The following is an 81,048-nucleotide window of genomic DNA, read 5'->3' as shown; positions in this document are numbered from 1 at the left end:
ATCAATACGGCCACGGTTGAGGAGTTGAAGGCTTTGCCCGGGATCGGTCCGGCAAAGGCTCAGGCAATTGTGGATTACCGCAAGGAAAACGGTCATTTCAAATCGGTGGAGGATTTGAAGAAGGTGAAGGGTATCGGTGAGGGTATCTTCGGTAAGTTGAAGGATGAGGCAACGGTCGGTACTGCTGCGCCGGCTAAAACGGCCAAACCCGCAGCAGTGAAACCTGCCGCTCAACCCGCAGCAGGGAAAAATGCGGCTAAGTAGGGATGGCCGATTCGCTTCGGAAGAAAGGCCGCTTTGTGTGGTGATTATTACGAGCCGTATTGAATAGCAAGATTAGGAAAATTATGTCAAGTTTGCAAGAAAGTAAATTTACGGAAGAAATCGTATTAGATGTCACACGTCATACGCCGAAGCTGCTCACTTTTACGATTAGTCGTCCGGAAACTTACAGATTTTCAGCAGGACAATTTTCTCGTTTAGGCTTTCGTGATGGGAATGGCTATATTTGGCGTGCTTATTCCATTATGTCTGCGGAGTATTCTGATATTTTGGAATATTTTGCCGTCTTGATTCCAGACGGCCCGATGTCTGCGTATTTTATGCAGATGAAGGCCGGAGATACTATTTTGCTCGATAAGAACGCTACAGGTTTTTTGTTGCCCGAACGTTTTATAGACGGTCGAGAGTTGATAATGTTGTGTACGGGTTCGGGAATAGCTCCCTTCCTGTCTATTTTGGAGCAACCTGAGGTCTGGCAGAAATTTGAACGTTTAGTATTGGTTCATTCCGTTTCTTATGCTGAGGAATTGATTTTCAGAAATCGGCTTGACGAATTGGCGGATCATCCTTTAGTTGGTGAATACTTTACTAAATTTAATTTTCTACCAGTATTAACGAGGGAAAAAAATGATGGCGTACTGCACGAACGTTTGCCGGAGTTATTGACGGAAGGGCAATTGTCTGAAGCTTTAGAGCTTCCCTTTACTCCCGAACATACTCGCTTTATGCTCTGTGGCAATCCCGATATGGTTAAAGATACTTTTCAGGCTTTATTGAATATGGGTTTCTCCATGCATCGCAATAAGAATCCGGGACAGATTTTGATGGAAAACGGTTTCTGATTGAGTAAACTTATAATGGATTAAATAATTTTAGGGCTGTCCAAGAAACTGGACAGCCCCTTTTGGTTTTATTGAAATTGATCGAGCACGGGTTTTATTTGTTGTATTGGTGGCTGATTGGTGTGTACATTATCTGGATAATAGCCAATATTTTGTACTCCGGCTTGGCGCAGGATGTGCAGCCAGTTGGTAATTTCTCCTGCGGGTAGAGGACGCTCGCTACGCCAATTGACAGTTTGGAGTTCAAAAACGATTTTTTCAGACGGCAGTCCACTGTTCTGCACGGTTGTTACTAGTCCTTTTAACCATTCGGCGGCTTGAAGACTATCGATTGCTGCTTCATTTTCCATGTAGGGCATAGCCATGATGGCTGTGTAATCATAATGTTTTACGAAAGCCGGCAGACTTTGGGCAAACCATTTCTGTTGATTTTTATCGGTAATAACCCCCGCATAAAGATTACGCGCGGTTTTCATCTGTTCGAGGCCGTTGAAGCTGTAATTTAAGGCAGCTGTTTTAAGGCGATCACCGTGTTTGATTAAATCTTGTTCTTTTTGTACGGCTTCGCGGCGGTATTGTTCTTCACTGCGCTTTCCGGGTGCGATTTTGCCTTCATTGTCGGTAAGCAGGCCGTCATCATGAAAGATGATGCCGTTAAATCGGGCATGAAAGGCCAAGTCTTCATACAAATCTTCCAATAATTTCCGATTTTTTTCGTTATACGGGGAGAGTCGCAGATAATGGGCGGGATCGGGCATTTGGGTACGATGGTCGGTTACATATTCGTAACCTTTTCCTGCATTCACAGCCAACATCGGCATCCAGGCATAAACTTCGGTTTTCGTACGGCTCATTAGTTGCCATGAAACCCGGCTGAATAGGTCTGCACGCATGGGGATACGGCGGTTTGGGAAATAGACGGCATCCGCTGTGCCGTCGCCGTCAGGATCGGCAAATGCTTGAAGATAAACGGTGTTCACGCCCAATTTGCTGATGCGGTTAATCAATGCATCGATATTGCGGTTCATTTGCCGCTCATCTGTGTCATAGATGTAATCCAAATCGACATGGGCTATTTTTTGCGGTCTGTGACGTGGCAGTTGTTCTTGCAAATAGGCTTGCAGAAAAGCGGTATCACTGCCTTCATCTAACATTGCACGGCCTATATGGCCGTCTGAAAGACGGTTTAGCCGACGGTCGTAGAGTGAAAAACTACCGTCAAAACCTGTTTTGCGGGCGATATTCACAGCCGTTTGGTTAAACTGCCCATACGGCCAAACGATAATTCTAGGCCTTACTCCGGTATGCCACTCGATTTTGTCTGCGGACGTTTTCAAATCTGCTTCTATCCTGTGCCGATATTCTTCGGCTGTTTCGTAACGGCCGTTTCGGTAATATCCAGAAAGGGCAGCGGCAAATTCTGAACCCATAGGGTTTCCGGCCTGACCACGATGCAGATTGTCGCTATGGGAAGCAATTTCCACCAGACCGCTTTGCTGCAAAGTTTTTATTTGCGGCCAACTTAAAAAGTGATTACGTGGCAACTTGGTCGTGCCATATGGGACATAATCTTTTTCATCCAGCCATGAAGTCACAACGGCCAATACCGCAGGATAACGGTATTGCTGCAACAATGGGAAAACGGTTTGGTAAAAGCTCAAATAGCCGTCGTCAAAAGTCAGTAGGACAGGTTTTTCGGGCAGGCTGCCTTTGCCTGCTTCCGCTTCTTTAATCTGCTTCCAGCTGACGGGCGTATAACCATTGTTTTTCAACCAGTCGAAATGCTCGATTAGTTTGCTACGGCTGATTGTGGGGGTATCTGTTTGATTGGATACCTTTCCCTCAACCACATCATGATATGTCAGTACGCCGTAGCGTATTTCGGCCCAAACTTGCCTTATTGGCAGCAAAAGCAGCAAAACAAGTAAAATTCTCATGGAAGTCCTTTTCAGACGGCTGGATGCAACAAAATAGCAATTACAGGATTTTTTGTTTTTTTAAGAGGGGACTGTGCTTAAATCAGGTAAAAAAATCAAATTTAACATTTAAACCGTCCCTAAATAGAATGTATCGGCAATTTAATGTCTTTGTTAAAGATGTAATGATAATAGTACTTGCCAGGCAATCCGCTTTTACATTACATTGCACTACATAAGAGCAAACGCTCAACGCCAAGTAAACAAAGGCAATATAGAAATGAGGAAATAGTGCATAACCCACATGCAGTATAAATAAACAGGCTGTCCCATAAGGGCGGCCTGTTTTGCGTTTGCCGGTTATTGTCCTTACAGGCCGTCTGAAAATGCTTCGACACAGTTTTCAGACGGCCTGACAGTAAATCGGCTTTAACGGTGCAGGATAACTTCCAGTACGAATTTGCTGCCCACATAAGCCAGCATCAAACTGATGAAGCCGACAATCGTCCAAACGGCGGGCCGTTTCCCGCGCCATGCCGTCATACTGCGTTTCAGCAGCAGCCCCGCATAAATAAACCAAGACACAATGCTGAAAATGGTTTTATGCGTGAACGTCATCGGACGGCCGAATACCTCCTCGGCAAAAAACGTACCGCTGATAACCGAAACCGTCAGCAGGGCAAAACCTATCCACATACTTTGAAACATCATCCGCTCCAAACTCAGCAGCGGCGGCAGGAAAGAGCGGGCGGGCGACAGCCTGTGCCGATGCAAATCGCGGCTCAGCCACAAAATCAGCACGGCTATCAAGGTGGTAATGCCAAACAGGCTGTATGCCAGCAGTGATGAAATAATGTGCAGCATAAACGGCCAGTCCGTTATCCGGTAGGATTCCACATGGCCGGGGAAAAGTATTGCCAGCAACATGAACAAGACGGACAAGGGGTACAGCAGCAGCTGCAAACCGCGCAGGCGATAGAAGAAGCTACCCATCAGATACAGCATCAGCATCAACCACACAATCACCGCCGATGCATAACCGAAGCTCATAATCAACGTCTGATTGGCCAGCGGCGGCAACATAATCATCAGGCCGTGCAGCAGCAGGGAGCCGGCCAGAACGGCCAATTCCCAGCGCAGCGGATAGTCGGCGGCATTTTTCTTCAAACGCCAAAACCAAACGAATCCCGCCAGCGCGGCATAAACAAGTGTCAAACAAATCATCATAACCGGCATAGCAAACTTCCCGACCTGCGCATATCCACTATGACGCAGGTAGTGTAAAATGCGCCGATTTTATCAAATAACACTGTCCGCGTGGCAGCTTATGAAGGAAGTCCATGTTAGACAATCTGACCAACCGGTTTTATTCCGTTTTCAAAAATATCCGTGGCGTGGCGACGCTGAATGAAGAAAACATCAAGCCCGCCCTGCGCGAAGTCCGTTTGGCGTTACTGGAGGCGGATGTCGCCTTGCCGGTCGTACGCGATTTCATCAACAACGTTAAAGAGAAGGCAGTCGGGCAGGAAATCAACGACAATCTGACGGCAGAACAGGCCTTCATCACCATCGTCAATCAGGCATTGATCGAACTGATGGGCAAGGAAAACAGCAAATTGGATTTGGCGGTTACCCCGCCAGCCGTCGTATTGATGGCCGGTTTGCAGGGTGCGGGTAAAACCACCACCGTCGGCAAATTGGCCAAGCTGCTGAAAACGGTTGATAAAAAGAAAAAAATCCTCGTCGTTTCAGCCGACGTGTACCGCCCCGCCGCCATCGAGCAACTGCGTTTGCTGGCCGAGCAGGTGCAGGTTGATTTTTTCCCTTCGGATACGACGCAAAGGCCCGTCGATATTGCTTTGGCGGCTTTAAACCATGCCAAGCGCGGGTTTTACGACGTGCTGATGGTGGATACCGCCGGACGTTTGGCCATCGATCAGGAAATGATGGACGAAATCAAGGCGCTTCATGCGGCGGTCAATCCCGTGGAAACCCTGTTCGTCGTCGATGCTATGCTGGGTCAGGACGCTGTCAATACGGCGCAGGCCTTTAACGAGGCACTGCCGCTGACCGGCGTGGTGCTGACCAAAATGGACGGCGATTCGCGCGGCGGTGCGGCCTTGTCTGTGCGCCAAGTGACCGGCAAACCGATTAAATTCATCGGTGTGGGCGAAAAAATCGACGGCTTGGAAGCCTTCCACCCCGACCGTATCGCCAGCCGGATTTTGGGCATGGGCGACGTCCTGACCTTGGTGGAAGATGTCCAAAAAGGCATAGACGAAGCCGCCGCCGCCGAAATGGCGAAAAAACTGCGCAAGGGCAAGAGCTTCGACCTGAATGACTTCAAAGCGCAAATCCAGCAGATGCGGAATATGGGCGGTTTGGAGAACCTGATGTCGAAAATGCCCGGCGAAATCGGCCAGCTTTCCAAACAGATTCCCGAAGGCACGGCAGAAAAAGCGATGGGGCATGTCGAAGCCATCATCAATTCGATGACGCCGAAAGAGCGTGCCAATCCCGCCTTAATCAAGGCAAGCCGCAAACGCCGCATCGCGGCCGGTTCGGGCACCACGGTTCAGGAAGTCAATAAAATGCTGAACCAGTTCGAGCAGTCGCAGAAAATGATGAAAATGTTCAGCGGGCAGAATATGCGCAAGCTGATGAGCATGGCCAAGGGAATGAAGGGCTTGTTTCCCGGTATGAAATAAGCTGAAAGGCTTGTGGGCGGATAGGCTTTTAAAAACAGGCATCCTGTTGCAGTTGTCCGCTTATGGCTAAGAGGCCGTCTGAAAGGCCTGAACCGCACCCCGGCAGCTGGATAATCTTCCAGCCGCCGGGGTGCAATTTTCAGACCGTGCGTATCAATGGTTGCAAGTTGGTCGTCAAAATGTTTGAGGCCGTCTGAAAAACTGTTTTCAGACGGCCTCTCTGTCGTTTCGAGAAGGATGCCTGCTTATTCGGCCAACAGTTCTTCCGGTTTGACTTTGTCGCCGTACACGGGCAGCAGAGTTTTCTCATAGGCGGCTTTCAGACGGCCGTCTTTCTTCATGGCGACGATTTCGCCGTTCACCCAGTCCAGCAGTGCTTTGTCGCCTTTTTTTACCGCCGGGGCGATAGATTCGGCCGGGCCGATGTTGCCGATGGCCACTTCGTAGTCCGGGTTTTCTTTCGCCCATGCCCACAGCAGCGCGTTATCGTGCGCCAAGGCCACGCCGCGTCCGTCTTTCAATGCATCGAAGGTTTCGGTGTTTTGGTCGAATTTCAGCAGTTTGACTTCGGGGTGGTTTTTGGTAAAAAAGGCATCGGCGGTGGTGCCTTTGTTGACCAGCAGGGTTTGGTCTTTCAATTGGGCGACGTCGGTAATCGGCTTGCCCTTGGGGGATACCACGCCCAAGGCGACTTTCATGTAGGGCGAGGCGAAATCGACGGCTTCCGCGCGTTCCGGCGTTTGGGTGAAGTTGGCCAGCAAAACGTCCACTTTGCCGGAACGGACGTATTCGACGCGGTTGGCGGCTTCGGTGAGGACGAATTCGATTTTGTCCGGGCTACCGAGCAGGTCTTTGGCCATTTCTTTGGCAATTTCGACATCAAAGCCTTGGTTTTTGCCATTCGCGTCCACATAGCCGAACGGCGGTTTGTCGCCGAATACGCCGATGCGGATAACGCCTTTTTCTTTGATGGCGGCCACGGTATCCGCCCCTGAGGCGGCAGGCTGTCCGCCCGCTGCGGCCTGATTGTCGGCACCGCTGTTGCAGGCGGCCAGGCCGAGTGCGATAACGGCACCGGCCAGCAGTGTGGAGAATTTTTTGGAAAGCGTCATGATTTGCTCCTTTGGAGATAACGAAAAAAGGGAAGAGGCCGTCTGAAAAACAGCGCGGCAAGGTTTCAGACGGCCTGAAAACCTTGGCGGCCAAACGTTTGGCAGCGGGTTCGGATTCAGATGCTCACGTTCAAATCCGGCCCGTAATCCATGCCGGCCAGAAACTGCCGGGCGCGTTCGGTTTTCGGTTCGGTAAAAAACGCTTCGGGCGAAGCCTGTTCGACAATCGCGCCTTTGTCCATGAAAACGATGCGGTCGGCCACTTTTCGGGCAAATCCCATTTCGTGGGTAACGATCAGCATACTCATGCCTTCGCGTGCCAATTCCAGCACCACTTCCAATACCTCGCGCACCATTTCGGGGTCGAGGGCGGCAGTGATTTCGTCGAGCAGGATGACTTCGGGATTCAGGCACAGGGCGCGCACGATGGCGATGCGCTGCTTTTGTCCGCCCGAAAGTTCGCGCGGGTAGGCATTTTTCCGCTCCAGCAGGCCGACGCGGGCCAGCAGTTTGTCGGCCTGCGCTTCAGCCTCGGCGCGGTTGCGTTTCTGTACCTTCAGCGGGCCGAGCAGGATGTTGTCGATAACGGTCATGTGGGCGAACAGCTCGTAGCTTTGGAATACCATGCCCACTTTCTGCCGCGCCGTCTGCCAAGATATGTCCTTGCCGAACACGCCCGCGCCCTCCATTTCGATGCTGCCGCCCTGATGCTCTTCCAAGCCGTTGATGCAGCGCAGCAGGGTGGACTTGCCGCAGCCGGACGGGCCGAGCAGGACGATGACTTCTCCTTTGGCCAAATCCAAATCCAGCGAACCGATGGCGGTTACGCCGCCGTATTCTTTGTGCAGTTTGCGCACGCTCAATAAAGCCATGTCAATGTTCCCATTTGTGTTCCAGCCTCGCCGCCCACAACGACAGCGGCCAGCAGCAGAGGAAATACAGCATAAAAATCAGCCCGTAAACCCAAAACGAGGCGTTCGGCATGGTCAGCAGCGAGTTTTCGATAATCTGCTGGCCGACCTTGACTACTTCGATTACGCCGATCAGGGCGGCCAAGGAGCTGGTTTTAATCATGCGCGTGAATAAGTTAATCGAACCGGGCAAAACGCGGCGCACGCTTTGCGGCAGTTCGATGAAGCGGAACACCTGCCAACGGCTCAAACCGATGGCCAAACCGGATTCCACCTGATGTTTTTCGATGGATTCCAATGCGCCGCGCACCAAATCGCCCATCTCCGCCACGCCCCACAGCACGAATACCCAAATGCAGACCCACAGGCCGTCGATATGGATACCCGCCCAGGCGGCGAAACCGAAATAGAAGCCGAACAGCCACACCAAAATCGGCACGATGCGCACCGTTTCCAAATAGAGGCGGCCGATAAAGCGCACGATGCGGTTGTCCGCGCGCAGCATGAGTCCGAACAGCGTGCCGAACACGCAGGATAGGGCGACGGAAATCAGGGAGATTTGCGCCGTCAGCAGCAACCCTTTGCCCAGACGCGCCGCGTTTTGTCCTTCAAACAGCCAGTCAAGCACCATATTTCGCACTCCGAACGCGTTTTTCCGCCCAGCGTGCCGATAAGGACACGGGCAGCAGGATAATCAGATAGCTGGCAAACAGCAGGAACAAGGCTTCGTTGGTTTTGTAGTCCATGCCGATGATGTCTTTGGTAACGAACAGTAATTCGGCGATGCCGACCGCACTGACCACTGATGTTTCCTTCATTAAAAACAGTATGTTCGCCCCAACTGCAGGCACGGCCACCGCCCAAGCCTGCGGCAGTTCTACGTAGCGGAATATCTGAAGGCGGTTCAAACCGATGGCTTTGCCCGCTTCAATCTGCCCTTTCGGCACGGCGAGGATTCCCGCCCGCAATGCTTCGGCCATATAGCTCGCGCCCAAAAACGTCAGGGCGATGATGCTGCAGGTAAAGCCGTCCCATTTGATGCCGATTTTCGGCAGGCCGTAATAGAGGAAGAACAGTTGGATAAGCAGCGGCGTGTTGCGCGAAAGTTCGATATAACCGCGGGCGAGAAAGTAAAACGGCCGGATGCGGTAAGCCGTTACCACCGCCACGGGCAGGCCGACGGCCAGGGATAATGCGATGCCGTAAACCGACAATTCCAGCGTCAGTTTCGCGGCTTCGGCGAATTTCGGTATCGCGGCGGCTAGGTAGGACCAGTTCATTGTAAGTTTGTGTGTGCTGAGACGGACGGCATTGTATAGTTTTGTAAGTCCGTTGTGCAAATAGCTGTCGAATATAAGGCCGTCTGAAAAAGGCATATGGTGGGTTTCGAAACGGTCCCGGCAAAACCGTGTTTTGATTTGAGGCCGTCTGAAAACGGTTTTCAGACGGCCTCTGCGGTTTGTTTTCCTGTTTCCGAACGGTTGCCGGATGTACATTTCTGCTGTTGCAGGGCTTATTCGCGATTTTCCGTTTCCCCGCTTTCCGGTGCGGGCAGGGCAGATGTTTCGGCTTCCGCTTCGGCCGCTTCTTCGGTCAGTTGGCGGTCGAGCTGTTTGGCGGTTTTTAGGCCGAGGCGGTGGAGTTTTTGCGCGCGGTTTACGAGGTTGCCGTGGCCGCTTTTGAGTTGGTTGAACGCTTGTTGGTAGGCGGTTTGCGCCTGGTCGATGTTGCGGCCGACTTTTTGCAGGGTATCGACGAAGCCGACGAATTTGTCGTACAGCCTGCCGCCTTCGTCGGCGATGGCCAGCGCGTTGCGGTTTTGCTGTTCGGTCCGCCAGATGTTGGCGACGGTGCGCAGGGTGGCCAGCAGGGTGCCGGGGCCGGCGAGCATGATGCGTTTGTCGAAGCATTCTTGGAACAGGCCAGGCTCTTGCTGGAGGGCGGCGAGGTAGGCGGGTTCGACGGGGATGAACATGAAGACGAAATCCAGCGTTTTCAGGCCGTCGATGTCGCTGTATTTTTTTTCGGACAATTCTTTGATGTGCTGGCGCACGGATTGGACGTGGGCGGCGAGTGCCTGACGGGCTTCCTGTTCGTTTTCCGCCCGTGTGTAGCGGACGTAGGCGGTGAGGGAGACTTTGCTGTCGATGATGATTTGTTTGTTGTCGGGCAGGTTGATTAAAACGTCGGGCTGGAGGCGGCGGGTGTGGCCGTCTTCCTGCGTTTGCGTGCCCGATGCCTGTATGATGTATTCGCGCCCCCTTTGCAGGCCGGAGTGTTCGAGCACGCTTTCCAGAATCATCTCGCCCCAGTTGCCTTGGGTTTTGTTGCGGCTGCCGGTGAGGGCGTCGGTGAGGGCGTTGGCGTCGTCGTGCAGGCGGTTGTTGAGTTGTTGCAGGCGTTTGAGTTCGTTTTCGAGGGTCAGGCGTTCTTTCGCTTCTTTTTCGTAGGTGTTTTGAACCAGTTGGGCGAAGCCGCTGATGCGTTCGTTCAGCGGGTTGAGCAGGCGGCCGAGGTGTTCGCGGTTTTGTTCGGTGAAGCGGCGGCTTTTTTCTTCGAGTATTTCGTCGGCCAGGTGGCGGAATTGGCCGCTCATGAGGTCGCGGGCGTTGTCAAGCAGGGCGAGTTTTTCTTCCTGCGCCTGCCGTTCTTGTTCGAGCAGGGTGTTGAGGCGTTCGTTGCGGATTTGTTGTTCGGCCAGTTGTTGTTGCAGTTCGGCATAGTCGGTTTTCAGACGGCCTAATTCTTCCGCTTGGGCGGTGAGGTGGCGGATTTGTTGTTCGGCGGCGGCATATTCGCCGTGCAGGCGGCGGGCGTTTTGTTCGAGTTCGGCGTATTCGCTGCGGCTGTCGGCCAGTTGCTGTTGCAGTTCGGGCAGGCGGCGGTTGAGGGCGGATGCGGCGGCCAGTTCGGTTTCTGTTTGTTGCAGGTGTTGTTGCAGGGTTTGGATTTGCCGGGCGGATTCGGCGGCTTGGAGGTCGGACTGCCGTTGGCGTTCGTTCAGATTGTCGCGCTCGGCGTGAAGGACGGCGAGTTCGGCCTGACGGCGGCTGCGGAACAGCAGGCCGATAATGCTGATGACGATGAGGAGGGCGGCCACTACGAGGGCGGCGAGGATGAGGAAATGGGCGGGCAGGGTGTTCATTGCGTTTGATGGGTTGAGGCCGTCTGAAAGTATGGGTTCGGTGAGGTTGGAATCGGATTGGGCGGGCTTGGTTTAATAGGGTTTGGCGGTCAGTTCGTCGATAATGCGTTGCAGGAAGTTCAGGCGGTCGGCTTTGATTTCGCCGCTTTCGGCCGCTTGTTTGACCGCGCAGTCGGGTTCTTTGCGGTGGGTGCAGTTGTGGAAGCGGCATCGGCCGATCAGGTGGCGCAGGTCGGGGAAATATTGCAGCAGGTCGGCGGCGTCCAGATGGTGCAGGCCGAATTCCTGCAGGCCGGGCGAGTCGATGAGGAAGCTGTCGGCGGCAAGATCGTACATTTGGGCGTGGGTAGTGGTGTGTTTGCCGGAATCGAGTGCGGCGGAGAGGCCTCCCGTGCGGGCGTGTTCCCCGCCGAGCAGGGCGTTGGTGAGGGTGGATTTGCCCATGCCCGATTGTCCGAGGAAGATGCTGGTGCAGCCTTGCAGCAGCGGGCGCAGGGTTTCGGCGTTTTCCAGTGCGCTGACGGCGGCCAACGGATAGCCCAAGTCTTCGTAGAAGGCCAGTTTTTCCCGCCAGGCGGCGCTTTCGGGCAGGTCGGTTTTGTTCAGTACGATAAAGGCTTCGATGCCGCCCGCTTCCGCCGCCAGCAGGGCGCGTTGCAGCAGCATTTCGCTCGGCGACGGGACGGCGGCGGTAACGATGAACAGCCGGTCCACGTTGGCGGCAATCAGTTTGGTGCGCCATGCGTCTTGGCGATAGAGCAGGCTGCGGCGCGGCAGGAAATCGCGGATGACGGCCTGTTCTCCGTTTTGCACTTCGATGTGCACCCGGTCGCCGCAGGCGAAATCCACCCGTTTGCCGCGCGCGGTGGCGGTGTAGGTTTGGCCGGATTCGGTACGGACGGTGTAATGGCGGCCATAGCTGGCGGTGATTCGGGCGGTGTCGGACATGTCGGAACGGTGCGGAAAAAGCGGATTTTAGCAGAGACGGACGTTATACGCCGCCTGCTTGCCGTTTTGTTTCGCTATAATTCCGCCTTCTTTTTTTCAGACGGCCTCATCATGACTTTTTCCTGCCAAATCGAATCCGACCGCGCCGTGTTGCGGCAAAACGGCCATGCCGAAGCGGAAATCTATTTTTTCGGCGCACTTCTGAACCGCTATGTCGTTTTCGGCGGCGGCGAGTGGTTGAACTGCATCGCCGCTTATCGCGGTACTGACGATGCCCGGCAACACATCACCGACGGCTTTCGCAGTGCCAAACTCAGCCCCTTCCCCTGCCGCCTGAGCCGGGGCGGCTACCGTTTCGACGGCCGCGAATATCAAACCGGCCGCCACGTTTTGAACGGCCATGCCATCCACGGCCTACTTTATGACGCGCCGTTTGCATTGGCCGGGCACGGCAGCGGCGAAGACGCGGCTTGGATAGAGTTGGCGTACGTTTATCCTGCCGACCAAAACGGTTTCCCCTTCCCCTACCGCCTGACCGTGCGCTACACCCTGACTTCAGACGGCCTCACCGTTTCCACCACCGCCGAAAACACCGGCACCGCCCCCATGCCGCTGGCCGACGGCTGGCATCCCTATTTCACCCTCGGCGGCACGGCGGACGACTGGACTTTGCAAATCAACGGCGGCACACAGCTTGAATTTGATGCCGACCTGCTGCCCACCGGTGCGCGCCTGGCCGATAACCGCTTTGCAGAAGCCGCCTCCCTGCGCGGCATAGAATTGGATAACAGCTTTGAGCTGAACGGGAACGGCGGCACACGCCCCGCCTGCACCCTGCGGAACGGCGCGCGCAGGCTCGACATTTTTGCCGAAGAAAACTATCCCCTGCTGCAAATCTACATCCCGCCCGAACGCACCTCCATTGCGTTGGAAAACCTCAGCGGCGCGCCCGACTGCTTCAACAACGGCATCGGCTTGACCATTCTGCCGCCGGGCGGGGCAAAGCGTTTTACCGCCCGCTATCGTTTGGATGTTTCATCATAAACTCAGCAGAAAGATATAGTGGATTAAATTTAAATCAGGACAAGGCGGCGAGCCGCAGACAGTACAAATAGTACGGTAAGGCGAGCCAACGCTGTACTGGTTTAAATTTAATTCACTATAGAATAGACAGGCATCGGTCGTCGTATGGCCCGATGCCGTTTTTACATTTTTGAAAACAAAGTCTGTCAGAACAGGGACGGAGGCCGTCTGAAAAGCGGGCGGCGGTTTTGATGTCGGCTTGAGGCCGTTCGGTTTTATGGCTGTGGCATTCGCACGTTTTTGATTTGAAACGGTACAGGAGGGAAGGCCGTATATTTTCAGCCGATTCGGTTAAGGAAGCAGGGATATTCAGGCAAAAAAATAACCGCCGAAAGGGCGGTGTGATGTGGTGGCCAGAGGCAGGATCGAACTGCCGACACACGGATTTTCAATCCGTTGCTCTACCGACTGAGCTATCTGGCCACATTTGTTTGAAGCGCGCATTAAATCATGTTACGCACATCTAAGCAAGCGGAATTTTAGCTGGCGGATTTATCAGGCTGATATTTATATAAATTAAATTTTAAAGAGGCCGTCTGAAACCGGTTTGCTCGTTTGGCTGTATGTTTCAGACGGCCTGCCGTCCGGCGTTGCCTTACTTCGGATTTTTTTCAATCAGGGCGACCAGTTGGTCGATGTAGCCTTGCACGAAGCCGCGTGCCGATTCGATGAGTTTGCCGTTGTCGTCAAACAGGGTGGGCGAGTTGCCGAGGAAGGCTTCGGGCTGTCCGGTCAGCGGCATATTGAAGTAGGACAAGGCCAGGCGCAGGTTTTTCTGCGAGCTGTAGCCGCCCATTTTGCCGACGGAATGGCTGATGATGCCGGCGGGCGTGTTTTTCCATGCGACGTCGGCGTTGGGTTTGGAGCCGATGTCCACTGCGTTTTTCAGGCAGGCGGGCACGGTGCGGTTGTTTTCGGAGGTAACGAACAAAACGCCGTCTGAAGCTTTGATGGTTTCGCGAAAGGCGGTATAGCTTTCCGGCGTGGGAAAATCGGTTTCGGCGGGGTCGTCGTAGTCGAAGTTGTAGAGCGGCAGGTGGCCGATTTCGACGATTCGGGCTTCGTAGCCTTCCGGGAACATCGGGATGACGTTTTGAGCTACTTTGCGGGCGAACGAGCCTTTGCGTAGGCTGCCGACCAAGATGCTGACTTTTTTGCTCATTAGTGTTTCCTTTCGTGATTGCGGTGCGGAGGTTTGAATCTTAAATCATAATGAGAATAATTGTAAAATCTGTTTACGGTTAGGTCAAGGTATCGGCGGACGGCGGTTACGTTCAATGCTAAAATAACTATTTTTAGGCCGTCTGAAAGAATCATAATGCAAACCCTTTCTTCCGAATTGCAGGCACGCGCCGCCAAAATCAGGCTGCTGATTATGGATGTGGACGGCGTGCTGACCGACGGGCGGATTTTTATCCGCGACAATGGCGAGGAAATCAAATCTTTCCACACGCTGGACGGGCATGGTTTGAAGATGCTGCAAAACAGCGGCGTTCAAACCGCGATTATCACCGGCCGCGATGCACCGTCTGTCGGCCTGCGCGTCAAACAGCTCGGTATCAACCATTATTTCAAGGGGATACACGATAAACGCGCGGCTTATGCCGAATTGCGCGGGCTGGCGGGCGTGGCGGAAGACGAGTGCGCCATTATCGGCGACGACGTGGTCGATTTGCCGGTCATGGTGCGCTGCGGCCTGCCGGTGGCCGTGCCCGAAGCGCATTGGTTTATTAAACAATATGCCGCCCACATCACCCTGAACCATGCCGGCTGCGGCGCGGTGCGCGAGCTGTGCGATTTGATTATGCAGGCGCAGGGTACTTTGGCTCCCGCTTTGGAAGAATATGTAAAATGATGCAGAAGTGGCGATACGGTTTGCTGTTCCCGCTGGTGTTGGCCGCAGTGTTGGGCGGGCTTTCCGCCTGGCTCGACCGCATCAGCGAGGTAACGGTGGAAGAAGTGGCACTGAATCCGAAAGAGCCGCAATATTCGATGTCGGGCATCGCCGGACGGCGTTTCGACAGCGAAGGCCTGTTGCGGGAGCAATTGGATGCCGAGGCGGCCTGGCAGTTGCCGAAAAGCACGGAAGTGGTTTTCAGACGGCCTGAAATGAAGATGTACCGCCAAGGTGTGAAAACCTACCAAATAAACGGCAACGAGGCGCGTTACGACACCGAAACGCGGCAGGCATTGTTCGAACGGCAGGTCGTGCTGCACAAAGAGGCGGGCGACGGCCGGCCGGCCGGCAAGCTGACCGCCGAAAGGATAACCGTCGATACCGTCAAGAAAACCGCCGTTTCCGACCGTCCCGTACAATTCAGCTACGGCCTGTCGCACGGCTCGGCGGGCGGTTTCAGTTATAACGAAGAACAAGGGCTGCTCCTGCTGCCCTCACGAGTGAAAGCAACCATCTATGACCCGAAAAATCCTTCTTAAAGGCCTGTACTGCGGCCTGCTGGCCGTTTCCCTCCAGGCGCACGCGCTGGAAAGCGACCGCAAGCAGCCGATCGAAATCGAAGCCGACCAAGGCGAATTGGACCAGAAAAACCAATCCACCACCTTCAGCGGCAACGTCGTCATCAAACAAGGCACGCTCAACATCCGCGCCGCCAGCGTCAATGTCGTGCGCAGCGCAGACGGCCAGCAAACCATGAAAGCCAGCGGCAGCCCCGTCCGTTTCGGCCAAACGCTAGACGGCGGCAAAGGAACGGTAAACGGCGAGGCCAACCAAGTCGAATACTCCTCGGCCAGCAACGTCGTCAAACTGAGCGGCAACGCCAAAGTAACGCGCGGCGGCGACAAGGCCGAGGGCGCGGTCATCACCTACAACACCCGAACCGAAGTCTATACCGTCAGCGGCAGCAAGGCGGCGGGCGGCAAGCCGGGCAAACGGGTCAATATCGTGATTCAGCCGAGCAGCACGGGCGGGAAAAAATAGGCCGTCTGAAAAATAGCGCGGGCAGCACAATGAAAGCCGGGTATCGATGCCCGGCTTTTGTTTTTTCAGACGGCCTGAAAGGGAAAGGCCGTCTGAAAGGAAGATGTCGAAACGGCGGATTGCCTTTCGGCTGGTTTCGAGGAAACCGAAATTTTATGCGGATATGTCGCACATTCCCTGTGGGAAGGAGGTTCATACAGGCGGCGGCTTGTCTCGGGCGGGTGTGGCATGGAAAATGTCGAGGCTGATTGACGAAAGGATGAGCAATGGGAAATGCGGATTACATTTGGGAGCAAATCGGTGTTTGGTTTGCTGCCCGTAAGTGGATGATTGTAGTGTTTGGTCTGATTGTTTTGGGAGGAGCATATGCTTGGAGAAAATTGACCAATGCATGGAAAGTTTTTTGTGCAGGAATAGCGTCCCTTGTTATTTTTTTCGTTTTGTTTAGCTTTTTTCAAATTCCCTTCCTAGAGCTTATGGGGAAATCCGCCGGGTTTTGGAATTTTATTATTTTGGTCGTTCCGCACCTGTCGCCTTCGCCATCTGGCATTTCCGCGACGAAAACAACAGGCAGCAAATCGAAAACCAACGGAAAGACATCAATCTGAAGGAGTTTCAAAAGCTTTCCGAATGGGTGAGCGGCGCACATTTGCCGGAAATCAAAACGATTGATAAAACCACGCAAAAGGAAGGTTTAAAAGACAAGGGCGAAATTGATGGAGAATTTCAGCTTATTGAGCGTACGACGGAGAAAACGGAAGAGTACGGCAAAAAACCGAATGCCGAGGGTTTCGATACTTTTGGCAAGCGTGAGGGCGCGGTCGCCTTACAGATTTCCGCCATCTACAACCTGCTGCCGTTTTTCAGAGGCGATTATGGCGAAAGTTTCCGCATGCCGGCATTCAATCTGTTGAAATCCGCCTGGCAGGCAATGCAGCAGGACAGTTTGAAGAAATGGGAAAAGGAAAATTTATCTGATCATGAGGCGCAAGCAATTATTGAAGAATTAAGACGGAGGGCAGAAAGTCCTATGGGTGTGGCTTTAACCCAGGTACTGCTCAGCTTAAATCGAAAAAATATGCAGCTGAATCTACGCGATTTTTCTGAAATGCTGCCGAATATTTGCCTGGCCGGGATGAATTTTCATTTGAGCGGGGTTGATGAAAGGGCCAGGAATTGGTCGTGTTTGAATTTGAGCGGAGTTGATTTTCGGGGAGCCTATCTAAAAAAAGCTCATTTTGAAGAAAGTCAATTGGATGGTGTGAATCTGCAATATGCCGATTTGTCGGTAGCCAAACTGCAAGGTGCAAATTTAGATGAAGCCAAACTGCAAGGTGCAAATTTAACTTTAGCCAATTTGCAAGGTGCAACTTTAATTTTAGCCAATTTGCAAGGTGCACATTTATTTAGAGCCGATTTGCAAGGTGCACATTTAATTTTAGCCGATTTGCAAGATGCAAATTTAATTAGAGCCAAAATGCAAAATGCGAATTTAAGTGGATGCGACCTTTTTGGGTGGGAGCAACTAAAACGAGTAAATGATGGCGGTCTTACTGGTTCTAAAATTACCGAAGAGGATTTTAAAGACAAAATTTATCTCGAATGGAAAGCAGAAACTGATCCCGAATGGGAAGCATTGACAAAGGTCGAAAAAATGGCCGTCATGAAAAAATTTCATGATGAAACAGGGATGTATATATTGAATGAGCGGGAAGAGCAAATCATGCCTTAGCTGACCGCGCCTTGTGTTGCTTAGAGGCCGTCTGAAACGTTTTTTCAGACGGCCTCTTCCATTTGCAGACAGTTACGGCAGATAAGGTTTACGGTTGATTTGTTTTTATCGGCTGATGTTTAAAACTTTGCCCAGTTGGCAAGCTCTTCGTTGATTGTCCAGCCTCCGCCGTTCGGTTCGGCGGCATCGGCGGGGAATAAGTCCATGATGCAGTTTGTCCATGCGCCGTGGGTGCCGCCGTTGCAGGGATAGGCGTATTGCCGTTGTTTTTTTAGCCGCAGGGTGGTTTGCAGCAGGGCGGTGAGGCGGTTGAGGGATGCGTTTACGGCGGTTTCGCCCAGTTCGTCGAAATGGTCTTGGCGGAAGCTGAGCAGCAGGCCGCTGTGGCTGCAGCCGTAGATGCCGGTCAGTTTCAGGGTCAGGGCGGGGGTGGTGTTTTGTTTGGCGCAGGTGGCGGGGGAGGGGAATTCGGCGGAGAAGAAGTCGAAATGGAAGGTGTCCGGCCGGGTGCTGCGGTGGTAGTTGTCGGCGAGTTTTTGCAGGGTTTCGTCGCGCCACGACAGGCGGCCGTGTTTGATTGCCTTGCCGCCGTCAAATTGGCCGGCGTTGATGCGGGGCGTGCCTTTGATGTTGCGGGCGAGGGGGGTGGTTTCGGCGATGAATGCGGGCCAGAAGCCGTGGTTGTCGAGGTGTTGGTTGAGGGTGAGCGGGGAGAGGAGGATGAAGTTTTGGTGGAGGTTGGCGAAGTTCATGGGCGGCTCCTTGGGGCAGCTTGCAAGCGGCGGGCGGTGTGTTTGTCGGGCGGGTTGTTCGGAGTTGGGTGCGGCGGTTGCGGAAAAGCCGCTTCAGCCGCCTGAGTGTTTGTGATGTATGCGGTTGTTTATGGGGCAAAAGGCCGTCTGAAAGGTGAAAAATCCGTTTTCAGACGGCCTCTTTTTTACGCAGCACTTGTTTGAGGTCGCCGCCGTCGAGGATTGTTACGGAACGGGTTTGCCATGATGCGGGTTGTTGCAGTGCGGCGGGGTTTTCGGGCAGGTCGAACAGGCTGCGGGCGTTGCCGCCGAGGATTTTGCCCGCTTGGTAGAGGACGATTTCGTCCGCCAAGCCTGCCTGCAGGAATGCGCCGCACAGCGTTGCGCCTGCTTCGACCAGGAGTTCGCCGATGCCGCGTTCCGCCAGCAGAGGGAGGGCGGCGGGCAGGCTGATGCGGCCGTCGGTGGCGGGGACGGTCAGGATGTCGAGATGCGGGACGGCGGCGAGGGCGGCGGGGTATTTTTCGGGCGGGACGGCGGTCAGGAGCAGGACGGGCGATGCGGGGTCGGCCAGCAGTTTGGCCGTCGGCGGCAGGCGCAGGCGGCTGTCGAGGACGATGCGGAGGGGTTGGCGCAGGGTGGGGAAGGCGCGGACGTTGAGTTGGGGGTCGTCGGCCAGTACGGTGCCGATGCCGGTGAGGACGGCGCAGCTTTCGGCGCGCAGGATTTGTACGTCGTGTCGGGCGGCTTCGCCGGTAATCCATTGGCTGAGGCCGTCTGAAAGGGCGGTTTTGCCGTCGAGGGAGGCGGCGCATTTGAGGCGGACGAAGGGGCGGCCGCGTTCGATGCGTGACAGGAAGCCGCGGTTGAGTTCGCGCGCTTCGGTTTCGAGCAGGCCGCTTTCGGTTCGGATGCCTGCGGCGGAGAGCATGGCCAGGCCTTTGCCCGCCACTTGCGGGTTGGGGTCGGCGATGGCGGCGACGACGCGCGATACGCCCGCCTGTATCAGGGCTTCGGCGCAGGGCGGGGTGCGGCCGTAGTGGCTGCATGGTTCGAGGGTAACGTAGGCGGTGGCACCGCGCGCGTTTTCGCCCGCCTGACAGAGGGCGTGGACTTCGGCATGGGGGCCGCCCGCTTTGAGGTGGAAGCCTTGGCCGACAATTTGGCCGCCGTGTGCGATGATGCAGCCGACGCGCGGGTTGGGCGAGGTGGAGAAGCGGCCTTCGGCGGCGAGGGTCAGGGCGCGGCGCATCATGTCGCGGTCGGTGTCGCTGAAAACGGGGGCGGAGGGTGCGGCGGGGGATGGTGGTCGGGACATGGCGGTCGGTGCGGGTGGTTTTGTTGGCGGAAAGGCCGTCTGAAAGGCGGTTGCTTTGTTGGAGCAGGTGCTTTCAGACGGCCTCGTGTTGCGTACGCGCGTTTTACATCGCTTTTTTCAGCAGTTTGACGTCTTTGAGCGTTTCGGCCAGTGTCGCGTTGTCGGCACTGCTGCTGAAGGCGCAGACGGCGTAGAGGTTGTCGGGGCTGTAGATGTTGATGCAGTTGTGGTTGTTGCCTTCGGCATCGGTGAAGGAATAGTCCATGCGGTTTTCTGTTGCGGCACCGGCTTTCAGGTTGGCAAAACCGGCCTGTTCCAATGCGGTTTTCAGGTTGGCGTAGTATTCTTTGGCGGGTTTGACGGGTTTGCCTGCATCGACGACGGTGAGGGTGATGTCGGTGTTTTCGTCGTATTGTTGAAGGATGGTGCCTGCTTCCGCGCCTTCGGGCAGGGCGTTGCCGCCGAGTTGGTCTTGGAAATTGCCGGTTACGGAGATGCTGACGGCGTTGTCGCTACTGGTCAGGGTTTGCGGTGCGGCGGCGGGCGGCGCGGACGGAGCGTCGGCCGGAGTGGCGGAAGCGGTGTCGGCGGCCGGGGTTGCCGAAGCTTGGCCGGGTGTGGCGGCTTGCTGTTCGCAGGCGGATACGGAAAGGGCGGCTGCGGCCAGCAGGGCGGCAAATTTGATGTTCATGACGGTTTTTCCAAGTGTGTTGTTTTGACAAGCGGTCAGTATAACAAAATTCGGCCGCCCTTGCCTTTTCAGACGGCCTATACGGGATGCGGCCCCGCCGTGGTTGCCTGCGGGGCGTATCGGATGCGTTTATCCGGAAAGGCCGTCTGAAAATCTGAAATACGGTTTCAGACGGCCTTTTTGTCCCGCCTTTATTTTTTGCTCAGGGTCAGGCCTGTCCAGCCGAACAGCAGGGTCAGTATCAGGCTGAGGTAGCAGAAGAAGGCGTAGGGCAGGTAGTTCAATACGGGAACGCCCAAGGCGTTGGCAATGAATACGCCGCAGACGCTCCAGGGAACGAGGGGGTTGATGACGGTACCCGCGTCTTCCAGTGTGCGCGAGAGGTTGCGCGGATGCAGGCCGAGTTTGTCGTAAACGGGTTTGAAGGTTTCGCCCGACAGCAGGATGCTGAGGTATTGTTCGCCGATTAAGACGTTTACGCCCACGGAGGTGGCCGCCACGCTGGCGGTGGCGCGTCCGGCGGTGGTGAGGAAGCGGCGCATGCCTTCAAGCAGGCTGGGGATGATGCCCAGCGAGAACATCAGTCCGCCGAGGCTCAGGCCGAGGATGACGATGGTCTGGGTGAAAAACATGCTTTCCAAACCGCCGCGCGATACCAGTTTGCCGATTTTGTCGAATTCGCCTTCCAGTGAGAAGCCGCTGTAAAACCAGCCGCCGAGTTTGGCCAAATCGGGCGTGCTGTGCAGGTAGGTGATGGCGACGGAAACGGCGATGGTTGCAATCATGGCCACGACGGCATTGACGCGGCGGACGGCCAGTACCACCAGCAGGGCAAACGGTATCAGCGAATAGGCATGCACCAAGCCTGAGGCTTCGAGCTGTTGGCGGAAAACGGCGGTGCTGTTCAAGTCGTTGGCCGCGGCGGCGGGCAGCAGCCAGCCGGTAAACAGGGCGGTCAGTATCCAGGCCGGAACGGTGGTGTAGGCCATGTTTTTAATGTGTTCGAACAAATCGATGCCGACAATGGAGGCGGAAATGCCGGTGGTGTCGGACAGGGGCGACATTTTGTCGCCGAAAAACGCACCGGAAACGATTGCGCCCGCCGTCATCGCCAAATCGGCGTGGAAGGCTTCGCCCATGCCAATAAAGGCCACGCCGACGGTGGCGCAGGTGGTCAGGCTGCTGCCGATGCTGACGCCGATCAGCGAGCTGAGGACGAAGGCGGAAAGATAGAAATATTCGGGCGAAATGAAGCCGAAGCCGTAATACATCAGCGTGGGAATCGAGCCGGACATCATCAGCGCGCTTACCATCAGGCCGATGAAGAAAAACAGGTAAACCGCGCCCATGCTCTGACTGAGCGAGGCCGCCATGCCGCGCTGCATGTCTTCATATTTCAAACCGCGCAACAGGCCGTACACCAAGAGGGCGGTAATGGCGGCGATGATGGTCATATGGGGCAGCCAGCCGAGGGCAATAATGGTATAGCCCATGGCGGCCACGACTGCCGCCGCAACGGCGAAAGCTTCTTTGCGCGGCATCTCAAGCAGGGGTTTGAAGGCAAACACTGGTTTCTCCGTCTGAAAAAGCAATAACAAATGAATGATGTATTGTAGCCGATTTATATGACGTTTACCCGACTTATCTCTCTTTTTACCCGTTTGAAGGCATTTGGCGGGCGGCGTTTCGGCCTGCGGGGCGGTTTCAGACGGCCTGAAACCGCCGATCCGGCCTTTGCATTTTTGGATAAAACTTGACATTTCCTTGCAATCGCAACACTATGCCGCGCATGCCGCCGCAAAGTCCGTGCTTTTTGCCCTGAGGATGCGGCCCGTATCTTGAAAAATACATTGTAAAAAGGCTTTACGACCATGACCCAACCTTCCCACGATCCTTATGCCGACTACCGCGAGCTGACGCTGCGGGGCATGATACTCGGCGCGCTGATTACCGTCGTGTTTACCGCGTCCAACGTTTACCTCGGCCTGAAAGTCGGCCTGACTTTCGCTTCGTCGATTCCGGCGGCGGTGATTTCGATGGCGGTTTTGAAGTTTTTCAAAGGCAGCAATATTTTGGAAAACAATATGGTGCAGACGCAGGCTTCGGCAGCGGGTACGCTTTCGAGCATTATTTTCGTCCTGCCCGGCCTCTTGATGGCCGGCTACTGGAGCGGTTTCCCGTTTTGGCAGACTGCGCTGCTGTGTATGGCGGGCGGTATTTTGGGCGTGATTTTCACCGTACCGCTGCGTTATGCGATGGTGGTGAAAAGCGATTTGCCTTATCCGGAAGGTGTGGCGGCGGCTGAGATTTTGAAGGTCGGCAGCCATGAAGAAGGACAGGATGAAAAAGGCGGCAGCGGCATCAAAGAACTGGCGACCGGCGGCGCGCTGGCAGGTGTGGTGAGTTTCTGCACCGGCGGCTTGCGTGTGGCGGCCGACAGCGCGAGTTATTGGTTTAAGAGCGGTGCGGCGATTTTCCAACTGCCGATGGGCTTTTCGCTGGCATTGTTGGGCGCAGGCTATTTGGTCGGGCTGACGGGCGGTATCGCCATCCTGTTGGGCATCTCGATTGCCTGGGGCGTGGCCGTGCCGTATTTTTCGTCCGGCGTTCCGCAGCCCGCCGATATGGAAATGGTGGCGTTTGCGATGAAGCTGTGGAAGGAAAAAGTACGCTTTATCGGCGCGGGTACCATCGGTATTGCGGCGGTTTGGACGCTTTTGATGCTGATCAAGCCGATGATAGAAGGCATGAAAATGTCGTTCAAAAGCTTCGGCGGCGGTGCGCCCGCAGCGGAACGCGTGGAGCAGGATTTATCGCCTAAGGCCATGATTTTCTGGGTGTTGTCCATGATGTTGATTTTGGGCGTATCTTTCTACCACTTTATCGGCGATTCGCACATTTCCGGCGGCATGGCATGGTTGTTGGTGATTGTGTGCACGCTTTTGGCTTCCGTCATCGGCTTTTTGGTGGCCGCCGCCTGCGGTTATATGGCAGGCTTGGTCGGTTCGTCTTCCAGCCCGATTTCGGGTGTGGGGATTGTGTCGATTGTGGCGATTTCGCTGGTGTTGCTGCTGGTGGGCGAGTCGAACGGTTTGATGGCGGACGAAGCCAACCGTAAGTTCCTGCTCGCGCTGACGCTGTTTTGCGGTTCGTCCGTTATTGCGGTGGCTTCGATTTCGAATGATAACCTGCAAGACTTGAAAACGGGTTATCTGATGAAGGCGACGCCTTGGCGGCAGCAGGTGGCGTTGATTATCGGCTGTATCGTCGGCGCATTTGTGATTTCGCCGGTGTTGGAGTTGCTGTATGAAGCCTACGGCTTTACCGGCGCGATGCCGCGCGAAGGCATGGACGCGACGCAGGCCCTGGCCGCCCCGCAGGCGACTTTGATGACGACGATTGCCACAGGTATCTTCTCGCACAATCTACAATGGGATTATATTTTTATCGGCGTCGGTATCGGCGTTGTGCTGATTGTGGTTGATTTGGTGTTGAAAAAATCGTCCGGCGGCAAGCTTGCGCTGCCCGTATTGGCGGTGGGCATGGGTATTTATCTGCCGCCGTCGGTGACTATGCCGATTGTGGCGGGTGCGCTGTTGGCGGCGGTATTGAAGTATGCGGTCGGCAAAAAGGCGGAAAACCGTGAAGGCCGTCTGAAAAACGCCGAACGCATTGGTACGCTGTTTTCGGCAGGCCTGATTGTCGGCGAAAGCCTGGTCGGCGTGGTAATGGCCTTCATCATCGCCGTTTCCGTGACCAACGGCGGTTCGGACGCGCCGCTCGCGCTTGATTTGGAAAACTGGGATACGGCGGCAAAATGGCTGGGCTTGGGCTTTTTCGCAGCCGGTGTCGCACTCTTTGCCCGACTGGTGTTGAAGGCAGGGCGCGAAGCTTAGTGCTTTAAATAGGATAGGCCGTCTGAAACAGAGCTTTCAGACGGCCTTTTGTCGTAAAACAGCTGCTTTGGGCAGATGCTAATCTTACGCTAATCCATTGGACGTATCATGCCCCTTGCCGTATACAACGGCTGATAACATCACGCCGACACAAGGCGCAACCGAAAAGGAAAAACGATGAAATTCAAACATACTCTGATTGCCGCCCTTTCCGCCTTTGCCCTGCTGGCCGCCGCGCCCGCCTTCGCCGACGATGACGATTGGTACGATGATGATGACTACCGTCCGCGTTACAGCCAAAGCTATAAGGCGAAAAGATCCAAGTATGCACATGGCCGCTACATCAGCTATGCACAGGCGAGACGCGCCGCACTCTCCCGTATCGGCGGGCGTGTAAAAGACATTGATTTCGACCGTGATGACGGTTATCCGCATTATGATGTGGAAATTATCAAACGCGGGCGCGAATACAACGTGAAGGTCGATGCCCGTACCGGTCGCGTGGTTTCAGTCCGCCGCGACGACTAAACCGGATGGAAATAAGGCCGTCTGAAAACCTGAAATACGGTTTTCAGACGGCCTGTTTTTATATTTGCGTTTAACGCCTTTCCTGCTTCCGTATCAACCATACCGCCCATGCGGCGAAGGCTGCGGTGGGCAGCATGGCGGCGGCAAAGGCGGGTACGCCGTAGAGCTGGCTGGTGAAGCCGAACAGCCGTCCGGCGAAATGGAAGGCCAGGCCGAGGCAGATGCCGGCGAAAAGTTTCAAGCCCATGTTGCCGTGGCGGGTGGATTGCGGGGTGAAGGCGAGTGCGACCAAGGCCATGACGACGGTGGCGACGGGGTACATGAGCTTGCGCCACCATTCGATTTTGTAGTTGTCGGCCTGTTGCTTGTTGTCTTCAAGATGCTTGATGTATGCGGTCAGCGCGGTGAGCGACATTTGGTTGGGATTGACCAGCAGTACGTCGAGCAGGCTGCCGCGTATGCCCGCCTGCCAGTATTCGCCGTCGTGTTTTTCGGTACGGACGCGGTCGCCGTCCAAGATGCTGCGGCGGACGTTTGCCAGTTTCCAGCTTCCGTCTGCCGCGATGACGGCGGATTCTGCCTGCCAGCTTTCGGCCAGTTTGAAGTTTTGGTCGTGGCGGAAGACTTTGATGCCGCGCAGGCTTTGGTCGGGCAGCATTTCGCGCACGTTAATGATGTTGTTTTGCTCTTTAATCCACAGCCCTTCCGCGCCGGTGCTGATTTTTCCGTTTTTGGCCGTGGTTTTCAGGTTTTGGGCGTAGCGGTTGGCGGCGGGGGCGACGCTTTCGCCGAGAAGGGCGGTGGCGGCGGCGAATATCAGGCCGAACCCGAGCAGGATGGCGATGATGTTGGCGGTACTCATGCCGCTGGTTTTGATGACGGTCATTTCGCTGTTGGCGGCAAGCCGGCTCAGGGCAATCAAGCCGCCAATGAGTACGGCCAGGGGCATCATCTGGTAGGCGTGGTCGGGGATTTGCAGCAGGACGTACTGCATCATTTTGATGCCCGTGTAGCCGCCTTCGCCCACGCCGCCCACTTCGGCAACGATGTCGAAGAAGCTGTATAGGGCAAGCAGGGCAAACATGGCGTACAGGGTGGTGATGCTGAGCTGTTTGATAAGGTAGCGGGCGATGAGTGTCATGATGCGCGGCCTTTCAATGCGGCTTTCAGGGCTTGGGCGAAGGGTTGGGCGGGCATGGAGCGCACGCGCAGCAGGATGACGGCGGTGGCCAGCATGATGATGTGTATGGGCAGGAAACCCGTCCAAAAGCCCAGTTTGCCGTTTTCTATGGCATTACGCAGGAAGGTTAAGCCGTTTTGGTAGATGAGGAATAAGCCGATGGCAAACAGGATGTTGTAGGTGTGGCCGGTGCGCGGGTTGAAGTAGGACAGGGGGACGGCCAATATGCTCAATATAAGTGCGGCCAGGGGCAGGCTCAGCCGCCACATGAGTTCGGCGCGGTGCTGCGGGTTGTCGCTGCCGATGAGTTTGGAGGTCGGGATGGTGCGGCGGTGGTCTATCGGATTGATGATTTTCGGCGTGGTGCTGATGATTAGGTTGAGACGCTCGAAGGAGACTTGGTTGTAGTCGGCTTCGCCCGGGATGCCGCCGTAGCGGTAGCCTTGGGTCAGTTCGAGCGTGCGCTTGTTGTCGGTGAGCGAGAAGCGGCCTTCTTTGGCGAAGATGATGTTTTCGCGGCCTTTGTCGTCTTGTTCGCGTAAAAACAGGTTTTTCATGATGCCGGAGCCGGTATCGAAGGTTTCCACGAAGTAAACGCGGCCGTTTTTCTTGCCCAAGGTGCGGAATTCGCCTGCTTCAACCATCGAGAGTTCTTGTTTTTGTTTTAGGATTTCGGCAAATTCGCGGCTTCGCAGTTCGGCCCACGGCAATACGGAAAGCTGCATGGCGGCCACCAGTGCGGCAAACGGTAGGGCGAATGACAATACGGGGCGCACCCACTGCCGCAGCGACAGGCCGCAGGAAAGCCAGACGGACATTTCGCTGTCGCGCCAGAAGCGGGTCAGGACGGTGAGTGTGGAGATGTAGGCGGTTAAAACGAGCAGCAGCGGGGTCATGCCCAATGTCCAAAAGCCGATGAGCGCGGCTACGGCATCCACCGCCACGCGCCCGTCGGCGGCACGGCCGAGCAGGTTGATGGCCTGCGTGGAAACGAGCACGGCCAGGATGACGACGAAGATGCCGATGGCGGTAAAAGTGAGTTCTTTGACGAAGTTTTGTCGGTATATCATGGGCAGATGTCTTCAAAGGCCGTCTGAAAAGTTTTCAGACGGCCTGCGGTTTGATGGGCGGTCTTTTGCACAAATCCATATATCGGGTTGCGCTTTCATTTGCAGCCAAACGGCTTATCGGCAGTCTTTCGCACTAATCCGCACCGGTTTGAATTTTTTCCCATTGGCGGTAGTGATGCGGTATTCGAAGGCGTAACGGCCTATCTTCATCAAATCGCGCGTGTCGGCTTCGGCACACATCTCGCTGCGCACCATTTGTGCAACCTCGCGCTCCATTGTCGATTGAAAATTGCTCATGATTGAATTTTGATCGGGTTTTGCTTTTGCCGATATCACGAAAGTGTCGTCCGAACTGCGGTAGCGGATGTCGATAACATGGATATGCGAATACTGTGCATCCATATTTTTATTCATATTCTTCTGCTGCATTTCCCTGGCGGCCTCCCGGCCCAAATTGTCGCGCTCGGCGGCAGTCAGCCCGGAGAAAAACCGTTTCAGGTCATCGGACATGCCTTCGGCGGAAAACGCAGCCAGCGGCAGGGCGGTCAAGAGGACGAACAAGGCTTTTTTCATGATGTTTTTTCCCTAAGTATGCAAAGATTTATCGGCAGTCTTTCAATTGGTAACCCATATCAGTTCGGGCATGCTTTAATCGTTGTCGGTGGTTATACGGTATTTCATTGTATTGCCGTCGTTCGCCATCAAACCGTGCTGCTGACGAATATCGCAAATACACCCGAGGGGTTGATGGCTTAGCGCAGATACGGGATGGGTGGTATGACGGTAAAGATAACCTTTGGCGAAGCTTTGCCAATATATTCTGTATTTCTTCTTTTCTTAAGTCGGCGGCGGCAATCGGGTAAAAACCATTTCAAAAGTCATATGAAAACAAGGCGTAAACAGAATTAGAATCCGAAAAAGCTTTTTCAAACGGCCTTATCCCTACCTAAATCTCAACAATCCCGGGCACTGATGTGTATCGGAGAAGACAACGCCCTGCCGTTGCGCGCGAGCACGCGGTATTCCACCGAATAACGCCCGTGCACCATTAAATCGCGCATATTTCGGCTACGGCAGATTTCTTTTCTGCCTTCCTTATGGAGCATGGCATCGAGCTTGCGCCGTCGTGCGGTATCGAGCACTTTCGGACTGGCGATTTTCTTCAATATCAGCGTATACACAAAAGTATCGTCAGAAGCACGGTAGCGGATATCCGCCACCTTCGTGTCTGCATCTTCCTTCAACTCCGTTCGGCGCAGATTGGCTGCGGCCTCGCGCCCTGCTTCATCGCGCTGGCGGGCATTCATATGGGAAAGATCCTGTTTCTGCTGGGCACTAGCCCCTCCCCGGCAGCCGCCAGCCGCCAGCGCAACTGCCAAAACAGATAAGCAAACAAACATCTTGTTCATAACAGCTCCTTATAGCTCCTTTTGGGGGATTTTATTTTCAATTGAAAATGCATATGCCGTTTTCAAGAAATATTCTAAACCTGCCGCTTGCCTTCCCTCAAGCTTCAAGGAACAGGGTGTCGGGCATAGGATGAAGATTCACGGTAAAATAACGCTTCCGCCGTTTTTCAGACGGCCAACCGAAAGGAATAAAAATGCAATTTAGCACAAAAGCCGCCGCCTTGCAGCCGCATCAGGAAGGCGCATTGCTTTATATCTGCCGCAATCGTGAAAACGCACCCGATAACGAAACCGCCCGCCTGCTGCTCGAATCGCTGGCCGAAGGCGAACGTTTTGCCGCCGCCCAAACCGCCGAATCGGGCAAACTGAAAGCCGTGGCGGTCGCACTGCCGGAAAACGACGGCCGCGACGCGCTTGAAAAAGCCGCCGCCGAAGCCGCCGCATGGGCGCAAAAACAGGAAAACCCGCACATCAGCCTGAACGGCTTCGACCAAAACCAAGCCGCCGAAGCCGCCGAAATCTTCGCGCTCGCCTTCGGACAGGCCGCTTACCGATTCAACCGTTTCAAAAAAGACGCGAAAGCCGCCAAACTCGACGGCGCAACCTTCCACACCGAACACGCCGACACCGTGCAAACCGCCCTGAATTGGGCCGAAGCCCAACTCTACGGCATCAACCTGTGCAAAGACCTGGGCAACACTGCCCCCAACGTCTGCACCCCGAAATATCTGGCCGACACCGCCCGTGCCGAAGCCGAAAAATTCGGTGCGGCCGCCAAAATCCACGATAAAGACCATATCCGCGAACACATGGGTTCATTCTGGTCGGTGGCCAAAGGCAGCGCGCAAGACCCCTACCTCATCGAACTGCACTGGCGCGGCGCGGCCGACAAAAACGCCGCCCCTGTCGTACTCGTCGGTAAAGGCATCACCTTCGACAGCGGCGGCATCTCGCTCAAGCCGGGCGAAGCGATGGACGAAATGAAATACGACATGTGCGGTGCGGCAAGCGTCATCGGCGCATTCGTGGCCGCCGCCAAAGCCAAACTGCCCATCAACCTGACCGCCATCGTCCCCACCTGCGAAAACATGCCCGACGCGGCCGCCAGCAAACCCGGCGACGTGGTAACGGCCATGAACGGCACCACCATCGAAATCCTGAACACCGATGCCGAAGGCCGCCTGATACTGTGCGACGCGCTGAGCCATGCCGAACAGTTCAAACCCGCCGCCGTAGTCGATGTCGCCACACTCACCGGCGCGTGCATCATCGCACTCGGTCACGTTGCCAGCGGCCTTTTGACCAACACGCAGGAGCTGGCCGACGAAATCCTGACCGCATCGCGCCAAAGCGGCGACAAGGCATGGCAGTTGCCCCTGTTTGCCGAATACCGCGAACAACTCAAATCCAACTTCGCCGACCTGCAAAACATAGGCGGCCGCCCCGCCGGCACCATCACCGCTGCCGCCTTCCTGTCGCACTTCACGGAAAACTACCCGTGGGCGCATCTGGACATCGCCGGCACGGCGTGGAAGTCGGGTAAGGAAAAAGGCGCGACCGGCCGCCCCGTGCCGCTCTTGCTGCAATTCTTGCGCAACCGCGCCGAATAAGGCAAAAGGCCGTCTGAAACCCCGATTTGATGTTTCAGACGGCCTTTATCCTCATTCGCACCATATAGCCGCACATCACACACTACGGGAAGGAAAAATGATGAACCGGAAAAACAACCAACAATATTCGTCTATACCTGTTTCCGTCCAAACCACAAGCGGGCAGGTTTTCCCGGCTTCTCGGATACGCGCCGTCATCATGTTCCTGCTCCTGCTGATACTGATGACGCTGATTGCCGTCGTTACCGCCATTGCCTTCATCATCTATGGCATCCTGCCCGATTGGGCGGCCATTGCCGTCAGCCTGTTTATCTTCCTATTCGGCATCATTTACTCCGAAGGCATGTGGTTCGGCCTGACCTGCAGCCGTTTTGCAACCCTGACCAACGACCGGCTGGTGTTATACGGCGCATTCGGGCGCGAACGCTTCAGCTGCCCCACTGATTGGACGTTTGAATACCGTGTGATAAGTTCACGAGGTCTCTCATCTTCAGATAAAGTTTACCTGCGTGCCATCTCCCCCGATTGTCACGTCTACCGTTTTCGATTGGACTTGTGCCGCGACGAAGATACCCTTTTGAAAGCCTTGCAGGCACAAAGCAGCGAAGCAGTTTTTCAAAGAGCCTTGTCCGCCGAATACCGCCGCCTATTTGCCACCATGAACCCGCTGGGTGTAAGGTTTTTGAAAACCATATCCGTGGGATTCTACATCATTACAGTGCTGGCCTTTGTCTCGTACTTCTTCGTTCATCCCTTCAAACTGACTGCTGCCGCCTGGCAGCTTGCCTTGCTCATTACTCTTCTTATCTTACTGCCGTCTGCTTGGATGGTTCGCAAAGTATGGATGCACGAAACTGTTTTGGGCCTGCCCGCCCATCACTACCGCCGCCGCTCCGTTGTCGGGCGGATAACCGCAGCCATCATCATGATGACCCAAATCAGTTTAATCATACTGGTCATCGGTTTTATATCAACATGGTCGTTGGCTTCCATCCTTGGCCCGGCCAGCCTGATCGGCAGCAAATTTGAAACAGTGGAACAGGCACGTTTAGGTTCTGTGCATGACTGCGGCACGGGATGCAAAGAAGTGCCCGTCTGCATGCCGGCCGGCTACGGAATGTTTGAAGGTTACTGGCGAATCAGCTATTCGAACCGCATTCGCCAAGGCGGCACAGTGTGCGTCCGCGAAAGCAAACTGGCCTACGAACTTTATTTCGACTGCCCCGTCAAATAAAACCGGGCAGGCCGTCTGAAACCCCGTTTCCCGTTTTTCAGACGGCCTCTAATCGAATAATATATACCGCATGCCGCCAATTCCCTGTCGCAGCCATTACGCCCGCCCGCAACGACCAAACCCGTCCTGCGCCTGAAACCCGCATGTCCGCAGATTTGTACGAAGGCTGTTTGGATGAGGCGAAGATGCGATAAATAAGGTGGTGTACTGAATCGAACTGTCGGACACATAAGCGGCAGCCGACGGTAAATCAATCAACAAGGAACAAACCATGAAAAAATGCGTCGTCCTCACGGGGGCGGGCATCAGCGCGGAAAGCGGCCTGCAAACCTTCCGCGACAGCGGCGGCCTGTGGGAAGGCTACCGCGTGGAGGATGTCTGCACGCCCGAAGCGTTCGCCCGCAGCCCGCAAACCGTCATCGATTTCTACAACGCCCGCCGCCGTGCCGCTGCGGTAGCCGAACCGAACGCTGCCCATTTCGCGCTGGCCGATTTGGAACGCGCTTACGACGTACAAATCATCACTCAAAACGTAGACGACCTGCACGAACGCGCGGGCAGCAGCAAAGTCCTGCACCTGCACGGCGAACTGAACAAGCTCAGAAGCACGGTTGATGAAAACGAAATCCTGCCGTGGCAGGGCGACCAAACCTTGGCCGACCGCGACAGCCGAGGCCGACCGCTGCGGCCGCACATCGTCTGGTTCGGCGAAGCCGTGCCGCTGATAGAAGAAGCCGTTCGTTTGGTCGAAGCCGCCGACATCGTTATCGTGGTCGGGACGTCGCTGAAGGTTTATCCCGCCGCATCCCTGCTGCACTATGCCCGTTTCGGGGTGCCCGTGTACCTGATCGATCCCAAGCCGAACGCCGATGTTTCGGGCGTGGAAATCCTGGCTCAAACGGCGGTTCGGGGCGTGCCTGCACTGGTAGCGGAATTATTGCGGGCAGCCGAAAGATAAGGCCGTCTGAAAGCGCGGCCTGAACGGGGGAGAACCCGTTTGGCGGCTTTCAGACGGCCTGTCGTCAAACTGCGGCTTATCAATAACTGGTGGCGCAGAACTGTTCGTTTTTATTGGCATCTGCGGCGTAGCAGGTCAGTCCCATGCTGGCGGCGTTGCCGTTTTTCACTTGTCCGCCCGGTTTTTTATTCACCAGCGTTTTGCCGCTTTTCGCGTCGGTTTCCACCGAAACGGCCGGGCCGTTTTTCTGTTTCCAGCTCAGGCTGCCGCCGGTCGGAGTTTGGCATTTTTTCACCGAGCACGCCCCTTCTCCGGCGACGTTGCCGTTTTTGTAGTGCACGCACTGCTGGCCGCTTTCGGTGCAACCCGCGTGGGCAGCGGAGGCAAACAGGCCGCACAGGGCAAGGAATAAGGCTTTTTTCATCAGGTTCTCCTGGTTTGTCGAATAATGGCCGGTATGTTCCGGCAGATGGAATGGTACGCCGAAAAATGGGCGGGCGACAGTATCGGCAGCATGATAAAGGCCGTCTGAAAATTGTTCGGACGGCCTTTATGCTTTCAGACGGCCTCCAAATATTGCCGCAGCCGTTTCAATTCAGTCCATGCACGGGCTTTCAGCTGCGGCTGACGCAACATACGCGCGGGATGGGGGACGGTGAATACGGGCAGGTTGCCGAAGGTCGCGGCGACGGCTTCGGCGTTTTCCGGCTGTTCGAAAAACTGGCCGAGCAGCAAGACGGCGCGGATGCGGCCGGAAGCCGCTTCGTGGCGCATCCGTTCGGCGGCGGCCTGCAATCGGGCGGCATCGGGGGAAAATTCCACCGACGGCAGCCAGCTGGTGCGGCGGCAGTCGGCGGCGGTCAGGCCGATGGCGGCAAGCATGTTGTCGAGCAATACGCCGTCCGCACCGCTGAACAGGCGGCCTGCGGCCAAGTCGGCGGGGGCGGGGCAGATGCTGACGGCCAACAGGCGGGCGGCGTCGGCCTGCGTTTGCGGGATGATGCCGTCTTGTAGACCGTCTGACGGGGTGTTTTCGGTATTTGCGGCAGGCTCTGCGGGCTTCGGTACGGACGGTTCGCGGCTTTGCCTTCGGGACGCGCCGCCGATGGCGGCCAGGGTGGCGGCATGGGCGTTGCCTGACGGCTGTTTTGCATCCTCGCGGAGGGCGGCCGCCGGCTGCGGGGCCGTGCGAACCGTCGGGGCGGTATCAGAGGCCGTCTGAAAACGGCCGTCTTGCCCTTCGGCGGGCGGCGGCAGCAGGCGCGCGCCCTGTTTCAGCCACATCGGCCCCAAGCCGAGGGCTTCGTGCAGGTGCAGGTAGCGGCTTTCTAGCATGGTTTCTCCATCAATACGGCATCTTCCCGCGTGCCGTCGGGCAGGGAATAGTAGTCGCGGCGGCGGCCGCATTCGGTAAAGCCGTGCCGGCGGTAAAGGTTTTGCGCGGGCAGGTTGGCGGCGCGGACTTCCAACAGCAGCCGCCGTACCGATTGCGCGGCGGCGGCCTCGAACCAACACTGCATCAGGGCGGCGGCCAGGCCGAGGCGGCGGCTTTCGGGTGCGGTGGCGATGAGGTGCAGCTCGGATTCGCCGGCCACGGTCTGCCAAACGATAAAAGCCGCCGGCCGGCCTTGATGTTCGGCCAGCAGGACTGTGTCGAAACGGCTGTTTAAGGCCGTCTGAAACTGGGCGGCCGACCACGGCGCGGGATTGCCCGCACGGTCGATGGCGGCCAGCGCGGCGCAATCGGCGGATGTCGCGGGACGGATGTTCACGCCTGTTCCCCCGCCGCCCGCCGCGCGGCCTGTTCGGCGGCGGTCAGGGCGATTTTGTCGCGGACATACAGCAGTTCGGCATGGGCGGCATCGGCGGCGGGATAGCGGCCCGTGGCGGCCAGTGCGAGGTAGTCGGCGGCGGTCGGCATGGCGGGCGAGCCTGGGAAAGGCGGCGGGTCGTTCAGGGCGAAGGCGTTGCCGATGCCGTCTGAAAAAACAGTGCCTTCCGGCACGGAAATTTCGGCGGCGCGGCCGACGCAGTAGGGGCTGAGGCGGCGGCGGTTCGCGGTGTCGAACCAGGCGTAGAAGACTTCGCCCATCCGCGCGTCGGCGGCGGCCAGCACGCCGTGCCCTTGCACCAGATAGGCCGCCGCATCGAGTGACGGAATGCCGATAAGCGGTGTGCCGAACGGCGCGGCCAGACCCTGCGCCACGCCGATGCCGATTCGCAGGCCGGTAAACGCACCCGGCCCGCAGTTATAGACCACCGCACCCAAATCGGCGGCGGTAATGCCTGCTTCGGCGAACAGCCCGCCGATTTGCGGCAGGATGAGGTCGGACTGTTTGTTGCCGGCATCGGTGTGGCGCGACAGGATGCGGCCGTCGGTTTGCAGGGCGAGGGAAAGGAAGGAAGTGCCTGTATCGACGGCCAGCACAGGGCGGGAGAAATCGGGCTGCATGGCGGTTTTGCGGGTTGTTTGGTCGGGCGGTATTATAGCATTTTGCCGCCGCCGTTTTTCTTTCAGACGGCTTCTCCGTCCGGCAGCCATCCTTCCCGCCCTTTGTACACCGAGCCATTTTCGGGTAGCCTGCCCGCCGTTTCCCAACCCGGCTGATGATGCAGGCGCATATCGGGCGGAGGATGCGGCGCGTTTGCAGTATGGCCGCAAAGGCCGTCTGAAAGCCTGAAATACGGTTTTCAGACGGCCTTTTATTTTTACGGGCGCGCTGTTTTGTCTATATTCGGGGAGGATGCGTGTACCATGCGGACAGTACGCCCGGACGGGGCGATGCGGTAGAATCGGGTATCCAACCAACAAAACACAGAATCAGGAGAAAAATATGTTCCAACACGTCGAATTTTATCCCGGCGATCCGATTTTGAGCCTGGTAGAGACTTTTCAGGCCGACAAGCGGCCGGAAAAGGTCAATCTCGGTATCGGTATTTATTTGGACGAGGCCGGGCGGCTGCCCGTCTTGTCGTCGGTACGGACGGCGGAGGTTGCCCGTGCGGCCGTGGCGCAACCCCGCTCCTATCTTCCGATGGAAGGTTTGGAGGCCTTCAGGCACGGCGTGCAAAGGCTGCTGTTCGGCGCGGAGCACCCCGCTTTGCAGGAAGGGCGGATTGCCACCATCCAGACTTTGGGCGGTTCGGGCGCGCTGAAAATCGGTGCGGATTTTCTTGCCCGCTGGTTTCCCGAGGCCAAGGTTTATGTCAGCGATCCGACTTGGGACAACCATAAAGGCATTTTCCAGGGCGCGGGTTTCGAAGTCGGCGTTTACCCTTATTACGACCCGGCGACAGGTGGGCTGAAATTTGACGAAATGCTGGCCTTTTTTGCCGCCCTGCCGCGCAACAGCGTATTGGTGCTGCATCCGTGCTGCCACAATCCGACCGGCGTGGATTTGGACTGCGTGCAATGGGACAAGGTGCTGGAAGTGATACGGGCAAACGGCCTGATTCCGTTTATGGACATTGCCTATCAGGGCTTCGGCGACGGTTTCGAACAGGATGCCTACGCCGTCCGGCGGGCGGCGGAAATCGGCCTGCCGCTGTTTGCGGCCAATTCGTTTTCGAAAAACCTGTCGCTTTACGGTGAGAGGATAGGCGGATTGAGCGTGGTGTGCCCGACGCGGCACGAAGCGGAGCTGGTGTTCGGCCAGTTGAAATTCGGCGTGCGCCGGATTTATTCCAGCCCGCCGGCGCACGGCGCGTTTGTCGCGGCGGCGGTGATGGATACGCCCGAACTTTTTGCCGGCTGGCAGGCAGAGGTTACGCAGATGCGGGAGCGCATCAAAGCCATGCGGCAGCGTTTGTTTGATGAATTGGGCCGCAAGCTGCCGGAGGGCGATTTTTCCTATTTCCTCAAACAGCGCGGCATGTTCGGCTACACGGGCTTTTCGCCTGAACAAGTACGGCGTTTGCAGGAAGGGTTTGCCGTTTACCTGCTTGCTTCCGGACGGATGTGTGTGGCCGGATTGAACGAATCGAACGTTGGTTATGTGGCCGATGCCTTTGCCGAGGTGTGGTGTCAATAAGCGGCTGCTGACAAGAAAAAGGCCGTCTGAAAAACCTTTTGCGGGGTTTTCAGACGGCCTTTCTGATGATGAAGGCGGGTTCAATATTCCGCCGAATGCCAAAACGGCTGCCCCACAGTCGGCGTACTGGCTTGGGCTTTAGTTCGCGCTTCGACCGGTTCGGCTTCAAATGCCAGCCGTCCGGATTCGACGGCGAGTGCGAAGGCGCGCGCCATGTTGACGGGGTCGCCGCTGCGGGAAACGGCGGTGTTCAGCAATACGCCGTCAAAGCCCCATTCCATCACTTGCGCCGCCTGCGAGGGCAGGCCCAAGCCCGCATCGATAATCAGCGGCGTGTCGGGCAGGCGTTCGCGCAGGACGTTCAGCGCATAGGCGTGAACCGCGCCCAAACCCGTGCCGATCGGTGCCGCCCACGGCATCAGCGCCTGACAGCCCGCGTCAAGCAGGCGGCGGCAGGCAATCAGGTCTTCGGTGCAATAAGGCAGCACTTTGAAGCCGTCTTTAATCAGGATTTCCGCCGCTTCGACAAGCTGGAACACGTCGGGTTGCAACGTGTCGTCGTCGCCGATGAGCTCGAGTTTGATCCAATCGGTTTCAAACACTTCGCGCGCCATCTGCGCCGTCGTTACCGCTTCCTGCACGCTTTGGCAGCCTGCTGTGTTCGGCAGCACGGGGACGCCGCTTTCTTCCAACAGCGACCAAAACCCCTGACCGTGCGCCTCGCCTCCGCTTCCCGCACGACGCAGCGAGACGGTAATCATCGCGGGGCGTGCGGTTTGGACGGATTGTTTGAGGATTTCAGGGGTCGGGTAGGTGGCCGTGCCGAGCAGCAGCCGTGAAGGGAAGGTTTCTCCGTATAGGGTGAGCATGATGGGTTCCTTTGTAAGGTTGTTTTTGGGGACAGGGGTCGTCTGAAAAGGCAAAACCGCCTAGCCGCCGACCACCGGCCGCACAATATCGACTTTGTCATTTTCGTTCAAAACCGTTTCCGCATACGCGCCTTTGGCGACAAATCCGGTATTCACCGCTACGGCAAAAGGTTTTTGCGGCGCGGTTTGAGCGATGAGGTCGGCAACGGTTGTGCCGTGAAGTTCGACGGGTTCGCCGTTTAAGATGATGTTCATGGTTTCTCGATGTTTCTGTATTTATAGCGGGCTAAGTTTTGCCTACACGGTAAATTGAATCTTTTTCGCTTTCGCAGGCCGTCTGAAATTTGGTTTTCAGACGGCCTCATTCATCCCACAAAGCCTGAAAAGCTTTAACCACCGCTTCGGGATTTTCCGCTTCGGTCACGGCGCGGACGACGGCGAGTGAAGAAACGCCAGTTGCCAATACATCTTCGGCGTTGTTTAAATCGATGCCGCCGATGGCGACGACGGGCGTGCCGCCTGCCTGTTTCACATATTCGCGCAGTTTGTCCAAGCCTTGCGGGGCGGTGGGCATTTGCTTGGTTGTGGTCGGGAAAATCGCGCCGCTGGCGACGTAGCTGGGATGTACGGACAGGGCGCGGTCGAGTTCGGCGACGGAGTGCGTACTCAAACCCAAACGCAAACCGGCGGCGGCGATGGTGGCAAGGTCGGCGGTGTCCATGTCTTCCTGTCCGAGATGCACGCCGTATGCGCCCGCTTCTATCGCCTCGAGCCAATGGTCATTGATGAAAAGCTGTGTGCGACTGCCCTGACAGGCGGCGACGCAGCGGTCGATTTCGCGTTTCAATTCATCGCCGTGCAAGGTTTTGCAGCGCAGTTGCACCGTGTCGGCACCTGCTTTGACCATGCGCTCGACCCAATTGGCGGTGGGAACAACGGCGTAGAATTTGAGCGGGGATTTTAGGGACGGGAAGGTCATGGGGTGTCCTTTTAAGTTATCGCTGATGACGTTCTTGCAGGCGTTCGGTATGCGCCCGCAGTTTTTCGCCGTCGGCTTGGTATTCGTTTGAAGACAGCACGGCAGTTGCCGCCTCTATTTCCTGTTGCAGCAATAAGGTCGTCTGAAAACGTCTGATATAGGATGCTGCCTGTCTGATACGGCAGACATTCGGCGGCATTTGCGTTTTCAATTCACAATCACCGAGAAAAACCACCATCGAATGAAATTTTTCTTCCGGCAGTTGCAGCAGTTCGGATAATGCCTTGATGTGTGCGTAATTCTGGCGCAACGGATTTTGAAAGTAGTGTTTCTGCTTATAGACGACTTGTGTCCATTTCGATTGCTTCTCGCTGCCGAAAATCCAACCTGTGTAATTCTTGGTTTCTATGACAAATATCCCGAAAACCGAAACATAGATATGGTCGATTTGCGTCGTGCCGCTGCGGGACGGAATAATCAAATCGTGAAATTCGATATAGGTTTCTTCATCCAAATCTTTTCCGATTACTGAACGGACTGCCCGTTCGCCTATGCGTCCTTTCACTTTGGGGTTTTGGAGCAGCGCTTTCAAAAGAAGCAGGGGAATGACGAGCAGGAAAATCCAAAATATACCTGACAGGTTTCCCATTGCTTGTTCAATCATGACGTTTTCCTTTTTGTTTTATTGTTTAATGAAAGTGAGCCCGGTATAGCCATCTGATGAGGTCGTCTGAAACTCATTTCCTGCGTTTGAACAAGGCTTTTGCTTCGGGATAATCTTTCAAGCGAAACGGATTGTCGTTCCGACCGGTTTTCTGTTTTTCGGGCTGTTCGGCAAGTGTGGTGCGGATTGCGCGGCGCAGGTAGGTTTTCAGCGGAAGCGGTGTTTCTTCTCCGACAGGCAGGGCGAAGAGCCGTTTGCCGTCGGCGCCGGCGAGAAAACGTTCGCCTTCAACGGTGTTGCCTTTGCCGTCAAACAAGACGATTTCGTAATACGGATAGCCTTGAACTGGTGGCGACACGATTTCAAAGCGGTAGGCAGCGCGTTCTTCGGCAGTTTTGTATGGCGAATGGTGAACTGTTTCCAGTCCGACAATCAGGTTTTTGTAGCGGTTGATGCGTTGCAGCATATCGCGTTCGGCCGCGGTGTAGGTAAACGGGTGCGGATAAAATTTGCCGTTTCGTTCGATGTCGGAAGCGGCGCGGCGGGTGTCGCCGGGCGCAACGGTATTACCGCGCGCGTCCATCATGCCCCAAGTGCCGCCCTGTACGGCGGTATGTTCTTCGTCCACGCGCACTTCTCGGCAGCCGTCGCAAAATGCGGCATAGCCGTATTCAAACGGTCCTGCCCAATCGTGTTGGGCGGGCGTGACCAAGTTGCCCCCGCGGTCGGCAAAACCGACCTTGCCGTCTTTTGAAACATAGCGGCGTTTGCCTTCTGAAAAATAGTCTGAGGTCAAGTCGTACATCATCGGTTGATATAAAAACTTGCCCTGCCGCGAATGCAGGAAAAACGGCGAATAGGCAACTTTGCCCCGGACTTCTCGGCTGTTGTCGGTAAACAGCAACTCGCCGTCGGCGGTTTCGCCGTGTTTGACGTGTTCGCACATAAATTCGCAGTGGTATTGCGCAGGGACGATGATTTTGCCGCTTGTGGTTTTTGCACCGAATTTGCCGTTTTGTTTGAAATAAATGATTTTCTCGGCAGAACGCGGTTTGGGGTCGTCTGAAATCTTGGGCGCGGCAAGGGCGGCGGAGTGGGCGAGTAAGAGCGCAGGCAGTAAATACAGGGATTTCAGATTCATTGGAAACCTTGCTGATTTAAGTAGATTGATGACGATGAGGCGTTGGCGCGCCGTGCCCTATTATATTCATACAGGCTGGTGTCGGGGTGTACCGATTTGCTGTAAAACCTATGCCGCGACGTTTTCAGACGACCTCAAACTTATTTTCCAATATACGCCAAACCGCTTTCTTCATCACGTTCGGGCGCGTCTTTTCCGTCAAACAGAGTCACTGCCAATCTGACGGCGGCGGCGGTTACGGCGGGGGAAATCATGAAGCCGTGACGGAAAAGGCCGTTGATTTCAATCAGGCGTCGGGCGCGGCTGTAACGGATTTCGGGGTTGTGGTGGTTGAGCGTGGGGCGCAGGCCGGTGGCGATTTCGAGGATGTCGGCTTCGCCGAAGGCGGGGTGGACAGCATAGAGCGCGGACAAGAGTTCCAGTCCGGAACGTACGCTGGCGGGAGCTTGGCTTTCGCTTTCGATTTGGGTCGCGCCGATAATGAAGACGTGGTTTTCTTTCGGGGCGATGTAGAGCGGGTAACGCGGATGGAGCAGGCGCACGGGGCGGTTGAGCGTGATTTCGGGTGTATAAACCCGCGCCACTTCGCCGCGTATGCCGCGCAAGGTGCTGGTGTGTGCGGGGGATTGGTTCCACGCGGTTTTTGCGCCGTAGCCGCGGCAGTCGATCAGCCAGTCGTATTGGGCTTGCAGGTCTTCGGGGGCGCATTCGTGTTCCCAATGGCAAGGGACGTTCAGCCCGTCCAAAGCGTCGGCAAGTGCAGACAATATCTGTCGTCCGTCGAGCTGGCCTTCGGTCGGCAGGTAGATGCCGTCTGAAAAACGTCCGCCGAGTTGCGGTTCGCGTTTGGCGATGTCGTCGGCGCGCCAACGGACGATTTCGTCATCCGCTACGCCGCCGCGTTTGAGATGGCGGACGAACTCGCTGGATAATGGCTTGTCCTGCCCGTGCCACACAATCAGGCTGCCGTTTTCCTGCATCATGGTCGGCGTTTTCAGACGACCTCGTATATCGCGCCACAGCGGAATGCTCTGCCTGCCCAGTTTGATGACTTCGGGCGTAGCCTCGACCGCTTCCGCAGCAGGCGCGAGCATGGCGGCGGCAACATAAGCGGCGGCGTGTTCGCCTTTGCGCCCGCCCTTGTCAAAGAGGGCAATGGATAAACCTTGTTCTGCAAGTTGTAAAGCAGTCAGACGGCCGCAGAGGCCGCCGCCGAGAATGGCGATACGGGGCATGGTGGGTTCCTTTGCAGTGTTTGGGCAGTCGGGAAGACGAAAGACAAGACGGAAGCGGAATCCACCGAATGGCGGGAAATGCGAGAAAGGGAACGGAAGCCTGAAAAGGCGTTTGACAGCTTGTTTCCTACGCAGGCATTACCCCGACAGGTTCTACGGATTCCGCTGGCGCGGTCTCAGCTGTTTGCGGGAACAAGCAGCACTCCGACAAGAAGTTTTCAGTTTACATAAAATCAATTGCTTTGGCAAAGTCAGGTCGTCTGAAAAATGGGTTTCTACTATACCTGTTCAAGTAAGCCAACTGCAACAATCAAAAATTTTATTTTAAATTATCAATGTGGTAATGGTGTTGCCAGAGCGGGATTGATATAATTTCCAGCTTGCAAAGAATAGCTTGGAGAAGTCTGATGTCTCAAGTTCACAACGAAAATTCCCGTGTCAAAATCCCTGCCATTTTGCACCTGATGCGGTTGGGCTACGATTACCTCTCGCTCAAAAACGAAAATTGGGACAAACAAACCAACATCTTCCCCGAAATCTTTATAGAAAGCCTCTGTCGCATCAATCCCGATTTATCACCGGACGATGCACGCCGCCTGCTCGCTGACATACGCCTAGAGCTGGATAACGAAGACTTGGGTCAAAAGTTTTACGAGCGTCTAATCAATCAATCCGGCGGTAAGAAGCTGATCGACTTCCAAAATTTCAATAACAACAGCTTCCACGTTGTAACCGAATTGCCCTGCATCAATGGCGACGAAGAATTCCGCCCCGACATTACCCTGCTGGTAAACGGCATGCCTTTGGTCTTTACCGAAGTCAAAAAGCCCAACAACAAAGGCGGCATCGGCGAAGAGCGGGAGCGCATGGGCAAACGCGCGAAAAATCCCAAATTCCGCCGTTTCATCAACATCACCCAATTCATGATTTTTTCCAACAACATGAAATACGACGACGGCGCAACCGAGCCGGCGCAAGGCGCGTTTTACGCCTCGTCTGCTTACGGCAAGCCAGTGTTCAACTACTTCCGCGAAGAGCATAAATTAAATCTTGCCGAATTATTGAACACGCTTTCGGACGACCTCGAAAACAAAGTCCTGCAAGACAACAACCTGCCCGTTATCAAACACAGCCCCGAATTTATCAGCAATAAATCGCCCGATACGCCGACCAACCGCATCCTGACTTCGCTACTTTGCCGCGAACGCCTCGCCTTTCTCCTGCAACACGGGCTGACCTACGTTAAAGGTAACCAAGACGCGCTGCAAAAACACATCATGCGCTATCCGCAGCTATTTGCCACCCTCGCTATCGAAAAACATTTATTAAACGGCGGCAAAAAAGGTGTTATTTGGCACACCCAAGGCTCCGGTAAAACCGCGCTTGCCTATTACAACACCCGTTACTTGACCCACTATTACGCCAAACAGGGCATCGTGCCGAAATTCTATTTCATCGTGGACAGGCTCGATTTATTGAAACAGGCGCAGCGGGAATTTACCGCCCGCGACTTAATCGTCCATACCATCGACAGCCGCGAAGCCTTTGCTGCCGACATCAAATCCGCCCAAACCCTGCACAACCACGCAGGTAAAGCGGAAATCACTGTCGTTAACATCCAAAAATTCAAAGACGACCCCGATGTCGTCGCCCGTAACGACTACGACCTCACCATCCAGCGCGTCTATTTTCTCGACGAAGTACACCGCAGCTACAAGCCCAAAGGCTCGTTTCTTGCCAACCTCAACCAGTCCGACCTGAATGCCGTCAAAATCGGGCTGACCGGCACGCCGCTTATTGGCGTAACCGCAGGCAACGTTAACACCCGCGAGCTCTTCGGCGACTACATTCACAAATACTATTACAACGCCTCCATCGCCGACGGCTACACCCTGCGCCTGATTCGCGAAGCCATCAGCAGCCAATACAAAGCCCAATTGCAGGCTGCACTGGCGCAGCTTGAAGTCGAAAAAGGTAGCTTTGACCGCAAAGAAATCTACGCCCATCCGCATTTCATCCGCCCGATGCTCGACTATATCTTGGACGACTTCGCTAAATTCAGAAAAACCAACCAAGACGACAGCCTTGGCGCCATGGTCGTTTGCGACAGCGCAGAACAGGCAAGACAACTCTTTGACTATTTTCAGACGGCCTCAGACCGCAATCTCACCGCCGCGCTGATATTGCACGACATCGGTACTAAAGACGAGCGCGACCAATGGGTCAAAGATTTCAAAGCGGGCAAAACCGACATCTTGTTTGTGTACAACATGCTTTTGACCGGCTTTGACGCGCCGCGCCTAAAAAAACTTTATCTAGGCAGACTAATCAAAGCCCATAACCTTTTACAAACCCTGACCCGCGTCAACCGCACCTACAAATCTTACCGTTACGGCTATGTTGTTGATTTTGCCGACATTCAAAAAGAATTCGACAAAACCAACCGCGCCTATTGGGACGAACTTTCCAAAGAATTGGGCGACGAAATCGACAGCTACAACCAGCTTTTCAAAACCGTCGAAGAAATCGAAGAGGAAATCACCGGCATCAAAAACGCCCTGTTTGACTTCGACACTGAAAACGCCGAGGTATTTTGCAGTCAAATCAACCAAATAGACGACAAAAAACAGCTTCTCGCCCTCAAAAAAGCCCTGCAAACCGCCAAAGAGCTGTACAACGTCCTGCGACTGCAAGGCAGCCACGAATTTCTCGCGCATCTGGATTTTGACAAGCTCAATCTTTTGTACCGCGAAACCGCCGCCCGTCTGGATACCTTAAACCTCGCTGAAAAACTACAGCAGGGCGACACCGCCCATTTGCTCAATGAAGCGCTGGAAGACGTTTACTTCCAGTTCGTCAAAATCGGCGAAGCCGAACTCAAACTTGCCGACGATTTGAAAGACATCATGCGTAAAGTGCGCGAAGGGCTGGCGGGCAACTTCGACCAAGAAGACCCCGAATACATCAGCCTGCGTGAAGAGCTGGAACGCATCTTCAAGAAAAAGAACCTCGCCGAAGTCGGGCAGGAAGAAATGCAGGCAAACATCGCCACACTCGAAACCGTCTATGCCCGAATCAAAGAGCTGAACCGCCAAAACGACCTTTTACGGCATAAATACGGCGGCGACGCCAAATATGCCCGCATCCACAAACGCCTGCGCGAAAACCCTGCTCTCTACGGCGACAAACTCAAAGTCTTCAACGCGCTGAACGGTGTAAAAACCGACGCTGACCAAAAAGTGCTGGATATGGAGCAGATTTTGGACAACCAAAATTACTTTGAAAAACAAATGCAGGGCATCGTATTAAAACGCTTTAGAACAGAGCAACAATTCCCCGTTCAACCCGCAGACATCCAAGCCATCAACCGCCTGTTGGTGCGGGAATATTTAAAAGAAAGCGGGCGGATTTGAGGAAGTGGTTTCAGGTAGCCTTTACGGGCGTATTGCATACGTCCAGGCGTGGACAATAAAAAGTGCGGTCGGATTTTGAAATGTTTTTCAGACAGCCTTTATTATTGGGTAAGTGTTTTTGCTTACTGAAAATGCCGACAATTTTAAATAATAGTTAAGGTGGAATTTTTTTGGGATTAGTGGTTAATTAAAAGATTGAGAGATAAAAAATATGAGTGAGTGGGCAACATATACAATTTCTGAAGTATGCAGAAGATTTAGTAGTGGCAAAGGAATAACAGCTAGTCAAATATTTGAAATAGGGGCATATCCTGTTTTTGGTGGAAATGGAATCAGAGGCTATACAGATACTTACAATTTTGAAGGGGAATGCGCAATTATTGGTCGTCAAGGTGCTTATTGTGGTAATACGAAATATTTTTGTGGCAAAGCATATATGACAGAACATGCTATTGTAGCAACCGCAAATGATGAACATAATATTGGATATATTGCCAATTTATTATCCATTATGGATTTAGGGCAATACCAAGGACAATCGGCACAACCTGGATTGTCAGTAAATACTTTGTCAAAAATAGAGTTAAAACTACCTGATAAAGAAACTCAGGATAGTATCTTTTCTCTTCTATTTTCTTTGGACAAAAAAATCGCCCTGAACAAACAAATCAACGCGCGCTTGGAAGAGATGGCGAAAACCCTGTACGACTACTGGTTTGTGCAGTTCGACTTCCCCGACGCCAACGGTAAACCCTACAAATCCTCAGGCGGCGAAATGGTGTTTGACGAAACCTTGAAACGGGAAATTCCGAAGGGGTGGGAGGTGAAGAGTTTGGGAGATTGGGCTGAAATTAGAAAAGGAACTTTAATTACAGAAAAAACTGCTAATACCAATGGAGATATTAAAGTAATTTCGGCAGGAGTGGATTTTTCTTATTATCATGATGTAGCTAATCGTCCAAAGAATACCATTACAATCAGTGCTTCGGGTGCGAACGCAGGTTTTGTTAATTTTTGGAGAGAACCAATTTTTGCCTGCGATTGTACAACTATTACAAATAGTGTTATTGGTAGAACATTGTATATATTAAATTTTTTAAAAATTGTTCAAGATTTTATTTACCAACAAGCCAGAGGTTCGGCGCAACCCCATGTATATCCAAAAGATATTGAGGGATTAAAAATAATAGTACCACCTGATTTGCTTTTAAAGAGATTTAGTGAGTTTGTAGAAAATTGGAATTTAAAGATTGCAAATAATGAAAAACAAAACCACCACTTGACCCAACTACGCGATTTCCTACTGTCCATGCTGATGAACGGGCAGGTATCCGTAGCTGAATAAGTCGAATTCAAGAATCCGACCGATACAATAAAAAGAACGAGATAAAAAATGACCGAACAACACTTTACCGAACAAACCAAAGCCCTGATTGACAGCTTAAAAACCATTTGCGCCAACTACGGCTTAGGCAACGACGGCAACGAATTTAAAATCATCAGTCAAGCGTTTTTGTATAAATTCTTAAACGACAAGTACGATTTTGAAGTTAAACAAATCCGCAAAGAAAAGCCCGACGAACCAATCGAGTTCGTCAATATGGATATTGAGGGGAAAACGGCGGTATTAAAGCCCGAGCATTCCATCAAGTATTTATCGGAGCGACAAAACGGAGCGGACTTTGCCAAACTCTTTGACGATACACTCACCGACATCGCCGCTTGTAATGCTGAGTTGTTTTCAGTGAAAACCGAAGGCGGGGCGAAAATCGTGTTGTTCGAGCGTATCAGTCAATATATTACTGATGAAGGCCGCCGCGACGATTTTTGCCGCGCGCTGATTTCCAAGCTGGCAGGTTTTAGTTTCGAGGCGATTTTTGCCCAAAAATTCGATTTTTTTGCGACAATTTTTGAATACCTGATTAAAGACTATAACAGCAATTCCGGCGGCAAATACGCCGAATACTACACGCCACACGCGGTAGCGCGGATTATGGCGGATATTTTGGTGCCAGAGGAGGTGCGCGGGCAAATCCGCAGTGTGGACGTTTACGACCCGTCGGCCGGTTCAGGAACGCTGTTGATGAACGTCGCCCATGCCATCGGCGAAGACAAATGTATGATTTATACGCAGGATATTTCGCAAAAATCGTCCAATCTGTTGCGGCTGAATCTGATTTTGAACAATTTGGTGCATTCGCTGAATAATGTGGTTCAGGGCAATACGATTTTGTCGCCCGCCCATAAAGACGCTTCAGGCCGTCTGAAAAAATTTGATTTCATCGTTTCCAATCCGCCGTTTAAATTGGATTTCAGCGATTTCCGCGACCAATTGGAAGGCGATGAAAACCGCGAACGCTTTTTTGCCGGTATCCCGAAAATTAAGGCGAAGGATAAGGATAAAATGGAAATCTATCAGCTTTTTATCCAGCATATCTTGTTTAGCCTGAAAGAAAACGGCAAAGCGGCGATTGTGTTGCCGACGGGCTTTATCACCGCCCAATCGGGCATCGACAAAAAAATCCGCGAACATTTGGTGGAAAACAAAATGCTCGCCGGCGTGGTGTCCATGCCTTCCAATATTTTCGCCACCACGGGAACCAACGTTTCTATTCTGTTTATCGATAAAGCCAATAAAGATAAAGTGGTGTTAATCGACGCATCAGGCTTGGGCGAAAAAATCAAAGACGGCAAAAACCAAAAAACCGTACTCTCCCGCGCAGAAGAACAAAAAATCTGTAATACCTTCACGCACAAACAGGCTGTGGAAGATTTCAGCGTGGTGGTCAGCTATGATGAAATCAAAGCGAAGAATTACAGCCTGTCGGCAGGTCAATATTTTGAAGTAAAAATTGATTATGTGGATATTTCCGCCGAGGAATTCGAGCAGAAAATGGCGGGATTTTCGGCGGATTTGGACAAACTTTTCACCGAATCTGCCGAATTGGAAAAAGAGATTAAAGAAAAGCTGCAAACGCTGAAATTTAACGGGTAAGCGTAAGTCTGCACAAAGCGGGTTTGTGTAAAGGATGAGTGATGTTTTAGTATTACTCAAATGAAATTAAAGTAGAAAGCGGTCTACACTTTGATAAATGCAAGTGCAGACCGCTTTTTACATTTTGGCTCTGTAGAAACTTCATTGAAGCTCACGTTTTCAGACGACCTTCGGCGGCAGGTATTTCCCCGCCTCGCGCAAGCTCAGTTTGGCCATTTCGTGTCGGTGGCGGTCGATAAAGCCTTGTACCCATGCGGGATTGGTTTTGCTGTAATCGCGCAATGCCCAACCGATGGCTTTATTGATGAAAAATTCTTTTTGCCCCAGATTGTTGCAGATGATTTTTTCCAGCAGCGCGGTGTCAGTGTGCTGTTTGCGGAGCAGTTGGTGGTCGATGGCGACGCGGCGCAACCAGATGTTGTCGTCCGTGCTCCATGCTAATAGGACGGCATTGACTTCGGGGTGGCGCAGGGCGATGTCGCCAACAATGCGGTCGAGTACGTCGGCGCTGTCCCACCATGATTTTTCGGTAATCAGCGTTTGCAAACGCGGGATGTCCTGCGGGGTTAGGTGTTGCTGCATTTTTTTCAGATATTCGAGCGCGGCGTATTGCAATTCGCGGTGCGGGTCATCCCAGCAGCGGCGCACAAAATCCCAATCGACCGGCTGTTTGGCGGCGTCTTTGAGAAACGGGCGGCACAGGCGGGCAAGCTCGGGTTTGCCGATGCCGAAATAGGCGAAACGGTGTTTCATGTATGCCTGCATCGGCACGGCGCGTTCGGGATTGGCGTGTTGTTGCAGGATGGCGAGCAGGGCGGGGTAGTCCATATGGTTTTCCTTATCTTGGGAATGGACGGGGTTCAGACCGTCTGAAGGGATTTTGAATTGGGGTGCAGGCTGCTTTTTTGCTTTCAGATAGCCTGAAAACGCTTGGCCGCGACTTCCAGCATTTTCCATTCGCCGCCGCTGCCGTGGTAGGTTTCGGCAAAAATTTCAAACACGGCGTTGCAGTGCGTGCATTGGAAATAGTGGTGCAGGAAATCGTACCAGCCGTGCAGGCAGCGGTTACCCTGCGGGTCGGTATCGATGACGTAGCCGCTGCGGGCGAAGGTTTCGACATAATCGGTGTTGATGTGTTCCGCTTGGGCATGGGAGAGCGTGATGTCTGCCAGCGTGCCGTCTGCCAGGCGGTCGGCGGCGCGCAGCAGTATTTTCGACAGTTTTTGCGGGGTTTCGATGCGGACGGTGGGATGCAGGTCGGCGCAGTAATCGCACATGGTTCGGGCCTTTCGTTGGGAACATGGGGTGCAGGCTGCTTTTTAGCTCCGCAGAAACTCGGCTTCCTTCGGAAACTTCGTTTTCAGGCTGCACCGTCGCGATAGGGGTGCAGCTGCAATACGGTGTCTATTTCTGCTTTGCGCCATGCGGCGTAATCGGGGTGGATAGCGGCCAAAAGTTTGAGTTGTTTGGCAAACAGGATGCGGCGGAAGTCTTGGTCGGGCTGGCGGTGGTCCAGTTCGTATTGTCCGGCGATATAGTGGGTGATGTCTTGCAGCGGGTAATACAGGAAGCGGTGCAGGTCGGCAGCGCCTTCGTCGCAGTAAATTGTGCCGCGTTCGGCGGTGATGTAGCGGTATGGGGCGTGCGGGTCGTAATCACGGTAGGTGATGGTGGTGCCGTCTGAAAAGGCTTCGGTGGTGCTGTCGGCGAAATAGAGCCAGTTCAGGCAGTCGTCGGGCAGCCCCGCACGGCGCACGGCGGCGAGGAGTGCATCGCGAACTTGGTGGATTTTTTGGCGCAGGATGACGAGGGATTTGGCTGGCATAATATTCTCCTTGCGGGTTTGCATGGTGCAGGCTTCAGGTTCTTCCCCGTCGGTTCAAAATGGCCGTTTCGTTGAAATAGAGTTTGGCGGTGGTTTTCTGCATGGGGGATTCCTTGACGGGATTGGGGCAGGCTGCGCTTGATTGGTGAAGTGCAGGCTGCTTTTCAGTTTTCAGACGGCCTTTTCTATTTCATCCCGCCATCACCCGAAACGTCAGATTAATCCGCGGCTCTTGGATGCGGGTGCTTTTCAGGATGGTGTGCAGCCAGTGTTTCTGCGTTTCGCCATGCATCACAATGAGCTGTCCGTGTTCCAGCCACATTTCGCGTTTTTCCTTGCTTTCTTTGTGTTTGAAGGCGAATTTGCGCGTTGCGCCGAGGCTGAGGGAGGCGATGGCACTGTCTTTGACCAGCCCCTGCCCTTCGTCGCTGTGCCACGCCATGCCTTCGTTGCCGTTGTTGTAGCGGTTGAGCAGGCAGGAGTTGAAGCGGGTGGGGCAGATGTCGGTGATGGCGGCTTCCACGCGGTTTTTGAGTTCGGGCAAGACACCGCCCCACGGTAGGGCGATACGGTTTGCGCCGGAATAGCCGTAGTTGTAGGACGTGTCTCCGTACCACGCAACTTCGCGGGCGGTGATGATGTGTTTGCCGTATATCACGGCTTCGTCGTGCCGCCAGGGAATATCACGCTGCAAAATTTCAAAATAACGGTCGGCTTCGGCGATGGTGAAAATCCGTCCGAAATCGCTGACGATGCCGTCGTAGGGCAGCAGGTTGGCGTGCGGGTTGGCGGTTTCGGGGAAGAGGTCAAGCGTCATCAGCGTCTCCCAATTCGTGCGCCAATATCGCCATTTTGCGCCCGCGTTGCCAGCGGTAGCCGCCAATGATGCCGTTTTCGCGGATGACGCGGTGGCAGGGAATGAGTAATGCAACGGGATTCTGCCCGATGGCCGTCCCTACGGCGCGCGCGGCGTTGGGCGAACCGACGGCCTGCGCCACTGTGCCGTAGCTTTGCAGGCTGCCTGCGGGAATATCGAGCAAGGCCTGCCACACTTTGAGCTGGAAGGGTGTGCCTTTGATGTGCAGGGTAACGCGGCCGCGCTGTGTGCGGAAGATGTCGGCGGCTTGTCGGTGGAATGCGGTTTCCTGCCCGATTAGGCGGGCGTTCGGATATTCGGCGCGCAATTCGTTCAGGGCGGCGGAAGGGTCGTCTGAAAAACGCATGAAGCAGATGCCTTTGTCTGTTGCTGCTGCCAACAGGTCGCCGAAGGGGCCGGGAATCAGGCTGTAATGGATTTGCAGGCCTGCTCCGCCGTTTTTGTATTCACCCGGAGTCATTTTTTCGATACCGACAAATAAGTCGTGCAGCCGCCCCGTGCCGCTCAGTCCGCCGCAATGCGCGGCTTCTGCCACGCTTTCGCTATTTTTCAGGGCGGCCTTGGCGCGACTGATGCTGATGTGTTGCAGCATTTTTTTCGGGCTGATGCCCGCCCATGCGGAAAATTCACGCTGCAAATGTTCGGGACTGACGTGCACTGCCGCCGCCACTTGCGCCAAATCGGGCTGTTCGGCGGCATGGTCGTAAAGGTATTCGATGGCGCGGGCAATGCGGAGGAATTGGCGGGTTTGATTCGGGGACATGGAGTTGTTTTGAAGTTTCATGGCGTTAGGATACGCACAAAGCGGGCGGGGGGCGACCCGATTGTTGATGGGGTTACGGTTCGGACATAAAAAAGCAGACTGCACATTCACAACACAAAGTGCAGGCTACTTTTCAGACGGTCTTGGTTACAACAGCGTCAGTTTGCCTAGCTTGGCTTCCGCTTTTATAACCAACGGCGAACACGCCGACAGTAAGACTCGTACTCTGCGCCGAATTTCTGCGCCAAGACGCGTTCTTCGGGCATGATTTGAAAGCGTGTCATATAGGCAACAAATGCAGCCAAAAACAACCACGGCAGCGGGTGAGCCAAATAGCCCGCCCATGCGACCAACCAGCAGCCCAGACCCGCATACATCGGGTTGCGGCTGAAACGGTACACGCCGTCTGAAACGAAGTGTTCGGTTTGTTCGGGGTTGAGCGGGCTGACGGTCGTACGCACACGGCGAAACGCCCGCACACCTAATACGCCCAACGCCGTCCCAAACACCATCAAAACAACCGACAGCAATATAGGAAAGCGCGGCAATATGCCGACTAACGCCGACACTTGGGCAGAGATGTACATCAACAACGCACAAATAAAACATATCGCCGGCGGCGGAATTTTGGTTTCTAAATTCATATTGTTACCTTTATATAGTCGATTAAAATAAAAATGAGACAAGGCGGCGAGCCGCAAGGCGTACAGGTAGTACGTCAAGGCGAGCCAACGCCGTATCATTGCAATTTTAATCGACTATAAAACTGATAGAGCGACGTTTTCAGACGATTCCCAACTTATTCTTCAGTATAAGTCAAACCGCTTTTTTCATCACGTTCGGGTGCGTTTTTTCCGTCAAACAGGGCAACTGCCAATCTGACGGCGGCGGTTGCGGCGGGGAAAATCATGAAGCCGTGGCGGAAAAGGCCGTTGATTTCAATCAGGCGTCGGGCGCGGCTGTAACGGATTTCTGGGTTGTGATGGTTGAGCGTTGGGTGCAGACCGGTGGCGATTTCGAGAATGTCGGCTTCGCCAAAGGCCGGATGGGCGGCATAGAGTGCGGGCAAGAGTTCCAACCCGGAACGCAGGCCGTCCGAAAGCAGAAAAAGCAGCCTGCACATTCACAACACAAAGTGCAGGCTGCTTTTTTATGCTTTCAGGCCGTCTGAAAACCTATTTTACCGCCGAATTTCCCCCATCCGCAGATATTGCCGCACCCGTGATAAAACTGCTCATCGGGCTGACCAAAAATAAAATTGTGGCAGCGATTTCTTCCGGGCGGGCAATGCGTTTGACCGCGTGCAGCCCTGCTGCCCACGCGCGCTGTTGTGAGTCGGCGGACATCATTTCCGTGTCTGTGCCACCGGGCAGCAGGGCGTTGGCGCGGATGCCTTGGGCGGCGTAATCGGCGGTAATGCTTTTGGCCAATGCGGAAAGTGCGGCTTTGGCACAGCCGTATGCACCCATGTTCGGCAGGGCGCAACTGGTGCCGACAAAGCTGGACGTGAATACCATTGCACCGCCGCCGCGTGCCAGCATGGCGGGGATTTGGCTGCGTGCGCCGAGGAAGGCGGCAGTCAGATTGCCGTCCAGCGTAGCCCGCCATTCTTCAGGGGAAAGTTCCGCTAAAGGCTTGTACGCACCAAGCATGCCAGCATTGTTGATTGCGATGTCCAAGCCGCCGAACTCGCGCTGCGCCGTGCGGACAACCGTTTCGTGCGTTTCAGGCAACACCGCATCGCCTGCCACGGTAACTGCCCGTCCGCCTTGTGCACGAATCAGGGCGGCGGTTTCTTCCAGTTTGTCGGTACGGCGGGCGCACAAAACAACATTGGCACCGTGTTCCGCCAACAGTAGTGAAACGGCACGCCCGATGCCTGACGATGCGCCTATAACGGCGGCTGTTTTATCTTTTAAATCCAATAGGTTTGACATAGTCTTTTCCCAGTATTGCTGTTGAAAACGGCTCAAGTTTAGGGAAAGACCTATGTGAAAGCGACCCGATTATTGATGGGATTGCAGTTCGGGCAGAAAAAGCAGCCTGCACATTTTAAAACAAAAGTGCAGGCTGCTTTTGCATTTTTAGGCCGTCCCAAACAGCCAAAAGGCTACCTGAAAACCATATCGAAGCAGCCTGCAACCCATCTAGCGCAAACTGTCCGCAGCAATTTGCGCCCAGCCGCTTTCGGTTTGCCGCACCACAAACGGCACGCCGCTCACGCCGAATTGTCGGGCGAGGTTTGCGCCGTCGGCAATGCGCTGCTTGGCTTGCGCTTCGATGGCGGAGTTGGTCAGGATTTCCGCTGCCTGCGTGCAGCCGATTTGTCGCAATACGTCGGCCAATACGTTCGATTTCGCCGTGTCCAAGCCGTCTTCGTAGCGGGCTTTTGGGAAGGCGCGCGCGGGTTCGCACGCGTTGTTTTGTTGTGGCCCCTCACCCTATCAAAACAGAAGTCATGCTGATTGAGCCGAAGGCGAGTTCGTCATTGAATATTTCCATATCGTCCTGCGGTTCGCGCAGCGCAGCGGTGTAGAGCAGCGGCAGGTAGTGTTCGGGGGCCGGCACGGAGAGTGCGGCGGCGTCCCCCAGCCGTTCGTAATGCACCAGCGTGTCGTTGTCCTGCGCGGCAAGGGCGAGGTTGACGGCATTGCGGAAGTCTATTGCCCATTCGTAGCCTGTGGCGGGTTCGCGGCGCATGGCGCGTAGGTTGTGGACGATGTTGCCGCTGCCGACCACCAGCACGCCCTGTTCGCGCAGCGGGGCGAGTTTTTTCGCTAAATCGAAATGCCATGGTGCAGGCTGCATCAGGTTCAGGCTGAGCTGCACCACGGGAATGTCGGCTTCGGGATACAGGTGTTTCAGCACCGCCCACGCGCCGTGGTCGAAGCCGCGTTCCGGGTTCATTTCCACATTTTCAGGCTGCAACAGCGAGCGCACCTGCCCCGCTAGTTCGGGCAAGCCGGGCGCGGGATATTGCACTTGGCTGAGTGCTGCGGGGAAGCCGTAAAAATCGTAAATCATTTCGGGGCGTTCGCCGGACGTTACCTGCAAACGGTTGCCGTACCAGTGCGCCGAAATCATTAGAATGGCTTTGGGTTTGGCAAATTTCTGCGTAATGCGGCGGAAACCTTGGTTGAACGGGTTTTCCGCGTCCAGCGCGTTCATCGGGCTGCCGTGTCCGACAAACAATACGGGCATTTTGTTCATGGTTTTTCCCAATTCGTTTTGATGCCGATGATTTTACGGGAAACTTTTGCGCGAACCATCCCGTTTGGGGAAGAACATATTTTCTCGATAAGAAATAATTGGTCGCTTTTGAACTTTTATGTTTTATTTTTATTATTTAAAGGCTACCTGAAAGTATGGATGATTGTGTGGTTAGCGTATAAAAAGCAGCCTGCACTTTGTTTTTCAAATGTGCAGGCTGCTTTCGCGTTTACGCCGATGGCGAAGTTGCGTTTGGGTAAGGGTTCGTAGTAGCGTCTTGTTGCCTAGAAAAGGTAAAAAACTGTTCGCTTTGCTGTAACAAGGCTTGTACTTGCGGCAAAATTGTTTGCTAAAATCCGTCAGCTGCACTTGGCGTGTGCTGCGATTAAACAAAGCCCCATCCAAATAGCTTTCCAAATCAGCAATCACTCGCGTGATGACCGGCGGCGGGAGCACCGCAAGGCGGTTGGAGGTTTCTCATAAGATTACTGCTTAATTTTCCTTAAATTATCAACCAAGTTATGAACTTCGGTAGATGGATTCAACTCACCATCTATTTGTGCTTCACTAAAAGCCCTTCTTGAGTTTGCTATTGCTGTTTCTATATAAGGTAACAAAGCCCTATAAACACCTTGCTGCGCCTTATTGTAATTCATTGAAAAATTTGCTTTCCATTCTTTATTAAGTGAAGCAACACAATTATCACCAGCACTTTTATCGTCTGTTTTCACAATAGGTGCGCGAGAATATTTAAAATGGCAAAGATACCAATATTCAAAACTTGGGTAAGATACAATCAAATTTATATTGTGTTCCTTCGCCAACTTTTGGGCATCATCAAAGGTTTGATGCGCATCTCTATCAATGACACAATAAACTTCATCAAATTCTAAATGTTGACTTTGCTTATCTTTTTCTTCAATAGCAGTTTCAACCACTGATTTAGGATCAGAACCACGTCCAGAATAAACTTGAACATTTACCGAAGAAAGGTTTTCAGTAGAAATCAAGTCTTCAAAATAAAGTTTTTCCGTTTTCTCACCTTCGCAAACGATCAAAATGGTTTTATAAGCTTCTCGTTTTGGTGCTTTACGGGATAAATCTCGAGCTTTCCGTTTTGCCATAGCTTTAATCCTCCCAAAAAGAGAATGGGAAATTAAAGTCTTGGAAAATAGGTTTTGCCCCATATTTACCGCTCAAATAATATTCTTCAATATCTTCACGATTGATATGCGGTTTAAAATCCGTTAATGGATAAAGCGTTGTTGATCTATCCTTATTTTTTTCACAAAACCAAATTTGATCCCGACGTAATAGATTTTTCCTTAACACAGATGTTTCATGGGTTGTAAAAATAAGCTGGGCATTTCTTTGGTTAATTGGAGAATTGAATAGTTTAACCAAGAATCTAACCAGATCAGGATGCAGGCTTTTATTTAATTCATCAATAACCAAAGTATCGCCATTATGCAAAACCGCCAGAATCAATCCTGAAAATTCAAATAATTTTTGGGTGCCATCTGATTCGTCTCCTAAATTTATTTTTTGTGGTTTATTTTCATTATCCAAATACACAAAAAAAGTCTCATGTTGGGCAATAAAATGTTGTTGTATATCTTTTAATATTTCCTCTTTAATGACATTAGGCATATCATCAGGAAGTCCTTCAAAATTTACTTTGGGTTTTTCAAAAACAATATCATCTAATTCGATACCTGCAGAACGCAACAACTGAATCATGATTTTTTTATCTTTTTCAGATTTTTTACATTGCTTTTTTGCCATCTCATTGCTGATTCTATCTGTGCTAATAATTGGAATTCTATTGATGATGCTATGAAAAATAGGTTTGATTTGTTCACTATTTAAATGTGCTGCACTAGATAAGAATAACTGATCCGGTCTGGTTTGATTTCTCCAACTCACTCTTTCGCCTTTGAAATAATCAGACATTTTCCAATCGTAGCTTTCGGTCTGTTGGTTATACTCACGGGAATACCAGTTTTGTTCGCGACCTTTTGGATAGACACTTAACCATTCTTCATGGATTTTTTTGTCGTCAGCAATAAAGCCATAATCCACTCTAGTGGGTTGCAAACTACCTTCATCATTGGGTAAATCCACAACAAATGAAATGTCATAATGTGTTGGATTGTTTTTGTATGTTTCATCAAAAAGAAAAGATTCAGTTCTGATTGGTTCTTTCTCTTTCTTATTGAAGGAATCCGAAAGAATTTGAATCATTGAATATAATGCTTTGATTATATTGGATTTGCCTGAAGCATTGGCTCCGTAAATAACGGCAGATTTTAATAAAGACGGTGTAGCGGGCGCATTACTGTCAAAATAGTTGTCCGGCATTTCCGTTCCTGAATCACGAACCAACGAAAGCGTCTGTTCTTGTTTGATTGAACGATAATTTTCAACAGAAAATTGGATTAACATAGTTAGTCACCTATTTTGTTTTGCTTTTAGGAAAAAAATACCTAGTTTCGGCACATTATACCGTTTGGGAACCTATCCCTCAATTTATTCATTATTTAATTTAAGGGGCTGACGTAGATTGGCAGTTATGCCAGGTTATGAAAATAAAGATAACCAATTGTAAATTAAGAAAGAGAGTTCAAAAGAAACTGCTCGAATTTTTCCCCCCGCGTTATACGAACTATCCGGCGTATGATTAAGAGATGGGTAATCCATCATAAAAAAGCAGCCTGCACTTTGTTTTCCCAAAGTGCAGGCTGCTTTCTATTTTTCAGGTAGTCTTCCAAACGCCCCATCAGGCTACCTGAAACCTCAAATCACCCCCCGTTCTGCTTCGCTTCCAGCATTTCCCACCGTTCCAATTTCTCCAGCAGCAACGTTTCAATTTCTTCCATGCGTGCAGGCTGCTTTTTCGTTGTCTTTGAAAATTTCAGAAGCCTTTCGGTTCGGTGTTGCCGTTCTACACCTTGCCTGCCGCGCGGTTTTCTTTTAAGCCGTCGCCCCATGCCTTCAATGCCGTCAGCACGGGGGCAAGCGTTTTGCCGTAATCCGTTAGCCGGTATTCCACACGCGGCGGGACTTCGGGATACACGGTGCGCGAAATGATGCCGTCGGCTTCCAATGCGCGCAGTTGGGCGGTCAGCGTGCGCTGCGACACATCGGGCAGGATGCGGCGGATTTGGTTGAAGCGCAGCATGCCGTCCGTGTGCAGGCGATAGAGTATCGTGCCTTTCCATTTGCCGCCGATAACGGAAAGCGCAGCTTCCACCGAGCAGCCTTCGGCGCAGTCGTAGCTTGGATGCGGTGTGCGGGGCATGGCAGTATCCTTTATGTAACTATATGAAAAACAAGTGCGTTCTTGTTAATGGTGTGCTTTAGGCGCATGATACACGCTTTCAGACGACCTAACAGGAGAACATCATGAAAGCCATCGGTTTCAACCGCCCTTTGCCCGTTTCCAACCCTGAAGCCCTGCTCGACATCGAACTGCCCGAACCCGAACTGCGGCCGCACGATATTTTGGTTGCCGTGCAGGCGGTTTCGGTGAATCCTGCCGATGTGAAAGTTCGGGCGGCGCATACGCCTGCGGCAGGGCAGTACCGCGTATTGGGTTACGACGCGGCAGGCATCGTTCAGGCGGTCGGCAGCGAAGTGCGGCATTTCAAAGTCGGCGACGAAGTGTATTACGCGGGCGCCATCAACCGCCAAGGTTCGAACGCACAATTACAGGCGGTGGACGCGCGCATTGCCGCCAAAAAGCCGCGTTCGCTGGATTTTGCCCAAGCCGCCGCGCTGCCGCTGACGGCGATTACCGCATGGGAAACGCTGTTCGACCGCTTGGATGTGAACAAACCCGTGGCAGGCGGCGCCAATGCGCTGCTCTTAATCGGCGGCGCAGGCGGGGTCGGCTCGCTTGCCATCCAGTTGCTGAAAAAGCTGACCGACATCCAAGTCATCGCCACCGCTTCCCGCCCCGAAAGCCGCGCGTGGGTGAAGGAATTGGGGGCGGATTTCGTCATCAACCATCATGAAAACATGGCGGAACAGGTTGCCGCGTTACATATCGGCGCGCCGTCGTTTGTTTTTTCCACCAACCATACCGACCGCCATCTGCCGCAAATCGTGGAACTCATCGCCCCGCAAGGCAGAATCGCACTGATTGACGACCCCGAAACGTTGGACGTGAACCCGCTCAAAGGCAAAAGCCTGTCGCTGCATTGGGAATTTATGTTTACCCGCCCGCTGCGCGAAACGGCAGACATCGAACGGCAGGGCGAAATCCTGGCAGAAACTGCGCGGCTGGTGGACGAAGGCATCATCCGCCCGACCGCCACCCAAATCCTGAACGGCATCAATGCCGCCAACCTGCGCCGCGCGCATGAGCGGGTGGAACGCGGGGATATGGTCGGCAAGCTGGTGGTGGCAGGCTGGGAATAGGTTTGCAGGCGGAAGCCCGTATGTTCAGCTTTGCAGAAACCGGGCTTGCTTGAAAAGGCTTCGTTTTTAGAGAGTCTTTGATGGCATAGTTTGGGGCTACCTGAAAGCAGCCTGCACTTTGTTTTCCCAAGGTGCAGGCTGCTTTCTATTTTTCAGGTAGCCTTCCAACTCTATTTCAGGCTACCTGAAACCTCAAACCCCCTCTCCGTTCTGCTTCCCTTCCAACATTTCCCACCGTTCCAATTTCTCCAGCAGCAGCGTTTCAATTTCTTCCGCGCGTGCTTGCAGGCTGCCGGCTTTTTCGTAGTCTTTGAAGATTTCGGGGTCGGAAAGTTGCGCGTTCAAATCGGCCTGTTCGGCTTCTAGCGCGGCGATTTCGTCGGGCAGGGCGTCGAGTTCGCGCTGTTCTTTGTACGACAGTTTGGCCGTGCGGTTGGGCTTGGGTTTGTCTTTTTCAGACGGCCTTTCGGGCTTGGCGGCCGGGGCGGAGGCAGCCTGCACTTTCTCTTCGCGCGCCTTCGCATCGGCATAGTCCTGATAGCCGCCGATGTATTCTTTCAGACGGCCTTCTCCTTCAAATACAATGCTCTGCGTAATCACGTTGTCCAAAAACATGCGGTCGTGGCTGACGAGGAACACGGTGCCGGCGTAGTCGCGCAGCAGTTCTTCCAGCAATTCCTGCGTGTCGATGTCCAAATCGTTGGTCGGCTCGTCCAGCACCAAAATGTTTGCGGGGCGGGTGAACAGTTTGGCCAGCAAGAGGCGGTTGCGTTCGCCGCCGGAAAGCGACGACACGGGCGACTGGGCGCGGGCGGGGTGGAACAGGAAGTCTTCCAGATAGCCCATCACGTGCCGCTTTTTGCTGCCGATTTCCACATAATCGTTGCCCTGGCCGAGCGTGTAGAACACGGTGTCGTTTTCGTTCAGCGCGCTGCGGAATTGGTCGAAATACGCCACTTCCTGCTTGCTGCCGAGGCGGATTTTGCCGCCGGTGGGCGCGAGTTCGCCCAAAATCAGCTTCAAAAACGTGGTTTTGCCGATGCCGTTCGCGCCGATTAATCCAATCTTATCGCCGCGCTGAATCACGGCGGAAAAGTCGTTCATAATCAGTTTGTTGTCGTATGCAAACGAGGCGTGTTCCAGTTCGGCGACGATTTTGCCGCTTTTCTCGCCCGAATCGAGCTTGAACGACACCTGCCCCTGTCGTTCGCGCCGCGCCGCACGCTGTTTCCGCAATTCTTCCAAACGCTTAACACGGCCTTCGTTGCGCGTGCGCCGCGCTTCGATGCCTTTGCGAATCCACGCCTCTTCTTGCGCGTGGAATTTGTCGAACAGGCGGTTGTGTTCGGCTTCCACGGCCAGTTCTTCCGCCTTGTTCTCGCTGTATTTGGCGAACGAGCCGGGATAGGAGCGCAGGCTGCCTCGGTCGAGTTCGACGATGCGGTTGGCCACATTGTCCAAAAAACGGCGGTCGTGGGTAATCACAATCAGGCTGCCTGAAAAGTTGTTCAGCAGGTTTTCCAGCCACAAAATCGCGTCGATGTCCAAATGGTTGGTCGGCTCGTCCAGCAGCAGGATGTCGGGCTTCTGCACCCAGGCCTGCGCCAGCGCGACGCGCTTTTTCTGCCCGCCGGACAAATTGGCGATTTTTTCGTTTTCAGGCAGCCCCAGCTCGCCGATGGTCTGGCTGACCAATGCGTCGAACTGCCAGCCGTTTTGCGCTTCGATTTGGTTTTGCAGTTCGTTCAATTCTTTGATGAGGCTGTCGTTTTGCCCGTTCGCCAGTTCGCGGCCGATTTCGTGGTAACGCCGCAGTACGTCGCGCAGGCTGCCCAGCCCTTCGGACACGATGTCGAACACGGTGGCCGCGCCGTCGAAAAAGCTCTCCTGCGGCACATAAACGGTTTTCAGCCCGTTTTGCAGGATGAGCTGGCCGTCGTCGGGCTTCTGCACGCCGGCGAGGATTTTCAGCAGGCTGGATTTGCCCGCGCCGTTGCGCCCGATCAGGCCGACTTTGTCGCCCGCGGCCAGTTGGAAAGATGCTTTGTCGAGCAGCGCGACGTGCCCGAAGGCGAAGGATAGGTTCTCGGCTTGGAGGATGGTCATGGTAAGTCCTTGTTTTGTTGGGGTGCAGGCTGCCATCGGTCCGAATCTGCGATTCGGCGAACCGATGTGCGTGCCCGCGGTGCTGGTTTTTGGAGTTTCAGACGGCCTGAACGTTACACCAATTCGGGGAAATGTCGTTGCAGTTGTTCGGGCGTTAGGCTGGGGGCAATCAGCTCTTCGTCTTCATCGCAGGCAACGGCGACAAAATCGGGGGCGACGAGCTTGGCGCGCAGCAAATCTTCGGCGGCGCGGCGGCAGGCGCGCGGAAAGCATTGGTGGAAGTGGTCGTATAAATCGTCCCAATCGGCTTCTTGGCGCACGGCAGCCTGCACGCTTCGCGCCGCCGCATTGCCCGCCGCGCCGCCGTCAAACAGATATTCCGCCAAGTCCGCGCCCGACCAGCGCAACGACTGTTCCAGTTCGGCGCGGCTTTCAGCGGAGCCGTATTCGCTTTGGTATTTTTCCACCACGCGCGCAAGCAGCTCTTCCGTGCCGACCGACAGCGAGGGGAAATAGAGATAGGTATTGTCGCAGTAGAAGTTGTGGAAAATGGCGGCGTACACGGTTTCGTGCGGGTATTGCCTGTGTATATGGTACACGGCATCCACGATGATTTGATAGGCGATGTTTTCGATAGATTGCCAATCCGGCTGCGGCATGGTGTGTCCTTTCAGGCTACCTGAAAATGATGTAGGTGGTGTTTACGGGCATCGGGTTCGATATTTTAGTGGCGCTGGCAGGATTCGGGAATCTGATTTCATCAGCAAAGGCAAGTGCAGGCTGCTTTTTGGGTTTTCAGACGACCTTCAAAGCAGCCTGCACCCAGGTATTTTGGATTGACTAACGCGAGCTATCTGCCAAATACTTTCCGCCAGACATTTGGATTGATTTTAAACTTGGCTTTGAACTGCAAACGTAGGTTTGCCGCGCTGCCGAAGCCGCTTTGTTCGGCGATGCGTTCTATCGGCAAATCCGTATTTTCCAACAAATCCTGTACCTGCCATAGCCGCTCTGTTGTGAGCCACTCACCGAAATTCATGCCTGTGGCTTGAGAAAAATGGCGGATAAAGGTTCGGCGGGAAACGGCTAATTTTTTTGCCAAATCGTCCAAGCGGTATGGGGTCGCAAGGTTTTGGCGCAGTTCGTCCAATAAGTGATTGATTTTGTCATCGGCGGTACGACGTTCGACAGGTCGGTGGATAAACTGTGCCTGCCCGCCTTCGCGGTGTGGTGCCGCAACCAAGGTACGGGCAAGGTCGTTGGCAACGGTTGCACCGTGGATTTTGCGGATGAGGTAAAGGCAGCAATCCAGCCCGCCCGCCGCACCTGCCGATGTTAAAAAGTTGCCGTCTTCCGCATATAGGCGGTTGGTATCCAGATGAATTTTAGGGAAACGGCGGACAAAGTCGTCTTCGGCAAGCCAGTGGGTGGCGGCGGTTCTGCCGTCTAAAAGTCCTGTGTAGGCAAGGGCGTAAGTGCCGTAACATAGGGCGGTGATATGCGCACCACGTTGTACTGCTTTCTGTAAATGTGCGCTTAACTCAGGTGTCGGGGCTTCTTCAATATTGCGCCAGCCTGCGATGACGATGATGTCGGCTTCTTCCGTCAAATCCAAGCCGCCGTGTACGGGAATGCTTGCGCCCAGTGCCGTGATGACGTCTTTGCTGTCATCGGAACAGATTTTCAGGTCAAAGAGCGGATTGTCCCGATAGGTCGTCTGAAAAACAGAAAAGGGAATGTTGAAGACAAAATCATTCATGCCCGATTGAGCATATAGCACGATTTTGGGGGCAGCTTGATTTTGGCGAAACTCGTTACGCTCGTTTTCAGACGACATTTTGGCACTATCCTTGCGTTTGTTGGCAATATTGCCTATTTTAGCCGATACACCTGCTGCTTAAAATACGCTCCATGATTTTTTAAGGAGCAACATCATGAAATCCAAGCAATTTATTCTTGCCACTGTTTTGGGCGCGACAGCCTTTTTCGCTTGGGCAGACGATTCATACCAACATATCCGTAACGCTACCGCCAAAGTCGAATATGCGGGGCAGACGTTTTTGATTGACCCGTTTTTCGCCCCCAAGCATTCCATGAACGGCTTTGCCGGCACGTTCAACAGCCAAGCCAAAATGCCGCTGGTCGGGCTGCCGATGAGCGTGAATAAAATTTTGGACGGTGTGGATGCAGTTATCGTTACCCATACTCACGAAGACCATTGGGACGAAACCGCCGCACGTTCCATTCCGAAAAACCTGCCCGTATATGTGCAGCACCAAGCCGACGCGGCAAAAATCCGCAGCCAAGGCTTTACTGATGTACGCGTGTTGAACGGCAACGCTGTCTTCAACGGCGTAACCATCAGCAAAACCGGCGGCGTACACGGTACAGAAGCCATGTATGCCAACCCTCAGCTAGCCGAAATCTTAGGCGATGCAATGGGTGTGGTATTCCAAAGCAGCGGACATAAAACCGCTTATATTATGGGTGATACTGTGTGGACGGCAGATGTAAACAAAGCATTGAACCGCTACAAACCCGATTATCTGATTATGAACACGGGCTACGCGCTGATTTCAGGCATTTCAGACGGCATTATTATGGGGACGGCTGATGTATTAAAAGCCAGCCAAGTCATGCCTAAAGCCAAAATCATCACCGTACACATGGATACCGTGAATCATACCGCCGTCAGCCGCGCCGATATGCGTAAATTTATACGCGGTCAAGGCATTGAGAGCCGTGTGAACGTTCCAGAAGACGGAGAAATCGTGAAACTGGATTGATAAACGACACATTACCCTAAGCAGCCTGCATCTTGTTTTCAAAGTGCAGGCTGCTTTCAGACGACCTCAAGCAGCATCCGCCTCGGCTGTTTTCACGCTGTATTCCAAGGCCTTATGCGGCTTTAAGGTGGCGGAAACATAGCCGTTGGCGGGATTGCGGACGTAGTCCAGATAATCCTGCATGGCGGGGGTGTAGCCTTCCACGTCGTCCACGGCGACGGCGGCGCGCGGGGCGAGCTTGGGTTCGAGCAGTTTGAACACGGGGTAAACCAAGTTCGGCCAGCCGTCGAGCAGCACGAAATCGATGCCGCCGGGGATGTCTTGCAAAGTTTCCAGCGCGTCTCCTTCGCGCAGTTCGATGTGGTCGGCCAGCCCCGCGGCGGCGAAGTGGCGGCGGGCGGCTTCGGCTTTGTGCGGCAGGTATTCGGTAGTTATCACGCGGCCGCCGTTTTTCTTGGCCGCTGCGGCCAGATAAAGCGTGGAAATGCCGTAAGACGTGCCGAATTCGACGATGTTTTTCGCGCCCTTGGCCAAGGCCTGCATATACAGGAATGCGCCCTGCTGCGGGACGATGGGGATGTATTTGTCGTCGAAATAGGCTTCGTTTTCGCCCGTCCAGCCGCTGCCTTTGCCCAGCAGTTTGGGCAGTTGGGGCAGGAAATGCCATATCAGGCCGGGAATCTGGCGTACGGCGGCGGTGTAGAGGTCGAACAATACGGCTTCGGTTTTCGCGTCGTTTAAAAAAGCGAAGTCTTGGCGGGTGGGCTTGGGCATAGGTTTTCCTTTCCGAGGGGGGCTGCCTGCAGGCTGCTTTTAGGCTACCTGAAAAATACAAAAGCAGCCTGCACTTTGGGTTGATACAAACGGCGGGGTGCAGGCTGCTATAAGCGTTCAAATAGACGGTATATGAATTCAACCGCAAACTGCCAGTCGCTGCGTTCTTGCCCGTGCGATGCGAAATGTATCGGGAAATAGCCGTCTAATACCAGATATTCAAATTCGCACTGGATATTTTCTGCTGTTTTTATATTCATTGGAAATATTCTTGGTTGGCTGGAAATTTAATTTAGCCGTGTAGGTCGGGCATTTATGCCCGAACTTTGCGGATGGGATTTGTCGGGCATCAATGCCCGACCTACGGCGGCTGTCCTTAAAGGCAGCCTGAAAACGGCAAACGGCGTTTCAGGCTGCCTGCGGCATTCATTCTGCCGCCAGCTCTTTAATTTGCCGCAGCAGCCCGCGGCGTTCGCTTTCGTTCAGACCGCGGATATTGCGCAACTCGGCATCAACGGGAACGGGCGCGCCGCCGCCTTGCGGGGCGAAGGCGAGATATTGTCCGTGGCGGCGGACGGGTTGGAAGTTGTGGTCGCTAAATGTGATTTTGCGGATTTTGCCGTTGATGGGCGCGGGGTAGAAATAATACGTCCGCCTGAGTTTGCGATTGGTGCCGGCGATGTAAATCGGGATGGCAACGAGTTTCCACGGCTGCGCTTCGGGGCGGTTGATGGCGGCAAGCACGGCGCGACGGCGGCGGTAGCGGGACAGCTGCCACCCACATGCGGCGGCGGTAATGACGGCAAAGGGCAGCAGCGGCAGAAATCCGCGGATGTCGGCAGGATCGGCGGCGTTGCGCACGATTACGGCGGCAAAAACAAGGCTGCCGATAAGCATCAGGGCACACAAAATGTTTGCCAGCGGATAGCCGCCGCCAATGCTGCGGATGCTGACTTGGGCGGGCAGGCAGACGGGGAACTCGCGCGGTTCGGGTGGCGCGACGGGGCGCGAACCAAGGGCTTTGGGGAAAAAGGTTTGGCAAAAACCGTCGAGCACGGCTTGGCGGCGGCTTTTGTCGGACTCGGCCGCTAGCGTGCGGATTAAATCGGGCAGGTGTTTGCCGTGCAGCAGGTACATCACGGGCAGGGTGATGGAGAAGTCGCGCTGGCGGGTCATGCTTTCCGACAGGCGCAGATATTTGGCGACGCGCGCTTCCATTTGCTCGAGCGTGGCGTTATCGGGCAGCGGCTGCTCGGCTTCCAGTTCTTCCAGTTCGGCTTTGAATTTGCGTGCAGGCTCGCTGTTCAGGTACAGTGTGGCGGGAAACGGATACACGAAAACCACGCTGTTAACCAGTTCCCACGGATAAAAAACGTTTTCGCGCTTGGTTTTGCTGCCGCTTTTCGCGCCAACCCCGTCGAGTTCTTCTTCGGTAAACGCTTGGACGATGCGGATACCGTCGGCGTTTAACACCAGTTTGGTGCGGCTATCGGCGGCGTGGTAGAGCAAAAGGGCGGCAAACACCAAGCAGAACAAAACGATAAAAGCTCCGCTTAGGACAGATTTTAGGCTGCCAACAAACAGCAGCGGCGATGCGGCAGCGGCGATGGCGAGCAGAACGAGCGACATCACAAACATTTTCAGGCGGGAATAGGTGATACGGATTTCGGTGGGCATGGGGGGCTTTCTGATGTGGGTTGGGGGGTGTGGCTCGGATGGGTTGGGTTTTTCAGACGGCATGATGATAGGCATAGGCAGCCTGAAAGCAAGCGCAGCCGTAGGTCGGGGCATTTATGCCCGACGTTTTAAAATTTATCTGTGTTTGTCGGGCATAAATGCACCGACCTACAAACTCCGTGCGAAGCCCGCAAACGGGTTTTCAGACAGCATTCAAGGCAGCCTGAAAACGGTTGCCGTCGTAGTTCAGCGCTCTTTCAGCCCGGCATTTTATTCTGCTGCTTTTTGCGCCAATCGCAAGTAATCCGCCAAATGCTTATTTTCTACATCTTCAAGCGTATGTAATTTCAAATGGCGACGTCCTTTGCCTTTGCCTTCCAATAAACCGTGCGGGTCTGCCATCTCGGCGCCATGACCAAATTCCACGGTTACATGCTGCTTACAAACAAAAATGCCGCAAAACGGTTCGGGTGCGGCAAACAAAATACCGCCATATTTCACTTCTTCGCTCGCCATGTCTGCCAGTTGCCCTATTTTCGTGCGCACACTATTGGCGATTTCATACAAGGCAGGATTACTCTTTTGCCAATCATCCAGCAGATTTTTTACTTTTTGATCCATGATCTTCTCCTAATTTGAGCTTGCGAGTTGGACATTGATGTCCGGCAAAGCATTCTAAACCCTTATCTACGGCGCGAGCGGGTTTCAGGCTGCCTTTTTGGGCTTTCAGACGGCATCAAAGCAGCCTGCACTTTTAAACGGCCTTAAGCGCTATCCGCCCTACCTGGGCAGGCGCGGTTTTTTTAGTACGCACCCCACAGCATCAGCAGGGCGCACAGTAAAAACAATATCCATTGGCCGAGCAGGAAATAAGTTTTGCCGCGCGCACCGGCCATTTTAAGCTGTATCAGCCACACGGTGCACCATAGGCCCAGATAAACGGCAAAAAAACGGGCAGCGGCGGCTTCCATGCTGTCGAAAACCCGTGTAAACGCAAGTAGGCAGGCAGCGGCGGCAAGCAGCAGTAAATCTATGCTGACCAACTGAAAAGCGCACACAGCCTGCATCCAGTTGCGCATACCCTGTTGCGTAGTGTTTTCTTCATCGGGTTTTTGACTTAAGGTTTCGCGGGTGCCGACAAAAAGATGGGCAAAAAATGCCACGGCCAACAGCAGGGCGGCCGCTGCAAAGGGAATGTTCATATTTTGCTCCAATTTTGATGATTTGACATATTTCTTCTCGATTGCATTTATGGCGTTTTCAAGCAGGTTTGCGGAAGGTGATGCAGTAAAAGCGGTTGCTCCACAGCAGCCGCGTTTTCTTTTCCTGTACGGTTTCGGGAATGCAGTTTTCGATTTGTGTCAGATCGAAATCGGTGTCTTGGAAGTAGTTCCGCGTGAATAGGCTTTTTTTGTATTGTTGTTGGATGAAGTCGGTGGTTTCGTCTGCAATCATGATTTTGGTGCCGGGCTTGGCGATGCGCAGCATTTCGTTGATGGCTTTTTGCTTGTCGCTAAAAAAATTGATGCCGCCCACATGGAATACGACGTCGAACATATTGTCGGCAAAGGGTAAGTCTTCTGCGTTGCAGTGTACCAAATCCAAGCCTGCCGCTTTTTTCCGCCATACGTTGCGGCAGCGTTCCAACATGCCGAGCGACAGGTCGGCGCCGGTCAAATCCAGCGCGGAGAGGTCGATGTCGGCGGGCAGGTGGTTTAAATCGGTACCTGTGCCGATGGAGGCGTAGAGCGCGGTGCAGTCCTGCCGCCATTCCAGTTCGCCCATCAGGCTGCGCCGCATTTCGTTGATACTGTTGCCGTATCTGAGGCGGGCTATCCAGCGTTCGCCGAAGTCGTACCAACGGGCGAGGCGGTTGTACATGTTCATGTATTTGGCGTTGTCGCCCGTTACGCCGTCGGAATCGAGGCACAACAGGACGCCGTCTTGTTCGGGCGGCAGCGGGTTTTGCAAGGCGGGTTTGAGTTTTTGGATGAGCTTGGCGGAAGGCATGGCGTTACTCCTGTTAAGGGTTGAACGATGCGTATTTCGAGTCGGGATTCGACAAAGCTGTTGAATCTGTGGTTCGGTTCAGGCCGTCTGAACGCGCGGTTTCAACGTGCAGGCTGCTTTGGATAAAACACGCGATACGCGCCGCGCAGGGTGAAAAACAGCAACGCGCCGATGAACAGCAGCCCGATGGTCAAGGCAATCGGCTCGTCTATATTGCGCCACCAGCCGATGCCCGCCCATGCAAAGGCGGCGGTAAGCGGCAGATACCAGCAGCACAACACGGTGTATTTCCACCACTGCGGCGTTTCGTCCGGCACGGTTTCGCCTTCGGCCAGCTCGTTCTGCCAGTCGTCGAAGCGGCGGTGGAACCACATCAGCGGCAGGGCGAACAGCGGCACGGCGATGAGCGCGTCCAGCAGGGCGGCTTTACGCTCGCGGTTGAATCGGGCGGCTTGTTCGGCATAACGGTAGATTGGCACGCCGTCCACTTCCATTTCATACAGGCGCGAGCCGCTGTATTTCACCACGGCCGTTTTGCCCGCGTGGGCGTAGGCGGATTCGCAAGCGTCGTGCAGGTTGGCGGCACAGTTCAAATGCAGGGTTTCGCCGCCGTTGGGGAAGGGAAGGTAGTTGGTACCGCTCACATGGCGGCAGTGGCGGTCGAGTAGTAGGAATTGGACAAACTCGTTTTGGGATACGGCATCCTGCCTAGCATAACATTCGGTTCTTGCATTATACGGTTTGGCGGGCACAATGCCGCGTGCTTCGCGCAATTCGCCGTATGAGGCCGCCGTGCCGCCGTAAAAAGCGACAACCATACCCGTAACGGCAATCATCAAATAAAGCCATTGCAGCGAAGAGATGCCGCTTTTGCCGGCGAGGAATCGGTCGTACAGCCGTTTTTCGCCGCGTGCCAGCGAGCGGATTTGCAGATACAGCACCAGCGCGGTGGCCAGCAGTACGCCCCATAGCACACCGTTTACGGGCAGGAACCAGCCGATACCGAATGCGGCAACGATGTAGAGGGACATGGCGCGGTAGAGCGCGTGCGGGGTTTGGGGGACGGGAATGGGGAGGGTTATCACGATCAATCTTTCAAGAAAAGGCTGAAGGCCGTCTGAAAGCGCAGCTTCAACGAAGTTAAAACCGAGCTTCCGAAGGAAGCGGAGTTTCTGCGAAGCCGAAACGCTTCAAGCCGCCGGTCAAACATGTTTTATGACACTATAAACGGGCTATTTTAACACTTTTGTCAGCGCGTTATGCAGGATGGGATAGGGCTGCCGGGCAATCGGCTGCGTGGTTGGCCGCCGCCCTGTGTCGGAATCAACAAAATAAACCGAAAGGCCGTCTGAAAGCAAAGTTTCAACAAAGTAAACAATGCAGGCTGCTTTTTGAATGGTCAAAAAGCAGCCTGCAAGCATCAGCGGCATACAGGCGGCCGCTGTTTTATTATTACCGCGCGCTCACGTCCTTCATCCACGCAAACAGCTCGTCCAAATCGTAATCGCCGCTGTGTCCCACGCCCCAGGGCAGGGCGTAATCCACGTTTTTGCCGTGTGCCCGCAGTTTGAGTGCGAGCAGTTGCGAGATGGCCAGCGAGGTGTCGCGGTCGTTTTCGCCGACGCGGATGCGGTAGTGCTGCGTGCCGCCGCGTCGGATGAAATTCATGGCGTTCATGATGCGGACGGTGGCCGCGTCTGCCGTTTGCGCGCCCGGTACGGTGTTGTTTTGCGCGCCAAACGCAGTGAAGTGTTTGGCTTGGGTTTGCGCGTCGCCGAACAGGTTGTTCTCGCCGGTGGACAAGTCCACGCCGTCAAACGCGGGCGCGGTTTTTTGTCTGCCGACGAATTTGGCGTAGGCGGAAAAATCGGCGGCTTTGACTTTGCCGTTTTCAATGGTCAGCCAGGTTTGGCCGGACAGGTCTTTGCCTTCATCCAAGGCTTTTTGCGCGGATTGGGCGAGCATGGATTCGATTTGCGCTTTGAAGCTGCCGTTGCCGTTGTTGTCCAGCGTCATCGGAACGCCTTGGGCGTTTTTCAGCTTCAGGCTGTTCACATAGGCGGGGAACAGGTTTTTCAGGCCGTCTGAAAGGCGCTGCTGCTCGGCGGTTTGCGTGCCGCGGACGGTTTTGCGCTCCACGTGGTAGTCGATCATGGAAATGTCGATTTTTTCGTAGTCGTTCACGCCGTTGAACTGCCATTCGTAGGCGGCGTCGGCGTGTTCCAGATTGGTAATCGGGCAATAGGCGGATACGGCGAACACGTCGTCCGTGGCGTTGGCCGCACCCAGCGCGCGCAGATAGGGCGCGTATTCGCGGGCGTTGCCGCTGGTGCCGAGCAGTGCGGACAATGCGCCGCCCGCGCTGGTGCCGTTGCTGATGATTTTGCGCGCGTCGCCTGCCATTTTGGCGTCGTTGGCTTTGAGATAGCGCACGGCGGCTTTCAAATCGACAATGGCGGCGGGGGCGCGCCCATTGGCTTCGGTGCGGCCGCGCGCGCCGGGGCTGGCGACCACATAGCCTTGCGACAGGGCAACGGCGATAGCGTTGGGCTTGCCGCTGCCGCGCGAATCGGTTTCAGGCTGCCCCGCTTCGCCCGGCATATAGCCGCCCACGTTGTTCGGAAAGAAAATCGGTGCGGTGTCTTTGGTGAAGCCGTTGATGCTGCCGCCTTGGAAATAGGCTTCGGGGATGTACACGTTCATGATTTGGTAACGCGTGTCGGCAGGCTTCATCACGTAAACGATGTGCTCGAAGGCGCGGTATGGCACGCTCTGCCCGTTTACGTTGATAGTGTGCAGGCTGCCTGCCACTTGGGCAAAGTCGAGGTTTTTCGGCGCAGGGTAGCGCGGCAGTTCGGCCTTTTGCGGCGGCGCGGCTTGGGCGGACAGGGCTGCGGCCAGCAGCAGGGCGGGGATGCGTTGAAGTTTCATGGGGTTTCCTTTCGGTCGTTGTGAAAAGGGCTGCCTGTGGGTTGCGCGGCAGCGGGCGCAAGACGAGGGGTGGAATATCGGTTTTTAGGGTTGAGGGGATTAAAGGCCGTCTGAAACATGGCCGGTTGCCTGTTCAGACGGCCTGCCTTTTATTTCGGTGCAAGCACGTCCGCCACAAAGTCGGGCTGCTCCCACGCGCCGCCGGCAAAGCCTTTGCACTGCGTGTCGCTTTCGCTTTTGCTGCGGATGAAGGCTTTGCCGTCCCACACATATTCAACCGTGCTCCAACAGTCGCCCAAGCCGCGGCCTTTTTGGTTGCCTGAAAGTGTTGCCGTACCGTTTTTGTCTACGTCGAAGCCGCCGTATCCGCCCAGGCTCGAATCCTCCAATACGGTGTAGAGGCGGTTGAATTTGCTGTCGGCGATGGCGAAAAAGCCGTTGCTGTTATAGGCAAACAGTTCGCAGCCTGTTTCGATTAGCATTTTGCCGCCGCTTAAGGGATAAACGGTGATGCTACGGTTGCGTTTGGAATCTTGCAACATGGTGCATTCACCGGCTTGGTAAGGTTTACGGATAAGCTTCCACAATTTGCGGTATTCGGGCGTGCCGGCGGCGTATTCTTTGCCTTTCGTTTCGGCGGGTACGCGGGCGGCCTGAATTTTGGGCGCGGCTTTGGGCGGCAGCACGGCGGGGCTTTGGGCGGCAAACCGTGTCGCACCGTTTTTCACCCACGCGCTGCCGTCGCCCACGCGCCCTTGATAGGCATCGGCGGCGAGCAGTGCGGCGTATGCGCCGTCGTCGGACAGTTCGCGTTCTTTGCCGCCGATACGCAGGGTTACGCGGTTGGCCGTCGCCAGCACGGCTTCGACGGCGGCGCGGCCACCTTCGGGAATGGTGGCGAGCGTGAAGTCTTCATCGATGAGGATGTCGGTGATTTTGCTGTCGTTTGCAAACAGGCCGACGGTTTGATTTTTTAGCGCGTTTTTTTTGTTGGTTTCATCATGGTCATGGGGAAAGTCAAATGATTGTGCGTACATCACCCAGAATCTGCCTTCGGCCAGCCGTTCTTGGTCAAAGGCTTTGTCGGGGATTATCCACACTTTGCCCTGACGGTCGGAAATCGACAGCGGCCGGCGTTCGGCGAAGGCGGAGATAAGTTGTTCCGTCTGCTTCGGGCTGAGTGTGGCGGTGTAGTCGTCTTTGCCGAAGGCGACTGTGCCCAGCGATTGGCCGTTTAAAAACAGTTCGCCGCCGGTGTTGTCGGCTTGAGCGCAGGCGGCGGGTGTTTCGCATTCTTCGATAATCTGAATCTGCGCGGTAGTGGCGGCGTTTTTGCCGGCGGGGCGGGTGAACAGGACGGATACGGCATTGTCCGAACCGTCATTGTGATAGCCTGCCACGCGGCAGGTGCCGGTGTTGTCGCAAACGGTGTCCCAATCGCCCATTTGGGTGCGAAGGCCGGGAAAGTTTGGCGCGGCTTGGGCGGTTGCGGCGAGCAGGCAGGAGAGGAAAAGGATGGTTTTTTGCATGATGGGGTCTCTTTGGTTGGGATGTTTTACCGGCCGTCTGAAACAGGCTGCTTGGTTGAAAACAGGCTTCGGACAGTGTGGGCACGGAATAGGCAGATTATACAAAATGCCGGTTGCCGTTGTGGATATTGTGATGCCCGCGCGGTTTCGGACGGTTTTGAAAAATAGTGTTCGCCGGGTATGGGTATAAAGTGCGTACGGGATAAGAGGCCGTCTGAAAGATGTTTTCAGACGGCCTCTTTGCCTACGGATACGGAATCTGATTAAAACGATACTTTTAAGCTGCCGTAGAAGGCGCGACCGTGTTCGTTGTAGGTCTGCGCGCCGTTTCCGGTGCGGTACAGTTTTTTGTTGAACAGGTTGCTGATGCCGCCACGCACGGCCACGCGTTTGTTCCAGTTGTAGCCGGCGTTGATGCCCCAGATGCCGTAAGGGCTGACTTGCGTTTGGTTGCGCTCGGCAGACAACGGGAGGGTGCCTGCCCTGAGGTTGCCATCGCGTTCGAGGCGGTTGATGGCGACACTGCGCGGTTTGGTGCGGCCGTAGTGGGTAAAGGTCAGGTTGACATCAAAGCGTTCGTTCGGTGTCCAAGCCAGCGTGCTGTTGATGGTGTGTTTCGGTACCAGCGACAGGGGGTTGCCTTGATGGTCTTCCGATTTTTGCATATAGGTGAAGTTGTTGCTCCATTTGAGTGTGTCGTGCAACGGAACGACTAAGTTGCCTTCTATGCCGGAAATGGTGGCTTTGGGTGTGTTTTCCCATTGCAAGAGCCAGTTGCCGATGTTGCTGGTAGCGATGATGTTGTCGCCTATCACGATTTTGTTGCGGTAGGCGTTGTGGAAATAGGTTGCCGAAGCCTGCCAGCCCGATTTGTTGAATTCGATGCCGATTTCTTTGTTGATGCTGGTTTCAGGCTTCAGGTTGGCATTGCCCATGTAGAAACAGCTGACACTACCCGGCGCATTGAGCGGACAGCCCTGACCGCGTGTGTACAGAATAAAGTCAGGATTGGTTTGATACAGGTTTGGCGCTTTGTACGCACGGGCAACACCGCCTTTGACCAACCAATTTTCGCCGATTTGATGCGAGAAGTTCAAAGCCGGACTCCAGTTGCTGCCGCTGTCGCTGTTGTGGTCGAAACGGATGGCTGGAATCAGATGGGTTTTATCGGTCAACGAAATATTGTCTTCAACGTAAGCCGCCCAGTTGCGTTGCGAAGTTTTACCACTACGATGTTCCGACACGCCCGAGAAGATGTTCACAACCTTGCGTGGTGGCCGCCCAGGGCCACCGGGAATAGTATCTGTCAGACTTTGCGAGTTAGATGTAGGATCGTCCAATTTGCTGTCGGTAAATTCCGCGCCGACGGTTAGGACATTGTCCACGCCGAGTTTGAACGGAATATTGGCTTCGCTGCTCAAACGCAGGTTTTTCAGACGGCTTTGAACAAAATCCAAGCCTGTATAGCTGCCTTCCGGACCACCGGCCAAACCTTCGGGCAAGTGGCTGTTGGTGGTGCGTTCGTAGCTGATGATGTTTTTGGTGTCGCCCCAGTCCCATACGCCGTCATGTGTCAGCGAGAAGGCGGAACGGTAGAGGCGTGCTGTTTCGGCTTTGTCCTCTGCCAATGTGGTTACCAAAGCCGAACGCGGGTTGCTGTTTTGCGTGTCGCCGTTGTAGATGTTGCCCTGACGGCTGTAGCTGCTGTCGAAAACCAGGGTTTGCGACGGGGTGATTTTCCATTGCAGACGGCCTGCAATGTCTTTGTTGCGCACGCCCTCCACGCCTGCCGCGCTGTCGTTGCCGCGTCCGGCGTTGATGTTGGCAGCGTCGGCATCGGTTTTATTCAGGTTGCCGTAGATGCGGAACCCCAATACGTCCTGAACAATCGGGCCGCCGAGGTTGAAGCCGATGCGGCGTGTTCCGCCTTCTTTGCTGTCTTGCGGTTGATTTGCATACAGGTTGATTTGGCCTTTGAATTCTTTCGGCACTTTTTTGGTAACGATATTGACCACGCCGCCCATCGCGCCGGAACCGTAGCGGGCGGCGGCAGGGCCTCGCAGGACGGTGATGGATTCGATTTCTTCAACCGGCACCCAGTTGCTGTCGCCGCGCGTGTTGCGTTCGCCGCGCATACTGATGCGTTCCGACTGGCGCGAATGGACGGGTTTGCCGTCAATCAAAATCAAAGTGTTTTCAGGACCCATACCGCGCAGGTCGATTTGGCGTTTGTTGCCGCGCTGGCCGGTGGCGGTGTTGCCGGTGAGGTTTACGCCGGGCATGGTGCGGACGAGTTCGGAAATATCGTTTACGGCAGGCCGTTTTTCGATGTCTTCGGCAGAAATGCGGGAAACGCCGAGCGATTGCTGGAGTTGTTTTTCGGCGGTAACGTAAACGGTGTCGAGCGATGCGCCTTCTACGACGGTGTCTCCGTCGGCATGGGCGAAGGCGGCGGCCAGTGTCAGCGGCAGCACGGCCAGCGGGAAGAGGGGGAGTTTGCGTTGGGCAGACATATTTTTCCTTTTCTGTGTGCGGAATGGGATAAAGGGAATGAAATATAAACGCTAATTAGTCGTGTTTCAAAAAATGTGCAGTAGAATCGGTTGTTTTGTTAATATTTGTCGGTTTGCCGCAACAAAGGTGAGGCAGAGGATGGGATTTGCCCGTAAAATGGTCGTTTTTTTGCGGCGGGATTTATGCAAATTCCTTATCTGCCTCCCAATGATTATAGGTTTCCCAACGCCGCCCGCTTGGCGGCGGAATATGACGGGCTGGTCGGCGTAAGTGGAGATTTGGACGTGGGGCGGCTTTTGTCGGCCTATCGTCAGGGCATTTTTCCATGGTTTTCCGAAAACGGGCTGTATTACTGGTTCACTACCGACCCGCGCACCGTACTGATGCCGGAAAAGCTGCATATAGGCCGTTCGCTGGCGAAAACGCTGCGGAATAAAAGTTACCGCGTTACCGTCAATACTTGTTTTTCCGACGTTGTCGCCGCCTGTTCCGCAGTGCCGCGCCCGGGTCAGGACGGAACTTGGATTACGCCGGATTTTCAGACGGCCTATGGCAGGCTGCACCGTTTAGGCCATGCCCATTCTTTCGAGTGCTGGTTGCCTGATGAGGCCGGGGAATGGCGGTTGGCAGGCGGTTTTTACGGCGTGCAGATCGGGCGGGTGTTTTACGGCGAATCAATGTTCGCCCGTATGCCCGACGCATCGAAAATCGCCTTTGCCTGCGCCGTGCCGTTCCTTGCCCGCTGCGGTGTCGGGTTAATCGACTGCCAGCAGGATACGCATCATTTGAAGCGTTTCGGTTCGGAAACGGTCGGCCTGTCTGCTTTTCAGACGGCCTTGGGGCGTTTGAACGGATTGCCGCTGTTGCAGCCGATAGAAAGCGGGGTAGTGGCTGAAAATATGGCTTAGACCTTGTGAATTGAAGTAGTCCGAGAAAAGGCCGTCTGAAAACCTTAAATATCGTTTTCAGACGGCCTTTCTTGCGGATGAAGCTTGAGTCAAAACCAGGCGTTACAGCGGTAGGGGCGGATGTATCCGCATTACAAGCGCGTGACGCTCAAGACGCCTTTGACGTCGCCGAGGCTGGCGAGGACGCGCGGGAGGTCGTTGACTTGTTTGACTTCGAGCGTGAACCTCATGCTGGCTTCCAAGTCGCGGGACTGGGTTTGCACGGCGGTAACGTTGAGTTTGTGGCGGGCGAGCGCGTCGGATACGTCGCGTAAAAGTCCCGAGCGGTCTTGGGCGCGGATTTCGACATCGACGGCGAACACTTGTCCTTCCTGCAACGCCGCCCAGCTTGCGTTCAACACTTTCTCGGGTGCTTGTTCGGCGAGGTGTTGGAAAGAGGGGCAGGTTTTGCGGTGGACGGAAATACCGCGTTCGCGGGTAACGAAGCCGACAATGTCGTCGGGCGGCGCGGGTTTGCAGCATTTGGCAAGCGTGGTCATCAGACCGTCTTCGCCGTCAATGAGAACGCCGGTTTTGCCGCCTTTTTTGATTTTGGACTGTTTGACGATAGTAGTTTCGCTAACCGGTACGGGCGGCGGTTCGTTCAGCGTGCCGCAGGCTTTCTGGATGGCGCGGTTGGAAATTTCGCCCTGTCCGACGGCGGTGTAGAGGTCGTCGAGTTTTTTGAAGCCGAGGTTTTCGGCAAGCTCTTGCAGGTTGGGCTTGGGCGTGAGTTTGGCAAGCTGTTTGTCGAGTTGGACGCGGCCTTCTTCGCGCACGGTGTCGGCGTTTTGCTGACGGATGTAGGCGCGGATTTTGCTGATTGCCTTGCTGGATTTGACCCAGCCTTCGTAGAGCCAGTTGACGGAAGGATGCCCTTCTTTGGCAGTAATGATTTCGACGCGCTGTCCGTTTTCAAGCGGGGTGGACAGCGGCACGATTTGCCCTTCGACTTTCGCGCCGCGGCAACGGTCGCCGATGCTGCTGTGCAGGGCGTAGGCGAAGTCGATGGGGGTTGCACCCGTAGGCAGGGAGAGGACTTTGCCGTGCGGGGTCAGGACGTAAATCGTGTCGTTGAAAAGCTCGGTTTTGAAGGCGGCGGCGAGGTCTTCCTTGCCGCTTTCCGCCATGTTTTCGCGCCAGTCCAAGAGTTGGCGCAACCAAGCGATTTTTTGTTCGTAGGCGGAATCGCCTTTGCCGCCCTCTTTGTAACGCCAGTGGGCGGCGACACCGAATTCGTTGAATTGGTGCATATCGAAGGTGCGGATTTGCACTTCCACGCCTTTGTCTTCCGGGCCGACGATGACGGTGTGCAAACTTTTATAGCCGTTGCCTTTGGGGTTGGCGATGTAGTCGTCGAACTCGCCGGGAATGGGCTGCCAGAGGCTGTGGACGATGCCCAGCGTGGTGTAACACTCGGGGACGGTATCGACCAAAATCCGCACGGCGCGGATGTCGAACAGCCCGTCGAAGCTGAGTTTTTTCTTCACCATTTTTTTGTAAATGGAGTAGATGTGTTTCGGGCGGCCGGCGACTTCAAAATGGACGTTGTATTTTTTGAGTTCACCGCGCAGGATGTTGAGGAAGTTTTCGATGTATTCGAGGCGTTCGGTGCGTTTTTCGTCCAAAAGCAGCGCGATTTCGCGATATTTTTCGGGTTCTTGATGGCGGAAGCCGAGGTCTTCGAGCTGCCATTTGAGCTGCCACACGCCCAGACGGTTGGCGAGCGGGGCGAAGATGTCTAGGGTTTCTTTGGCGACGGCGCGTTTTTCGGGGCTGTCGGGGACGTTACTGAGGAACTGCATGGTTTGTGTGCGCAGAGCCAGCTTGATGATGACGACGCGGATGTCGGTGACCATCGCCAGCAGCATTTTACGCATGGTTTCGGCTTGCTGGGCGCGCTCTTCCGGAGTGGCGAGGTTGTCGACGCGGATAAATTGGGTCAGTTTCTGTACTTCGTCGATACCGCGCACCAGTTCGGCAACGGGTTTTCCGCATTTTCCGGCAACGGTTTCGAACCAGTTGTCCCGATAGGTGGAAATGTCGGTCAGTATGGTTGCGGCGACTGCTTCCGGCAGCAGATCAATGTCTGCCACCATTTGTGCAGCTTTCAGCAGGTGTTCTGACAGCGGCTCGCCGCTTTCAGTAGTTGCCTCGGGCGGATAGGCGTTTTCGGCTAGTTCTAAGGCATGATGTAATAAAGCACGGTCGGAATCGTTTTGTTGGGAGCAGTATTGTTCGAACCATTGTTTGGCCGTCTGAAAATCGGATTGTGATGACGAGGGTGCAGGGTTAATGCCAGCCATGGGATGCTCCGAAACGGTATGGGAGAAGGGATGGACGAATATTGTAGCTGAAACGGGCAGGGTAGGAAAACAAGGTTTCTGAGAAGCTAAAACGCCGATTATTTGTGGAAATCAGGTTGTCTGCAAAAACAAAAAACGGCTGGAAACCAGCCGTTTTCAAGAAAGGGATTAGCTCAGGTTGCGTTCTACATCAACTAAAGAGCGGCGGGCCAAAGCCAGGTTGGATTTGGATTTGTCCAATACGGAGTACAAGAACAGGCCTTCGTGTTTTTGCAGCGGGCGGATCAAGTGGTATTGTTTGCCCAAGGTAATCAGGATGTCTTCGATGACGTCATTCAAACCCAGCATTTTCATGGTTTTCATTTTTGAGCTGACCACTTCGGTGTTACCGGCTGCGGCAATTTCAAGGTCGATTGCGGGAGAACCGCCACCCGCAAGCATCATGCCGCTGGCGAAGTCCACAACTGCTGCGGCCAAAGCACCGTCAACATTTAACATTTCAGATACTGCTTTATCGTAATTCATAATGAACTCCCAAACGTAAGTGAATTAATAAAATGGTTTAATCCCGAAAATTATCCTAAAACGTAAGAAGGATGAGTTAGGTGTGTGTGATTTTAAATAATTTATAAATAATACACGAGCATTATAAGATAAAAAAAATCGGTTGTAAAACAGCCGATTTTTTTTGTTTAGTAAGAAAAATTAGCCCAGGTTGCGTTCTACATCAACCAAAGAGCGGCGAGCCAAAGCCAAGTTGGATTTGGATTTGTCCAATACGGAGTACAAGAACAGGCCTTCGTGTTTTTGCAGCGGGCGAATCAAGTGGTATTGTTTGCCCAAGGTAATCAGGATGTCTTCGATGGTATCGTTCAAACCCAGCATTTTCATAGTTTTCATTTTTGAGCTGACCACTTCGGTATTGCCGGCAGCGGCAATTTCAAGGTCGATTGCGGGAGAGCCGCCGCCTGCGAGCATCATGCCGCTGGCAAAGTCTACAACTGCTGCGGCCAACGCGCCGTCAACATTCAACATTTCAGATACTGCTTTATCGTAATTCATAATAAACTCCAAAGATATTGTGTTAGGTAAGAGGAAACTGCCTGAGCTGGTATAGGGGCGTAGGCGGATTGCTTGTTCTAATCAAAAATAGGTGTGGTTTTTTAACCGGACCGTCCGGCGACGTTCACCTCTGTTTTCAAACAGCAGTAAAGTTAGCAGGCAGTATATGCCTGCAACCGGCTGAAGTAAATCATGGAAATGAGTAAAAAATTGGCATATCATGCACCCGTTAATCTAAATTAACTACCGCTTGTTTATTTTTTAGAAAATATTTTAGAAAAAACAACAATAAAGATTCGATTAAAATTTGTGCATTTGTTTTTGTAAAAATTTGTCAAACATTCATTTGAAACAATGCTTTGGCAGATGTGCGGTTTGCGGTATGATTCCGGCGGACGTATATTGCAGGCCGGATGATGGGAAATTTGGCTGCTCCGGCTTTTTTAAAAATGATGGTTCCCGCTTTGGGAAAAGGAAGAGACGATGAAACTTTATATTTACGACCATTGCCCGTTTTGCGTCCGCGCCCGTATGATTTTCGGCCTGCGCGGCGTGGCGGTTGAAGAGGTTATTTTGCAGAATGACGACGAGGAAACGCCGATTAAGATGATTGGCGCGAAACAGGTGCCGATTTTGCAGAAAGACGACGGTTCGTTTATGGGCGAGAGTTTGGATATTGTGCGCCATATCGACGAAATGGCAGGGAAAGGCCGTCTGAAAGAAGAAGTGCGGCCTCAGGTGCAGGCTTGGTTGGACAAAGTCGGCACTTATGCCAATAAGTTGGTACAGCCGCGGGACGTGCTGGCGGATTTGCCCGAATTTGCCGAACAAGGCGCGGTGGATTACTTCACAGCGAAAAAGGAGCAGATTATCGGCAATTTTGCGGAAAATATGGCGAAAACGCCGGAATATCTGGTGCGTTTGACGGACGATTTTGCCGAATTGGAAGGCTTGGTGGTTTCTGCCGACGCATTGGGCGGAGAATTGGGGATGGAGGATATTTTGGTGTTCCCGATTTTGCGCAATCTGACGATTGTGCGCGGGCTGGAGATGCCGCCGAAGGTGGCGGCGTATGTGACGGAAATGAGCCGTTTGAGCGGTGTGCCGCTGCAAACCGGGCGGGCGGTTTAGTGCGCTGCGGATAAACAGTTTTCCGGTGTCAGGCGGTAAGCCGCCGATGGAGCAAGCCCGTATGGAAGGTCGGGTACGGCTGTGGGTTGAAGCGTCAGTGAATTTGTCTTTATCTGAATGTGCCGTACCGGAGGTATAAAGGCCGTCTGAAAGTGTGGTTTAACGGCGGTAAGTCCGTTTTCCCGGCTTTCAGACGGCCTTTTATTCTTTTAAAACAGGGCGGGCTGTTTTTCCGCCAGCCATGCCGCCAGCGGTTTGGGCAGGCCGTAGTCCGCCAGTTTTTCCGGTATCACCAGGAGGCCGTCTGAAAGGGTTTCAGACGGCCTTTTTCCTGTAGCGGCAAACGGGGTAATCAGCAGCATGCGGTGGGTCAGGCGATGGGTTAGGGGCGGGAGTTCGGTTAAATCTTCGGCGGTGAGGCCGTGTCGGGCGGCAAAGTCGTGCAGGGCTTGCAGGCTGTCGAAGCAGGGGGTGCAGTAGAGGCCGCCCCATATGCCTTTGGCGGGGCGTTTTTCCAGCAGGAGCGCGCCGTTTTCGTCGTGCCATATCAGCCAGTAGAGCGGCAGGGTTTTGATTTCTGCCGCCGTT

General features: G+C 54.2%; 77 protein-coding genes, 1 tRNA gene, 1 pseudogene and 1 riboswitch (1 of these 80 cut by a window edge). Of the genes and pseudogenes, 21 read left to right on the top strand and 58 right to left on the bottom strand.

Features of this window, described 5'->3' with window-relative positions; translation table 11 throughout:
• Positions 1 to 264 (top strand): ComEA family DNA-binding protein (locus BM261_RS04795; protein ID WP_074895656.1); only part of this gene is annotated, 264 nt, incomplete at its 5' end.
• A gap of 83 nt (positions 265 to 347) precedes the next feature.
• Positions 348 to 1,124 (top strand): ferredoxin--NADP reductase, encoded by a 777-nt coding sequence (locus tag BM261_RS04790; protein ID WP_074895653.1) that lies wholly within the window; start codon positions 348 to 350, stop codon positions 1,122 to 1,124.
• A gap of 68 nt (positions 1,125 to 1,192) precedes the next feature.
• On the opposite strand, the gene pgaB is transcribed toward BM261_RS04790, so the two are convergent.
• Both pgaB and BM261_RS04780 read right to left on the bottom strand, forming a co-directional pair.
• Positions 1,193 to 3,061, bottom strand: a complete 1,869-nt coding sequence (gene pgaB, locus BM261_RS04785) for a poly-beta-1,6-N-acetyl-D-glucosamine N-deacetylase PgaB (RefSeq protein ID WP_074895651.1) — start codon at positions 3,059 to 3,061, stop codon at positions 1,193 to 1,195.
• A gap of 408 nt (positions 3,062 to 3,469) precedes the next feature.
• A complete protein-coding gene (locus BM261_RS04780) occupies positions 3,470 to 4,276 on the bottom strand; it encodes a cytochrome C assembly family protein (protein ID WP_074895648.1) in 807 nt (268 codons plus the stop codon).
• 104 nt (positions 4,277 to 4,380) lie between these two features.
• Between BM261_RS04780 and ffh the strand changes: the two genes are divergently transcribed.
• Positions 4,381 to 5,748, top strand: coding sequence for a signal recognition particle protein (gene ffh, locus BM261_RS04775; RefSeq protein WP_074895645.1), 1,368 nt, complete (start codon positions 4,381 to 4,383; stop codon positions 5,746 to 5,748).
• Between the two features lie 245 nt (positions 5,749 to 5,993).
• Here ffh and BM261_RS04770 read toward each other — a convergent pair whose 3' ends face one another.
• The 6 genes from BM261_RS04770 to rsgA all read right to left on the bottom strand — a co-directional run bounded on the left by BM261_RS04770 (position 5,994) and on the right by rsgA (position 11,864).
• Positions 5,994 to 6,860 (bottom strand): cysteine ABC transporter substrate-binding protein, encoded by an 867-nt coding sequence (locus BM261_RS04770; protein WP_074895642.1) that lies wholly within the window; start codon positions 6,858 to 6,860, stop codon positions 5,994 to 5,996.
• 116 nt (positions 6,861 to 6,976) lie between these two features.
• Positions 6,977 to 7,732: an amino acid ABC transporter ATP-binding protein gene (locus BM261_RS04765; protein WP_049252518.1), complete on the bottom strand. Its 756-nt coding sequence runs from the start codon at positions 7,730 to 7,732 to the stop codon at positions 6,977 to 6,979.
• 1 nt (position 7,733) lies between these two features.
• A complete protein-coding gene (locus BM261_RS04760) occupies positions 7,734 to 8,402 on the bottom strand; it encodes an amino acid ABC transporter permease (protein WP_074895639.1) in 669 nt (222 codons plus the stop codon).
• The gene (locus BM261_RS04755) at positions 8,392 to 9,051 is read right to left on the bottom strand and encodes an amino acid ABC transporter permease (RefSeq protein ID WP_049252519.1); all 660 of its coding nucleotides are present in this window, start codon (positions 9,049 to 9,051) and stop codon (positions 8,392 to 8,394) included. The genes BM261_RS04760 and BM261_RS04755 overlap by 11 nt, the downstream gene beginning before the upstream one ends.
• A gap of 233 nt (positions 9,052 to 9,284) precedes the next feature.
• On the bottom strand, positions 9,285 to 10,916 hold the full coding sequence (gene rmuC / locus BM261_RS04750) for a DNA recombination protein RmuC (protein WP_074895636.1): 1,632 nt from the start codon (positions 10,914 to 10,916) through the stop codon (positions 9,285 to 9,287).
• A 72-nt stretch (positions 10,917 to 10,988) separates the two neighbouring features.
• Positions 10,989 to 11,864, bottom strand: coding sequence for a ribosome small subunit-dependent GTPase A (gene rsgA / locus BM261_RS04745; RefSeq protein ID WP_074895633.1), 876 nt, complete (start codon positions 11,862 to 11,864; stop codon positions 10,989 to 10,991).
• Between rsgA and BM261_RS04740 the strand changes: the two genes are divergently transcribed.
• Positions 11,823 to 12,908, top strand: coding sequence for an aldose 1-epimerase (locus BM261_RS04740; protein WP_240317853.1), 1,086 nt, complete (start codon positions 11,823 to 11,825; stop codon positions 12,906 to 12,908). The genes rsgA and BM261_RS04740 overlap by 42 nt on opposite strands.
• 386 nt (positions 12,909 to 13,294) lie before the next feature.
• Here the strand turns inward: BM261_RS04740 and BM261_RS04735 are convergent.
• Positions 13,295 to 13,370: transfer RNA gene (locus tag BM261_RS04735), tRNA-Phe, on the bottom strand.
• 172 nt (positions 13,371 to 13,542) lie between these two features.
• Positions 13,543 to 14,109 carry an NADPH-dependent FMN reductase gene (locus tag BM261_RS04730; RefSeq protein ID WP_049252524.1) on the bottom strand — a complete coding sequence of 189 codons (567 nt, stop codon included), beginning with the start codon at positions 14,107 to 14,109 and terminating at the stop codon, positions 13,543 to 13,545.
• 156 nt (positions 14,110 to 14,265) lie between these two features.
• Here BM261_RS04730 and BM261_RS04725 point away from each other — a divergent pair, with 156 nt between their 5' ends.
• The 4 genes from BM261_RS04725 (at position 14,266) to BM261_RS04710 (ending at position 17,617) form a co-directional block, all read left to right on the top strand.
• Positions 14,266 to 14,802: a KdsC family phosphatase gene (locus BM261_RS04725; protein WP_074895630.1), complete on the top strand. Its 537-nt coding sequence runs from the start codon at positions 14,266 to 14,268 to the stop codon at positions 14,800 to 14,802.
• Entirely contained in the window at positions 14,799 to 15,383 is a 585-nt protein-coding gene (lptC, locus tag BM261_RS04720; RefSeq protein ID WP_074895627.1) for an LPS export ABC transporter periplasmic protein LptC, read from the top strand. The genes BM261_RS04725 and lptC overlap by 4 nt, the downstream gene beginning before the upstream one ends.
• The gene (gene lptA, locus BM261_RS04715) at positions 15,361 to 15,885 is read left to right on the top strand and encodes a lipopolysaccharide transport periplasmic protein LptA (RefSeq protein WP_074895624.1); all 525 of its coding nucleotides are present in this window, start codon (positions 15,361 to 15,363) and stop codon (positions 15,883 to 15,885) included. The genes lptC and lptA overlap by 23 nt, the downstream gene beginning before the upstream one ends.
• A gap of 496 nt (positions 15,886 to 16,381) precedes the next feature.
• Positions 16,382 to 17,617 carry a pentapeptide repeat-containing protein gene (locus tag BM261_RS04710; protein ID WP_240317854.1) on the top strand — a complete coding sequence of 412 codons (1,236 nt, stop codon included), beginning with the start codon at positions 16,382 to 16,384 and terminating at the stop codon, positions 17,615 to 17,617.
• Between the two features lie 119 nt (positions 17,618 to 17,736).
• Here BM261_RS04710 and BM261_RS04705 read toward each other — a convergent pair whose 3' ends face one another.
• The 4 genes from BM261_RS04705 to nhaC all read right to left on the bottom strand — a co-directional run bounded on the left by BM261_RS04705 (position 17,737) and on the right by nhaC (position 21,946).
• Complete coding sequence (locus BM261_RS04705; protein WP_074895621.1) at positions 17,737 to 18,369, bottom strand: hypothetical protein; 633 nt, start codon at positions 18,367 to 18,369, stop codon at positions 17,737 to 17,739.
• 169 nt (positions 18,370 to 18,538) lie between these two features.
• A complete protein-coding gene (gene ribD, locus BM261_RS04700) occupies positions 18,539 to 19,687 on the bottom strand; it encodes a bifunctional diaminohydroxyphosphoribosylaminopyrimidine deaminase/5-amino-6-(5-phosphoribosylamino)uracil reductase RibD (protein WP_370446635.1) in 1,149 nt (382 codons plus the stop codon).
• Between the two features lie 103 nt (positions 19,688 to 19,790).
• A complete protein-coding gene (locus BM261_RS04695) occupies positions 19,791 to 20,378 on the bottom strand; it encodes a hypothetical protein (protein ID WP_074895617.1) in 588 nt (195 codons plus the stop codon).
• Between the two features lie 191 nt (positions 20,379 to 20,569).
• The gene (gene nhaC / locus BM261_RS04690; RefSeq protein WP_074895615.1) at positions 20,570 to 21,946 is read right to left on the bottom strand and encodes a Na+/H+ antiporter NhaC; all 1,377 of its coding nucleotides are present in this window, start codon (positions 21,944 to 21,946) and stop codon (positions 20,570 to 20,572) included.
• A 303-nt stretch (positions 21,947 to 22,249) separates the two neighbouring features.
• On the opposite strand from nhaC, the gene BM261_RS04685 reads away from it, so the two are divergent.
• Complete coding sequence (locus BM261_RS04685) at positions 22,250 to 24,274, top strand: OPT family oligopeptide transporter (protein ID WP_074895613.1); 2,025 nt, start codon at positions 22,250 to 22,252, stop codon at positions 24,272 to 24,274.
• A gap of 177 nt (positions 24,275 to 24,451) precedes the next feature.
• Entirely contained in the window at positions 24,452 to 24,802 is a 351-nt protein-coding gene (locus BM261_RS04680) for a PepSY domain-containing protein (protein WP_074895611.1), read from the top strand.
• Between the two features lie 70 nt (positions 24,803 to 24,872).
• Here the strand turns inward: BM261_RS04680 and lptG are convergent, their stop codons facing one another.
• From lptG to BM261_RS04660, 4 genes are all read right to left on the bottom strand, one after another.
• Positions 24,873 to 25,943: an LPS export ABC transporter permease LptG gene (gene lptG / locus BM261_RS04675; protein WP_074895609.1), complete on the bottom strand. Its 1,071-nt coding sequence runs from the start codon at positions 25,941 to 25,943 to the stop codon at positions 24,873 to 24,875.
• Positions 25,940 to 27,052, bottom strand: a complete 1,113-nt coding sequence (lptF, locus tag BM261_RS04670) for an LPS export ABC transporter permease LptF (protein WP_074895607.1) — start codon at positions 27,050 to 27,052, stop codon at positions 25,940 to 25,942. Before lptF ends, lptG begins: the two co-directional genes overlap by 4 nt.
• Positions 27,053 to 27,166: 114 nt before the next feature.
• The gene (locus BM261_RS04665) at positions 27,167 to 27,625 is read right to left on the bottom strand and encodes a hypothetical protein (RefSeq protein ID WP_074895605.1); all 459 of its coding nucleotides are present in this window, start codon (positions 27,623 to 27,625) and stop codon (positions 27,167 to 27,169) included.
• A 380-nt stretch (positions 27,626 to 28,005) separates the two neighbouring features.
• Positions 28,006 to 28,461, bottom strand: a complete 456-nt coding sequence (locus BM261_RS04660) for a hypothetical protein (protein ID WP_074895603.1) — start codon at positions 28,459 to 28,461, stop codon at positions 28,006 to 28,008.
• Between the two features lie 194 nt (positions 28,462 to 28,655).
• Here BM261_RS04660 and BM261_RS04655 point away from each other — a divergent pair, with 194 nt between their 5' ends.
• From BM261_RS04655 to BM261_RS04645, 3 genes are all read left to right on the top strand, one after another.
• Positions 28,656 to 30,071, top strand: coding sequence for a leucyl aminopeptidase (locus BM261_RS04655; RefSeq protein ID WP_074895601.1), 1,416 nt, complete (start codon positions 28,656 to 28,658; stop codon positions 30,069 to 30,071).
• Positions 30,072 to 30,168: 97 nt separating this feature from the next.
• Positions 30,169 to 31,305: a hypothetical protein gene (locus BM261_RS04650; RefSeq protein WP_143095751.1), complete on the top strand. Its 1,137-nt coding sequence runs from the start codon at positions 30,169 to 30,171 to the stop codon at positions 31,303 to 31,305.
• A 271-nt stretch (positions 31,306 to 31,576) separates the two neighbouring features.
• Positions 31,577 to 32,263 (top strand): Sir2 family NAD-dependent protein deacetylase, encoded by a 687-nt coding sequence (locus tag BM261_RS04645; protein ID WP_074895597.1) that lies wholly within the window; start codon positions 31,577 to 31,579, stop codon positions 32,261 to 32,263.
• 79 nt (positions 32,264 to 32,342) lie between these two features.
• Here the strand turns inward: BM261_RS04645 and BM261_RS04640 are convergent, their stop codons facing one another.
• The 4 genes from BM261_RS04640 to tsaB form a co-directional block, all read right to left on the bottom strand.
• A complete protein-coding gene (locus tag BM261_RS04640) occupies positions 32,343 to 32,687 on the bottom strand; it encodes a hypothetical protein (RefSeq protein WP_074895595.1) in 345 nt (114 codons plus the stop codon).
• A 134-nt stretch (positions 32,688 to 32,821) separates the two neighbouring features.
• Positions 32,822 to 33,598 (bottom strand): uracil-DNA glycosylase family protein, encoded by a 777-nt coding sequence (locus BM261_RS04635; protein ID WP_074895593.1) that lies wholly within the window; start codon positions 33,596 to 33,598, stop codon positions 32,822 to 32,824.
• Positions 33,592 to 34,035: a ribosomal protein S18-alanine N-acetyltransferase gene (rimI, locus tag BM261_RS04630; protein WP_074895590.1), complete on the bottom strand. Its 444-nt coding sequence runs from the start codon at positions 34,033 to 34,035 to the stop codon at positions 33,592 to 33,594. The genes BM261_RS04635 and rimI overlap by 7 nt, the downstream gene beginning before the upstream one ends.
• Positions 34,032 to 34,715 (bottom strand): tRNA (adenosine(37)-N6)-threonylcarbamoyltransferase complex dimerization subunit type 1 TsaB, encoded by a 684-nt coding sequence (tsaB, locus tag BM261_RS04625; RefSeq protein WP_074895710.1) that lies wholly within the window; start codon positions 34,713 to 34,715, stop codon positions 34,032 to 34,034. The genes rimI and tsaB overlap by 4 nt, the downstream gene beginning before the upstream one ends.
• A gap of 382 nt (positions 34,716 to 35,097) precedes the next feature.
• On the opposite strand from tsaB, the gene BM261_RS04620 reads away from it, so the two are divergent.
• Entirely contained in the window at positions 35,098 to 36,294 is a 1,197-nt protein-coding gene (locus tag BM261_RS04620; protein ID WP_074895588.1) for an amino acid aminotransferase, read from the top strand.
• Between the two features lie 80 nt (positions 36,295 to 36,374).
• Here the strand turns inward: BM261_RS04620 and BM261_RS04615 are convergent, their stop codons facing one another.
• The 6 genes from BM261_RS04615 to BM261_RS04590 all read right to left on the bottom strand — a co-directional run bounded on the left by BM261_RS04615 (position 36,375) and on the right by BM261_RS04590 (position 41,182).
• Positions 36,375 to 37,163, bottom strand: coding sequence for a thiazole synthase (locus tag BM261_RS04615; RefSeq protein WP_074895586.1), 789 nt, complete (start codon positions 37,161 to 37,163; stop codon positions 36,375 to 36,377).
• 60 nt (positions 37,164 to 37,223) lie between these two features.
• Entirely contained in the window at positions 37,224 to 37,418 is a 195-nt protein-coding gene (gene thiS, locus BM261_RS04610; RefSeq protein ID WP_049225600.1) for a sulfur carrier protein ThiS, read from the bottom strand.
• 106 nt (positions 37,419 to 37,524) lie between these two features.
• Complete coding sequence (thiE, locus tag BM261_RS04605) at positions 37,525 to 38,142, bottom strand: thiamine phosphate synthase (protein WP_074895584.1); 618 nt, start codon at positions 38,140 to 38,142, stop codon at positions 37,525 to 37,527.
• A gap of 16 nt (positions 38,143 to 38,158) precedes the next feature.
• Positions 38,159 to 38,806 carry a nuclease-related domain-containing protein gene (locus BM261_RS04600; RefSeq protein ID WP_074895582.1) on the bottom strand — a complete coding sequence of 216 codons (648 nt, stop codon included), beginning with the start codon at positions 38,804 to 38,806 and terminating at the stop codon, positions 38,159 to 38,161.
• Between the two features lie 73 nt (positions 38,807 to 38,879).
• Positions 38,880 to 39,947 carry a WG repeat-containing protein gene (locus BM261_RS04595; RefSeq protein WP_074895579.1) on the bottom strand — a complete coding sequence of 356 codons (1,068 nt, stop codon included), beginning with the start codon at positions 39,945 to 39,947 and terminating at the stop codon, positions 38,880 to 38,882.
• A gap of 140 nt (positions 39,948 to 40,087) precedes the next feature.
• Entirely contained in the window at positions 40,088 to 41,182 is a 1,095-nt protein-coding gene (locus BM261_RS04590) for an FAD-dependent oxidoreductase (RefSeq protein WP_074895576.1), read from the bottom strand.
• Between the two features lie 107 nt (positions 41,183 to 41,289).
• A riboswitch (TPP riboswitch) is annotated at positions 41,290 to 41,399 on the bottom strand.
• 190 nt (positions 41,400 to 41,589) lie between these two features.
• On the opposite strand from BM261_RS04590, the gene BM261_RS04585 reads away from it, so the two are divergent.
• The 3 genes from BM261_RS04585 to BM261_RS04575 all read left to right on the top strand — a co-directional run bounded on the left by BM261_RS04585 (position 41,590) and on the right by BM261_RS04575 (position 47,590).
• Positions 41,590 to 44,595, top strand: a complete 3,006-nt coding sequence (locus BM261_RS04585; RefSeq protein ID WP_074895573.1) for a type I restriction endonuclease subunit R — start codon at positions 41,590 to 41,592, stop codon at positions 44,593 to 44,595.
• A gap of 211 nt (positions 44,596 to 44,806) precedes the next feature.
• Positions 44,807 to 45,940, top strand: a complete 1,134-nt coding sequence (locus BM261_RS04580) for a restriction endonuclease subunit S (RefSeq protein WP_074895570.1) — start codon at positions 44,807 to 44,809, stop codon at positions 45,938 to 45,940.
• 48 nt (positions 45,941 to 45,988) lie between these two features.
• Entirely contained in the window at positions 45,989 to 47,590 is a 1,602-nt protein-coding gene (locus tag BM261_RS04575) for an HsdM family class I SAM-dependent methyltransferase (protein WP_074895567.1), read from the top strand.
• A 159-nt stretch (positions 47,591 to 47,749) separates the two neighbouring features.
• Here the strand turns inward: BM261_RS04575 and BM261_RS04570 are convergent, their stop codons facing one another.
• The 14 genes and pseudogenes from BM261_RS04570 to BM261_RS04505 form a co-directional block, all read right to left on the bottom strand.
• Complete coding sequence (locus tag BM261_RS04570; protein ID WP_074895565.1) at positions 47,750 to 48,418, bottom strand: DNA alkylation repair protein; 669 nt, start codon at positions 48,416 to 48,418, stop codon at positions 47,750 to 47,752.
• Positions 48,419 to 48,501: 83 nt separating this feature from the next.
• Positions 48,502 to 48,867, bottom strand: a complete 366-nt coding sequence (locus BM261_RS04565) for a hypothetical protein (RefSeq protein WP_074895552.1) — start codon at positions 48,865 to 48,867, stop codon at positions 48,502 to 48,504.
• A gap of 83 nt (positions 48,868 to 48,950) precedes the next feature.
• Positions 48,951 to 49,415, bottom strand: coding sequence for an Imm63 family immunity protein (locus BM261_RS04560; protein ID WP_074895708.1), 465 nt, complete (start codon positions 49,413 to 49,415; stop codon positions 48,951 to 48,953).
• 190 nt (positions 49,416 to 49,605) lie between these two features.
• Entirely contained in the window at positions 49,606 to 50,232 is a 627-nt protein-coding gene (locus BM261_RS04555) for an alpha-ketoglutarate-dependent dioxygenase AlkB family protein (RefSeq protein WP_074895550.1), read from the bottom strand.
• Positions 50,222 to 51,055, bottom strand: a complete 834-nt coding sequence (locus tag BM261_RS04550; RefSeq protein WP_074895706.1) for a bifunctional transcriptional activator/DNA repair enzyme AdaA — start codon at positions 51,053 to 51,055, stop codon at positions 50,222 to 50,224. The genes BM261_RS04555 and BM261_RS04550 overlap by 11 nt, the downstream gene beginning before the upstream one ends.
• 185 nt (positions 51,056 to 51,240) lie before the next feature.
• Positions 51,241 to 51,699, bottom strand: a complete 459-nt coding sequence (locus BM261_RS04545) for a methyltransferase family protein (RefSeq protein ID WP_074895548.1) — start codon at positions 51,697 to 51,699, stop codon at positions 51,241 to 51,243.
• Positions 51,700 to 51,854: 155 nt separating this feature from the next.
• A pseudogene (locus BM261_RS04540) lies at positions 51,855 to 52,145 on the bottom strand (FAD-dependent oxidoreductase); the annotation flags it as partial.
• 85 nt (positions 52,146 to 52,230) lie between these two features.
• Positions 52,231 to 52,992, bottom strand: a complete 762-nt coding sequence (locus BM261_RS04535) for an SDR family oxidoreductase (RefSeq protein ID WP_074895543.1) — start codon at positions 52,990 to 52,992, stop codon at positions 52,231 to 52,233.
• A gap of 210 nt (positions 52,993 to 53,202) precedes the next feature.
• On the bottom strand, positions 53,203 to 53,424 hold the full coding sequence (locus BM261_RS12865) for a hypothetical protein (protein WP_240317855.1): 222 nt from the start codon (positions 53,422 to 53,424) through the stop codon (positions 53,203 to 53,205).
• A 67-nt stretch (positions 53,425 to 53,491) separates the two neighbouring features.
• Positions 53,492 to 54,265 (bottom strand): 4,5-DOPA-extradiol-dioxygenase, encoded by a 774-nt coding sequence (ygiD, locus tag BM261_RS04525; protein ID WP_074895541.1) that lies wholly within the window; start codon positions 54,263 to 54,265, stop codon positions 53,492 to 53,494.
• A 204-nt stretch (positions 54,266 to 54,469) separates the two neighbouring features.
• Positions 54,470 to 54,694 carry a hypothetical protein gene (locus tag BM261_RS13000; protein WP_369668754.1) on the bottom strand — a complete coding sequence of 75 codons (225 nt, stop codon included), beginning with the start codon at positions 54,692 to 54,694 and terminating at the stop codon, positions 54,470 to 54,472.
• Between the two features lie 56 nt (positions 54,695 to 54,750).
• Positions 54,751 to 55,389 carry an RloB family protein gene (locus tag BM261_RS04515; protein ID WP_074895539.1) on the bottom strand — a complete coding sequence of 213 codons (639 nt, stop codon included), beginning with the start codon at positions 55,387 to 55,389 and terminating at the stop codon, positions 54,751 to 54,753.
• A 4-nt stretch (positions 55,390 to 55,393) separates the two neighbouring features.
• The gene (locus BM261_RS04510) at positions 55,394 to 56,710 is read right to left on the bottom strand and encodes an AAA family ATPase (RefSeq protein ID WP_074895537.1); all 1,317 of its coding nucleotides are present in this window, start codon (positions 56,708 to 56,710) and stop codon (positions 55,394 to 55,396) included.
• Positions 56,711 to 57,209: 499 nt separating this feature from the next.
• Positions 57,210 to 57,566, bottom strand: a complete 357-nt coding sequence (locus BM261_RS04505) for a winged helix-turn-helix transcriptional regulator (RefSeq protein WP_074895534.1) — start codon at positions 57,564 to 57,566, stop codon at positions 57,210 to 57,212.
• Between the two features lie 104 nt (positions 57,567 to 57,670).
• Here BM261_RS04505 and BM261_RS04500 point away from each other — a divergent pair, with 104 nt between their 5' ends.
• Positions 57,671 to 58,687 carry a zinc-binding alcohol dehydrogenase family protein gene (locus tag BM261_RS04500; RefSeq protein WP_003784233.1) on the top strand — a complete coding sequence of 339 codons (1,017 nt, stop codon included), beginning with the start codon at positions 57,671 to 57,673 and terminating at the stop codon, positions 58,685 to 58,687.
• A gap of 192 nt (positions 58,688 to 58,879) precedes the next feature.
• Here the strand turns inward: BM261_RS04500 and BM261_RS04495 are convergent, their stop codons facing one another.
• The 3 genes from BM261_RS04495 to BM261_RS04485 form a co-directional block, all read right to left on the bottom strand.
• Positions 58,880 to 60,793: an ATP-binding cassette domain-containing protein gene (locus tag BM261_RS04495; protein WP_074895532.1), complete on the bottom strand. Its 1,914-nt coding sequence runs from the start codon at positions 60,791 to 60,793 to the stop codon at positions 58,880 to 58,882.
• Positions 60,794 to 60,906: 113 nt separating this feature from the next.
• Positions 60,907 to 61,452, bottom strand: coding sequence for a DUF4303 domain-containing protein (locus BM261_RS04490; RefSeq protein ID WP_074895530.1), 546 nt, complete (start codon positions 61,450 to 61,452; stop codon positions 60,907 to 60,909).
• Between the two features lie 191 nt (positions 61,453 to 61,643).
• A complete protein-coding gene (locus tag BM261_RS04485) occupies positions 61,644 to 62,630 on the bottom strand; it encodes a GlxA family transcriptional regulator (protein ID WP_074895528.1) in 987 nt (328 codons plus the stop codon).
• 97 nt (positions 62,631 to 62,727) lie between these two features.
• Here BM261_RS04485 and BM261_RS04480 point away from each other — a divergent pair, with 97 nt between their 5' ends.
• Positions 62,728 to 63,579 (top strand): MBL fold metallo-hydrolase, encoded by an 852-nt coding sequence (locus tag BM261_RS04480; RefSeq protein WP_074895526.1) that lies wholly within the window; start codon positions 62,728 to 62,730, stop codon positions 63,577 to 63,579.
• Positions 63,580 to 63,645: 66 nt separating this feature from the next.
• Here the strand turns inward: BM261_RS04480 and BM261_RS12995 are convergent, their stop codons facing one another.
• The 9 genes from BM261_RS12995 to BM261_RS04425 form a co-directional block, all read right to left on the bottom strand.
• Entirely contained in the window at positions 63,646 to 64,353 is a 708-nt protein-coding gene (locus BM261_RS12995) for an O-methyltransferase (RefSeq protein ID WP_074895524.1), read from the bottom strand.
• Between the two features lie 426 nt (positions 64,354 to 64,779).
• Complete coding sequence (locus BM261_RS04470; RefSeq protein ID WP_256205703.1) at positions 64,780 to 66,105, bottom strand: hypothetical protein; 1,326 nt, start codon at positions 66,103 to 66,105, stop codon at positions 64,780 to 64,782.
• A gap of 195 nt (positions 66,106 to 66,300) precedes the next feature.
• Positions 66,301 to 66,651, bottom strand: a complete 351-nt coding sequence (locus BM261_RS04465) for a DUF1801 domain-containing protein (protein WP_064089484.1) — start codon at positions 66,649 to 66,651, stop codon at positions 66,301 to 66,303.
• Between the two features lie 182 nt (positions 66,652 to 66,833).
• Positions 66,834 to 67,232: a hypothetical protein gene (locus tag BM261_RS04460; protein ID WP_064089483.1), complete on the bottom strand. Its 399-nt coding sequence runs from the start codon at positions 67,230 to 67,232 to the stop codon at positions 66,834 to 66,836.
• A 58-nt stretch (positions 67,233 to 67,290) separates the two neighbouring features.
• Complete coding sequence (locus BM261_RS04455; protein WP_074895519.1) at positions 67,291 to 68,040, bottom strand: class I SAM-dependent methyltransferase; 750 nt, start codon at positions 68,038 to 68,040, stop codon at positions 67,291 to 67,293.
• A gap of 101 nt (positions 68,041 to 68,141) precedes the next feature.
• Entirely contained in the window at positions 68,142 to 69,125 is a 984-nt protein-coding gene (locus tag BM261_RS04450; protein ID WP_240317856.1) for a hypothetical protein, read from the bottom strand.
• Positions 69,126 to 69,492: 367 nt separating this feature from the next.
• On the bottom strand, positions 69,493 to 70,971 hold the full coding sequence (locus tag BM261_RS04440; RefSeq protein WP_114910535.1) for a subtype B tannase: 1,479 nt from the start codon (positions 70,969 to 70,971) through the stop codon (positions 69,493 to 69,495).
• A gap of 149 nt (positions 70,972 to 71,120) precedes the next feature.
• Positions 71,121 to 72,500, bottom strand: a complete 1,380-nt coding sequence (locus BM261_RS04435; RefSeq protein ID WP_074895511.1) for a DUF1176 domain-containing protein — start codon at positions 72,498 to 72,500, stop codon at positions 71,121 to 71,123.
• Between the two features lie 263 nt (positions 72,501 to 72,763).
• Positions 72,764 to 75,013, bottom strand: coding sequence for a FepA family TonB-dependent siderophore receptor (locus BM261_RS04425; RefSeq protein ID WP_074895506.1), 2,250 nt, complete (start codon positions 75,011 to 75,013; stop codon positions 72,764 to 72,766).
• A gap of 183 nt (positions 75,014 to 75,196) precedes the next feature.
• On the opposite strand from BM261_RS04425, the gene aat reads away from it, so the two are divergent.
• A complete protein-coding gene (gene aat / locus BM261_RS04420) occupies positions 75,197 to 75,922 on the top strand; it encodes a leucyl/phenylalanyl-tRNA--protein transferase (RefSeq protein WP_074895503.1) in 726 nt (241 codons plus the stop codon).
• 131 nt (positions 75,923 to 76,053) lie between these two features.
• Here the strand turns inward: aat and BM261_RS04415 are convergent, their stop codons facing one another.
• The 3 genes from BM261_RS04415 to BM261_RS04405 all read right to left on the bottom strand — a co-directional run bounded on the left by BM261_RS04415 (position 76,054) and on the right by BM261_RS04405 (position 79,329).
• A complete protein-coding gene (locus BM261_RS04415; protein WP_074895501.1) occupies positions 76,054 to 78,267 on the bottom strand; it encodes a RelA/SpoT family protein in 2,214 nt (737 codons plus the stop codon).
• Positions 78,268 to 78,435: 168 nt separating this feature from the next.
• Complete coding sequence (locus tag BM261_RS04410) at positions 78,436 to 78,792, bottom strand: hypothetical protein (protein ID WP_049249461.1); 357 nt, start codon at positions 78,790 to 78,792, stop codon at positions 78,436 to 78,438.
• A 180-nt stretch (positions 78,793 to 78,972) separates the two neighbouring features.
• Positions 78,973 to 79,329 carry a hypothetical protein gene (locus BM261_RS04405; RefSeq protein WP_074895499.1) on the bottom strand — a complete coding sequence of 119 codons (357 nt, stop codon included), beginning with the start codon at positions 79,327 to 79,329 and terminating at the stop codon, positions 78,973 to 78,975.
• Positions 79,330 to 79,812: 483 nt separating this feature from the next.
• On the opposite strand from BM261_RS04405, the gene grxB reads away from it, so the two are divergent.
• Positions 79,813 to 80,460: a glutaredoxin 2 gene (grxB, locus tag BM261_RS04400; RefSeq protein ID WP_074895497.1), complete on the top strand. Its 648-nt coding sequence runs from the start codon at positions 79,813 to 79,815 to the stop codon at positions 80,458 to 80,460.
• A 209-nt stretch (positions 80,461 to 80,669) separates the two neighbouring features.
• Here the strand turns inward: grxB and mutY are convergent, their stop codons facing one another.
• Positions 80,670 to 81,048, bottom strand: the 3' end of a protein-coding gene (mutY, locus tag BM261_RS04395) for an A/G-specific adenine glycosylase (protein ID WP_074895701.1). It continues 725 nt past the right edge of the window; only the last 379 of its 1,104 coding nucleotides appear in the window; the start codon falls outside the window, past its right edge — the gene reads right to left on this strand; it ends in the stop codon at positions 80,670 to 80,672.

The organism is Neisseria elongata subsp. elongata, assembly GCF_900113545.1.
GTDB lineage: Bacteria > Pseudomonadota > Gammaproteobacteria > Burkholderiales > Neisseriaceae > Neisseria > Neisseria elongata.
This window is presented reverse-complemented; position numbering and strand designations above follow the sequence as displayed.

Coding starts and splice junctions, on each gene's coding strand:
- BM261_RS04680 (WP_074895611.1), top strand. CDS start 24,452: ATGAAATTCAAACATACTCTGATTGCCGCCCTTTCCGCCTTTGCCCTG.
- thiE (WP_074895584.1), bottom strand. CDS start 38,142: ATGACCTTCCCGTCCCTAAAATCCCCGCTCAAATTCTACGCCGTTGTT.
- BM261_RS04760 (WP_074895639.1), bottom strand. CDS start 8,402: ATGGTGCTTGACTGGCTGTTTGAAGGACAAAACGCGGCGCGTCTGGGC.
- BM261_RS04465 (WP_064089484.1), bottom strand. CDS start 66,651: ATGGATCAAAAAGTAAAAAATCTGCTGGATGATTGGCAAAAGAGTAAT.
- BM261_RS04660 (WP_074895603.1), bottom strand. CDS start 28,461: ATGAACAAGATGTTTGTTTGCTTATCTGTTTTGGCAGTTGCGCTGGCG.
- BM261_RS04565 (WP_074895552.1), bottom strand. CDS start 48,867: ATGTGCGATTACTGCGCCGACCTGCATCCCACCGTCCGCATCGAAACC.
- lptF (WP_074895607.1), bottom strand. CDS start 27,052: ATGATATACCGACAAAACTTCGTCAAAGAACTCACTTTTACCGCCATC.
- BM261_RS04510 (WP_074895537.1), bottom strand. CDS start 56,710: ATGTTAATCCAATTTTCTGTTGAAAATTATCGTTCAATCAAACAAGAA.
- BM261_RS12995 (WP_074895524.1), bottom strand. CDS start 64,353: ATGCCCAAGCCCACCCGCCAAGACTTCGCTTTTTTAAACGACGCGAAA.
- BM261_RS04580 (WP_074895570.1), top strand. CDS start 44,807: ATGAGTGAGTGGGCAACATATACAATTTCTGAAGTATGCAGAAGATTT.
- BM261_RS04655 (WP_074895601.1), top strand. CDS start 28,656: ATGCAATTTAGCACAAAAGCCGCCGCCTTGCAGCCGCATCAGGAAGGC.
- BM261_RS04740 (WP_240317853.1), top strand. CDS start 11,823: ATGGCGGCCATAGCTGGCGGTGATTCGGGCGGTGTCGGACATGTCGGA.
- BM261_RS04585 (WP_074895573.1), top strand. CDS start 41,590: ATGTCTCAAGTTCACAACGAAAATTCCCGTGTCAAAATCCCTGCCATT.
- BM261_RS04590 (WP_074895576.1), bottom strand. CDS start 41,182: ATGCCCCGTATCGCCATTCTCGGCGGCGGCCTCTGCGGCCGTCTGACT.
- BM261_RS04550 (WP_074895706.1), bottom strand. CDS start 51,055: ATGTCCCCGAATCAAACCCGCCAATTCCTCCGCATTGCCCGCGCCATC.
- BM261_RS04765 (WP_049252518.1), bottom strand. CDS start 7,732: ATGGCTTTATTGAGCGTGCGCAAACTGCACAAAGAATACGGCGGCGTA.
- BM261_RS04555 (WP_074895550.1), bottom strand. CDS start 50,232: ATGACGCTTGACCTCTTCCCCGAAACCGCCAACCCGCACGCCAACCTG.
- aat (WP_074895503.1), top strand. CDS start 75,197: ATGCAAATTCCTTATCTGCCTCCCAATGATTATAGGTTTCCCAACGCC.
- BM261_RS04620 (WP_074895588.1), top strand. CDS start 35,098: ATGTTCCAACACGTCGAATTTTATCCCGGCGATCCGATTTTGAGCCTG.
- BM261_RS04755 (WP_049252519.1), bottom strand. CDS start 9,051: ATGAACTGGTCCTACCTAGCCGCCGCGATACCGAAATTCGCCGAAGCC.
- BM261_RS04575 (WP_074895567.1), top strand. CDS start 45,989: ATGACCGAACAACACTTTACCGAACAAACCAAAGCCCTGATTGACAGC.
- BM261_RS04515 (WP_074895539.1), bottom strand. CDS start 55,389: ATGGCAAAACGGAAAGCTCGAGATTTATCCCGTAAAGCACCAAAACGA.
- BM261_RS04640 (WP_074895595.1), bottom strand. CDS start 32,687: ATGAAAAAAGCCTTATTCCTTGCCCTGTGCGGCCTGTTTGCCTCCGCT.
- rmuC (WP_074895636.1), bottom strand. CDS start 10,916: ATGAACACCCTGCCCGCCCATTTCCTCATCCTCGCCGCCCTCGTAGTG.
- rsgA (WP_074895633.1), bottom strand. CDS start 11,864: ATGTCCGACACCGCCCGAATCACCGCCAGCTATGGCCGCCATTACACC.
- BM261_RS04600 (WP_074895582.1), bottom strand. CDS start 38,806: ATGATTGAACAAGCAATGGGAAACCTGTCAGGTATATTTTGGATTTTC.
- BM261_RS04425 (WP_074895506.1), bottom strand. CDS start 75,013: ATGTCTGCCCAACGCAAACTCCCCCTCTTCCCGCTGGCCGTGCTGCCG.
- ribD (WP_370446635.1), bottom strand. CDS start 19,687: ATGTCCCGACCACCATCCCCCGCCGCACCCTCCGCCCCCGTTTTCAGC.
- BM261_RS04545 (WP_074895548.1), bottom strand. CDS start 51,699: ATGAATTTAGAAACCAAAATTCCGCCGCCGGCGATATGTTTTATTTGT.
- lptC (WP_074895627.1), top strand. CDS start 14,799: ATGATGCAGAAGTGGCGATACGGTTTGCTGTTCCCGCTGGTGTTGGCC.
- pgaB (WP_074895651.1), bottom strand. CDS start 3,061: ATGAGAATTTTACTTGTTTTGCTGCTTTTGCTGCCAATAAGGCAAGTT.
- BM261_RS04435 (WP_074895511.1), bottom strand. CDS start 72,500: ATGCAAAAAACCATCCTTTTCCTCTCCTGCCTGCTCGCCGCAACCGCC.
- lptA (WP_074895624.1), top strand. CDS start 15,361: ATGACCCGAAAAATCCTTCTTAAAGGCCTGTACTGCGGCCTGCTGGCC.
- BM261_RS04650 (WP_143095751.1), top strand. CDS start 30,169: ATGATGAACCGGAAAAACAACCAACAATATTCGTCTATACCTGTTTCC.
- BM261_RS04410 (WP_049249461.1), bottom strand. CDS start 78,792: ATGAATTACGATAAAGCAGTATCTGAAATGTTAAATGTTGACGGTGCT.
- BM261_RS04730 (WP_049252524.1), bottom strand. CDS start 14,109: ATGAGCAAAAAAGTCAGCATCTTGGTCGGCAGCCTACGCAAAGGCTCG.
- thiS (WP_049225600.1), bottom strand. CDS start 37,418: ATGAACATCATCTTAAACGGCGAACCCGTCGAACTTCACGGCACAACC.
- BM261_RS04570 (WP_074895565.1), bottom strand. CDS start 48,418: ATGGACTACCCCGCCCTGCTCGCCATCCTGCAACAACACGCCAATCCC.
- tsaB (WP_074895710.1), bottom strand. CDS start 34,715: ATGCAGCCCGATTTCTCCCGCCCTGTGCTGGCCGTCGATACAGGCACT.
- BM261_RS04725 (WP_074895630.1), top strand. CDS start 14,266: ATGCAAACCCTTTCTTCCGAATTGCAGGCACGCGCCGCCAAAATCAGG.
- BM261_RS04500 (WP_003784233.1), top strand. CDS start 57,671: ATGAAAGCCATCGGTTTCAACCGCCCTTTGCCCGTTTCCAACCCTGAA.
- ygiD (WP_074895541.1), bottom strand. CDS start 54,265: ATGAACAAAATGCCCGTATTGTTTGTCGGACACGGCAGCCCGATGAAC.
- BM261_RS04505 (WP_074895534.1), bottom strand. CDS start 57,566: ATGCCCCGCACACCGCATCCAAGCTACGACTGCGCCGAAGGCTGCTCG.
- BM261_RS04440 (WP_114910535.1), bottom strand. CDS start 70,971: ATGAAACTTCAACGCATCCCCGCCCTGCTGCTGGCCGCAGCCCTGTCC.
- BM261_RS04695 (WP_074895617.1), bottom strand. CDS start 20,378: ATGAACATCAAATTTGCCGCCCTGCTGGCCGCAGCCGCCCTTTCCGTA.
- BM261_RS04595 (WP_074895579.1), bottom strand. CDS start 39,947: ATGAATCTGAAATCCCTGTATTTACTGCCTGCGCTCTTACTCGCCCAC.
- BM261_RS04770 (WP_074895642.1), bottom strand. CDS start 6,860: ATGACGCTTTCCAAAAAATTCTCCACACTGCTGGCCGGTGCCGTTATC.
- BM261_RS04455 (WP_074895519.1), bottom strand. CDS start 68,040: ATGCCTTCCGCCAAGCTCATCCAAAAACTCAAACCCGCCTTGCAAAAC.
- BM261_RS04405 (WP_074895499.1), bottom strand. CDS start 79,329: ATGAATTACGATAAAGCAGTATCTGAAATGTTGAATGTTGACGGCGCG.
- BM261_RS04635 (WP_074895593.1), bottom strand. CDS start 33,598: ATGCTAGAAAGCCGCTACCTGCACCTGCACGAAGCCCTCGGCTTGGGG.
- BM261_RS04490 (WP_074895530.1), bottom strand. CDS start 61,452: ATGCCGCAGCCGGATTGGCAATCTATCGAAAACATCGCCTATCAAATC.
- BM261_RS04470 (WP_256205703.1), bottom strand. CDS start 66,105: ATGCCTATCATCATGCCGTCTGAAAAACCCAACCCATCCGAGCCACAC.
- BM261_RS04560 (WP_074895708.1), bottom strand. CDS start 49,415: ATGCCAGCCAAATCCCTCGTCATCCTGCGCCAAAAAATCCACCAAGTT.
- lptG (WP_074895609.1), bottom strand. CDS start 25,943: ATGACACTCATCGCCCGCTACCTTATCAAACAGCTCAGCATCACCACC.
- BM261_RS04535 (WP_074895543.1), bottom strand. CDS start 52,992: ATGTCAAACCTATTGGATTTAAAAGATAAAACAGCCGCCGTTATAGGC.
- BM261_RS04705 (WP_074895621.1), bottom strand. CDS start 18,369: ATGAACTTCGCCAACCTCCACCAAAACTTCATCCTCCTCTCCCCGCTC.
- BM261_RS04495 (WP_074895532.1), bottom strand. CDS start 60,793: ATGACCATCCTCCAAGCCGAGAACCTATCCTTCGCCTTCGGGCACGTC.
- ffh (WP_074895645.1), top strand. CDS start 4,381: ATGTTAGACAATCTGACCAACCGGTTTTATTCCGTTTTCAAAAATATC.
- BM261_RS04790 (WP_074895653.1), top strand. CDS start 348: ATGTCAAGTTTGCAAGAAAGTAAATTTACGGAAGAAATCGTATTAGAT.
- BM261_RS04615 (WP_074895586.1), bottom strand. CDS start 37,163: ATGCTCACCCTATACGGAGAAACCTTCCCTTCACGGCTGCTGCTCGGC.
- grxB (WP_074895497.1), top strand. CDS start 79,813: ATGAAACTTTATATTTACGACCATTGCCCGTTTTGCGTCCGCGCCCGT.
- BM261_RS04645 (WP_074895597.1), top strand. CDS start 31,577: ATGAAAAAATGCGTCGTCCTCACGGGGGCGGGCATCAGCGCGGAAAGC.
- BM261_RS04480 (WP_074895526.1), top strand. CDS start 62,728: ATGAAATCCAAGCAATTTATTCTTGCCACTGTTTTGGGCGCGACAGCC.
- BM261_RS04460 (WP_064089483.1), bottom strand. CDS start 67,232: ATGAACATTCCCTTTGCAGCGGCCGCCCTGCTGTTGGCCGTGGCATTT.
- BM261_RS04780 (WP_074895648.1), bottom strand. CDS start 4,276: ATGCCGGTTATGATGATTTGTTTGACACTTGTTTATGCCGCGCTGGCG.
- BM261_RS04665 (WP_074895605.1), bottom strand. CDS start 27,625: ATGAAAAAAGCCTTGTTCGTCCTCTTGACCGCCCTGCCGCTGGCTGCG.
- BM261_RS04485 (WP_074895528.1), bottom strand. CDS start 62,630: ATGTCGTCTGAAAACGAGCGTAACGAGTTTCGCCAAAATCAAGCTGCC.
- BM261_RS04415 (WP_074895501.1), bottom strand. CDS start 78,267: ATGGCTGGCATTAACCCTGCACCCTCGTCATCACAATCCGATTTTCAG.
- BM261_RS04685 (WP_074895613.1), top strand. CDS start 22,250: ATGACCCAACCTTCCCACGATCCTTATGCCGACTACCGCGAGCTGACG.